This window comes from Reinekea sp., from assembly GCF_046710285.1.
In the GTDB taxonomy this organism is placed as follows: domain Bacteria; phylum Pseudomonadota; class Gammaproteobacteria; order Pseudomonadales; family Natronospirillaceae; genus Reinekea.
This window is the reverse complement of the sequence record NZ_JBKEGY010000012.1, coordinates 1-115,343: the sequence shown is the minus strand read 5'-3', so window position 1 is coordinate 115,343 and position 115,343 is coordinate 1. Positions and strand designations below refer to the sequence as shown.

General features: G+C 42.7%; 92 protein-coding genes and 1 pseudogene (1 of these 93 running past the window's edge). 49 read left to right on the top strand and 44 right to left on the bottom strand.

Annotation, left to right across the window (positions count from 1 at the left end; translation table 11 throughout):
* The 6 genes from ACI882_RS10330 to ACI882_RS10305 form a co-directional block, all read right to left on the bottom strand.
* Positions 1-1,000: the 5' portion of a carbohydrate-binding module family 20 domain-containing protein gene (locus tag ACI882_RS10330; protein ID WP_411744714.1), read on the bottom strand. It extends 698 nt beyond the left edge of the window; only the first 1,000 of its 1,698 coding nucleotides appear in the window; it begins with the start codon at positions 998-1,000; the stop codon falls past the left edge of the window.
* A 304-nt stretch (positions 1,001-1,304) separates the two neighbouring features.
* On the bottom strand, positions 1,305-1,916 hold the full coding sequence (locus ACI882_RS10325) for a flavin reductase family protein (RefSeq protein ID WP_411744715.1): 612 nt from the start codon (positions 1,914-1,916) through the stop codon (positions 1,305-1,307).
* A 12-nt stretch (positions 1,917-1,928) separates the two neighbouring features.
* Complete coding sequence (locus ACI882_RS10320) at positions 1,929-2,726, bottom strand: SDR family NAD(P)-dependent oxidoreductase (RefSeq protein WP_411744716.1); 798 nt, start codon at positions 2,724-2,726, stop codon at positions 1,929-1,931.
* A gap of 195 nt (positions 2,727-2,921) precedes the next feature.
* Entirely contained in the window at positions 2,922-4,832 is a 1,911-nt protein-coding gene (locus tag ACI882_RS10315; RefSeq protein ID WP_411744717.1) for a methyl-accepting chemotaxis protein, read from the bottom strand.
* A 154-nt stretch (positions 4,833-4,986) separates the two neighbouring features.
* Complete coding sequence (gene zntR / locus ACI882_RS10310) at positions 4,987-5,388, bottom strand: Zn(2+)-responsive transcriptional regulator (RefSeq protein WP_411744718.1); 402 nt, start codon at positions 5,386-5,388, stop codon at positions 4,987-4,989.
* A gap of 83 nt (positions 5,389-5,471) precedes the next feature.
* Positions 5,472-6,491 carry a pirin family protein gene (locus ACI882_RS10305; protein ID WP_411744719.1) on the bottom strand — a complete coding sequence of 340 codons (1,020 nt, stop codon included), beginning with the start codon at positions 6,489-6,491 and terminating at the stop codon, positions 5,472-5,474.
* 218 nt (positions 6,492-6,709) lie between these two features.
* Here ACI882_RS10305 and ACI882_RS10300 point away from each other — a divergent pair, with 218 nt between their 5' ends.
* Positions 6,710-7,231 (top strand): peroxiredoxin, encoded by a 522-nt coding sequence (locus ACI882_RS10300; protein ID WP_411744720.1) that lies wholly within the window; start codon positions 6,710-6,712, stop codon positions 7,229-7,231.
* 121 nt (positions 7,232-7,352) lie between these two features.
* Here ACI882_RS10300 and xylA read toward each other — a convergent pair whose 3' ends face one another.
* Together xylA and xylB are read right to left on the bottom strand one after the other, a co-directional pair.
* A complete protein-coding gene (xylA, locus tag ACI882_RS10295) occupies positions 7,353-8,684 on the bottom strand; it encodes a xylose isomerase (protein WP_411744721.1) in 1,332 nt (443 codons plus the stop codon).
* 14 nt (positions 8,685-8,698) lie between these two features.
* Positions 8,699-10,195 (bottom strand): xylulokinase, encoded by a 1,497-nt coding sequence (gene xylB, locus ACI882_RS10290; RefSeq protein ID WP_411744722.1) that lies wholly within the window; start codon positions 10,193-10,195, stop codon positions 8,699-8,701.
* 246 nt (positions 10,196-10,441) lie between these two features.
* Here xylB and tkt point away from each other — a divergent pair, with 246 nt between their 5' ends.
* The 4 genes from tkt to ACI882_RS10270 all read left to right on the top strand — a co-directional run bounded on the left by tkt (position 10,442) and on the right by ACI882_RS10270 (position 15,374).
* The gene (tkt, locus tag ACI882_RS10285) at positions 10,442-12,460 is read left to right on the top strand and encodes a transketolase (RefSeq protein WP_411744723.1); all 2,019 of its coding nucleotides are present in this window, start codon (positions 10,442-10,444) and stop codon (positions 12,458-12,460) included.
* Positions 12,461-12,480: 20 nt separating this feature from the next.
* A complete protein-coding gene (gene tal, locus ACI882_RS10280; protein ID WP_411746884.1) occupies positions 12,481-13,431 on the top strand; it encodes a transaldolase in 951 nt (316 codons plus the stop codon).
* Positions 13,432-13,601: 170 nt separating this feature from the next.
* Positions 13,602-14,867 (top strand): ABC transporter substrate-binding protein, encoded by a 1,266-nt coding sequence (locus ACI882_RS10275; protein ID WP_411746885.1) that lies wholly within the window; start codon positions 13,602-13,604, stop codon positions 14,865-14,867.
* 12 nt (positions 14,868-14,879) lie between these two features.
* Positions 14,880-15,374 carry a DUF1566 domain-containing protein gene (locus ACI882_RS10270; protein WP_411746886.1) on the top strand — a complete coding sequence of 165 codons (495 nt, stop codon included), beginning with the start codon at positions 14,880-14,882 and terminating at the stop codon, positions 15,372-15,374.
* Between the two features lie 23 nt (positions 15,375-15,397).
* Here the strand turns inward: ACI882_RS10270 and ACI882_RS10265 are convergent, their stop codons facing one another.
* A complete protein-coding gene (locus ACI882_RS10265; RefSeq protein WP_411746887.1) occupies positions 15,398-16,543 on the bottom strand; it encodes a helix-turn-helix domain-containing protein in 1,146 nt (381 codons plus the stop codon).
* Between the two features lie 157 nt (positions 16,544-16,700).
* On the opposite strand from ACI882_RS10265, the gene ACI882_RS10260 reads away from it, so the two are divergent.
* The 14 genes from ACI882_RS10260 (at position 16,701) to ACI882_RS10195 (ending at position 35,094) form a co-directional block, all read left to right on the top strand.
* Complete coding sequence (locus ACI882_RS10260) at positions 16,701-18,776, top strand: endo-1,4-beta-xylanase (RefSeq protein ID WP_411746888.1); 2,076 nt, start codon at positions 16,701-16,703, stop codon at positions 18,774-18,776.
* A 111-nt stretch (positions 18,777-18,887) separates the two neighbouring features.
* Complete coding sequence (locus ACI882_RS10255; RefSeq protein WP_411746889.1) at positions 18,888-20,894, top strand: methyl-accepting chemotaxis protein; 2,007 nt, start codon at positions 18,888-18,890, stop codon at positions 20,892-20,894.
* Between the two features lie 421 nt (positions 20,895-21,315).
* A complete protein-coding gene (locus ACI882_RS10250) occupies positions 21,316-22,572 on the top strand; it encodes an extracellular solute-binding protein (protein WP_411748472.1) in 1,257 nt (418 codons plus the stop codon).
* A gap of 71 nt (positions 22,573-22,643) precedes the next feature.
* Complete coding sequence (locus ACI882_RS10245; RefSeq protein WP_411748471.1) at positions 22,644-23,597, top strand: carbohydrate ABC transporter permease; 954 nt, start codon at positions 22,644-22,646, stop codon at positions 23,595-23,597.
* Between the two features lie 8 nt (positions 23,598-23,605).
* Positions 23,606-24,460 (top strand): carbohydrate ABC transporter permease, encoded by an 855-nt coding sequence (locus ACI882_RS10240; RefSeq protein ID WP_411748470.1) that lies wholly within the window; start codon positions 23,606-23,608, stop codon positions 24,458-24,460.
* 4 nt (positions 24,461-24,464) lie between these two features.
* On the top strand, positions 24,465-26,069 hold the full coding sequence (locus tag ACI882_RS10235; RefSeq protein ID WP_411748469.1) for a glycoside hydrolase family 43 protein: 1,605 nt from the start codon (positions 24,465-24,467) through the stop codon (positions 26,067-26,069).
* Positions 26,070-26,301: 232 nt separating this feature from the next.
* Positions 26,302-28,998, top strand: coding sequence for a glycosyl hydrolase family 8 (locus tag ACI882_RS10230; RefSeq protein ID WP_411746016.1), 2,697 nt, complete (start codon positions 26,302-26,304; stop codon positions 28,996-28,998).
* Between the two features lie 209 nt (positions 28,999-29,207).
* Complete coding sequence (locus tag ACI882_RS10225) at positions 29,208-30,164, top strand: Gfo/Idh/MocA family protein (RefSeq protein WP_411746017.1); 957 nt, start codon at positions 29,208-29,210, stop codon at positions 30,162-30,164.
* 189 nt (positions 30,165-30,353) lie between these two features.
* Positions 30,354-31,544, top strand: coding sequence for an ROK family protein (locus tag ACI882_RS10220; RefSeq protein WP_411747023.1), 1,191 nt, complete (start codon positions 30,354-30,356; stop codon positions 31,542-31,544).
* A 71-nt stretch (positions 31,545-31,615) separates the two neighbouring features.
* A complete protein-coding gene (locus ACI882_RS10215) occupies positions 31,616-32,143 on the top strand; it encodes a bifunctional adenosylcobinamide kinase/adenosylcobinamide-phosphate guanylyltransferase (RefSeq protein WP_411745395.1) in 528 nt (175 codons plus the stop codon).
* Between the two features lie 10 nt (positions 32,144-32,153).
* Positions 32,154-33,185 carry a nicotinate-nucleotide--dimethylbenzimidazole phosphoribosyltransferase gene (gene cobT / locus ACI882_RS10210; protein WP_411745396.1) on the top strand — a complete coding sequence of 344 codons (1,032 nt, stop codon included), beginning with the start codon at positions 32,154-32,156 and terminating at the stop codon, positions 33,183-33,185.
* Entirely contained in the window at positions 33,182-33,922 is a 741-nt protein-coding gene (gene cobS / locus ACI882_RS10205; protein WP_411745397.1) for an adenosylcobinamide-GDP ribazoletransferase, read from the top strand. Before cobT ends, cobS begins: the two co-directional genes overlap by 4 nt.
* Complete coding sequence (locus ACI882_RS10200; RefSeq protein ID WP_411745398.1) at positions 33,913-34,464, top strand: histidine phosphatase family protein; 552 nt, start codon at positions 33,913-33,915, stop codon at positions 34,462-34,464. Before cobS ends, ACI882_RS10200 begins: the two co-directional genes overlap by 10 nt.
* Positions 34,465-34,476: 12 nt before the next feature.
* Complete coding sequence (locus ACI882_RS10195; RefSeq protein ID WP_411745399.1) at positions 34,477-35,094, top strand: GDSL-type esterase/lipase family protein; 618 nt, start codon at positions 34,477-34,479, stop codon at positions 35,092-35,094.
* Between the two features lie 4 nt (positions 35,095-35,098).
* On the opposite strand, the gene ACI882_RS10190 is transcribed toward ACI882_RS10195, so the two are convergent.
* On the bottom strand, positions 35,099-35,572 hold the full coding sequence (locus tag ACI882_RS10190; protein WP_411745400.1) for a DUF6691 family protein: 474 nt from the start codon (positions 35,570-35,572) through the stop codon (positions 35,099-35,101).
* A complete protein-coding gene (locus tag ACI882_RS10185; protein ID WP_411745401.1) occupies positions 35,569-36,030 on the bottom strand; it encodes a YeeE/YedE family protein in 462 nt (153 codons plus the stop codon). Before ACI882_RS10185 ends, ACI882_RS10190 begins: the two co-directional genes overlap by 4 nt.
* Before the next feature lie 362 nt (positions 36,031-36,392).
* Here ACI882_RS10185 and rarD point away from each other — a divergent pair, with 362 nt between their 5' ends.
* On the top strand, positions 36,393-37,265 hold the full coding sequence (gene rarD, locus ACI882_RS10180; protein WP_411745402.1) for an EamA family transporter RarD: 873 nt from the start codon (positions 36,393-36,395) through the stop codon (positions 37,263-37,265).
* On the opposite strand, the gene ACI882_RS10175 is transcribed toward rarD, so the two are convergent.
* A complete protein-coding gene (locus tag ACI882_RS10175) occupies positions 37,262-38,821 on the bottom strand; it encodes a SulP family inorganic anion transporter (protein WP_411748474.1) in 1,560 nt (519 codons plus the stop codon). The two genes, rarD and ACI882_RS10175, sit on opposite strands and share 4 nt — an antisense overlap.
* Positions 38,822-38,869: 48 nt before the next feature.
* Complete coding sequence (locus ACI882_RS10170) at positions 38,870-39,193, bottom strand: beta-lactamase hydrolase domain-containing protein (protein WP_411746996.1); 324 nt, start codon at positions 39,191-39,193, stop codon at positions 38,870-38,872.
* A 179-nt stretch (positions 39,194-39,372) separates the two neighbouring features.
* Between ACI882_RS10170 and ACI882_RS10165 the strand changes: the two genes are divergently transcribed.
* The gene (locus tag ACI882_RS10165) at positions 39,373-40,242 is read left to right on the top strand and encodes an MBL fold metallo-hydrolase (protein ID WP_411746997.1); all 870 of its coding nucleotides are present in this window, start codon (positions 39,373-39,375) and stop codon (positions 40,240-40,242) included.
* A 168-nt stretch (positions 40,243-40,410) separates the two neighbouring features.
* On the opposite strand, the gene ACI882_RS10160 is transcribed toward ACI882_RS10165, so the two are convergent.
* The 4 genes from ACI882_RS10160 to ACI882_RS10145 all read right to left on the bottom strand — a co-directional run bounded on the left by ACI882_RS10160 (position 40,411) and on the right by ACI882_RS10145 (position 43,569).
* Positions 40,411-41,292, bottom strand: a complete 882-nt coding sequence (locus tag ACI882_RS10160) for a hypothetical protein (protein WP_411743901.1) — start codon at positions 41,290-41,292, stop codon at positions 40,411-40,413.
* Positions 41,293-41,403: 111 nt separating this feature from the next.
* Positions 41,404-41,595, bottom strand: a complete 192-nt coding sequence (locus ACI882_RS10155) for a DUF1289 domain-containing protein (protein ID WP_411743900.1) — start codon at positions 41,593-41,595, stop codon at positions 41,404-41,406.
* A 16-nt stretch (positions 41,596-41,611) separates the two neighbouring features.
* Positions 41,612-42,673 carry a patatin-like phospholipase family protein gene (locus tag ACI882_RS10150; RefSeq protein ID WP_411743899.1) on the bottom strand — a complete coding sequence of 354 codons (1,062 nt, stop codon included), beginning with the start codon at positions 42,671-42,673 and terminating at the stop codon, positions 41,612-41,614.
* A 146-nt stretch (positions 42,674-42,819) separates the two neighbouring features.
* On the bottom strand, positions 42,820-43,569 hold the full coding sequence (locus tag ACI882_RS10145; protein WP_411743898.1) for an inositol monophosphatase family protein: 750 nt from the start codon (positions 43,567-43,569) through the stop codon (positions 42,820-42,822).
* A 222-nt stretch (positions 43,570-43,791) separates the two neighbouring features.
* Between ACI882_RS10145 and ACI882_RS10140 the strand changes: the two genes are divergently transcribed.
* From ACI882_RS10140 to yegQ, 5 genes are all read left to right on the top strand, one after another.
* Positions 43,792-44,532: an RNA methyltransferase gene (locus ACI882_RS10140; protein WP_411743897.1), complete on the top strand. Its 741-nt coding sequence runs from the start codon at positions 43,792-43,794 to the stop codon at positions 44,530-44,532.
* A 1-nt stretch (position 44,533) separates the two neighbouring features.
* Entirely contained in the window at positions 44,534-45,307 is a 774-nt protein-coding gene (gene cysE, locus ACI882_RS10135) for a serine O-acetyltransferase (RefSeq protein WP_411743896.1), read from the top strand.
* A gap of 147 nt (positions 45,308-45,454) precedes the next feature.
* Positions 45,455-46,459: an alpha/beta hydrolase gene (locus tag ACI882_RS10130; RefSeq protein WP_411743895.1), complete on the top strand. Its 1,005-nt coding sequence runs from the start codon at positions 45,455-45,457 to the stop codon at positions 46,457-46,459.
* An 89-nt stretch (positions 46,460-46,548) separates the two neighbouring features.
* The gene (locus tag ACI882_RS10125; protein WP_411743894.1) at positions 46,549-47,541 is read left to right on the top strand and encodes a rhodanese-related sulfurtransferase; all 993 of its coding nucleotides are present in this window, start codon (positions 46,549-46,551) and stop codon (positions 47,539-47,541) included.
* A 2-nt stretch (positions 47,542-47,543) separates the two neighbouring features.
* Positions 47,544-48,905, top strand: a complete 1,362-nt coding sequence (gene yegQ, locus ACI882_RS10120; RefSeq protein ID WP_411743893.1) for a tRNA 5-hydroxyuridine modification protein YegQ — start codon at positions 47,544-47,546, stop codon at positions 48,903-48,905.
* A gap of 46 nt (positions 48,906-48,951) precedes the next feature.
* Here yegQ and ACI882_RS10115 read toward each other — a convergent pair whose 3' ends face one another.
* Genes ACI882_RS10115 through ACI882_RS10100 form a run of 4 tightly spaced genes read right to left on the bottom strand, consistent with a single transcriptional unit; the run spans position 48,952 to position 52,662 of the window.
* Positions 48,952-49,377 carry a hypothetical protein gene (locus ACI882_RS10115; RefSeq protein WP_411743892.1) on the bottom strand — a complete coding sequence of 142 codons (426 nt, stop codon included), beginning with the start codon at positions 49,375-49,377 and terminating at the stop codon, positions 48,952-48,954.
* Between the two features lie 8 nt (positions 49,378-49,385).
* A complete protein-coding gene (locus tag ACI882_RS10110; protein WP_411743891.1) occupies positions 49,386-50,432 on the bottom strand; it encodes an aldose epimerase family protein in 1,047 nt (348 codons plus the stop codon).
* Between the two features lie 30 nt (positions 50,433-50,462).
* The gene (galK, locus tag ACI882_RS10105; RefSeq protein WP_411743890.1) at positions 50,463-51,611 is read right to left on the bottom strand and encodes a galactokinase; all 1,149 of its coding nucleotides are present in this window, start codon (positions 51,609-51,611) and stop codon (positions 50,463-50,465) included.
* 1 nt (position 51,612) lies between these two features.
* Positions 51,613-52,662: a UDP-glucose--hexose-1-phosphate uridylyltransferase gene (locus ACI882_RS10100; protein ID WP_411743889.1), complete on the bottom strand. Its 1,050-nt coding sequence runs from the start codon at positions 52,660-52,662 to the stop codon at positions 51,613-51,615.
* Between the two features lie 132 nt (positions 52,663-52,794).
* On the opposite strand from ACI882_RS10100, the gene ACI882_RS10095 reads away from it, so the two are divergent.
* The 5 genes from ACI882_RS10095 to ACI882_RS10075 all read left to right on the top strand — a co-directional run bounded on the left by ACI882_RS10095 (position 52,795) and on the right by ACI882_RS10075 (position 59,454).
* The gene (locus ACI882_RS10095) at positions 52,795-53,796 is read left to right on the top strand and encodes a LacI family DNA-binding transcriptional regulator (protein WP_411743888.1); all 1,002 of its coding nucleotides are present in this window, start codon (positions 52,795-52,797) and stop codon (positions 53,794-53,796) included.
* A 126-nt stretch (positions 53,797-53,922) separates the two neighbouring features.
* Positions 53,923-54,699, top strand: a complete 777-nt coding sequence (gene murI, locus ACI882_RS10090; protein ID WP_411743887.1) for a glutamate racemase — start codon at positions 53,923-53,925, stop codon at positions 54,697-54,699.
* Positions 54,700-54,807: 108 nt separating this feature from the next.
* Positions 54,808-56,634 carry an ABC transporter transmembrane domain-containing protein gene (locus ACI882_RS10085; RefSeq protein ID WP_411746655.1) on the top strand — a complete coding sequence of 609 codons (1,827 nt, stop codon included), beginning with the start codon at positions 54,808-54,810 and terminating at the stop codon, positions 56,632-56,634.
* 104 nt (positions 56,635-56,738) lie between these two features.
* Positions 56,739-57,467, top strand: coding sequence for a 4-hydroxy-tetrahydrodipicolinate reductase (dapB, locus tag ACI882_RS10080; RefSeq protein WP_411743885.1), 729 nt, complete (start codon positions 56,739-56,741; stop codon positions 57,465-57,467).
* A 262-nt stretch (positions 57,468-57,729) separates the two neighbouring features.
* Complete coding sequence (locus ACI882_RS10075; RefSeq protein WP_411743884.1) at positions 57,730-59,454, top strand: SulP family inorganic anion transporter; 1,725 nt, start codon at positions 57,730-57,732, stop codon at positions 59,452-59,454.
* Positions 59,455-59,478: 24 nt separating this feature from the next.
* On the opposite strand, the gene ACI882_RS10070 is transcribed toward ACI882_RS10075, so the two are convergent.
* The 8 genes from ACI882_RS10070 to ACI882_RS10035 all read right to left on the bottom strand — a co-directional run bounded on the left by ACI882_RS10070 (position 59,479) and on the right by ACI882_RS10035 (position 68,506).
* Positions 59,479-59,976 carry a glycine cleavage system protein R gene (locus tag ACI882_RS10070; protein WP_411743883.1) on the bottom strand — a complete coding sequence of 166 codons (498 nt, stop codon included), beginning with the start codon at positions 59,974-59,976 and terminating at the stop codon, positions 59,479-59,481.
* Between the two features lies 1 nt (position 59,977).
* The gene (gene gcvP, locus ACI882_RS10065; protein ID WP_411746656.1) at positions 59,978-62,860 is read right to left on the bottom strand and encodes an aminomethyl-transferring glycine dehydrogenase; all 2,883 of its coding nucleotides are present in this window, start codon (positions 62,858-62,860) and stop codon (positions 59,978-59,980) included.
* 115 nt (positions 62,861-62,975) lie between these two features.
* Positions 62,976-63,368: a glycine cleavage system protein GcvH gene (gene gcvH / locus ACI882_RS10060; RefSeq protein WP_411745276.1), complete on the bottom strand. Its 393-nt coding sequence runs from the start codon at positions 63,366-63,368 to the stop codon at positions 62,976-62,978.
* A 30-nt stretch (positions 63,369-63,398) separates the two neighbouring features.
* Positions 63,399-64,490 (bottom strand): glycine cleavage system aminomethyltransferase GcvT, encoded by a 1,092-nt coding sequence (gcvT, locus tag ACI882_RS10055; protein WP_411745275.1) that lies wholly within the window; start codon positions 64,488-64,490, stop codon positions 63,399-63,401.
* Positions 64,491-64,612: 122 nt separating this feature from the next.
* Entirely contained in the window at positions 64,613-64,828 is a 216-nt protein-coding gene (locus ACI882_RS10050; protein WP_411745274.1) for a hypothetical protein, read from the bottom strand.
* A gap of 93 nt (positions 64,829-64,921) precedes the next feature.
* On the bottom strand, positions 64,922-66,571 hold the full coding sequence (locus tag ACI882_RS10045; protein WP_411745273.1) for an ATP-binding protein: 1,650 nt from the start codon (positions 66,569-66,571) through the stop codon (positions 64,922-64,924).
* Positions 66,572-66,575: 4 nt separating this feature from the next.
* Positions 66,576-67,472: a ketopantoate reductase family protein gene (locus ACI882_RS10040; protein WP_411745272.1), complete on the bottom strand. Its 897-nt coding sequence runs from the start codon at positions 67,470-67,472 to the stop codon at positions 66,576-66,578.
* A 59-nt stretch (positions 67,473-67,531) separates the two neighbouring features.
* A complete protein-coding gene (locus ACI882_RS10035) occupies positions 67,532-68,506 on the bottom strand; it encodes a response regulator (RefSeq protein ID WP_411745271.1) in 975 nt (324 codons plus the stop codon).
* 312 nt (positions 68,507-68,818) lie between these two features.
* On the opposite strand from ACI882_RS10035, the gene groES reads away from it, so the two are divergent.
* From groES to ACI882_RS10015, 4 genes and pseudogenes are all read left to right on the top strand, one after another.
* Entirely contained in the window at positions 68,819-69,106 is a 288-nt protein-coding gene (gene groES, locus ACI882_RS10030) for a co-chaperone GroES (RefSeq protein ID WP_411745270.1), read from the top strand.
* Positions 69,107-69,147: 41 nt separating this feature from the next.
* The gene (gene groL / locus ACI882_RS10025) at positions 69,148-70,788 is read left to right on the top strand and encodes a chaperonin GroEL (RefSeq protein WP_411745269.1); all 1,641 of its coding nucleotides are present in this window, start codon (positions 69,148-69,150) and stop codon (positions 70,786-70,788) included.
* Positions 70,789-70,963: 175 nt separating this feature from the next.
* A pseudogene (locus tag ACI882_RS10020) lies at positions 70,964-71,728 on the top strand (PAS domain-containing protein); the annotation flags it as partial.
* Between the two features lie 18 nt (positions 71,729-71,746).
* Complete coding sequence (locus ACI882_RS10015; protein ID WP_411748473.1) at positions 71,747-72,268, top strand: methyl-accepting chemotaxis protein; 522 nt, start codon at positions 71,747-71,749, stop codon at positions 72,266-72,268.
* Between the two features lie 33 nt (positions 72,269-72,301).
* On the opposite strand, the gene ACI882_RS10010 is transcribed toward ACI882_RS10015, so the two are convergent.
* The 5 genes from ACI882_RS10010 to ACI882_RS09990 form a co-directional block, all read right to left on the bottom strand.
* Positions 72,302-73,474: a CaiB/BaiF CoA transferase family protein gene (locus tag ACI882_RS10010; protein ID WP_411745361.1), complete on the bottom strand. Its 1,173-nt coding sequence runs from the start codon at positions 73,472-73,474 to the stop codon at positions 72,302-72,304.
* A 47-nt stretch (positions 73,475-73,521) separates the two neighbouring features.
* The gene (locus ACI882_RS10005) at positions 73,522-74,667 is read right to left on the bottom strand and encodes an acyl-CoA dehydrogenase family protein (protein ID WP_411745362.1); all 1,146 of its coding nucleotides are present in this window, start codon (positions 74,665-74,667) and stop codon (positions 73,522-73,524) included.
* 202 nt (positions 74,668-74,869) lie between these two features.
* Positions 74,870-77,002, bottom strand: a complete 2,133-nt coding sequence (locus ACI882_RS10000) for a 3-hydroxyacyl-CoA dehydrogenase NAD-binding domain-containing protein (protein ID WP_411745363.1) — start codon at positions 77,000-77,002, stop codon at positions 74,870-74,872.
* Between the two features lie 23 nt (positions 77,003-77,025).
* Positions 77,026-78,234: an acetyl-CoA C-acetyltransferase gene (locus ACI882_RS09995; RefSeq protein ID WP_411745364.1), complete on the bottom strand. Its 1,209-nt coding sequence runs from the start codon at positions 78,232-78,234 to the stop codon at positions 77,026-77,028.
* Between the two features lie 136 nt (positions 78,235-78,370).
* On the bottom strand, positions 78,371-79,411 hold the full coding sequence (locus ACI882_RS09990; protein ID WP_411745365.1) for an AraC family transcriptional regulator: 1,041 nt from the start codon (positions 79,409-79,411) through the stop codon (positions 78,371-78,373).
* 255 nt (positions 79,412-79,666) lie between these two features.
* Here ACI882_RS09990 and gspN point away from each other — a divergent pair, with 255 nt between their 5' ends.
* The 5 genes from gspN (at position 79,667) to adk (ending at position 86,970) form a co-directional block, all read left to right on the top strand.
* Positions 79,667-80,404 carry a type II secretion system protein N gene (gene gspN / locus ACI882_RS09985; protein WP_411746780.1) on the top strand — a complete coding sequence of 246 codons (738 nt, stop codon included), beginning with the start codon at positions 79,667-79,669 and terminating at the stop codon, positions 80,402-80,404.
* The gene (locus ACI882_RS09980; RefSeq protein WP_411746781.1) at positions 80,404-81,321 is read left to right on the top strand and encodes a type II secretion system protein N; all 918 of its coding nucleotides are present in this window, start codon (positions 80,404-80,406) and stop codon (positions 81,319-81,321) included. Before gspN ends, ACI882_RS09980 begins: the two co-directional genes overlap by 1 nt.
* 15 nt (positions 81,322-81,336) lie before the next feature.
* Positions 81,337-83,271: a type II secretion system secretin GspD gene (gspD, locus tag ACI882_RS09975; RefSeq protein ID WP_411746782.1), complete on the top strand. Its 1,935-nt coding sequence runs from the start codon at positions 81,337-81,339 to the stop codon at positions 83,269-83,271.
* Positions 83,272-83,534: 263 nt separating this feature from the next.
* Positions 83,535-86,150 (top strand): phosphoenolpyruvate carboxylase, encoded by a 2,616-nt coding sequence (gene ppc / locus ACI882_RS09970; protein WP_411744347.1) that lies wholly within the window; start codon positions 83,535-83,537, stop codon positions 86,148-86,150.
* A gap of 169 nt (positions 86,151-86,319) precedes the next feature.
* A complete protein-coding gene (gene adk, locus ACI882_RS09965; protein ID WP_411744349.1) occupies positions 86,320-86,970 on the top strand; it encodes an adenylate kinase in 651 nt (216 codons plus the stop codon).
* Between the two features lie 104 nt (positions 86,971-87,074).
* Here adk and ACI882_RS09960 read toward each other — a convergent pair whose 3' ends face one another.
* A complete protein-coding gene (locus tag ACI882_RS09960) occupies positions 87,075-88,901 on the bottom strand; it encodes a methyl-accepting chemotaxis protein (protein WP_411744346.1) in 1,827 nt (608 codons plus the stop codon).
* A 166-nt stretch (positions 88,902-89,067) separates the two neighbouring features.
* Between ACI882_RS09960 and ACI882_RS09955 the strand changes: the two genes are divergently transcribed.
* The 4 genes from ACI882_RS09955 (at position 89,068) to ACI882_RS09940 (ending at position 91,385) form a co-directional block, all read left to right on the top strand.
* Positions 89,068-89,385, top strand: coding sequence for a DUF3301 domain-containing protein (locus ACI882_RS09955; RefSeq protein WP_411744345.1), 318 nt, complete (start codon positions 89,068-89,070; stop codon positions 89,383-89,385).
* Positions 89,386-89,592: 207 nt separating this feature from the next.
* Positions 89,593-89,868, top strand: coding sequence for a hypothetical protein (locus tag ACI882_RS09950; protein WP_411744344.1), 276 nt, complete (start codon positions 89,593-89,595; stop codon positions 89,866-89,868).
* Between the two features lie 2 nt (positions 89,869-89,870).
* A complete protein-coding gene (locus ACI882_RS09945; protein WP_411744348.1) occupies positions 89,871-90,647 on the top strand; it encodes a phosphatase in 777 nt (258 codons plus the stop codon).
* Between the two features lie 36 nt (positions 90,648-90,683).
* Positions 90,684-91,385, top strand: a complete 702-nt coding sequence (locus ACI882_RS09940) for a Crp/Fnr family transcriptional regulator (protein WP_411744343.1) — start codon at positions 90,684-90,686, stop codon at positions 91,383-91,385.
* A 298-nt stretch (positions 91,386-91,683) separates the two neighbouring features.
* On the opposite strand, the gene ACI882_RS09935 is transcribed toward ACI882_RS09940, so the two are convergent.
* Together ACI882_RS09935 and ACI882_RS09930 are read right to left on the bottom strand one after the other, a co-directional pair.
* Positions 91,684-92,550: a hypothetical protein gene (locus ACI882_RS09935; protein WP_411744342.1), complete on the bottom strand. Its 867-nt coding sequence runs from the start codon at positions 92,548-92,550 to the stop codon at positions 91,684-91,686.
* Between the two features lie 163 nt (positions 92,551-92,713).
* Entirely contained in the window at positions 92,714-93,490 is a 777-nt protein-coding gene (locus tag ACI882_RS09930; RefSeq protein WP_411744341.1) for a dienelactone hydrolase family protein, read from the bottom strand.
* A 130-nt stretch (positions 93,491-93,620) separates the two neighbouring features.
* Here ACI882_RS09930 and ACI882_RS09925 point away from each other — a divergent pair, with 130 nt between their 5' ends.
* Complete coding sequence (locus ACI882_RS09925; protein ID WP_411744340.1) at positions 93,621-94,766, top strand: exonuclease SbcCD subunit D; 1,146 nt, start codon at positions 93,621-93,623, stop codon at positions 94,764-94,766.
* Entirely contained in the window at positions 94,763-97,855 is a 3,093-nt protein-coding gene (locus ACI882_RS09920; protein ID WP_411744339.1) for an AAA family ATPase, read from the top strand. The genes ACI882_RS09925 and ACI882_RS09920 overlap by 4 nt, the downstream gene beginning before the upstream one ends.
* An 80-nt stretch (positions 97,856-97,935) precedes the next feature.
* On the opposite strand, the gene ACI882_RS09915 is transcribed toward ACI882_RS09920, so the two are convergent.
* The 6 genes from ACI882_RS09915 to ACI882_RS09890 all read right to left on the bottom strand — a co-directional run bounded on the left by ACI882_RS09915 (position 97,936) and on the right by ACI882_RS09890 (position 106,090).
* Positions 97,936-98,694, bottom strand: a complete 759-nt coding sequence (locus ACI882_RS09915; protein WP_411744338.1) for a sulfite exporter TauE/SafE family protein — start codon at positions 98,692-98,694, stop codon at positions 97,936-97,938.
* An 8-nt stretch (positions 98,695-98,702) separates the two neighbouring features.
* Positions 98,703-99,137: a thioredoxin TrxC gene (trxC, locus tag ACI882_RS09910; RefSeq protein WP_411744337.1), complete on the bottom strand. Its 435-nt coding sequence runs from the start codon at positions 99,135-99,137 to the stop codon at positions 98,703-98,705.
* Between the two features lie 78 nt (positions 99,138-99,215).
* A complete protein-coding gene (locus ACI882_RS09905; protein ID WP_411746821.1) occupies positions 99,216-100,847 on the bottom strand; it encodes a M28 family peptidase in 1,632 nt (543 codons plus the stop codon).
* Positions 100,848-101,129: 282 nt separating this feature from the next.
* On the bottom strand, positions 101,130-102,167 hold the full coding sequence (locus ACI882_RS09900; protein WP_411746820.1) for a DUF2235 domain-containing protein: 1,038 nt from the start codon (positions 102,165-102,167) through the stop codon (positions 101,130-101,132).
* A 153-nt stretch (positions 102,168-102,320) separates the two neighbouring features.
* The gene (locus tag ACI882_RS09895) at positions 102,321-105,308 is read right to left on the bottom strand and encodes a GGDEF domain-containing protein (protein ID WP_411746819.1); all 2,988 of its coding nucleotides are present in this window, start codon (positions 105,306-105,308) and stop codon (positions 102,321-102,323) included.
* Between the two features lie 86 nt (positions 105,309-105,394).
* A complete protein-coding gene (locus ACI882_RS09890) occupies positions 105,395-106,090 on the bottom strand; it encodes a substrate-binding periplasmic protein (RefSeq protein ID WP_411745322.1) in 696 nt (231 codons plus the stop codon).
* Between the two features lie 255 nt (positions 106,091-106,345).
* On the opposite strand from ACI882_RS09890, the gene ACI882_RS09885 reads away from it, so the two are divergent.
* Complete coding sequence (locus ACI882_RS09885) at positions 106,346-108,283, top strand: acetoacetate--CoA ligase (protein ID WP_411745323.1); 1,938 nt, start codon at positions 106,346-106,348, stop codon at positions 108,281-108,283.
* Positions 108,284-108,429: 146 nt separating this feature from the next.
* Positions 108,430-111,159, top strand: a complete 2,730-nt coding sequence (gene acnA / locus ACI882_RS09880) for an aconitate hydratase AcnA (protein ID WP_411745324.1) — start codon at positions 108,430-108,432, stop codon at positions 111,157-111,159.
* Between the two features lie 100 nt (positions 111,160-111,259).
* Here acnA and ACI882_RS09875 read toward each other — a convergent pair whose 3' ends face one another.
* Positions 111,260-112,771, bottom strand: coding sequence for a DUF4034 domain-containing protein (locus ACI882_RS09875; RefSeq protein WP_411748468.1), 1,512 nt, complete (start codon positions 112,769-112,771; stop codon positions 111,260-111,262).
* A gap of 1,047 nt (positions 112,772-113,818) precedes the next feature.
* Here ACI882_RS09875 and ACI882_RS09870 point away from each other — a divergent pair.
* Positions 113,819-114,892 carry a hypothetical protein gene (locus ACI882_RS09870; RefSeq protein WP_411748467.1) on the top strand — a complete coding sequence of 358 codons (1,074 nt, stop codon included), beginning with the start codon at positions 113,819-113,821 and terminating at the stop codon, positions 114,890-114,892.
* Positions 114,893-115,343: the final 451 nt, after the last annotated feature.

The window sequence follows — 115,343 nt, the reverse complement described above, 5'->3', positions numbered from 1 at the left end:
AAGAACTTGCGCCGTGGCCCGGAGGACCTTGATCATGATCATTCCAATCGTAGCCAGACATGACTTTTGGGTAACCGTAAGGCCATGCAAGGGCGAATACATGTGCAAGGTTGTTTGCGTTATTACCGTCTTTATGGGTGACGGTATTTACTGTATCTTGTCGTTGGTTATCGTGATTGGCAACAAAGGTAACCGCGTCATCGCTGTTTAACCAGTTGCTCCATGTTCCTATGTTCATCACATCTTTTAGTGATCCACGGCCTTTAAAATAATGGCCGATGGTTTTAGTAAAGTTAAACTCGGTTACATCTCCAATGTAAGTATATTCACTAGGTGTTACCGGCTCCCCGCCAGCACCAATGACTTCTTGGTATATATAAGGGTTGCCGTTTAGTTTACTTTTGATTGCTGCAATGTCTCCGGCGGGCATATGTTTGGCGGCATCTATTCGAAAGCCCGCAACACCCATGCTTGTCATGTCATTCATGTAATCGGCGATTTTGCCACGCACGTAGTCTTTTTCGGTGGCTAAGTCATTTAGACTGACCAGGTCGCAGTTTTGTACTTGCCAGCGGTTATTATAATTAATTCCACTTGTACAGTTATGAAAGTCTTGTGCTGAGTAGGGCACCTCAGGAAAATTTCTATCCCATGCAGCCATATGGTTAACAACGGCATCTACGTAAATATCTACACCGACTGCTTTACAGCGATTAACCATGCTAGAAAATTCCTGTCTATTACCCGATCGACCTTCAATGGTATAACTTACAGGTTGATAGCGCGTCCACCACTGGCTTCCATTGATTGATTTTTGTGGTGGAGAAACTTGAACGGCACTAAATCCTTTAGGACCTAATACATTTTCACATTCACTTGCAATATCGTTCCATTGCCATTCAAAGAGATGAACAAAAGCGGTCCTAGGCTCAGCTTGCACGGGAATACTGAGTGCAGCACATGTTAGGACGCTGGCAAATGCCAGGGTTGTTTTTTTCATGATATAAGGCCTCATTAGTTTTTATCATTGTTTTATAACGCATCAATAGAATGACTGACTTTCGGATGTTCGTCTTCATCCGCTGGAGGCGTAATTTTTAGTCAACATCCAATGCTTTTGCGTTCACTGCGTATGCGAGGCTTTTGAGTTTTATTCACAACCAAATTGCTAACTTCACCTAAATCTTGAGATTCTAAAACTACGCCCAAGGGGGGGGGGGGCGGAAACCTTATCTAGGGCTCTGCAAGTCTCCGTTTTTCATTTAGAACACCATATATATCAAAAGAGGCTTGATATATATGGGTTAGGTTTTTTTAGCATAAGGTAAGCGAGTTAGTTTTTGAGTTGAGTGGTAGCTGTCGAGTCCGCTAATGGCGACGGTATTAATGGCTTCCAAATCAATGAAGCCATCTTCTTGAAGCGCCTTATCTTCTATATGTAAATCTAATATTTCGCCAATGACTAATTCTGTCCCGTTTATAGCCAGATGTTGGTGCTCTCTTAACCTAACGGAATACTTTAACCGGCTTTCGGCAACGAAGGGTGCTGAAAAACCAGCTAAGTATTCCGCTGTTAACCCTGTCGCATTGAACTCTGATTCGTGCTTTTCATATCGAGCGGAGGTTTGATGGGCTTGGGGTACAATTTCGGTATTCACCTGGTTTATCGTGTAGCAACCTGCCTCCAATATGTTTTCAAAAGTATGTCGGGCGACGCTGTGTGGCCGTATGATCATGCCAATAAGCGGAGGGTGCGCACCTAAATGAAATACCGAACTAACAATGGCTAAGTTTGTATTCCCTTCAGTGTCTTGAGTACCTATGAGGTTAGCGCTTTTAAAACCTGACAGTGAGTTGATTAAATGGGCTCGGAAGCGTTGGTCTAAATTAGTTACGGCGTCTTGTGTGAGGTGCATATTAAGTCTTCCTTACCAGTCAATAGGCTGGCCTTGCCAATCAATGTATGCAGGCGTTCCTACTTGTGTTAGTTTTTCAGGTTGTAAAAGCAGATTAAAAAGCTGCTTGGCGACAAACTCAGGCGTAAACAGCTTATCTTTAGGGACGTTTTTTTGGAACGGCTTTGAAAGGTTCGTGTCGGTTGTGCCTGGATGAAAAAGCACCAAACGAGAAAGCTTAGCTCTTCTACCCAGTTCAATCGCTGTGGTTTTAAAAAGCATGTTAAGTGCCGCTTTGGAGGCACGATAACTATACCACCCACCTAAATTATTGTCTTTGATACTACCGACTCTAGCACTTAAGGCCGTTATCACGCAGGCGGTGGTGTTGGTTAGTAAGGGCAGTACAGCTTGAACGCAAAGTATTGGAGCAAGTGTGTTGGCAGTAAACAGTTCATTAAAGGAAGCTTCGTCAAGCGCTTCAAGTTTTTTCTCGGGCATCATCTGTTCATTGTGCAGTAAGCCATTAAATATTATCACCTGTGTGGGTATCAAATTTTGCACGTGTAAGTATTCGGTCACCTTATTTAAGCTTGCTTTCGAATAGTCACTAGATAGAAATTCAATATTGGGTAAATCGACGTTCGTTCGACTGACACAAATAATACGAGGGTTCTTTGTATTCGCGCTAATATGTGCAATATAGGCTTTTGCAATTGCACTGTTAGCGCCAAATATCAAGTAACATGATGGCACTAGTTGGCTCCAAGGACGCATTAATAGAGACATTTGGATTATAAAGTCCATTCTATCAATACGATTCTTCGTCAATATTGGATCATTTTGATGGTGCAAAAAATACTCGATTATATTAGCACGCGGTGGCTAATAGAGATTGAATAGATCAGGCATAAAAAATGAGTATGGTCTGAACTAGGCAACGTTTTTTTTCCACTCAAAAATATAGGCGCCATTTTGCTTCGTTGTTGAATGACACCCTTGCGATTTTAATGAATATGTCAGTCATTAGAACTTAAAGCGACTAACTAGCTCTTCGAGAGTTATAGACATGGTTTTTAGTGAGTTACTTGATGCTTCTATACTGTTAGAAGCTTCGGCACTAGAATCAGTGCTGTCGCTAATATTAATAATATGTGAGTTTATTTCATTCACTACTGCAGCCTGTTCTTCAGTGGCTGTTGCTATCTGAGTATTTAGATCAGATATATTGCGAACATTTCTCACTATTTCCTCTAAGGCTTTGTTCGTTTTCGAAGACGCTTGGACACTCATTTGAGCGTGTTCTCGTCCTTGGTGCACTGATGAAACAGCATCTTTTGCACCATTTTGAAGTTCGGTTATCATGACATGAATTTCATCAGTTGATTCGCCTGTCCGTTTTGCCAAGTTACGAACTTCATCGGCAACAACAGCAAACCCGCGACCTTGTTCTCCTGCGCGAGCAGCTTCAATAGCTGCGTTTAGTGCTAGTAAGTTGGTTTGATCCGAGATGCCTCGTATGACGTCCAGTACGCTGCTAATGGCGTCACTCTTATTGGCAAGAGAGTCTATGTTAGTTGAAACAATTTCCATATTGGTTGCCATGCTTTCAATGGTCTTACTCGATTCGGAAACGGTGGCTTGTGCATTGTGTGCCACATCATTTGCTTCTGTAGAGGCTTCGGCAGCAACACTTGCATTCTTAGCAATGTCTGCAATAGTGCTACCCATTTCATTCATTGCTATTGAAACTTGATGGCTTTCATCTTTTTGCTGTACTGCTATTACTTTAAGTTTTTCAGCATCAGTGTAGGTTAATTCGGATGCTTTTCGTACATCAGTTGAGGTTGTAGATACGTCTGCGACGACAGCTCTGATTTTCTGTGTAAATGCATTGAACCCTCTTGCTAACCTCGCGACTTCTTCCGCTTCATTTTCATCTATTCGGCGGCTTAGATCACCTTCACCTTCACCCAACTCTTCAAAAGCTTCGGCCATTTTGTTTAAGGGTTTTATGAGGTTTCTTGAAAGTAAAAAACTAATATACATGAATACAATAGTACTAATTAATAAAGTTAGTAGCATATAGTTTCTAGCATTATTCAAACCAATATACAGCTCAGCACTAGGAACTTCTGCGATAACATACCACCCAAGGCTTTTGATATAACTTGAAGCGACGATGAGTTTATCATTGGATACAAATGAAAAGTCCTGTTGACGGAGTAGCTGAGCTCCATCAATGTCGGCGTAGCTGTTCTTTAGAGTTTTATTATCTGATGAATCTTGATTAGGGTGAACTTTTATAGCACCACTAGCATCAACTAAATAGACAAATCCAGTTTTTTCAATTTTAAACTCATTTAGATAAGCCGCCATTTTGTTGAAAGATTTAGAGACCCCCGCAGCACCACGGCCATTAACCTGCTGATAATTAACGAATAGATCTACATCTCCATTAGGGTTGCTATAAATGCTAGCGGACTCAGCTAGACCAGATTCTTTGAGTGCGAAAAACCAACCATCAAGTTCGTCGTCATTCAATTGCCGTAAGAATCCATCTTGATTCCAGTAGTTGTTCGTTTGGCGATCAGCAAAGGATGCATTGCTCAGATCATGTGCTGCTTTCAAATCTTTTAAGTATTTTACTACCTTGGTTTCATCCTGCTTGTTTGCTCCGGCTACAGTCCAATCTATTACAAAGGGGTTCGTTGCTATTGATTGAGTTAAGACAAACATCTCTCTTATTTCACTATCAACAGCGTTTCTAATGCGTTGTATTAAATTAGGAAGTTCTGAAGTCTCTAAGCGTGATGCTAGCAATTCTCGGGTTTTTGCCTGACCTACTAAGGCAACAATGGTCGTTGATAGAAGGACCGCAACAAACATTGATATAATTAGGCGGTTTTTTATGGAGAGTGTAGATTCTATATTCATGAGATAGCCTCAATTTTAAGGTATTTGTCGGTATAGGATTCAGTCTATTTCTTTTGGAGCATAGTAGAATCAGGCCTAAGATGTTGTTTATATCGACAAAGTATTAATAATCTGAAGCTTTTTCGTTATTAAGTGTTTTCCTGCTGGGTTATAGCTACTCCGGTTGTTCTAAGGCGTTGATAATCGTACAGTACTCGGCACTTTCATCACCGCCGCAACAGGCATCACTAAGCCGATGAAGCGCAACCAGTGCTTGCTTAAGCTCTTCTATTTTTTCTGTCACTTCGACGATTTTATTTTCGGCAACCTGTTTTGCCTCGGCGCAAACATGCGCAGAAAGATCAGACCGTATAGATAAAAATGTACCCACTTCATCAAGGCTAAAGCCGATATCACGAGCGCGTTTAATAAATTTGGCCGATTGTAAGTTGCCTTTACTGTAAACGCGGTAGTTTGATTGGCTACGGCCAGAGGCTTTAAGTAAGCCCGATTTTTCGTAAAACCTAAGTGTATGGGTACTTAAACCGCTACTTGCCGCTAATTCGCCAATTTTCATTACAAGTCCTCTAATGTTGCTGATTAGCCAAGTATAAACCTTAGAGCTGAGTCTAAGGTCAATCCTTAGTTTACGAATAACCGCTAAACAAGTGGCTTTTCTTCAACTTGGCCATCAACATGTTTGGCAAAGCGGCCTTTGGCATCGGAATGAACGGTATCGTGAGTTGGCCATGGCCAGCCACCAAACTGGTCTTTACGGTAGTCTGCAAACGCTTGCTGGATCTCGGCTTCGCTGTTCATCACAAACGGACCATATTGAGCAACGGGTTCATTGATGGGCTTACCCTGTAAGACTAAAAACTCGCAATCACTGGTAACGGCGGCAATGCTGACATCTTGGTCGGCGTGTAAAAGGTGACCATGGCCAGATTGAATGGTTTCATTGTTTAAAGTAGCCTCAGACCCTTCGTAAAAGTAGAGCACTCGGTTAGAGGTTTGGGCGGTTTTTGGCAGTATAAAGGTTCCATTTTTCGGTATTTTGATTTGCCAAACCGCGACATCGTTTGCTTCATCTGCCGCCCAAGAGTCGGGCGGTGCAGGGGCGGGTATGTGCTGTTCGTATTTACCTGCAATAATTTTTAGGTAGGCGCTAATACCTTTGTCATCTTTAATGTGGGTGACAGGCGTTTGATCTTGCCAAAGCATGGCAAAATGAGGTTCTACAAACTTACTTTTAGCGGGTAAGTTAATCCAAATTTGAAACAGATTAAGTGGGTTTTCTTTATCTGCATGTATTAACGGGAACATTTCAGAGTGTTGCACACCTTTACCTGCAGTCATCCATTGGGTATCACCGGTGCCATAACGGCCTGCCGCACCAAGTGAGTCAGCGTGGTCAACAATGCCTTGGTTCACAACGGTAATCGTCTCAAAGCCACGGTGAGGGTGCGCAGGAAAGCCTGGTACCGTATCGCCATGATACATATTCCAGCCATCAATCATGGCAAAGTCTTGACCTATATTTCGATTAGCAAGAGATGCTTGTGGGCCAAACTGAGCGTTCCCTTTGGGGAAGGCATCATTGTGATAAACACAAAACAAAAATGGATCTAGAGTTTGCCATGGCATGCCGAGCTTAAATGATTCTTTTATTACTGACATAGCGCTATCCGCCTAGTGAGAGTTATAACAGTATAATTGGTTCACTGGCAGGAAATACAAGTGTTTCATTATTAACCAGCTTTAAAATGCTGACTGTAAAGAGTTTGTCTGTTCCTAGTAAATAGGGGTTAATAGTTGCAATGCAGGGGTTGTGATTCTACTCTAAGGGTCGCATATATTAAGTGGTTAGCTTAATTTTAATTCATGAAGGAGCCGATATGATTAAGACAGTCCCAAATGTAACCTTTAAAACCCGCGTGCGTGATGAAAGCATTGGCGGTGACAACCCATTTAAATGGCAAGATGTAACTACGGATGACGTTTTTAAAGGTAAAAATGTTGTTTTGTTCTCTTTGCCAGGCGCTTTTACACCTACTTGTTCTAGTACCCATTTACCGGGCTTTGAAGAAAAATTTGAAGAGCTACAGGCTTTAGGTGTTGATGATGTTTATTGCTTAAGTGTTAACGATGCTTTTACCATGTATCAGTGGGGCAAAAACTTAGGTGCATCAAAAGTTAAGTTGCTACCTGATGGTAACGGTGATTTTACTCGCGAAATGGGTATGTTGGTTAAGAAAGCAAACCTAGGTTTCGGTGATCGTTCTTGGCGTTATTCCATGCATGTTGTTGATGGCGAAATTAAGCAAGTATTCGCTGAAGAAGGCAAAATGGACAACTGCCCAGATGATCCGTTTGAGCGTAGTGATGTAAACACTATGTTGGATTACTTAAAAAAGTAAGTTGTTGTTCTTAGTTAGATATACATTAATTAAGGTAAGTAGTCAGTTTAGTAAGGCCAAGCTTCTTTGTCGAAGCTTGGCTTTTTTACAGCGAGAATAAACGCTGTCACGTTAAAGAAGATTAACCATGAACATAGCGGTTGATTAAGTTTTCTAAAAACTCTTGTCTTCCTGACTCTGGTTTAGGGTCGATGTTATTGTCAACCGCATGCTTGCTGATGTCAGCAAGTGATAGATTTCCGGCTAAAATTTTCTTACCGAAATCGGTATTCCAATTACGGTAACGATGATCAACAATTCCTTGAAGCTCACCTGACTCATAAAGTTCTGCTGCTTTCATAAAGGCTAACGCAATGGTATCCATTCCACCAATGTGAGCGTGGAATAAATCAGATGGGTCTGTTGATTCACGACGAATCTTAGTATCGAAGTTAAATCCACCTGTTGTGAAGCCGCCCGCCCGAATGATTTCATAAACCGCCGGTACTAAATCGGAAACATTGTTTGGATACTGGTCTGTATCCCAACCATTTTGTGGGTCACCACGATTAGCATCAACGCTGCCCAATATTCCTAATGAAGTGGCCGTCGCAACTTCATGTTCAAAACTATGACCAGCAAGTGTCGCATGGTTTACTTCAATGTTTACCTTGATTTCTTTTTCAAGGCCGTACTTTTGTAAGAAGCCAAATACAGTCGCTGTATCATAATCGTATTGATGCTTTGTTGGCTCTTGCGGTTTAGGCTCGATTAAAATTGAACCTTTGAAACCAATTTTATGTTTGTGTTCTACAACCAGTTGTAAGAACCGACCCATCTGTGCACTTTCGCGTACTAAATCAGTATTGAGTAAGTTCTGGTAGCCTTCGCGCCCACCCCATAAAACATAGTTTGCCCCCCCTAAACGATGAGTTGCTTCCATAGCGTTTTGTACTTGAGAGGCGGCATACGCAAATATTTCTGGATCTGGACTTGTAGAAGCGCCGACCATATAACGAGGGTTAGAGAATGCATTCGCCGTGCCCCAGAGTAGCTTAACGCCAGTTTGACCCATTTTCTCTTCAGCGTAGTCAACCATTGCAGCAAAGTTTTCACGTGATTCTTTAATGCTGCTGCCTTCCGGAGCTATGTCGTAGTCGTGCCAGCACCAAAAAGGGTTACCTAAACGTGTCATGAATGCAAAGGCTGCGTCCATTTTTTCGCGAGCAAGTGTTAGCTGATCGGTACCGGTACGGTGCCATGGGCGGTCAAACGTACCTTGGCCTAAGCCAAAGATATCTTTACCGTCCCAACAAAAGTTATGCCAATGACAAACTGCGAAGCGAAGATGCTCTTCTAGCCGTTTGCCCATCACTATTTTATCTTTATCATAATGGCGAAACGCTAAAGGATTTTTAGAATCAGTTCCTTCAAATTTAATGGGTTGGATATCGTTAAAATAATTATCACTCATGGTGTTCTCCTAAATTACTGGATACGTTGAATAGAGCGAGTTTGTTGATACAGAGCTCGATATTCATTTAGTTTTTGTTGATATTTTTGGTGCTTGACCAAGTCTGGTCTGTGTTCTGCTACGATTGAAGGGGCGGGACAAATCTCTGCGACTAACGTATTAAATGCATCGCTATTATCGGTAATACCGTGTTCAGATTGCTTACTTTGTAAAAGTGCGAGCCTGGCTGCGCCTAATGCAGGGCCAACTTCACCGCCCTCACGAAAGGTCAATGGTCGATTCAATACATCGGCGAGCATTTGTCGCCAACGCGCAGAACGAGCACCACCACCAATGAGGGTAATGTCATTAATAGGCGTACCTGCGGCATCAAGTGCATCTTGACCATCAGCAAAAGAGAATGACACTCCTTGTAGTACGGCCAGTGTCATTTCCGCTCGTGATGTTCCTTGGGTTAAGCCAAAAAAAGAACCGACGGCGTTAGGGTTATTATGCGGTGTACGTTCGCCTGATAAATAAGGCAAAAACAAGATTGGGGTTTCTTCTAAACCGCTAGCATCTAACTCTGCTAACAAATCACCCACCTCTGTTTTTACTAAATCTGCGAACCAAGACAATGACTGCGCAGCGCTGAGCATGACAGACATTTGGTGCCAGCGATTAGGTAAACAGTGACAAAAAGCATGAACTGTATTTTCTGGGCTGGCGTGATGTTTGTCGCTGACGACGAAATAAACACCCGAAGTGCCCAGTGAAATAAAAGCCTGGCCGGGGTCTGTTACCCCAACTCCAATAGCGCCAGCGGCATTGTCGCCGGCTCCGGCAACCACAGGAACAACGGGTAAACCTAGCTCTGCCGCTACGCTGGCCGTTAAATTGCCAATGACTTGATGACCTTCGAAAAGTGTTGGCATGTTGTCACGTGTCAGGCCAGTCGCTGTTAGTAATTCATCTGACCAATCTCGAGTCTCAGGGTTTAACCATAAGGTACCTGCGGCATCAGACATCTCACTGCTGAAAGTGCCGGAAAGACGGAAGTTCAAGTAATCTTTCGGTAATAATACTTTCGCCGTTTTTGCAAAAATATCCGGTTCATTTTCAGCAACCCAAAGTAATTTAGGGGCTGTAAAACCAGGCATAGCCAAATTACCTGAAAGTGCTTCTAAATTAGGCTCGCGCTGTTTTAATGTGACACATTGCGCAGCACTACGGCCATCATTCCAAAGAATAGCGGGCCTGAGCACATTGTTTTGACCGTCGAGTAACGTAGCTCCGTGCATTTGTCCGGCAACACCAATTGATTTTATTTTTGATAAATCATGACCTTGTTCTGCCAAGCTCAAAATGGATTGCTTACACGCTAGCCACCAATCTTCGGCTTCTTGTTCAGACCAAAGTGGGTGAGGTGTTTGAACGGTTAAGGCTGTATTTGCCTGCGCAATAACGAGTCCTTGATCGTCCAAAATAATGGCTTTTAAACCAGAAGTACCGAGATCTAGCCCCAAGTACATGGCGAGGCTCCTTTTTGTCGTTTTTAAGTGGTTTTATTTATTTAGTTTGCGACTCGAATTAATATTGTGGCAATATAGATCTTATGTCAAATAGAAAATCATCATTAAACATAGAATTTGGCCAGTTTTAATAGAAAGGTTGCGCAGTACCGTCAAAAAAGTGGGTAGCCATCATTCAATTTTAAAAATAAATACAGAATAAGCGGATAAGTTGTTAATTCATTTTTTAGTTAGGAGTAGTACATTGTGACAAAAACCAATATAACCCCAACTCTGGATGAGCATTGCGCGAATGCTTTACGAGTTTTATCAATGGACGGCGTACAAGCTGCGAACAGTGGGCATCCCGGTATGCCAATGGGCATGGCTCCAACGGCTTATTGGCTTTGGACAAAGCATTTAAAGCTCAATCCCAACAACCCTAATTGGGCAGACAGGGATCGTTTCGTCTTATCTGCAGGTCATGGCAGCATGTTGTTGTACTCACTTTTGTATTTGACTGGTTACGGCCTAGAAATCAATGATTTAAAGCACTTTCGTCAATGGGGTAGTTTAACACCAGGTCATCCAGAATATGGCCATACTCAAGGCGTTGAACTGACCACAGGGCCTTTAGGGCAAGGCATTTCAACTGCTGTTGGCTTGGCAATGGCAGAAGCGCATTTAGCTAAAAAGTTTAATACTGATGACCACAACATAGTTGATCACACCACTTGGGTTATTGTCGGTGATGGTTGTTTACAAGAAGGTATTTCTTCCGAAGCCAGTTCATTGGCTGGACATCTCGGGTTAGGCAAACTGATTTGTATTTACGATGACAATCAAATCACTATTGATGGCGATACCTCATTGTCATTTACTGAAGATGTCACCCTGCGCTATGAGGCCTATGGTTGGCAGGTCATCAATGTAGAAGGCGATGGCAACGATTTTGCCGCAATTGACCATGCCTTTCTCGCAGCTAAAGCAGAAACAACCAAGCCAACACTGATTCGAATGAAAACAAAAATTGGCTTTGGTAGCCCAAATAAAGCAGGTTCGCATGCCGTTCATGGCTCTCCTTTGGGTGATTCTGAGATTGAATTGACGAAAAAGGCACTGGGCTATCCGTCAATGGAACCGTTCTTTGTGGCTGACGATGTTCTAGCACTTTATCGAGAAGTTTCTGCCGTGGGTTCAAAGCACGAGAGCAAATGGCAAGAGTTATTCGCTCGTTATAAAAGTCAGTATCCTGAATTAGCTCAAAAATTTGAACAGCAACAACGCGGAACGCTACCGATTTCAATTGATGATTATTTGCCAACTTTTGAGAAGGGTAAAGCAATAGCCACCCGATCAGCCTCGGGCGAGGTTTTAAATGCAATTATGCCTAAGCTTGATAATATTTTAGGCGGTTCGGCCGATTTAACTCCTTCTAACAATACGTGGTTTGATGGCGCGGTTGATTTTCAGAAAGACAATTACGCCGGTCGCTATGTTCGCTATGGTGTTCGTGAACATGCTATGGGCGCAATACTCAACGGCTTGAATGTTCATGGTGGGTTACGAGCGTACGGTGGTACTTTTATGGTCTTTGCCGACTACCTTCGTCCTGCGTTGCGTGTTGCAGCTTTGTCAAAGTACCCCTCTATTTTTGTCTTAACACATGACTCTATCGGTGTTGGTGAAGATGGGCCTACTCATCAACCTGTAGAAACATTAGCATCGTTACGTGCCATCATTGGATTGAACGTCTTTCGTCCGGCTGACGCAAATGAAACAGCGCAAGTTTGGAAATTTGTACTAGAAAACCCAACCGCACCCGCGGCTATTCTGTTATCGCGCCAAGGGCTTATCAATCGAGATGAACAAGGCGCGCACAAAAATACAGATAAAGGAGCCTATGTGGTTGTACCGCAGGAGAACCCAGATGTCTTGTTAATTGCATCTGGCTCTGAAGTCACCTTGGCGATCGAGGCTGCAAGTGAACTTGCCACTGAGGGTGTAAAAGCCCAAGTCATCAGTATGCCTTGTATGGAGCTGTTTACTGTACAATCAGAACACTATAAACAAAGTGTTATCCCATCGTCATGTAAAGCTAGAGTGGTGGTTGAAGCCGGAATAGAGCAGGGCTGGGGGCGCATTATCGGTGATGCTGGCGAATTTATCGGCATGAGCACCTATGGCGCATCAGCTCCTGGCAACATTTGTTTTGAGAAATTTGGCTTGACCCAGTCTGCTGTCGCCAACGCAGCTCGTCAATCCCTTGCAAAAATACGCGGATAGTTTAACTACGGAGATACAAAGTGACTTCTCAATTAGAACAATTAAAGAAATATACAACCGTTGTCGCCGATACAGGCGACATAGCGTCAATCCAAAACTTTAAACCTGAAGATGCAACAACGAATCCGAGTTTATTGTTTAAAGCGGCCGAAATGCCTGCTTATCAACATTTAGTTGATGACGCGATTGCCTGGGGTAAAGCACGTTCTGCCGACAACTGGGTTGAAGAGGCCATGGATAAACTTGCAGTTAACTTTGGCATTGAATTGCTTAAATTAGTACCTGGCAGAGTTTCAACCGAAGTGGATGCGTGTTTGTCATTTGATACCGATGCTACCCTAGCGAAAGCACGTAAGCTTATCGCTATGTATAAAGACGCGGGTATATCAACAGATCGCGTATTAATTAAAATAGCCTCGACTTGGGAAGGTATTCAAGCGGCAAAAGTACTTGAGAAAGAAGGTATTCAATGTAACTTGACCTTGTTATTCAGTTTTGCTCAGGCAATCGCTTGTGCGCAGGCTGAAGCTTACTTGATATCACCTTTTGTTGGTCGAATTCTAGATTGGTTTAAAGCTAAAACGGGTGAAAACTATACGGCCGATACGGATCCAGGTGTTTTATCGGTAAAAACCATTTTCGACTATTACAAAAAACACGGTTATAAAACTGTTGTAATGGGCGCAAGCTTTCGAAACACTGGTGAAATTATCGCGCTAGCCGGTTGTGATCGATTAACCATCAGTCCAAATTTATTGGCAGAGCTTAGTGAATCCAATGCAGAATTAAAACAAGCATTAGATTCAACAGATTCATCTGCGTGTGATTTAGATAAAATCGAATTAGATGAAAAATCTTTCCGCTGGATGATGAATGAAGATGCGATGGCGACAGAGAAACTGGCTGAAGGGTTAAGAGGCTTTCATGCTGACTTCGTTAAACTTCAAGACGTACTAAAATCTAAAGGTTAATGCTTTAACTAAATTTATAAATATTTATTAAAAAAGGGATGATTTTTCATCCCTTTTTTTTACTGAATTTACAATAAATCATAATGCATATTAGCGAAATTGCAACAGATCTAAGGTTGGTTTTATTAGACAATCACCCTGAATTAAAATAAAAATAATGTAGGTTGATTATGATTAACGTTAGTCGATTAAAAATATTTCTTCTTTGTTTGTTTGCCATCTCTGTATCAGTCGGTAGCTTTGCTGAGCGTGAAGTTGTTCGATTTATGCATGTCAGTACGGAAGCGAGCTATATGTCAATGTTAATTGAATTGGAGATTAAATTCGAAGCAAGTCATAGAGATATTGATATTCAAGTTGAATCCGTATTAGATAAAAATTTAAAAGCCTTCCAGCATCAAATGTTACAGTCTGACTACCATCCTAATATACTCTATAGCTGGGGTGGCGGTGATTTGGCTAGTTTTGCACGGGAAGGTTTATTAGCAGATGTCACCAATAAAATTCCAGCTATTTCTGATCGAATTTCTAAAGGGGGAATGTCTGCGTTTCAAGTTGATGGCCAACAATTCGGATATCCGTCTTCATTAACTCAAGTGGGATTTTGGTATAACAAAACGCTTTTTTTAGAAGCAGGCATTAACGCAGAGGAAATGTCTGAATGGGAAGGTTTTTTACAAGGGATCTCAGCACTAAAACAAGCTGGCATTGTGCCGATAGCGCTTGGCGGAGGCGATAAATGGCCAATTCACTTTTATTGGAGTTATCTAGCCATGCGAACCGGTGGTCAGGAAACTTTTAATCAAGTATTAGATGGCCAATTGTCTTGGAATAACAAATATTATATCCGCGCGAGTGAGTTACTTCTTGAGCTAGCGGATCTTCAACCTTTTCAAGAAAATTTTGAAAACTATACTTATACAGATGCATCAGCCTATTTCGGTAACCATAATGCGGCCATGCATTTAATGGGTGACTGGGATATCGGGACTCAGCGCTCACTCTCTGAAAGTTTTGCAGGCGTCAGTGACCGTGATTTGGGATTTATGCCATTTCCTTCTATACGGGGCGGACTAGGGAGCGTAACGGATACGTTAGGCGGTGTTAATGGTTGGGTATTCTCTACAGATGGCGCAACACCTGGAGCATTGGCATGGATAGATTTCTTGTTGACGGAAGAAGTCCAAAGGAGGGAAGCTAAGTTAGACATTACAATTCCTGTCGTAATAGGTAGTGATGACGGAGTTAAAAATGACTTTAAAGCTCAGATAGCAAAAAACATAGCACGTTCGCAATGGCATCAAATATTCCTAGATCAAGCGTTAGGAACAAACGTGGGCGGTATTATAAATGACATAAGTTTTGGTTTAGCAACTCAACGTATCAACGCTCGTGAAGCGATAGCGCTTATTCAACGTACTTGGGATAAACAATAGAAGGCGATTTATATGAAAATAATAAAAATGATAGTGCTTGTTTTCCTAGTATCGAGCGAAAGCATTGCTCAGGTGTGTGATACAAATACTGTTGATAGCCACTTTAATACCTTTGTAGATAAAAAAAATGGCACTATCGTAGATGAAAACCTAAAACTACAGTGGATGAAATGTAATTATGGTGAGCGGTATGAGCAAGGGAGTTGCAGTGGAGCTTCGGAAAAACTACCCATGCACATTGCTCAAAGCAAAGCAAAAAATTATAAACTAGCCGATGAAAATAACTGGCGATTGCCAACATTGGTTGAACTGTCGTCACTTACTAAAAAAGGTTGTATGTTACCTTCGACCGATATCGAACTCTTTCCTACCTTCAACTCAGAAATGTATTGGACAAGTGATCGTTTTCAGTTTTTTTCGTGGACCGTATCGTTTGATCATGGATTCCCTGTTGCAGCTCAAATGGGATATCCGAAAAATGTACGATACGTTAGGTCGATAGATTAGAGTTATAGGTTGACCATGTTCAGTTACTGGTTCGAATGACTCTTAATCTCTCGATACTTGACTGGAGTCATGCCTACTTCTCTACGGAAAATATAATACAAATATTGTGCGCTAGAAAGTCCACATTGAATTGCTATTGCATCTATCGACAGACTTGTCGATCTTAGTAGTTCTTTGGCATTTTCTAGTCGTACATCATGTAGCACTTGGTGAATGGTTTTATTAAGTTGTTCTTTGAATCGGCTTTCTAGTGTATTTCTAGATGTTCTACACTCTAAAATAACTTGCTCAGCCTTTATTGAGCGATGAAAATGACAGTAAATAAACTTGAGTGCTTTAGAAACTAAAGGATCATCACTGACATCTAAGTAAGCTGATAATCTGTTAATAACATCACCAGGAGCAACAAGTCGAGTTGTTGTCTGGCTTTCACTATTTAGCTCGAATAATGCCAAAAATGCTTCACGACCGAGTACAAATGGATCAAATGGCACACTACTGATCGGTACCAATGAAAGTTGATTTTCTGTTTCATCGTTATCAATACCAATAACAGCTATGTGCCCGGGTACATCAATGTTTAAATTGTTTGCCAAGGTAATAAGCTGCCTAGCTTGAGTGTCGCTGGCGCACAAATAACCTGTATGGGCGACAACACCTTTTAATAGGTGCTCTCGGATATTGAAGGTCGTAAAGTCGCCAATCCAATTGGAATTTGAACTTTTAACACTTTCTTCGAAAAGGTTTTTCCTGTGCTCTGCCCAATAGCCAATTTCGTTTGCCATTCCAGAAAAGTAACCGAAATTCTTAATACCACAGGCGACTAAGTGCTCCTTTGCTTTATTTACGATGGCTTTTGTATCGGGCGCAACAAATACAGTCGCAAGTTTTGTTGTTTCAGGTTGGTAGAGTGAATGGCTCATTAATCCAACGACAGGAATATTCAATGAAGCACATAAATCTGCATTTTGAGGCCAATCAAAATCGGCAATAATCGCATCCCATTTATAATCGTGAGCGACAAGCAGTGCTTCATCATAGGTCATAAAGGTTACTTGCAGTTTACTATTTGAATGTTTTAGACCGTCTAATATACCATCGATAATTTTGCGGTCGTAAGGGTGCTTTATGTTAAATAGTACGAGTATTTCTTGCACGTTTATAACCATTGATAAAATTCCAAGTGAATTTCGCCATAGATTGGGTAAATATACTACAGGGATAGTAGAAAAGCGCAAAGTTCATAATGAAGTTGACGGTATTCGTAATAATTACTAAGGCAATTGCGCTTTATATTGGCATTGGTCCTTTAATTTAAGAGCTACCATGAAAACAACAATAATTTTGACTACCTTATTCTTATGCAGTACAACACTATTTGCCTCGGATAACCAATGGCTTGAAGTAATTAATAACTCCTCAATAAATTTTGGTGTTGCTGTAGAATCCCGTTATTTAGATAACCCACTTTACGCTAGCCAACTGATTAAAAATTTCAATACGATAACACCCGAAAACTCGGCTAAATGGGAATCTATACACCCTAAGCGAAATCAGTATGACTTTACTGGTATGGATGAAATTGTTAACTTTGCACAAGAACATGACCTGCAGATCCGTGGACATACCTTGGTATGGCATATGCAAAATCCAGGGTGGCTAACAAACGGTATGTGGCTTGAATCAGAAGCACGTGAGGTTATGAATGAACATATAAATACAGTGGTTACCCGATATGCAGGGAAAATAGATCGCTGGGATGTGGTCAATGAAGCACTAGATGATAGAGGTGAATTGCGGAAATCCTCTTGGTACTTTCTATTGGGTGATCACTACATTGATGAAGCTTTTAAGGCCGCGAACGCAGCAGATCCGGGCGCTATTTTGTACTATAACGATTACGGTATTTCAGATTGTGGTGAGAAGGCTGATGGTAGCTATCATCTTATGAAAGATCTTTTAAGCCGAGATGTACCGATTCATGGTATTGGCTTGCAAGGTCACTTTGATGTTAGTTCACCCGTAGACTTACACTGTTTAAATGACAATATTAATCGGTTTGGCGAATTAGGTTTAGAGGTTCAACTGACCGAGCTTGATATCCGTTTGAAAGTAGATGAGATAGATGCTGATTTACTGCAGGATCAGCAGAATCAATACGCACAAATACTCGGTCTACTAGCCTCTAACCCCTACTTAAACGGTGTAACTGTTTGGGGTTTAAGTGACGCTCATAGTTGGGTTCCTCATTGGTTTAATGGTCAGGGTTCTGCTCTTCTATTTGATGATCAACTCAATGAAAAGAGCATGTTAAAAGATTTGAAAAAAGGTTTTATTGATATTATTAATGATGGCGTATTTTTTCAATTACCCGCAAAACGGGCTAAGAATCTTCGCTCGTTTCCGGTTTTTATTGCAAGTGAAAAAACAGAACAAGTGGAAATTGACCAGTTGTCTGCTCCGGAATTTTGGCAAAATGTGCCTGTTTATCCGCTCGGTTTTAACCAGCTTAATCCTAAAAAACCATGGAACCCTAGTAAAAAAGACATTGATGGCTCATGGCAGGTGGCCTATATAAATAACTCACTAATTGGTCGCTTACATCGGGTTGATGACATTACCAGTGATATAAATAAAACGGCGATATGGGAAAATGATTGTGTTGAAGTGTTTATTAAATGGGAAAATAAATACTATCAATTTCGGGCACTAGTCGGCCAGACGTTTGCGGATATTTCCTTTCCAGGCATTGCCAATGCACTATGGTCTGATTCCGGCGATTATGTGTATTTTAAGATTGATTTCCCTAATGTGACCGACATAAAAGGTGAAACTATCGCTTGGAATATTGCACTTTCAGATGTCGATAAAAAAGGCGCTAGTCGAGAAGTACAGCTGTATCCTGTGCCTGGAACGAATCGTTCTTGGGTTGGAAAAGATTTGGCCGAGCTTCACTTTACAGGTCACAATTTGCCACCCAGTAATGAGTCGCGTGGAGTTGTAGCGCCATTAAATGCCCAGAAAATGACCTTGCCTAATGTGAGCGCTGGCATTCAAGATCGTATTGAACAATACCCTTTGACGTTCCCTATTGGTGACTCCAATTTGAGCTTAATGCGTGATGTAATTGTGCAGTTAACTTGGGATGACTCAGGGCTGATGGCCGTTATTGGATTACCTGAAGAAGTCGTAGCCATTAGTACAGAAATTGATATTAAGGACCAAACCGCTAGGCAAGACGTAATTGATGCCAAAACTTCCAGAATTCATACCAAAGCACCTCTAGAGGCGAACCAGTTTCTAAGAATAAGGGTGAAAGCTACCTATGAAACAGCTAGCGGTGAGTCATATACATATAGTCTTGCACCGAATAACGGCTATATCGATGTAAGAACTCAATAAATGTTAAATAAGTTAAAATTCATAATAGTAATGGGAGATTTTGCAATATATCTGAACTGGACAATGAAGTAGCTTGTCCAGTTCAGATATATTAATAAGAAGAAGGTGCAAATGAAACTCAGTATAATTCAACGCGTATCTGTAGGCTTTATCTTACTCTTGTGTTTGATATTTGGATTGTCACTAATATCGATCAATGCACAAAATCAATTAGGTGTACAAGTTCAAGTAGTCGCAGGCCATTACTCCTCATTATTGCAATTATCAAATCAGGCCAGTATTGCGCTACAAAATTCTATACGACACAGCAGCGACTTTACTAAATCAACCAATTTAGATCGCCTAGATATTTTGGCACAACAATCATTAGATCAAGCTCATAGTTTTCAGGATGCGCTGGATGAATTAAGCCATTTAGTTAAAGATAATAATGATCAATTAACTCGACTATCGCTTACAAAAAATGCAGCAGATCAAACCTTTAATCAAATAACTGAATTGCAAGCACAGCACAGAAACTGGGTTAACTATGTAGCGAAAGTCGCAGATCAATCTACTCGTGTTAAAGGTCTTTATGGTGATTTATCAAACTCGTTAAATGGACTTAAACGTTCTGAAGCACAAAGCAATGAAGATTTGAGAGGTGATTTGGACTTTCTTAGTGATCAAGCCTCTAGTGCAGATGTTTTACTAAAACAGCTAACAGGAACACTTAATCTGGATGAGGTTTGGCTCCATAAAACAAACCTAGATAGACACCTAAATTATTTGAATAAAAAAACTATACAAATGAGTAAGGCTTACCCAAAAATAACTGAAGCACTTACACCTCTACTAGGGCAGTTTATAGCGGAAATTTCTGAAGTAGACGGTATGGTGCCTAATTATTTGAAACGACTTGAATTGGAAGCTGAAATAGAGCTGTTGGTTGAAAATCAATCCGAGTCAATAGAAAGAGCCATAAATTTAATGTCTGACTTTGCGACAGATATATATAAGGCAGCTTTAGATTCTCAGAAACAATCAGAAGAAGATATAGAATCAGCACAAAAAACTATTGTAATTTTTGTAACTGTAGCGTCAATACTGGTCATTCTAATTTCAATCAACATCGTAAAAGGTATTCGCCGTTCTTTAAAAGCTATCCTTTTCGGTTTAACTGAAATAGCAGATGGTAAATTAACGGTTAAACTAAAAACAGGTCAAGGAGATGAATTAGAGCAGGTTGCAGTTGGTATTAATCGACTGACCAAACAAATGAATGATGTTTTAAGTGATATTGCGCTCAATGCAAATGAAGTATCTGTCGTTAGTAATCAAACTGAGGAGTCCAGTACGAAAACCAGTATGCTTTCAAAAGACCAAGCGCTTCGAATAGATACTATGACCAGTGCAGTTCGTGAAATGGAACAGGCGATCGCTGAAGTAACACAAAATGCAGAAGCAACTCAACAAAAGGTAGTTGAAGTCGATAAATTTACGCAAATTTGTCAAAAAAATGTATCCCAAACCCAAAATCGTATACAAACACTTAATAACGAACTTGGCGAAACAGGTAGTGCGATATCTATTTTGCAACAGGAGTCAAAACAAATTGAAGCTATTTTAACGGTCATTCAGAGTATTGCAGAACAAACCAATTTATTGGCACTCAATGCAGCTATTGAAGCAGCTCGCGCTGGGGAGCAGGGGCGAGGCTTTGCAGTTGTGGCGGATGAAGTTCGGCAATTAGCAACACGAACGCAGCAAAGCACCAACGAAATTAAATCTATGATTGAACGATTATTTATTCAAACTAATAATGTCGAAGAAACTGTCGCGCGAAGTCAATTGACAGCTAAAGATTGTGTTATTTTATCGATTGAAGCAAGTGATGGGCTTAAAAGTATTGTCAAAGACGTCGCCCTTGTAAGTGAGATGAGCTATTCGATTGCAACTTCTACGGAGGAACAATCTGCAACCTCTAAACACTTGTCTACAAATATGGAAGATATTCGATCTCAAAGTGAGAGGGTGTCGGATGAATCTCAAGCGCTGTTAGATCAGACCAGAAGTTTGAATGCAATTTCACATACATTGACAGGCTTGCTTGAGCGGTTTCAATTAATTAAAACTTAAGAATAGCATTACTGTTATTTATTTTTTAGCCGCAAGCCATTGCTTGGAGTACGAATGCTTTTAAAAATTATTTTTCAGTTAAACCCTAACTAGAGAAGGGTTATGAAAAATAATTAGGGAACTGAAACGGAATAGGAATTGATTGTTGTTTTCCTTTCCTTTTAGGTTTTATGGCTATGTCGAATTTTATCGGCACGGATGAAACTTGATTTTTTGATGTTTTTTAAGCATCCATAAAGCAACTAATTCATTGTTGAATTTTACGGATTATTAGTGTCGTGGTAGTTAGATTTCATAATGTAATTGGTTGTTATTGCAATATATCAGCGCAGGAAAGCGAGTACACTTTATATAGTTCATCAACATTGAAAATCTCAATAACTGAGTGAATTGATGTCAATAACAATAACAGGAGAATTAAATGAAACTTCTAAAGAACCTAGCATTAACAACAATAATATCATCTATGACCTTTATTGGCGCGGCTAGCGCTGAAACAGTCACCATGTTACATAACCAGAATACACCAATACAACAAGAGTTGTGGGACACATTTGCCGCTGAATTCGAAGCAGCAAACCCAGATATTGACATTGTAATGGAATTTATGGAAAACGAACAATACAAGGCAAAGTTGCCGACGTTATTGCAGTCCAAAAATCGGCCAAATATTTTCTATAGTTGGGGTGGTGGTAACTTTGTTGACCGTGCAGCTGCGGGATTGTTGGATGACATAACCGCTAAGTCAGCAGGATTCAAAGAGATTATAAGTGAAGGTGGTATCTCTGCATTTAGTCATGATGGAAAAGTGTACGGCGTACCTTACACATTGGCGCAAGGCGGATTTTGGTATAATAAAGTATTGTTTGCTAAAGCTGGTGTAGATGCCGAAAAAATAAAAGAATGGGATGATCTTTTGGATGCAGTTAAAAAGCTAAAAGCTGCAGGTATTACACCTATGGCTTTAGGTGGTGCTGATAAGTGGCCTGTACATTTTTATTGGACATATTTAGCTATGCGTACTGGCGGTCAAGATCTATTTAACGATGCCGTTGATGGAAAAGCAGATTGGAATAACCCTGCTTATGTTCAAGCTGGTGAATTGTTTGCTCAGTTGGTTGCATTGGAGCCATTCCAACCTGGTTATGCGGCGGCAACATACGGCGAAGCATCGACAAAAATGGGTAACTACGAAGCAGCAATGCATTTGATGGGTGATTGGGAACGTAATGTACAACGCGACAACGCTGAAGATAAAGTCGGTATCACTGACGATAAGCTTGGCTTGCTCTCATTCCCTGCAGTTAAAGGTGGTAAAGGACGTGGTAGTGACACCCTAGGTGGTGTAAATGGTTTTGCCTTTGCTAAAGACGGCGGAACTGACGCGGCAGTTAAGTGGATGGAATACTTTGTTGGTGAAAATCAACAGAAGCGTTTAGCCGCGGCTGGGATCGTTATCCCTGTTACCAAAGGCGCAAGTAGTGCGGTTCAAGATAAGTTTCTTAAGCAAATAGCTGAGAACATTGCGGCGGCCAAATGGCACCAAGTATGGTGGGACCAAGCATTAGGTGCAGATATTGGTGGCACAATCAATGACTTCTCTGCCTCAATGGCAAGTGGTGATGTAACATCAAAAGAAGCGGTTGAAATGCTACAGGAAGCTTGGGAGCTTCGTTAATTTTACCTGTAAGAGGGAGGTGGTTAACTTCCCTCTAATTTCTTTTTACTTTACTTAGTTTGGCAATCATTATGAGCGAGAATATGATGTCTGGAACTCGTGCGCAATCATTAAGTCGTTGGGAGCAGTTGCAAAATTGGATTTATCAACGCAATGTTGGTGGTCGTTTAACGACACTGGCGTTCTTTTTACCACCAGCTTTAGTACTTTTTTCAATATTTGTATTTTTACCAATTACTGAAGCCTTTTATTACAGCTTCTATAAATGGCAAGGTATGACGGATATTGCAGAGTCCGGCCAGTTTGTTGGCTTGAGAAACTATATTCAGGTTTTGAATCACTCAGTATTTCATACGGCAGTTTACAATACGTTCAAGTTGATATTGTTGTCGTTAGTTATTCAGTTACCTATTGCATTAGGTATTGCAATGCTGGTTGCCGAAAAAGGTTTCGGGAATAGCATGTTTCGACTCGTTTATTTTATGCCATTCATTTTAGCTGATATTGTTGCCGGCTTGTTATGGCGTTATATTTACGACGGTGACTACGGTCTTGTTGGTCAAATTTCACAGCTCCTTGGGTGGGAAAACTTTTATCCTTTAGCTGACAAAGACACGGCATATAATTCAATTCTACTAGTTGTACTTTGGAAGTACACCGGTTACCACATGATGATTTATATTGCAGGTTTACAGGGTATTCCAAAAGATCTATTGGAAGCTGCTCGGCTAGATGGCGCCAATTGGTGGCAAACTCTTATTCGTGTAAAACTACCGCTTATCAAACACGCTGTAAAATTATCTGTCTTCTTCTCAATAATCGGCGGGTTACAATTCTTTGAAATGGTGGTGCCATTGACCAATATGGGACCAAGTAATTCAACTCAAACGCTAGTCAGCTATTTGTATCAATATGGGATTATCCGAATGAAAGTTGGTTTCGGTAGTAGTGTCGCGGTCATTATTTTTGCAGTCAGTGTTTTGTTTGCCTTTATGTATCAAAAATACGTCATGTCTAAGGATTAAGGTGAGTTATGTTTTCTCGTAAAAAATCGACAGAAGTAGGTGCGAGACCAGTTGTTAATGCAATGCGTTTGGCATTCTTGTTTGCGACCTGTACTTTGGTGCTAATACCTTTCTACGCTGCCTTTACGGGTGGCTTTAAAGCACCGGGCGAATTGCGTGCAAATCCATTTGCATTACCGCAATCTTGGGATCTTCAATACTATATTGAAATATTTCAAAACCCCACGCTATGGCAAATGCTGGGTAACTCACTGTGGTATACCACGCTTACTATCATATTTACCATGCTGATTTCTGCAATGGTAGCGTTCACCTTTTCGCACATTCATTTTTTTGGCAAAAAGTTTGCTTATTCTTATCTGATTAGTGGGATGATGTTTCCAGTCGCCACTGCACTACTCAGTCTATTTATTAAAGTGCGTGACTTCAACTTGCTCGATACCACGGCAGGGTTGGTTTTACCGCAAGTGGCATTTGGTATTGCAATGTCAGTACTGTTTTTCCGTAGTTTTTTCGAACAATTGCCTAAAGAAATATTTGAAGCTGCGATGGTCGATGGCTGTGGTTACAGTCGGTTTTTCTTTAAAATTGTGTTGCCATTGTCGACTCCGATTTTAGCAACGGTTGGCGTGTTTATTTTAGTAGGTACATGGAATGGCTACACTATGCCGCTCATCCTGTTGAATTCGCCCGAGAACAACCCTTGGACTTTAGGTCTTATGCAATTTCGAACAGAATATGATGTTAAGTGGAATCTGGTACTGGGTTACATAACAGTCACCATTGTTCCTGCAATCGCATTCTTCTTACTCGCACAAAAATATATTGTTGCCGGACTAGGCCAAGGCGCCGTCAAAGGATAATTAAATGACTCTTACTGTTACCAACCCAATTTTACCTGGTTTTAATGCAGATCCTTCTATTTGCCGAGTCGGCGACGATTACTACATCGCAACGTCGACATTTGAGTGGTACCCAGGTGTGCAAATATCGCATTCCAAAGACCTAAAGAATTGGCGTGTTATTTCGCGACCACTAAATCGCCCTGCGCAATTGAACATGCTAGGTAACCCAGACAGTTGTGGTATTTGGGCACCGTGTTTAACCTATAGTGATGGTTTGTTTTGGTTAATTTATACTGATGTGAAACGCCTGAACGGAAATTTTAAAGACTCCCATAACTATTTAGTTACCAGTGACACCATAGATGGAGATTGGTCCGATCCAGTGTTTTTAAATAGTAGTGGCTTTGATCCATCGTTGTTTCACGACGACAATGGACAAAAATGGTTGGTGAATATGGTGTGGGATTATCGCCACACCAATAACCGCTTTGGCGGTATACTGTTGCAAGAATATGACCACGATAAAAAACAATTGGTTGGACCTATCGATAATATTTTCAAGGGCAGTTCCCACGGGTTGGTCGAAGGACCGCACGTTTATAAACATAACGGTTACTACTATCTGTTTACTGCAGAGGGCGGTACTAGCTACGAACATGTTGAAACAGTAGCACGTTCGCGGTATTTGAAAGGGCCGTATGAGCTGATGCCATCTGTTTATCTCGTTACGTCAAAGGAACATCCCAACAATTATCTACAGCGCAGTGGTCATGGTTCTTATTGTGATACGCCTGATGGTGATTTTGTATTTGTACATTTGTGCTCACGACCTATGCGTAATAGCGGTCGCTCTCCATTAGGCCGAGAAACCTCTTTACAGATGATGACTTGGAAAAACGATTGGCCGGTGCTTACGCATGGCAGTGCAGCACCGTTGACAACAGTTGAAGTTCCCATTACGCAAGAAATGCCTTTCGAAATGCAGCAAGCACGCATTGAGTTTAACGAACCTGTGTTAGATATTCGTTTTCAATGGCTACGGAATCCATACCCTGAAGAGTTCATTGATCTGAATTCACGGCCCGGATATTTAAGATTAAAAGGTTTCGAATCATTAGGGTCTACCTTCCGAAGTTCGTTGGTTGCTTTACGGCAAACCGATTTTAAATATCAAGCGTCTACGAAAATGGAGTTTAATCCAAAAGACTACCAACAAATGGCGGGTTTAGTCTGTTATTACAATACACACAAATACCATTATTTGTATGTGAGTTACGACGAAGTTAAAAATCGACGTCGCCTTGGCATTATGAGTTGTGTTGCCGGAGCGACGTGGAACTCTGAGTTTCCCCTGTACGATGAATTAAATGAGCTTGAAATTCCTCAGAGTGGCGCCCTATACTTACGCGCTAACATAGACTACTCCGTACTCTATTTTAGCTGGTCTATAGATGGTGAAGATTGGAAAAAAATTGATGTTCGTTTAGATGCCAGTATTCTGAGTGATGAAGCTGGTACTGGAGAGGGTTCTAATTTTACGGGTGCGTTTTCTGGAATTTGTTGCCAAGATTTGGCAGGTCAAAAGCGTTCTGCCGATTTTGAGTATTTTGAATATTTAAATTTATAGTGTTTTTTCTGTTTTGGCGCGAATTTATTCGCGCCTTTTTTTTAACTATCGTATTGGAACAATCCACATTCAGATCATTTCAATGTAATGGTAAACTCAAAGCCTGTTCTCAGGTTAGTTAATATTTCATAATCGATTTCCAATATATTGTAGTGTTTAATAAAGTCAATGCCGCTTAATATATCTTCTAGACAATAGTCGTTTTCGAAAAATAAAAACAAAATGAAAATATATGAAACAGGTTAAGTCACCTTTATTTTTGGTGAGTGTATTAGCATTGACTTTAACAGCTTGTGGTCCTGAAAAAAAACCTGACCCAAGTCCTTTACCAGAACCTGAGCCAGAAATTGAGTTTCCAATTACCTTTCCAACTCCTCGTGATGAGTCAGTTGTTGAAGCCATAATTGACTCTTTCGCCGATGACTCTTTATATTTTACGGGTGATTACAAAAACTGGTTTGTTGAATTAGGTATTGCTAGTGAAGTTGACGTTCAAGAAAAAATTCAACAAGTCTATCAAAATTATTTTTATTCCGAACCGAGCGTAACGGGTGTTGCGCCTGATGATGCCGCGGTGCAAGGTGATTTCGCCCTAATGTATCCGGTGGGCGATGATATGGCGTTCATCAACGCTTTCGATAGCAGTGACATCCGCTCAGAAGGTCAGTCTTACGGCATGATGATAACCTTGATGATGGACGATCAAGAAGCGTTCAATAAAATTTGGAAATTCACCAAAACCAAAATGCAACATACCTCTGGAGATCAAGAGGGATTTTTTGCATGGCATTTAAGCAATGAAGCGCCTTATGATATTTTGGATGCTAACCCAGCACCCGATGGTGAAGAGTGGTTCGTCCAAGCCTTGTTTATGGCACATAACCGATGGGGTAGTGATGACGGAATTTTTGACTACCAAAGCGAAGCGAACGAATTGTTAGAGCGAATGGTTCATAAGCAAGAAAACACAACCAGCTACCCACTGATGAACGCAGAAAATCAGATGATTACGTTCGTTAATACCAAAGAGTTAGAACAGTATACTGACCCTTCATATCACACGATGGCCTTTTATGAATTGTGGGCCGTTTGGGCCGATCACAATAATCAGTATTGGCACGACGCAGCTCAAGTATCGCGCGACTTTCTACCAACGAATGCCCACCCAACAACGGGTTTGTTTTCCGACTATGCCGCTTTTGATGGTACGCCGGAAGTCACTACTTTTAATGCTGACAGTCATAGAGCTGCGTTTGACTCACATCGAGTTATTGCAAACTTGATGATGGACTACATGTGGGTAAGTAAAGATGCAACCATGCATGAATTGGCAAATAGAAACCTAGATCATTTCGCGGCGATTGATGCTGTTGATGGGCAAGAATATAAGTCGGTTAACGAACTTGATGGCACTCCTTTAGTTGAATATAAAGCACAGGGGCAAGTAGCCATGAATGCAGCAGGTGCGATAATTTTTGATGGTGATTATCGACAAACTTATATGCAACAACTGTGGGATCTAGGCCAGCCAGCAGGGCAGTGGCGTTACTACGGTGGCTTATTATATATGATGGGCTTATTGCATGTGTCTGGTGAATTTAAAATTTATGGCGATGGCGTCATCGACACTGACGGTGATGGTCGAGGAGACTTAATTGACGTTTTCCCGTTCGACGTTAATGAATGGGCTGACTATGATGGTGATATGCAAGGCGATAACGCTGACACTGACGATGATAACGACAATGTGTTAGATGTTGACGACGCATTTCCTAAAAATGCTAACGAAGATACAGACACCGACGGTGATGGTATTGGAAATAACGCAGATACCGACGACGACAACGATGGCATTGAAGATGATTTAGATTCGGATCCGTTAGTCAGTAACGCAACTGCCTTTGGTTATGATTTTACCAATGGAATAGCTGATGCTTCCGGCAGCTGGACTGCCTACAACGACAATACCTACGCTAATTATGATGTACAACCAACTCATGACAATACAAACGGAGTATTAACCATTACTCCAAATTGGGTCGCAACAACCGACCAGTTTACAGTCAAATATCAGCAGTTTACTGCCTTGAATATTACCAACGGAGCAGACCTTCAAGTACAAGTTAAAGTAGACCCAGCGTATATCGCTGACGGCAACTTAGTCGTACAGTTATTCTTAGAAGATGCTAACTACAAACCCGCTTATCTTGGTTGGACACAAGTTAATGGCTTCACCAGTGGTGAGTTTATTACGCTGGAAGCACTCGATATTAACCCTGCCACTTCCTTTGGCTATATAGATGGGGCTTTTGACTTCACGCAAGTGCGTGGGATTGGCGTGCAGTTTATTGCGAATGGCAAAGCAACCTCAGTGGTTGGTGCCATTGAAATGGATAATGCATCGCTGACGCCGGCCGCATTGACTGATGTTGATTTACATTTTACGGATGATATTACCGGTTGGGCAACGTCAACCGATGCGGGTTCTGTTACTGCAAGTTTGAGTCATAATGCAGTTGCCGGCTCCTTGGTGGTTTCACCCATTTGGGGCAATGCCAATGCAGATCAATTGCGCATCAAATACAACGGGTTCACAGCGAAAAATATCTATAACGGTGTTGATGTTTCATTGTCATTAAAAGTGGCTCAAAGCTACAAAGATGACGACAAAGTTTGGTTTCAAGTAACGTTAATAGACGCATCGGGTAAGTCGGTTTATTTTAATACCATGAATATCGCCTCATTTGCTTCTGATGTTTTTACTCCGATAACCATTACCAATGTATCGCCAGCATTTAGCTTTGGTTATGTCGAAAGTGGATTCAACTACGGGCAAGTCATAGGACTAGGTTTGCAAATGGTCGCAAACGGCAAAGCAATAGATATTAATGGCGATGTCGAAATTGATTACATGCGCTTGTCCTTCTAAGCCACCAAAAGGCTCCGCGTTGGGCGGAGCTTTAGATGTTCACGACCCATTCATTTCATTAATTCAATCCTTTATTGGTAATCACAATTTGTTGGTAATTAGTTTGACAGATGAATTAAATTTGGTTCATTATAACCCTTTCTGTAAATAAGCCAGATGCGATGTATTTGGTATTTAGGTATTAAAAGCCGCCATTACGAGGAAGGTAGATGAACACAACCAAGTGGGGAATATTAGGGCCTGGGCGAATCGCAATGAACTTTGCCAATGCGATGAACGTTGTCGAAAATAGTCAAATAAAGGGTGTTTTTTCCTCAAACCTGGAACGAGGCCAACGCTTTGCCGATGATTTCAATATCCCACAAGTTTACGCCTCGAAGCAGGCATTGTTATCAGACTCTGAAATAGACGTTATTTACATCGCTTATCCGCATAATTTTCATTACGACGCAGTGAAAGAATGCCTGCTCGCGGGAAAAGCAGTGTTGTGTGAAAAACCTTTAACGGTTACCGCTGAGCAAGCGCAAGAACTATTTGATTTAGCTCAAACTCAACATGTTTTCCTAATGGAGGCTATGTGGAGTCGATTCCTACCGGTATGGCAGCAAGTAAAGCAATGGATTGCTTCTGGGCAGTTAGGGGATATTCAATTTATTAACTCTACCTTTGGATTTAAGGTGCCCCGAGAGGAGTCAGACCGTTTGCTCAACCCAGAGTTGGCTGGTGGCGTGCTGCTAGATATGGGCGTTTATAATATTTCCTTATCGCAATACGTTATGGCGTGTGATCCAGATTCGATTAGATTTGATGTGTTAAGAGGGCAAACCGGAGTGGACGAACGAACGTCTGTTTGGCTTCGATATGGTGATGTGTTGAGTCAATTTTCATGTAGCTTTACGGCCAATTATGACAATGAATTTATTATTCATGGTACCAAAGCAAATATTCGCGTTCCTGCTATGTTTTGGGGGGCGACTAAAGTGATTTTAACCCCTAACGAGGGCGAGGCAATTAGTTTTAACCAACCCTTTGATTGTAATGGGTTTGAATACCAAATTCGTGAAGTAAACTTGAGGATTGCCCAGGGGGAAATCCAATCTAGCGTAATGCCCTGGAGAGACACCTTAAGTGCGGCGCGTGTTATGGATAAAGTTTTGGGTATTTAATTTCATATCTCAAATTAAATTGGGTTGAAAATCTCGCCATTTCCCTGCCAGACTCATGAATTTGATGAAAAAAAGGCAATTTGGTAAAAAAATGCCTAATTTTATGTAATTAAACAATATTATTAGTAGTATTTAATTTTTAGAAATATTTTAATAGGCGGTTGGGTTGTCATTTATAAAGGTACGGGTGTGAAAAAGTCGGATACAGAACAGATTCGCCAAGAGAATAAAAAGCAAATTATAGAAACCTTGCGCTCTAGGGGTGCGATGGCGCGAGTTGATCTACGTAAGTTGGTCAACTTAAGTCCAGCAACTGTGACGGCTATTACGGCTGACTTGATCAACGACGGGATTATTCAGGAAGTCTCCGGTGATGGAAGTCCGGCTGTAGGTCGTGGTCGACCAAGAGTTTTAATCGATTTAGTTAAAGACTCCGTATTGGTTTTGGGTGTTAAGCTATCTATGAACGAAATTCGTATCATGTTAGGAGACATCAAAGGCAATATTATTAATGAATCAATCATAGAAGTACAAACACTCAAATTTGATGAAAGTGCGCTTTTATTAAGCTTAGAGACTACTATTGGCGGCTTTATATCGGCACTGCCTTCTTCTCAGTCAAGTAAAATCAAAGCTATTGGTGTGGCTGTACAAGGCTTTGTAGATACAAACAAGGGTGACATTGTTTGGAGCCCTGCTTTATCTTTTCGTCATGTTTCGATTACTCAACAATTGGAACAGCATTTCCAATTGCCAGTTACCTTGGCTAACGATGCTAACTGTATTGCTATCGCCATTTCGAATCAACCTGCTTACCAAGCGCTGCAAAATTATGTTGTTATAATGTTGGGTTACGGTGTTGGGATGGGGATGATTCTAAACGGACGTTTATATTCTGGGCATCATGGCGCGGCATCAGAATTTGGTCATACCAAATACGAAACCGATGGAGCCCAATGTCAATGTGGCAAGCGTGGCTGTATTGAGGCTTATGTAAGTGATTATGCGTTGTATAATGATGCCAGTGCTATGAGTTTATTGCCTCGGGTCGATCAGTTGCACCCAAGTGAATCCGAGATGCTGCTGCTGAACCAAATGGCAGAAAACAAAGACCTAAATATATTGTCTCTTTTTGAGCGAGCAGGTCGAGTTCTGGGTTATGGAATCGCTAATATCCTAGCGTTGATCAGCCCAGAAAAAGTGATCATCAGTGGACCCGGAATAAGAGCCTTTCCATATATGAGGTCAGGTTTAATGAGTGGACTTGAAAATGCCTTAGTGCCTGAGTTAATCGCGCAGACTCAAATAGAGCCTTTTGAATGGCAAGAAGACCTCACCGGTAAAGGTGTATTGGTTTTGGCATTAAAATCGATCGATTAATCATCAATAAATGTAACATTACCGTTTTCATAAGATAACTGTAATGTTCATTTTTTATTAAAGTGGGCAACGTGAGCCAAACAAAACTAGTGTTAGTAACGGGTGGTGTAAAGTCAGGCAAAAGCAGTTTGGCGTGCCGCTGCGCAGATTCCTTTTCTGAAAATCCAATCTTGATTGCAACAGCGCGTAGATTCGATCATGAATTCAATAGTCGAATACAGCGCCATATCGAAGACCGCCCAGCCCATTGGCAAACCATTGAAGCACCTATAAACTTAGCTGTTCATCTAGACACTCAAGCCGATCAAACAATTGTTATTGATTGTATTGGCGTATGGTTGACTAATTTACTTGTAGAGGTGCCAGAGCAGCGTAATGCTAAAATAGATGAATTTTTTGAAGCGCTCTCACGTCGAACATCCCCGACCATAATTGTCAGCAATGAAAGCGGCTTCGGCGTTATTGGCGCTGATGCTCTAACACGTCAATTTGTAGATGAGCTTGGCTTGTTAAATCAGACCATTGCGAAGCAAGCGACTCACTTTGCTACAAATTTTTCAGGCTTTCCGGTGTGGCTGAAAGGCAACGCATTCGTATAAAGGGTAAGAAATGACCGCAACACAAATTAAATTTTCTTCAGAGCTCACAACAAAGTTACAGTTTGCCATCGATGATAAAACCAAGCCCATTGGCGCTTTAGGTCAAGTAGAGCATTTGGCTTTGCAAATAGGGCTCATTCAAAACACAGAACATCCGAATGTTGATAAAGCCGCCGCATTTGTATTTGGTGGCGATCACGGCGTTTGTGCAGAAGGCGTGAACCCGTTCCCTCAAGTGGTCACCGAGCAAATGCTGGCTAATTTTGCTGCCGGTGGCGCCGCAATGAGCGTCTTTTGTCAAGCTAACGGCATTGCAATGAATGTTATTAACATGGGAATAGTTAATGGCGATGTACGTTGGCCAAACGTACAACATGCCGCGATTGCTTGTGGTACTGAGAATTTTAAAGTCAAACCAGCGATGAGCAAACAACAGTGTCAACAGGCGATGCAAGTGGGTGAGCAGCTCGCGCAAAAAGCCGTAAACGAAGGGTATAACTTGTTAATGATCGGCGAGATGGGTATAGGCAATACGACAAGTGCTTCTGCCTTGTTATCTTCTTTATTAGATATAGAGCCAAGCAAGACAGTGGGTCCGGGCACAGGAGCAAATGAAGCCCAGCAGGCATTAAAAGTTGATGTCATTAAAGTCGCTCTGGCGCGGGCAGGTAAACTTGAGCTTTCAGTAGATGCATTGGCTGAGTTTGGTGGCTTTGAAATTGCCGCAATGGTTGGCTTTTTAATTGCCGCTGCAAAATTGCGTACGCCTGTGATTGTCGATGGCTTTATTTCGACCATTGCCGCTCTGGTAGCTGAAAAGGACAACCCAGGCTTGAGCCAATGTTGGGTATTTGCACATCGCTCAGCAGAGCCAGCTCATACCGAAATGTTAACCGCACTTTCGGCCAAACCATTGCTAGATTTACAATTACGATTAGGCGAGGGCACAGGCGCAGCACTGGCCTATCCAATTCTTAAGTGCGCAGTGGCTATGCTGAATAATATGGCAACCTTTAGTTCGGCCGGAATCAGTGAGTCATGATTCGTGATTTCTTGTTAGCCGTTGGTTTCTTTACGCGTATTCCTGTGCCTGATCACCCTAATTATAGTGAACAGGCCATGAACAATACTTCGTACTACTTTCCGTTAATCGGGTTGTTGGTGGGGGCGCTCAACTTACTGGTATTTTGGTTAAGTGCACAATTGTTTTCAGTGTCTATCGCAGTGGTGTTGTCGTTGGGCTTTAGTTTTTTATTGACCGGTGGATTTCACGAAGATGGCTGGGCCGATACCTTTGATGGCTTAGGCGGTGCCTTTGAGCGTTCGAGAAAGCTAGAAATTATGACCGATTCTCGCCTGGGGACCTACGGCTCTTTAGCGTTGTTTTTTATTCTTGGGGTTAAAGCTTTAGCGTTAATAGAACTGTTATCCGTGAATGTCCTCCTGGTGGTTTTGGTTGCACACGGTTTGAGTCGTTGGATTGCAATGTTGACGATGGTATTTTGTGATTATGTTCGTGTAGAACCGAACAAAGCCAAACCGGTCGCACAAAAAATTTCTGTTTTTAAATGGTTTCTGTCAGGGTTAGTGCTAGTTCCTGCTTTTTTGTTTGTTCATTTCGCTATTTTCGGCACGTTAATAGTTGCGTCACTAGCGGTCTGTTTTATTTGGATTTTAATTTTAAAGAAGCAATTGGGTGGCTATACCGGAGATACACTGGGGGCGATTCAGCAGTCAGTTGAAGTGGCGATTTACTTGAGTTGGTTAGCGTGTATTTAATTCGCCATGATCAGGTTGCATTGGCCGGTGTGTGCTACGGTCAGTCTGACGTAGATTCGACAATTCCCTATGCGCATTCCGCGCAGAAGATAAAATCCTTTTTTAAACAGAACGTTAAGCGAGTATATTCCAGCCCGTTAAAACGTTGCTCACTGCTCGCTGAACAATTGTTTACAGAAATACCAATAAACTATGAGCCTTTGCTTAAAGAAGTAAATTTTGGCCAGTGGGAGCAACAGAGCTGGAGCGGAATTCCTCGGCAGCAGATAGATGACTGGGCGCAAAATCCAACCAACTTTCAATTCCCAGAAGGTGAACATTTAGCTCAGTTTTATCAGCGTGTAGAAAGTTTTTGGGGCGGTTTCGGCGATAATCATGAAGATGTTTGTGTGGTGACACATGCAGGAGTAATAAGGCTGCTATTGTCTTTGGGGCTATCGTGCCCTTGGCATGATTGCTTATCACTTCCTGTGCCATTTCTAAGTGTCATTGAATTAAATCATCAAAGCTTTATACCGCACTACCCAACGATTGAAGAATAGGTTAACTCGAACATGAAGCATTTTGTTTTTATTGGTGACTCGGTAACAGATAGCAACAGAAAACGCTCGAAAAAATACGCCGGCACGGAAGCTGCGCTTGGTCATGGATGGGTGAAAATATTAGCAGAAACTGCACTCTCTGATCACAGTGTTTGGAATAGAGGGTTTTCTGGATATCGAACAGCCGATATATTAATTGATTCCGACATTTGGCCAGAAGAGGTCTTCACCGCCGATGTAACCACTTTAATGGTTGGTATAAACGATATTTGGCATACCTTTAAACAACACTCTCCTTACCATGAGCAAGAAATAGTTCAGCGATTTGAAGAGCTGATCATTAGGCTGAAAACTCGAACGGTGCAGCTTATTGTCATGGAACCCGTGGCGCTAGTATGTGGTGAAGTAGATGAGCACTGGTTCTCAAAAATGACATCATTATTTTTACAATTCAAGCAGGTATGCAACCAAGAAAAAGTGCAATGGTTAAGCTTACAGAAGTCTCTTGAAAAGGTGGTTAAAAATAAGCCCGAAGAATATTTACACGATGGGGTGCACCCAAGTGACATAGGTCACCAATGGCTAGCAGAGCAGTGGCTGGCACAGGTGCCAACCACGTTATTTCAATAACAGCTTAACCTACGCAGGCTTCGTCAATGTTATGTTTAATGTGCTGAGCTTTTTCTATTCTCAATGTGATGTATTTTGTGAGGAAAGTACCCACGACATAACTAGCGACAACAATCAGAATATCACCAGTGGCAAAGCTTAAAGAAGCCAACATCGGACCAGGGCAATAACCCGCTAAACCCCAACCAATGCCGAAAATCACACCGCCCCCTATGATTTTTGCGTCAATATCTGACTTTGCCGGTACTCGAAACATCTCAGCAAGGATCGGTTTAGAACGCTTTAAGATCAAAGGAGTCGCAATAAGATTGACTAAAAGCCCTGCACCCATAACAAATGCAAGGGATGGATCCCATGCACCAAAGATATTTAAGAAATTGATCACTTTAGCTGGGTCAATCATCTGTGCGACAGACAGGCCAAACCCAAAAAGTATGCCAGAGATCAAGGCGACTAATAGACGTTGAGTGTTTTTCATGAGCCAGCTCCAAAGAAAGTTGTCATGATGAAAACAGTGACAATGCCTGCAATCATAAAGCTGACCGTTGCCGCAAGTGAACGAGGGCTCTTACGTGCTAAACCACAAATACCATGACCACTGGTACAACCCGTACCTATAGTGGTACCAATACCCACCAGTAAACCGGCGATAATTAACATCGATGTGTTTACAACAGATTGAATATGATCAATGCCAACAAATAGGATGCTGTCTGTACCATTGCTAATAAGCTGGTAAAGACCACCGCCTAATACGATGCCTGCAATAAATATTACGCGCCAAAGTGTATCGCCCTTTTCTGGAATGATGACACCGCCAGCTATGCCAGATATGCCCGCAACTCGGCCTTTGGTCAGTAATAAAAGTGCTGCAGATAGCCCCAGAATCGCGCCACCAAGTGCCGCAGAATAGGGGGTAAAGTTTACAATTTCCATTGATACCTCTAAAGATAGTAAAAAGATTAGTAATATTAGTTCTTACTAATACTACGTGGATTTGAGTAAGATTCAATAGAAAAAACACTTAATATTAGAGTTTCATGAAATAAGTTCCAATTAAATGATTATATCGGTTGTTTTTTAGTCAATGAAGCGCTATGGCGTTTAAAGCCTCAGGCGTGTAAAAAGTTTTAATGGGTCCATTTACAAATTAGTGGAAACAAGATTCATTATCAAAATGATAATAAAGTTGGATGCCCTAAGTTTCCAATTGCTTTACACTGCTGATTCAGAAAAAGTTGTTGGCTCTTTCTGAGGGTAGGTCGTAGGGCTAAAATAAAAAAAATAAGAGGTTTTAGGTGAAAGGGCTAATTCAAGCAGTATCAGCGTATTTAATATGGGGTTGTTTCCCGCTTTTCTTCTATCTCTTAAAGCACGTACCTGCGTTGGAGGTTTTATCGTTTCGCATTGTATTTGCTTGTCTCTTCAGTTTTATCTTAATTGCGTATTTCGGCGAACTTCGATCATTTTTAGAGCATTTTAAAAGCAAAAGCACTGTTATTTTAACGATGCTGTCTTCTTTGTTAATTACGATCAATTGGTTTGTCTTTATTTGGGCTGTGGGCGCGGGAATGGTCATCGAATCTAGCTTAGGCTACTTTATGACGCCTTTAGTGAGTTTGTTATTGGGTGCCGTGTTCCTAAAAGAGCAATTGAGTCGATACCAGATGATAGCGGGGTTATTGGCGGTATTGGCGGTTGTTGTTGAGCTAGTGTTACTCGGTAAAATTCCTTGGGTTTCAGTCGCACTGGCATTGAGCTTTGGCATGTACGGTTTAGTGCGCAAGCAGCAAAAAATAGAAAGCTTGCATGGCCTTACTATTGAAACCTTGTGGGCATTACCTGTTGCCGTCTGTGTGCTTATTTACACGCAAAAAACGACAGGCTCAGTGACCAGCTTTTCTGCGTCAACCTATGGTTTATTGGCATTTTCAGGCATTGTTACGGCAGTACCATTGCTGTTGTTTGCATCCTCTGTGCGTAAGTTAAACTTGGTGGTCGCTGGCTTCTTGATGTATTTAAACCCCACAATGCAGTTTTTTACGGCTATCTTTATATTTGGCGAGACAGCACCATTACAGCGCTTCATCACTTTCGGAATAGTCTGGTTAGCCATGTTGTTCTTCATTTACGGGATGGTAAAAACCTATCGAGGTAGATCAAGAGCCTAAAGCTTGCCGCTGCTAAGCTGTAAAACGATTCTGTCATCGCTCCAAGGCAGGCTTACTCCCATCGATTCGCTCAGTTTGCGTAAGCTTACTGAGCCACCCGTCATACTCAATTCTACTCCTAAACTTATGCAATGCTGGTGAATTTCGCGCAATGCTTGAACTGCAGCAACGCGCCCTTGATGTGCGTGTGATAAATCTAAAACGCAAAGTTGTGTATGGGTTGTTAAGCGAGCATTGACACGATTAGGCAGCTGCCGCGCTGCGGCAAAGTAAAGGCTGCCAGAGATTTGAATCAATAGCTGGTTAGGTAGTTTATTGTGAATAGGGGTCGCATTTCTGTTTGCGTCTAATTCATAAGCAAACAGCAGTGGTTTGCTAGTTTGAAAAAGGAACATCGCGATACCCAGTAAGGTGCCTAAGAGAATCGCAAGATGAAAGTCTAATACTAGGGTACTGATAAAGGTGATCAAAAACAGCGACCGCGTTTGATTATTAACAGACAGCATTTGTTTTATTGCATTAGGCTTAATCATTGAAATGGCAATGGCGATTAATAACCCCGCGATAACCGGTTGCGGTATAGCTCTGATAGCTTCAGCACCAAAAAGAATAATAGGGATCATGGCCAGCGCAGCAATAAAAGGAGCCCAGCGAGTTTGAGCGCCACCAACCTCCAGTAAGACCGACCTGGTTAATGACGTACTCGCAGGGAACGCACCAGTAAAGCTTCCGACTATATTCGCAAAGCCTTGGCTTTTAAGTTCTCCGGCTAAATGGTGTTGTGACCGGCTATTTCGCAAAGTAACAATAAGCTCCAAAGAACCAATGAACGCCACGGCAAAGCCAGGGATAATTAATTGGGAGATCATAGACCAAGAGGGCAGCTTCGTATTTATGAGGGGCCAGCCATCAGCGATATAGGTTGAAGCGCCTAAGGTTACCCAACTTTGAGAAAATGGAAAAATATTAAACATGACGATCAAAATACTAATAATTAATGTGAGCAGAGGGATAGGCCAGCGCGGTAAATAGCGTTTGCCCAATATAACGGAGGCTATGGCTGTGAGTGCGAGTAAAAAACTCGCCAAGCTAAAGTCTGCCCAGTTATAGTGAGTGAGCCGATAGAGTTCATCAAGAACATTATTTACGCCTTGCAGTGGTTGGCCAAGCGTTTCATCTAATTGCATGATTGCGATAATAACTGCAGCGCCAGTGGCAAAACCCACCATAACGGCCTCGGGTACGAAATCAAAAATACGTTCAGAGTTACTCAAGACAATGAGTAGCCGAGTTAAGCCTGCTAAAAAGGCTAATGTCGCCATTGCCGTCAATAGTGCATCGGGATCATGTGCCCAAGGTGTGAGCGAGGTAAGAATTATGAGGCCAGTGGTATTCGTAGGGCCAACCGTGACATTAGAGCTTTTACCATAAATAGCGGCAATTATGCCAGGAATAGCCGCAGTGACTAGGCCATACATGGGAGGCAGGCCCGATAACATAGCATAAGCTAAGCATTGCGGGATGCCAACTAAGGCAACTAAAAGCCCAGCATTAATATCTTGGGCTTTTGGCGGAGCGAAGGAACCTATTGCTAAAGGCTCTTGTTATTGCGCTGCATTAAATAGAATTGAGCTACGGTTTCCTGTGCGGCAGTAGCCAAGAACCTTTTTATTGTCAGCGATTAGTGCTTTTACCTGCTCAACATACTCAGGAGTAAAGTTTGGGCCTTGCATCGGCATGAAGTGAAAGACAATATCTTCTGCTTCACACGCTGCTTTAATGGCTTCGTGGTTTACCTGGCCTGCTTCTTCATCGTCTGGTCGGTTGCAGATAATAACGTCATAACCGTCAGCTTTAGCGGCCTGTACATCGCTTACGGCGATTTGAGCAGAGACAAAATAAGTTTCAGCAATTTGTGTTGGCGTCATTTGATAATACTCCGTAGAAGTTGGCGGATAGCCAGATTTAATATTTTGAATTTTCGCATATTGTCATCCATATTGCATTGTACTATTTCAACAGTTGCATATTGATTAATCACACTATACTATAGGGTCATCTAAATTAGTAAATTCTAATATAAAGCTTTCGGCTAGGAGACAGACATATGTCATCGAATACGCAAATTAAAACATTTTTTGATCAACAAACATTCACATATACGCATGTTATTTATGACAGCAAAGCTAAAGAAGCTGCGATTATAGATTCAGTTCTTGATTACGATCCTAAATCTGGCCGTACAAACACAGTTGCTGCTGACCAAGTGGTAGATTTTATCCAAAAATCAGATTTAGCCGTTAAATGGATACTTGAAACACATGTTCACGCAGACCATCTTTCTGCTGCACCCTATTTAAAAGATAAGTTAGGTGGGCAAATAGGCATTGGTAGCAAAATTAACGTGGTGCAAGGTGTTTTTAAAGATGTATTTAACGCCGAATCAGGCTTTAAGAGTGATGGATCACAGTTCGATAAAGTTTTCGATGATGAAGAAACTTTTAAAATTGGTGAACTAAACGTAAAAGTACTTCATACCCCTGGTCACACGCCAGCCTGTGTATCTTATATTGTAGAAAATGAACATGCGTTTATAGGCGATACCCTATTCATGCCAGATGCTGGAACGGCGCGTTGTGATTTCCCAGGTGGGGATGCAACTGTTTTGTTTCAATCTGTAAAACGACTGTTAAGTCTAGAAGAATCGACTAAGCTTTATATGTGTCATGACTATGGTCCTAACGGGCGTGACTATAAATATATCACTACAGTTAAAGAGCAAAGAGAGCAGAATATCCACGTTAAAGATTCAATTGCGCTAGATGATTTTGTGCAGATGCGAACTGAGCGAGATGCTACCTTAGATATGCCGGTGTTAATTTTACCGTCAGTTCAAGTCAATATGAGAGCGGGTCAATTACCGCCAGCAGAAGGCAACGGAAAGCAGTACTTAAAAATTCCGTTAAACGTATTATAAGTTTGGGGCTTAGCCCTAAAAAAGAGATGCTACGGCATCTTAAAAACCCCTGGTCGTAAGCAACCAGCAAAAACCCGACTTTATGTCGGGTTTATTTTTATAAAAAGGGGCGTTCTCAATTATTGTTGTTTTTGTTTTATGAGTCAGCCCTGTAAAGTAAATCTATTATTAATTTCCTAATTCTGACCAACTCCAATAATTCGCATAGCCTTGACTATTTTGGCGCCAAACTCCGTTAGCTTCGAAAGTCAGCTTCACCCAGTCTAAGCCTTGAATAAATTTCATTTCACCTAGGTGAGGGTGTTTTGCACCTAAATACCAGTGAACTTTTCGGGTCGTAACCAGCGAAGACTGCTCCGAAGTGCTGCCATCATTTAGGCGAGTTGCCGAAGACAAATCAATGGTGAAATCTTTAAAGTTTAGGGCAACCGTACTGGCTTTAATGTTTTGGTGCCGAATAGCTTTGTTTTTCCAGCTCAAATTGAAATCGCCTTTAAATTCACTGTCGAGACTGGTGAGCTTGTTATCTATATCGTCGTACCAACCCACAGAGTCATAGCTAAGGTTACTGTTGATGGTTGCCATATCACGATCACGCCAGACTTGGCATTGGTGGGCTTGAGCAGCTGTTTGAATATCTACATAAGTGAAACCATCGCTATAACTGGTGGTGTCAGCTTCTGCTTCTACTTGCGTATAACCACCTTCGGCACAATCAACGTTATCGAATAGGTAGGCATAGGTGGTTTCAGTCACATGCGCACGAGTTAATGCTATAGATCGCGGTGATGTATAAGAATCAGGGTCGATCACTTGATAGGGCGCTTCTGCGGCTAATGCTAGTGGCAAAAGAGCTGCATCAACTATTAATTGAGTGCTTAGATCCGTAATGTCTGAATGATGAACTGGCGGGTAGTAGCGATCAGGCTCATATTCACCATACACATCAACATAGCAGCCCATTAGAGAAAGCGACGCTCCAGCAATCACTAGGGCTTTCATAGCCGATTTAGCGAATTTCGTGTGTGTCGAATCAATTTGTGCTTTCATTAGGTTAACTCCTTAGTCATGAAGCTATTATCAACTTCGTGCCTGAACAGAGTCTGAATACAGAGAATCAAATGGTGTGATTATTTTAAAAATTGGAGCTGTTGACTAATGTTAGTGGCCGTTGCTGGAGTTACTATCTTGTTTACGTTGCTCCGCGTTGGCTAAAATATGCTTTTTTTCACCGTCATCAGCACCGTGCCATTGCTTTATTTCATCAAGTGATCGAAAGCAACCCACGCAAATATCGCGGTTATCTAAACAGCAGTTACGGATGCAAGGTGAGTTGATTTCAGTTTCGCTCATTGAGTATTGACTCCGTTCATATAAGTACCTCGATCGGCTGAACATGGTCAGCGAATGTCGGTGAGTTAACCAAATTATGAAACGTATCCGCTAAAAGTTTATTCCTTTCGATCACGTCTTTCCACAATTCAATGCGCTCATCGGGCTGGTGGTTTTTAAAGTCATTTCGGTCTGGAATCTTTTGATTGGGTAACTGAGCAATAAATTCAGCACTTGGGCAAATAACAACAGTGTGGGAGTAATTGTCGGCGTTAACGTGTCGCCAAGGCAGCGATTTATCAAACCAACCTGGCTTCAACATGGGTGCAAAATGTGGGTACAGTACTAAACCCTGTTGAGGTTTAATCGGTAAATCAAAGTGATAATCGACCATGCCACCATCGCGGTACATCCCAATTGGCGCATGTGCGGGGTTTTCTACGCCTTCGATGACCACCGGAATGGATCCTGTTGCATGTAAGGCTTGGCGAATGTTGTCTTGTTTTAAAGGCGCAAAGTGAGTTTTAAACTGGTCCCATTGTTGTATGGGTAATTGCGCGCTATGAGATTGGAAAATAACCCGTTCGAACCACAATGTGAGTGCTTTGCGTGAAACCATATTCGCTAGGGCGACACCCCCAAAGGCTGCCATTTGAATGTGCTTTTGCTCAATTTTGGTCATTCCGCGAGCTATGGCGGTAACAATGTTGAGCTTTCGGTTACTGCTGTTATGCGTTAGGTCGTTATCAATAAACGAATTTAACAATTCGTGAATATTTTCAGTAATTTCACGCGCATCGGCGTTGGCTGAATAGCGCTGGTGTAAATAGCCTTGTTCAAGTAATCCAATTGCGTTTACTGGGTTAGGGTTAGCGTATGCACTCATGCGCCAAGCGCCAATAGAACTGCCAATGAGTTCCAATTGATGTGGAATGTTAGGCAACCATTCTTGTGCGATATAGCGGTCTAGATGCGTTAACACAAACCATTTAGGCCCACCGGATGCGCCCAAAATGGCTGAAATATCACTTGGTTTTAGACCATTATTTTGAATATGTTGGCGCGCATGAGCACCAGCAAAAATTTGTAGCGGTTGCATAAAGTTATTAAACCTAAAGTGTTTTAAGGTTTATAACAATAAACAAAGGCGTAAAACAATAGTAGGGGTGAATAAGGTATGAAAAAAGAGTTGGAAAGTTGTAAAGGGTACATCTAAGTAATAGATATACCCTAACGAGCCATAAATTAGTTGCTAGCTACAATTTGTTTGAATAAGCGAGGTGCCGCGGCCATTAATTCGCCGCTGTCCATTTTAACAGGACCGCCTTTGGCGTTACCGGTTAAAGCACCGGACTCTTGAGCGATTAACATAGCCGTTGCCATATCAGCAGACGTTAAGTTTTGGGCAACAGCAACGTGAGTGCGGCCGGCCGCTAGGTTTACAAAGTTTAATAAACCGCAACCTGTCATCCGCATTTCAGCCGTACGCTGGCTCCATTGAGTTATTAACTCAATGTCTGTTGAATGTATGGCAACCGTTGATGCGTTGATAGAGGTCGTATTGGCACGAACACGACGCTCGTTTAACTGAACGCCTCGGCCACGCTGAGCCGTCATAAAGTCTCCTGTCATGGGGTCAACAATGGCAGTGACATCAATTTTGTCTTTGGTGTAGAGGGAAACGTTGACTAAGAAACCAGGGTAGCCTGAAAGTAAGTTATTGATGCCAGCGGCAACATCGATAACCCATTTTGATTGGCCATCCCATTCACGGCTTTCTTCCATGCCGATCTGAGGCGAATCAATGTGGTGTTTGGTGTGAGCATTTCGGATGGCTTTACGAGCGCGCCATGCAGCATCATCAAATGCTTTTTTTAATACGTCCTCACGGCTGTCACCTTCATCCATTAAATTATCCATGTTTTCGATGGTATAATTGATTTTGTCTGCTGCACTTTGGGCTGCGCGAAGCGCAATACTAACGATAGGTTGCATGTTATTCTCTCATAAACGTTAAAGACCACGCAGGAATTAACCGACGTGCGTCAAAATTGGAAATCGGGTCCGCAAGGACTTGTTAAACAGCAATTCGGTCGCGGCGACTCTAGGCCGTACACCGAATGAACCAGCATTCTGATTCAAAAGGGCGCGCATAATACACCATGTTTGCTTTATCATTAAGTGAAATTGTGTAATTTTTAACAGGTAGGGTATTTTTTGGAGTTTGATCAAGTAAAAATAGTCATGGTGAACACATCCCATTCGGGCAATATTGGCTCGGCTGCACGTGCCATGAAAACAATGGGGTTCAATAATTTGGTGCTTGTTGCACCTAAAACCTTCCCTTCTGACGAAGCGAATACCATGTCTGCAGGTGCTTCAGATGTACTGGACAGTGCGGTTGTAGTCGCTAGCTTAGAAGAAGCCGTTGCCGATTGCGCGCTTGTCGTCGGAGCATCTGCTCGCTCTAGAAGCTTACCTTGGCCGCTGGTGAACCCGCGTGAAATGGCTCATCAGGTACTGAGTGTACCTTCAGACGCAAAAGTGGCAATTGTGGTTGGTCGAGAACGCAGCGGCTTAACCAATGAGGAATTGGCTTGTTGCCATTGTCATGTACATATCCCATCGAATCCAGATTATAGCTCTCTAAATGTGGCCAGTGCAGTTCAAGTGCTTACTTACGAATTGGCAATGTCTCAAGTTAACCTAGAGCAAGCGGACAAACCTAATTTTGGTGTGGAGTGGGATCAAAAGCCGGCAACCAGTGGGCAATTAGAAAGCTTATTCGATCACTGGCAAAAAACCTTGGTTGATATTGATTTCCTTGACCCCAATAACCCTAGAACCTTGATGAGTAAGTTACGCCGCTTAATTTTAAGAGCGCATCCTGATGAAGTTGAAGCCAATATTCTGCGCGGCATGTTAAGCCAAGTAGATAAGACCATAAGGAAGTCTTAATATGTTTGCCAGATTAAAAGACGATATTCAAAGTGTATTTGATCGTGACCCCGCTGCACGCAGTTGGTTCGAAGTCATACTGAATTACCCTGGTTTGCACGCTATTTTGTTTCACCGCCTATCGCATCGGCTATGGGGCTGGAATTTAAAAGTCCTTGCACGCTGGGTCTCACAACTTGCACGTTGGTTTACCGGCATTGAGATTCACCCTGGCGCAAAAGTAGGTCGACGCTTTTTTATCGACCATGGTATGGGCGTGGTCATTGGTGAAACGGCCGAAATTGGCGATGATGTCACCGTATATCAAGGCGTGACTTTAGGGGGAACAAGCTGGAGTAAGGGTAAACGACACCCGACTTTGGAAAATGGCGTAATTGTCGGCGCGGGAGCTAAGGTTTTAGGCCCCTTTAACGTCGGTAAAAACGCCCGAATTGGTTCTAATGCTGTCGTGACAAAAGAAGTTCCTGAAGGCGCAACCGTGGTTGGTATTCCAGGACGAATTGTTCGTCAACATGGAGAGAAAGTTACGCTTTTTAATGATCAGCAAAAGGAAATGGCTCAGAAAATCGGCTTTGATGCCTACGGTGGAGCGGAAATGCCCGATATTACCGCTCACGCTATTAAGGCGTTGTTAGATCACGTGCAAGCCCAAGACGCGCGCATTAACAATATGTGCGGTGCATTGCAAAAAATGGATAAAAGCTTTAAACCCAATGAAGCGCCAGAAATAAACTGTGACGACTTTGCCTCAATTGAAGAGGCCGATCAGAGCTAATACATATTAAAGCGGTAAAAGAGATTATCAGGTACCGCTTTTCTTTATTTTGGTATCGTATGTTGCTACTTAAAATTTGTTTCGTGCAATTCAGGCTCAATTTTGAAATACTTTGACATCGTTAGATAATCGTTGTGGAGTCTGTTTTTGTTTTTATATTTTCTTTGTTTAATTTTAGGTTTGGTATTTATTTTAGGACCAAGACCTAAAGTTGATATCAATCTGCCCATCAGGGCTGGCCGCTTTGCGGCAACTAAGTACGCTGGTTTATCTCAAAGCGAAGCCTTTCAGCGCATGCAGGAAGAATTAGTTGTTCAAGAGAGTCAGTTCCCAACACTGCCGATAGGCGCTGAAAAAACCATCGTGTTTGCCGATGAAGCACAGCCTGAAAAAACCAAATATTGTGTTCTATATATTCATGGCTTTTCTGCAACTCGCCAAGAAGTGAGTCCTGTACCGGAAAATGTCGCGAAACACTTACATGCAAACTACCATGCAACGCGTTTAACAGGGCATGGTTTAACGGGAGAGGCATTGGCCAGTGCAACGCCTTATGATTGGATGTTCGATACCTTAGAGGCTTGGCAGATCGCTGAGCAACTGGGCGAGCAAGTCGTTATTATCAGTACATCAACTGGTGGAACATTGACGAGTTGGTTGGCGCAACAAGAAGTGACAGTAGGTAAGCTAGCTGCATTGTTCATGATATCGCCAAACTTTGGTCCCAAACATTGGGCAATGCCGCTATTTCAAATGCCATGGTCACGCTATTGGATTCCATTGATTAGCAAAGGGACTCACGGCTGGGAACCCGCCAATGAAGCAAGTGCGATTTATTGGACCTACAACTATCCGACAACCATCATTCACGATATGGACGCTTTTGTGAACGCTGTTTGTGATAGTTCAGTCGAACACATAGAGACGCCCACATTATTTATTTATTCCGACGACGATATTATTGTGAATTCCAGAAAAACAGATGCCGTTGCTCGGCGTTGGGGTGCTGCTATTAAACATCGCATCGCATTTCCGGCACGGCCAAACGACAACAACCATGTTATTACAGGTGATATTGTGAATCCTGGCTCAACTAAATTAGTCCAAAATGAAATAGTGTCCTTTCTAGAACGACACGTGGTTAATAAATAATCGGTTGCTAGATTGCCACGTTTTGTTAAAATCCGCGCCCCGAAATCATTTGAGCTCTGCATTTACGATGCAGCTCGCCAAGGATTAATATGCCCCAGATAGTTGTGTCGGCGCTTTATCACTTTGTAAAAGTAGAGCAGCCAGAGCGCCTTCGTGCGCCGTTATTAGATTTTCTAGAAAGCCACCAAATTCGCGGAACTTTGATTCTTGCCAAAGAAGGTATTAATGGCACCGTCTCTGGTACACGTGAAGCTATTGATGCTTTATATCAGTGGTTTGCAAATACACCTGAATTTATTGACGTTAAGACCAAAGAATCGTTCCACGATGAACAGCCGTTTTATCGCACTAAAGTTAAACTCAAAAAAGAAATTGTGACAATGGGTGTGGAAGATATAGATCCCAAGAAAGTAGTGGGTACCTATGTAAAACCAACCCAATGGAATGAACTTATTTCGGACCCAGAGGTTGTGCTAGTTGACACCCGTAATGATTATGAGTTCGATATTGGAACCTTCGAAGGTGCGCTGAACCCCAACACTAGCTCATTTCGTGAGTTTCCAGACTACGTTAAAGAAAACTTAGATCCCACTAAGCATAAAAAAGTGGCTATGTTTTGTACCGGTGGTATTCGCTGTGAAAAATCAACCGCGTATTTAAAAGAGCAGGGCTTCGATGAAGTTTATCACCTTGAAGGTGGAATTTTAAAGTACTTAGAAGAAGTTAAAGAAGTTGAATCGAAATGGCAGGGCGATTGTTTTGTTTTTGATAACCGAGTTGCGGTGGGTCACGAATTAAAAGTCGGTGAATATGAGTTATGCCATGCTTGCCGAAAGCCGTTGTCTATAGAAGAACGTCAGCACGAAAGCTATGTGCATGGTGTCAGTTGTCATCATTGTATTGGTAAAGTTTCTGACAAGCAGGTCGCTCGATTTAAAGAGCGTGAAAAGCAAATGCGTTTAGCCCAAGAACGTGGCGAATTACATTTAGGTACAGATGCAAAGCAGACCATCATCAAGCGACGTAAAAGTAAATTAGCGCAAAGACAAGCACAACGAAAGCAAGAAGCGGGTAGGGTTTAACCATGACTTTTAAACCAGAGTTGTTATCTCCCGCGGGTACATTGCGTAATATGCGATACGCCTATGCTTATGGTGCCGATGCAGTGTATGCAGGCCAGCCGCGTTATTCATTACGTGTGCGCAATAATGATTTTACCTTAGATAACTTAGCGACCGGCATTAGCGAAGCGCATAGCCAAGGCAAAAAGTTTTATGTTGCTAGTAATATTGCGGCGCACAACAGTAAAATTAAAACCTACATGCGCGATATTGAGCCTGTTATCGCCATGAAGCCAGATGCTTTGATTATGTCTGACCCCGGCTTAATTATGTTGGTCAAAGATAAGTTTCCAGAGCAAACCATTCATTTATCGGTTCAATCGAATGTAGTTAATTACGCCGCTGCAAAATTTTGGCATCGCAATGGCGTCGAGCGAATTATTTTGTCGCGTGAGTTATCTCTTGATGAAATCGAAGAGATTCGCTTAACCGTTCCAGAGTTAGAGATTGAAACATTCGTACACGGTGCTTTGTGTATTGCCTACTCAGGCAGATGTTTGCTTAGTGGCTATATTAGTAAGCGCGATCCGAATCAGGGTGCTTGTACAAATACTTGCCGATGGAAATATCAAGCGCATGAAGCTAAAGAAGATGAGTCAGGTGACTTCGTGCCGACTGATCCAAAAATTTGGACACCGCCGGGTGATAAAATTGCAACTGATGCACCCACCCTAGGGTTAGGTGGACCAACCGATGCGGCTTTCTTACTAGAAGAAGAAACTCGACCTGGGACATTTATGCCTGCTTACGAAGATGAGCATGGTACCTACATAATGAACTCGAAAGATTTGCGAGCCATTCAACATGTAGAGCGACTCACCAAAATGGGTGTTCACAGTTTGAAAATAGAAGGCCGTACGAAAAGCCACTATTACGTAGCACGAACGGCGCAAGCCTATCGTAAAGCCATTGACGATGCGGTTGCTGGGTCGAGCTTCGACAAGAGCTTAATGAACGAACTCGATAACCTAGCAAACCGAGGCTATACCGAAGGTTTTTATCGACGTCATGTTCACGATGAATATCAAAATTACGAACAAGGAACCTCAGTCGGAGTGCAGCAACAGTTTGTTGCAGAAGTGACCGGGAGAGACGGTGACCAATTAGTCATGATGTCGAAGAATAAGTTTGCAGTTGGAGATTCTTTAGAGTTGATGACCCCTGCTGGCAATCGGACCCTTGTACTCGATAATATCGTTAACTGTAAAAATGGTAATGATATGGCTGAGGTGCCTGGCGGCGGCTTTGAAGTCAAAGTTACCGTGCCCGAAGCAGCCGCAGTTCATGCTGAGCGTTATGGGCTTGTGATGAAAAACTTAGCCTAAACAATAAAGCCTGCATTTGCGGGCTTTATTTTGCAATGACGTAAGCTTACAAACGCATGCCAACAGCCACGTAGTCAGTACCAGGGTGTGTGCCACCTTCGATAAAGATACTGCCACTGTTAATGTCAATGTTAAAGCCAATCTCAGCCCCTAAGCCAAAACCAGCGTCAATACCGATTGCAGGGCCAAGGCTGCCATACACACTTAATCCTTGACCTACATTCACTAGGATACCGCCCGCTAATTCTGCACCTGCGTTTACACCATCATCAACGCCTAAACCTACTTCTAACTCGCCATAGGTGGTTAGGCCATTAGACGCTAAAAATTTAATATTAAGTGGAATGCCAACAGCAAATGTAGCACCTAAACCACCATAAGAAGCAATTGCGACCTCAGTACCACCTTTACCACCGGCAAAAGCAGTCGTAGCTGATACGAAAATGGCTGCTGCAATTAATAGCTTTTTCATTTGTGAACTCACTGTTTAAGAAATTGGTATTCAATTATAGCGGTATAAGGATGTGACTTGTCAAATATACACGTTGGAAAATGGTCATGATTGGGTGAGTCTGGCCAAAAACCAGGCTCAAAACAAAAGGCACCATGAGCATCATAGCTTTCTATATGATTAATGGGGGTGTTGGCTAAAAAATTGCCGGTATAAAATTGCACCCCTGGCAAAGTAGTCGCACAGGTGAGCGTTATACCATTGCAGCGAGCCTCCGCCACGGTCTTTAGTGTTCCATCTTGAGCTAAGCAATAACAATGATCATAACCACTGGCCCTTAGGATATGGGGATCGTCTGCTTGGCCAAGTATTTGAGCTATGTTTGTCCAATCTTGTAGGTTAAGAGCGGTGCCTTCAACCGAGGAGATTTCACCGGTTGGTACAGCTGAGTCATCGGAAGTTAAAACTGTAGAGGCGTGTATTTTGAAATCATGATCGTTTATATGGCCTGTTTTAGTACCTTGTAAATTAAAGTAGGCATGGTTCGTTAAGTTGACCACAGTCGGTTTGTCGGTAGTTGCAAGATAGTCAAATGAGACTTTATTGTCATTACTTAAACAGATGACAATTTTTACATCAAGGTTCCCAGGGAAACCTTCTTCTCCATCTATAGATCGATAGCTTAATGTTAGGGTAGGTTGCTCATTAACCAACTCAATGTGGCTGTGCCAAACTTTACTAGAAAACCCAGAAAACCCGCCGTGAATATGGTGCGGAGACATATTTTCGGATACTTGAATAATCTCATCGTTTAATTTGAACTGACTGTTTTTTATTCTATTAGCAAAGCGACCTACCGTGGCGCCTAAAAATGCTCCCTGACTTAAGTAGGCTTCGAGTGTGTCACAACCCAACACTAAGTTCGGGGAATCATCTGAGAATTGAAAACCGACCCAAGCCGCACCAAGATTGATAAACTTTGCTTCGCAGCCATTGGAATTGCGAAGTATAAATTGCTTTACGGTCTCTCCAGAAGTGGTAGAGCCGAGAACTTTTTCAGAAATGGTTGCAACCATGAATCTGCCCTGAGATAAAATAAAATGTGATTATGCCACAAAGGCACCATCAACGGCTGTGCAAATATAAATGTCTTCTTTAATGCCAAATCTTGCTTGGTAATGTTGCTTAATATAGTCGGTAACATCAGTCACTTTAGCCAGTGGAACGAGAGCGACTACGCAGCCTCCAAAGCCACCGCCAGTCATTCTAACACCGCCTTCATTGCCGATTATATTATTGATCATTTCTACAATTGCGTCGATAGGCGCCACTGTAATTTCGAAGTCATCTCGCATGGATATATGAGATTGAGCCATTAATTTACCGAGTCTATGCCAGTCTTGATCAGCCAAGGCTTCGGTTGCATCTAAGGTTCTTTGGTTTTCACTAACAACATGGAAAGCGCGGCGGTAGACAACGTCGGACATACTGCCTTTGGCGTGCTCTAAGCTTGTTAAGGTTGCATCTCTTAGGTGACTGACATTAAGTGCGTTAGCGGCTTCTTGGCATTGCGCGCGCCGTTGGTTATATTCGCTATCGACTAAGCCACGTTTTACGTTTGAATTAATAATCACAATGGTCATGCTTTCGGCCAATGCTATAGGTTTGCTTTCTAATGAGCGACAATCAATAAGTAAGGCATGATTTTTGAGTCCACGAGCACAAATTAACTGATCCATGATGCCAGTATTGGCACCTATGTAATTGTTTTCGGTTTTTTGACCCAAAAGAGCCGCTTGTGTGGGGTCGATTTCAAAACCTGCTAAGGCTGTTAGTGCTCTGATTAACACAATTTCTAAAGCAGCCGATGAACTTAACCCCGCACCATAAGGTACATCACCAACGATGGTTAAATCTGCACCGGTAAGTTTAACGCCTTCTTGCTGCAGTATTTGGCAAACGCCACGCAGATAATTAGACCACATGTACTTTGATGACTTTTCAATTACATCGCTTAGCTCGAACTGGGTTACTTCATGATTGAAATTAACCGCACAGGCTCGAACTGTATTGTCATTGCGCTTTGCAATGGAGACCACTGTACCGAAGTTGATGGCCGCCGGTAATACAAAGCCATCATTATAATCTGTATGTTCACCGATCAAATTAACTCGACCAGGTGCATGAAACTGTTGCTCAGGCTGATACTTAAAGACCTCTATAAACGCATCCGTCGCTTGTTGGCTAATTGACATTTTATGAATCCTTGTAATGAGTAGAGCTAAGCGCTTGCAAACGTTCAGCAGCTTGCTCGGGGGTCAGATCACGCTGCGGTTCCGCCAACATTTCATAACCCACCATAAATTTCTTCACTGTTGCACTGCGCAATAACGGTGGAAAAAAATGCGCATGCAGCTGCCAATAAGGTTCATTAACTAAAGTGGAGGGTGCGCCGTGCCAACCCATTGAGTATGGGAAGGAAGTATTGAATAAGTTGTCATATTTTGTGGTCAGTACTTTAATCGCATCGGCTAACGTTGTTTTTTCCGAAGAGGTTAGCTGGTGGAAATGTGATATTTGTCGTTTAAGAGGTAATAACATCGTTTCGAATGGCCAAGATGCCCAAAATGGGACGACGGCAATCCAGTCTTCATTTTTGTAAACAGTACGAATACCCGCGGCGCTTTCTTTTTGCGCATAGTCGAGCAGCAAGTTTTTAGAATGCAGTTTGTAAAAGTCAGCTTGTTGCTCGGTTTCTTTTTCAGGTAAGGTCGGAACACTGGAGTTTGCCCAAATTTGACCATGGGGGTGTGGTTGAGAGCAGCCCATCACCGCGCCTTTGTTTTCGAATATCTGTACCCACTGATAAGTTGAAGATAATTCAGTATATTGCTCAACCCAAGTTTCTATGATTTTAGTAATTTCGGTGGTGTCGAGTTCCGGTAAAGACTTACTATGGTCTGGACTAAAGCAAATAACACGTGCTTCGCCTTTCTCGGCGCTTAATTCAAACAGTGGGTCTGTTGATGCTTCGCTTAAAGGTGTATCGCTTTGTAAGGCGGCAAAATCATTTTGGAAGACAAAAGTTGAGCTGTAATTTGGGTTGATATCACCAGATATACGGCTGTTACCAGCACAGAGATAGCAGTTTTCATCGTAACTCGGGAGGGTGACTTCCTTAACGGCTTCACTTTGTCCCTGCCAGGGGCGTTTTGAACGATGAGGAGAAACTAATACCCATTCATTGGTGAGTGGGTTACGGCGTTTGTGTGCGTGGTCCGCTGGGTTGAATTTGGTTTGGCTCATTTCGTTATGCCTTCTTATTTTTTTCGCAATTCTACTGGATTTGAAAACGTTTTCAAGGGTTAAGTTGTTGTTATAGGGTCGATAATAGTTCAAAATCTGAAACCTGTTTCAAAACTGATAAATGGAGAATAAATGGCGAATATTAAGGATGTAGCTCGAGCGGCAGGTGTTTCGGTGTCCACCGTTTCAAGAGTTATCAATGATTCAGCCTCTGTTGTACCAGAAAAGAAACAAGCCGTTCTGAAAGCCATGGCTGAGATGAAGTACCAGCCAAATACCTTGGCAAGGGCATTGGTCAATAACCGAACAGATTGCATTGGTCTATTAGTGGGTGAAATTGAGTCCCCATTTTTTGGTCAATTAATGGCCGGAGTACACCGAATTGTCATGGATGCGGGTAAGCACGTAATTGTTACCGCGGGCTATCATAAGCCTGATCTAGAGCGCAGCTCGATACGCTTTTTACAGGAGCGGCGCTGTGATGGACTAATAATTCACTCCAAAGCACTCCCGGATGAAGAGATCATAGAGCTGTTAGAGCAAGATACCCCCGTCATGGTGATTAATCGACTGATTCCTGGTTGGGAAGACCATTGTGTATATTTAGACAATGAATATGGAGCCTACCTAGCTACGCGCCACCTTATTAATAAAGGCCATAAAAAAATTGCCTATATTGGCACGAACATAGAAATCGAAGATGGTAATCATCGCGTAAAAGGCTACAGCAAAGCTTTTACAGAGGCGGGTCTAAATATAGATAACCGAGCCATTGTTAAAGCTTTTCCAGATGAAGAAGGTGGCCATGCCGCCATGGCTGAAGTGTTGCAGCGGGACCTTGGTGTAACGGCTGTATTTGCCTATAACGATGCCATGGCAGCCGGTGCCATGTTGATGATGCAAGACGCAGCAATTGCGTTACCAGAACAAATTTCAATCGTCGGGTTTGATGATGTGATTCTGGCGCGTATCTTAAAACCGCATTTAACGACCATTCGCTACCCAATTAATGAAATGGGTGCGTTGGCGGCACAATTAGTTCTTCATCGGTTAAACGAAAAGTATCAAAAGGTAGATCAGCCGCTGCGGTTTACACCGCGATTAGTTGAGCGCCAGTCTGTCCGCTCTATGTAGATGCTATGAATAGTAGTGAGCCACGGGTTTGCCTAGGCTTAGTATTTCGTGGGTTTTATTTGTTATTTTCACCTTACTAAGACATGTTACAATTCGCCCTCAATTTTTTAGTTTGAAAAGGTCTTTATGATTGGAGTGTTTGATTCAGGAGTTGGCGGGTTAACCGTGCTTTCAAGCGTTGCTCAGTTGATGCCAAATACTTCTTTAATATACGTGGCCGATCGCGCTCATGCGCCTTACGGCGACTTGACCGAAGCTAAACTTCTTCAGCGCAGCCGGCTTATTACACAATGGCTCATCGCACAAGGTTGCAGCTTAATTGTCATTGCCTGTAATACTGCTACCGCTTTGGCAATAGATACACTAAGAGAAGAATTTGACTTGCCAATTGTTGGCGTTGAACCCGGTGTAAAACCGGCTGCTATTTCAAGTCAAAGCCACTGCATTGGTATTATGGCCACTGAAAATACCGTCGCTTCGTCGCGTTATAAAAGGCTATTAGAGCGTTTTATGCCGAGCGTTAAAATAATTAGCCAAGGTTGTATGGGGTTGGCCGATGCAATTGAGCAAGACTCCAATAAAATTGCTGCATTGCTTGAGCGTTATAGTCAGCCGCTCATTAGCGCAGGTGCCGATCAACTGGTATTAGGTTGTACTCATTACCCGCTTGTAAAAGACCAACTGAGCGCGCTCGTTGGCAGAAAAATTCAAATTGTTGATACCAGTGATGCGGTTGCACTTGAAGTAAAGCGCCGTTATTTGAACGTACCAAACACAGAAGAACAAAACGCGTCCATTGCGTTGTTTTCAACCGGCAGTGATTTGTCGATAAATCGGACGGTGAGGGCGTATGCTTCTTTATCTTGGTTAATCGAAACACCTGTGCAGTTTTGTGATATTTAGAAAATGTGAGCCGCCATTAGTCACAAAATCTCAATAGGTACTTGGTATTAACGTTATTACCCTAATAGTTACCTTTTACAGCTGAAAGCGTCAAAGGAATCAATCAAGATGACCCAGTCTCAAGGCGATGTTGCAAAAACGCAGCAATCCACCGAATCAGAACAAAAGACCAACTCGAACCCAGAGAAGAAAAAAGTCACATTAAGCTTTTTAGCCGCTTTATGGCCGTATTTATCTCGTTATAAAAAAGTGATGGCAGGGGCCGCCACCGCACTGATCATTACTGCCATGATCAGTTTGTTACTCGGCCAAGGTGTGCGCTTAGTCATCGATGAAGGTATTGGTGCTGAGTCTATGACATCACTTAATGCCATGTTGGGTGTCGTTATGGCTATGGTTATTGTGATGGCTGTGGGCACTTTTATTCGTTTCTATTTGGTTACTTGGTTGGGTGAAAGAATATCCGCCGATATCCGCAATGACGTTTTTAAACATTTAGTTCGGTTGCACCCCAGCTTTTTTGAAGAAAACCAATCGGGTGAAATCATGTCGCGATTGACCACCGACACCACTCTATTGCAATCTATTATTGGCTCTAGTTTGTCGTTTGCCTTGCGTAATGCGCTGACGGTTTCCGGTGGCCTAATTATGCTGTTTGTAACCAACATGAAGCTGACTTCTGTTGTATTATTAGGGGTACCAGCGGTGTTGGTGCCAGCCTTGTGGATGGGGCGAAGAGTCCGTAATTTAAGCCGAGAAAGCCAAGACACGGTTGCCGATGTCGGCACTTACGCCGGTGAGATTATTCGCCAAGTAAAAACAGTGCAGTCTTACTCACGTGAAAACTTCGAAATAGATGCCTTCGGTAAAGAAGTTGATAAAGCTTTTAACGTTGCAAAAAAACGCATCCTTACACGTTCTGCATTATTGGCTATTGTTATCTTTTTGTCATTCTCTGCCATCGCTTCAATGGTATGGGTAGGGGGTTATGATGTCATGAACGGCAACATGACAGCGGGTGAACTCGCGGCGTTTGTATTTTACGCCTTAATGGTTGCCTTTGGTGTTGCTGGCGTTTCTGAAGTTTACGGTGAAATACAGCGTGCTGCAGGCGCTACGGAACGGTTAATGGAGTTGCTGTCTGAGCAAACGCTTATATCAGACCCAGAAAACCCATTTGAAGTAAACACGAGCAGCAAGCCTCATTTAGCACTTAATCAAGTTACCTTTGCATACCCAAGTCGTTTGGACCGTCCCGCGCTTGATAAGGTGACTCTAGATGTTCAACGTGGTGAAACGATCGCTCTAGTGGGCCCTAGTGGTGCGGGTAAATCTACCTTGTTCGAACTGTTGTTACGTTTTTATGATCCGCAACAAGGCAACATCAATTTATTAAACACCAATATTAAAGACATTAGATTAAACGATCTACGTACCAATATGGCGCTGGTACCACAGCAGCCGGTATTGTTCAGTCGTGATGTTTGGTACAACATTCGCTATGGCAAACCCGACGCAACCGATGAAGAAGTCATAGCAGCAGCGAAAGCGGCATTTGCATACGATTTTATTATGGATTTACCCGATGGTTTTTCCAGTCATCTAGGCGAAAACGGTGTACGCCTCAGTGGTGGGCAAAAGCAGCGCTTGGTTATTGCTCGAGCCATCTTGAATGATCCAGAAATTTTACTGTTAGACGAAGCCACCAGTGCCTTAGATGCTGAAAGTGAATTCCAAGTACAAAAAGCACTCGATGTATTGATGGAAAATCGTACCACATTGATTATCGCGCATAGGCTGGCAACCGTATTGGGTGCCGATAGAACCGTAGTCTTAGATAAAGGTGCCGTGGTTGCGCAAGGCACCCATGAATCGCTGATAGCATCTTCTGTGCTTTACAAACGGTTAGCAGACTTACAGTTTGGTGAAACATAAAACAGTCTTTCGTATATGTCACTTTACTCAAATCGCTTGCTTGAATAAGCTAGCGATATTAAATTTTACTGTGCTCAAATGAGCTACCTAGACAGGGGATGAGTGTGATAAAGGTTTTAGTGAACGGCGCAAATGGTCGCATGGGTTCAGAGGTTGTTACGGCCATTGGCAATGATCAACAGTTAGAGCTTGTTGGCGCTATTGATAGAGATTCAGACTTAGCCAGTGCTATTAAAGACACGGGTGCTCAAGTGGTTGTTGATTTCACCATTGCTTCTGCCGGCTTTGAGAATACTAAAATCATTATTGCCGCTGGGGCTTGCCCGGTTATTGGAACCAGTGGTTTTCAAGAAGCCCAAGTTAATGAACTCAAAGCCTTAGCACAGGCTAAAAAACTGGGTGGTTTAATTGCTCCAAACTTTTCAGTAGGCGCCGTATTAATGATGAAGTTTTCGGCTGAAGCGGCTAAGTATATGCCTGATGTTGAAGTGATCGAAGCTCACAGTACACAAAAAGAAGACAGCCCATCCGGCACCGCACTACGTACTGCTGAAATGATTGCTCAAGCTCGAACCAGTAACCCTGAACCTACGAGTGATAAAGAAATAGTGCCGGGCGCTCGTGGCGCAAGTTTGCATGAGGTTCCTTTGCATTCTATCCGGTTGCCAGGCGTGGTAGCGCAGCAAACTGTGATGTTTGGTGGTTTATCTGAAACTTTAAAAATAGAGCATAATTCTCAACACAGAAGCTCATTTATGCCTGGTGTATGCTTGGCTTGTAAAAGGGTAGTTGATGAGCAAGAGCTGCATTATGGGCTCGAATATCTGCTGTAGGGAGTGGGCGTTAATGCTTGCCCAGTAAGAGTAAAACCAAAGGCCGCAAAACTTGCGGCCTTTTTTGTGTATTCAAAAAGGTTAAATCACAACTGAAAGCCAAGTAAAAATACTTATTTATACTTTAGTAATGTCTAATATATGGTATGATTCTGCCAAATTTTCGCAAAGTAGGGTGCAACAGGCTATGTTTTATTAATAGGCTGCTAAATCGCTAATTGTGAAAGTGACATAATTTTAGTTTGAATAGAGAGGAAAGTGAGTGAGGGCGTTAGATAAAATCCAAGGCAGTGACCTGATGCAAGGCGCAATAAAGCTTGTCACTACCGGTCGCTACGGTAAAAAATTACTCATTAGCGACGTCAATGCAGCTGTCATTGTGACCTTGATGTTGATTCCACAAAGCTTAGCTTATGCTTTAGTTGCTGGCTTACCGCCTGAAGCTGGGTTATATGCCTCCATTTTGCCGCTCATCGCCTATGCTATGTTTGGCACCAGTGCAGCACTTGCTGTAGGGCCTGTGGCTATTATCAGTTTGTTAACTGCCAATACGCTTATGCCATTGGCCACCGCGGGCAGTGAAGAGTACATGCAAATGGCCTTATTATTGGCTGCGATGGTTGGGGCAATGTACTTTATTATGGGTGTGTTTAGGCTTGGTTTTATTACCCAGCTTTTAAGCTACCCAGTCATGAAAGGTTTTATCACTTCTTCCTCACTGTTAATTATTATTGGTCAAATTAAACCCTTGACTGGAATTAGTATGTCGCGTGGAAATCTTGTTGAGCGTCTACATACGCTTGATATCTCTACTTTTCATAGTGTCTCCAGTTTAATGGGCATAACGGCAATGATCATTTTATTTTGGTCGCGCTCTAAGTCGGGGATCGCATTCACCAATAAAGTGTTTGGACAGTTTGGTACCTTATCTCGTCGGCTGTTACCGATGGTGTTAATTTTAGTTGCAGCGTTGCTATCGGGTTTATTAGATTTGAGCGCCATGGGTTTGGAAACGGTTGGTGCATTACCTAAAGGCTTGCCAAGTTTGCAAATGCCTATCTTTGATCTTGCCTTGATGAGTCAGCTATTATTGCCTGCGTTTATTATTACTTTAATTGGCATGACAGAGTCGATAGCGGTCGCACAAACATTGGGCGCTGTTAAACGACAGCGAATTAGTCCAAATCGTGAGTTGCTTGGCTTGGGTGCAGCGAACATCGCCGCGGGTTTTAGCGGTGGCTTCCCCGTAACAGGTGGTATGGCGCGTTCGGTTGTAAATGCAGATGCCGGTGCTGAAACGCCAATAGCCGGAGCATTAACAGCGATATTTTTGAGTCTAGGTATTCTATTTTTAACACCTTGGTTGGCCTATATTCCAATTCCAGTTTTAGCCGCCACTATTATCGTAGCCGTGAGTCAGTTGTTAGAATTTCCTTCAATGGCGAAGTTGGTTCGAATGAATCGTATTGATGGTGGTATTAGTTGGTTAACCGCTTTATTGGTACTCGTTTGGGAAGTTGAGGCGGGTTTACTGGTGGGTGTGGTTGCTTCCGTAATTGCACTACTAATTAGCCATCGTAAGCCTTATATTGCTGAACTTGGCTTGATACCAAATACAGAGCGGTTTAAAAATGTGAACCATGCTGAAACTCAAACTTTAGCAAACACTTTGTTTTTGCGAATTGATGAAAGCCTAACCTACTTGAATGCGGGCGTTATTGAACAAGCCTTCTTACAGCGTGTTGCTGAAAATGAACAGCTTGAAAACCTTGTGATTGTTGCTTCTGGTATTCATAACTTAGATGCCAGCGGCGCGAATATGTTGAAACGTTTTAGCCAAGAGATGGATTCGGCAAGTATCAATTTGTATTTAACCGACGTGAAAGTGCCTTTAGCGAAAAAGTTAGCAGCTTATGGGGTATTTAATGAACGTCCTGAGTTGCTTAATCAGCCAACGATTGAGCTTTATAAAAAACTGCAATCGTAATGGCTGACTAATGTTTGCGGTTGGTTACTTAGTGTCGACCATGAGATCGGGTGATAAGTTTTCAAGGGATTGAATAACTTCATCGATCGATTGGTCTTCGGTCAATTCAAACTCAACGAGTGCTTTAAAAATAACTCCGCCGCTCATCGAGGCCGGTTCTATTTCAGTCTGCAAATCAGTGACGTTGGCATGTTGGCTAGCCAACGCATTAGTGACCTCACGGACAATACCCGAACGATCGTTTCCAACCACTTCAATGGTGTGAAGGGTAGTTTTACCATCGCTCGATTCACCCAATTCAATGGCGACCGATAAGCCTTCATCACGCAAGCCTGTTAAGCCTTTTTGAATGGCTTTGAAGTTGGCCTCTGGAACTTCTATACGAACTATCCCGGCAAACTTACCCGCCATGGTTGCCATTCGGCTTTCTAGCCAGTTGCCTTGGTGCGCTTCAATTTCACGCGCAAGGCGTTCAGCAATTCCAGGTCGATCATTGGCCATTACGGTAATTATAAATTCCATCTTAATTCTCCGAATAGGATTCAGTGGGAGGACATGCGCAGAATAAGTTACGGTCACCCCAAACATCGTCAATACGGTTTACATATGGCCAGAACTTATTCTCCGCTACCCAGGCTAAGGGAAACGCCGCTTCCTGAATTGTGTATGGACGATCCCAGCCTGCGATTAAATCACTCTGGCTGTGTGGTGCACGTACTAATGGGTTGTTATCAGCAGGCCAGCGGCCTTCTTTAATTTGCTGAATTTCCGCATGAATTGAAATCATCGCCTCAGCAAAACGATCAAGCTCTGGTTTAGACTCTGACTCTGTAGGTTCAATCATAAAGGTGCCCGGTACAGGGAAACTCATGGTTGGGGCATGGAAGCCGTAATCCATTAACCGCTTTGCAATATCGACTTCGGTAATACCGGTGTCGGCTTTGAGTGGGCGTAGGTCAATAATGCACTCGTGTGCAACGCGGCCATTTGGCGCGGTATAGAGTATTGGATAATGGGTTTTTAAACGTTCTACTAGGTAGTTTGCGTTTAAAATTGCCAACTGAGTTGAATTTTTCAGGCCATTTGCACCCAATAGACGAATGTACATCCAAGAGATGGTTAAAATGGAGGCACTGCCATAAGGTGCAGCTGAAACAGCACCCATCAGTGGATTGCCGTTTTTAACAGGATTAACGACATGGTTTGGCAAGTAGGCCTCAAGATGTTCACGAACCCCAATAGGACCCATACCCGGGCCACCACCACCATGTGGAATGGCAAAGGTTTTGTGTAGGTTCATGTGTGAGACATCGGCTCCGATGTCGGCAGGGCGAGTTAGGCCAACTTGCGCATTGAGGTTCGCACCGTCCATGTAAACTTGGCCGCCATTGTCATGCACCAACTGGCAAATCTCTTTAATGCCTGCTTCATAAACACCATGAGTAGAAGGGTAGGTAATCATCAAGCAACACAGGTTATCGCCAGCTTGCTCCACTTTTTTAGCTAAGTCTGCTTGGTCGACGTTACCTTGCGGGTCGGTTTTCGTCACGATGACTTGTAAGCCCATCATTTGCGCAGATGCGGGGTTAGTACCGTGTGCAGATTGCGGAATAATACAGATATCGCGGTGGCCTTCACCTTGCGACTCTTGATACTTACGTATAGCCAGCAAACCAGCATATTCACCTTGAGCACCTGAGTTAGGTTGCATGCTAACGGCATCAAAACCGGTGATGGCTTTGAGCATGTTTTGCAATTCTTCAACTAAAGTACGGTAACCACGGGTTTGGTTGTAGGGTGCGAAAGGGTGTATTTTGCCAAACTCAGGCCAGGTGACGGGTATCATTTGTGCCGTCGCGTTAAGCTTCATCGTACAAGAGCCAAGCGCAATCATGCTTTGATTTAACGCTAAATCACGATTTTCTAGCTTTTTCAAATAGCGCAACATGTCTGTTTCACTATGATGACTGTTAAACACCGGGTGTGTTAAAAAGTCAGTTTGTCTTTCTAATGCTTCAGGTAAGAAAGAAGTGTCTTGTTGTTCTAAATCTAGGTCTATTTTTGTTGCATTTAGATCATGCTCACCTAAGAAAATATCGAATAACTCTTCAATATCTTCGCGTGAAGTTGTTTCATCAATAGAGATGCCAAGGTAACCGTTCTTGTCTTCCCGTAGATTTATTTTTGCCGCCGCAGCCCGTTCTACAATAATTTCGTGGTTGTGTAACGGGTCGATCGTTAAGGTATCAAAGAAGTGTGAATTCAATACACGAATACCTTTGGCCACCAAACCTTCAGATAAGATACCGGTTAAACGATGCACTCGCTTAGCAATGCGAGTTAAGCCTTCAGGACCATGATAAACCGCATAGAAGCCCGCCATGTTGGCCAAAAGAACCTGTGCAGTACAGATGTTCGATGTCGCTTTTTCACGGCGAATATGTTGTTCACGCGTTTGCAGTGCCATGCGATACGCGGGCTTATTATTGGCATCTTTAGAGACACCAATAATTCGACCAGGGATGGTGCGTTTATGTGTTTCTAAGGTAGCGAAGAAAGCAGCGTGTGGACCGCCATATCCCATCGGTACGCCAAAGCGTTGACTGTTACCAATGACGATATCGGCACCCATTTCACCAGGTGTCTTTAGCAAACACAAGGCTAATAAATCGGTGGCGACAATGCTCATGGCATTTTTTTCTTTTAATGCCTGAATAATAGGCTCTGGATCTATAATGGAGCCATTTACGCCAGGGTATTGTATCAGTGCAGCAAATACGTCTTCTTCCGCGGCTTTGGCAATTGGGCCAACAATAATGTCATAGCCATAATACTCAGCTCGTGTACGTAAAACGTCGAGCGTTTGGGGTAATACGTTTTCATCGACATAAAAAGCATTTGATTTGTTTTGGCGAACGGTTCGCTTGGCCATAGCCATGCCTTCTGCGGCGGCGGTCGCTTCATCTAGCAACGAGGCATTGGCGAGTTCCATGCCGGTCAGGTCGATCACCATTTGCTGGTAATTAATTAACGCTTCCAGTCGGCCTTGAGCAATTTCTGGTTGATAAGGTGTATAGGCCGTATACCAACCGGGGTTTTCTAATACATTGCGTAAAATAACATTTGGAACCAGTGTGTCGTAGTAACCCATGCCAATGTAGTTTTTAAAGACTTTGTTTTGCCCGGCAATAGCCTTTAGGTAATTCAACGCTTCGTGTTCAGGTGTCGCATCTTCGAGCTGTAGAGCTTGATTAAACTGAATATCGCGCGGGACGATTTCATCGGTTAAGGCATCTATAGACCCAGCGTTGACAAGTTTAAGCATGTCCTGTTGTTGTTGGTTATCAGGACCAACGTGGCGGCGAATGAAGGCATTGCGATATTCTAGATCAGTCAAAGAAGTCATGGGTTATCTCAATTGGTCTAATTTGGCGAGGAACCGTTATTCCTGCGTGGTTCTGTACTTGTCGAGCTAGTTTGAGTGGCGACACAGAGAGGTGTGTCACCACAAACAGCTTAAACTAGTCGTTATCGGCACACTGATCAGCGTAAGAATCAGCATCCATTAATTCTGATAACTCTTCTGGATCAGTGATTTTGATCTTGAAAAACCAGCCATTTTCATAGGCATCTTCGTTGACTTGCTCAGGCGCATCTTCAAGGCTGCTGTTAACCGCGACTATAGTGCCGGTAACAGGGGTATAAATATCTGATGCGGCCTTAACCGATTCAACCACGGCAATCGGGTCGCCAGCAACGACTTCCGCACCTTCTTCGGGTAATTCAATAAAAACGACATCGCCTAGTTTTTCTTGGGCGAAATCAGAGATGCCCAAAGTAAACACGTCATCTCCGTCTTCACGTAACCACTCATGGGATGCTGCATATTTTAAATCTGCTGGGATGTTGCTCATGTATTATTCCTTCTTTGAGAATTTCTAATATTAATCAAACTGTTTTTCGCCATTACGGACAAACGGAAGTGCCACAATACGCACAGCGACCATTTTACCGCGCATTTCAACAAAACAGGAACCCTTTAAATCTTTAGGGATACGTGCAATGGCAATAGACTGAGATAAAGTAGGTGAAAAAGTACCACTGGTGATCTCACCAACGGCTGGGCCATCTTCGGTTGCATGAATGGCTTGGTGTGAACGCATAACGCCACGACCTTCAAGCACAATACCGGTTAACTTACCGTATTGACCTTCGGCTTTAACTTTTTCAAGAGCCGCTCGGCCATTAAATGTCCGATCTGCAGGCTCCCAAGCGAGAGTCCAGCCCATCGCTGATTCTAAAGGATGCTTGCTGTCATCCATATCGTTGCCATATAAGTTCATGCCGGCTTCTAGCCGCAACGTATCGCGAGCACCCAGACCGGTAGGAACAATACCTGCCGCAAGCAGGTCCTGCCAAAACTTATTGACCTCGACATGGGGGAGCATAATTTCTAAGCCATCTTCACCAGTGTAACCAGTGCGAGCAAAAAACCACTCTTGATGAGGCAAGCCTTGGAAAGGGGTTAAGCTTTGTACAATCGTCGCTGCATCGCTAGGCAAAACGCTCAGCGTTTTTTCAATAGCTTTAGGCCCCTGTACCGCAACCATGGACAAATCATCGCGCTCGGTAAGAGTTGCGTCAAATGATTGAATTTCTTGGTTCATCCAAGCAAGGTCTTTGTCTCGAGTAGAGCAGTTTACAACCGTGCGGAAACCTTTTTTCATACGATAAACAATAAGGTCGTCAATGACGCCGCCATCATTATTTAGCATACCGGTATAGAGGGCCTTGCCTTCCGATTTAAGCTTAGCGACATCGTTGGCCAGTAGTTTCTGTAAATAAGCCTCAGCTTGATTGCCCTCCACATCAACGATAGTCATGTGTGATACGTCAAAAATGCCGGCGTCTTCACGTACAGCTTGATGTTCTTTTATTTGAGAGCCGTAGTTGATGGGCATATCCCAACCACCAAAATCGACCATTTTAGCACCTGCATCGAGGTGTGCTTGATATAAAGAAGTACGCATTGCCATTCGTTAGCCTTTTTAAGGATAATTTTTTCTTCGAAGGCTACCGTAAATGAACAACTTTGTCATTCGTCTTGAAGGTTCCTGCCCAATTGGACAGGTGTTTAGAAGTCATTACACCCGTGAGCTTAAGCAGCCCTATTACGGCTTTCTGCAGCGGGGTCGATGAAGATGCGTTCAGCTTTCATCATGCGAATAAGCAGTAACGAGGAATGTATCGCAGAATCTTGTGCTGTTTGGGTTAACTCACGCAAAGTTTGATTCTGATGATTGAGCTCACTAAAGGCAAATTCGATAAGCTCTTCAGTAGAGAGTAGGTTTTTCCCAAGAATAATAGTGGCCATGTTTTTCTCGCGTGAATATGGTGAATACAATGGTGTTATCGGCCACTCTCGTAAAGGGTTTAATAGTATTCCTGTGAACTGGCTCTCAATTAGTCAAAGTATCTGTTCTTCGCTTAAAATAGGCAGTCTTATTTCAAATAGGCTACCTTGTCCGAATTCTGACTCAACCCGTAATTGACCGGAATGATGCGTGCCAATAATGAAATAGCAAACAGATAAGCCAAGCCCAGTGCCAATACCAACTTCTTTGGTGGTGAAAAATGGCTCAAATACTTTTTTACGAGTATTGGGCGTCATGCCAATGCCGTTGTCACTGATCGAAATTAGGCAATAGTTATCTTCGATGCTTTGGTGGATATTTATAATACCTTCATCGATATCGTTTAAGGTTTGTTTACGCTCCGAGATAGCATGAGACGCATTTTTAATAAGGTTCAAAATTACTTGTTCAAGCTCAGTAAATACACCGGAAACCTTTACTTGCGGCGCTTGAAAATCTTGATCAATGTTCATTTCAAAATTGCCTTTGATGCTGTAAAGCTTGTCATCAGTCACCGCAATATTGATCGCATTTTCAAGCACATCAATAATCATGCAAGGCTGCAAAGTGACTTCATTAGAACGACTAAATTGCAACATATTCGTAACTAGTTTCGATGCCCGAATACCAGATTCAGAAATGTTTTTTAAAAAGGTAGTAACTTTACGCTTGGTTAAATAGTCATACATTTGATTCAGGTCGACCTGGCTAAGCTCTGCTTGTTTTTTATTCGCAGCAAGCTTTGGGTCAATGCGTCGCGCAATGTTTTGAGCACTTTGAACAATTGCTGATAGAGGGTTGTTAATTTCATGTGCCATGCCTGAGGCCATCCCCCCTAAAGACATGACTTTGTCACTGTGGATCATGGTTTCTTCCATGCGGAACTTCTCGGTCACGTCATCTATACGAATAACGGCATCGTTGCTGTTGACCTGCTGTAGCGGGTACACGACGATGTCGAGCAAGTACGTCTTGTGGTCTTTGATAAACTCAACATTACGCAAGGTTTTGGTTCGTTTTGTAATAATAGATTCTTGTAACCAGTCTAGATGGCTGTTCATATAAGGAAATGCCTTGACGAGATGCTCACCTTTGGCATCACTGCTTGAAGTTGATGTTAAGTGGGTTGCTTCGGCGTTCCACTGAGTCACAATTAAAGATTGATCAATGGCGATAATAGCTGACGGCATCGAGTTAATGATACTGTTCAAAAACTGTTGGAATTCAGTTAGCTTAGTTTCGATTCGCTTTCTAACTTGCACCTCTAATTCTAGCTTTCTGTTACTTGAGCGCATTTCAGCTGCGTAGGCATTTGCGTTTTGATGGGCGAGGGCAGCGCGGTCTCGTTCAGAAATAATAATTTCTTTACGTGATTGAATTCCATCGATAAGCCCATTAAGTGCATTGACTAAATCACCCAGTTCATCATTTTGTGATCGTTTGGCTCGTATCGGGGAGCTTGTGGTAAGGGTTAACTCTTTGGTCACTTCAATAAGGTGACGAATTGGCTTTAGAACTAGCCAACGAAAATAATAATGTAGGCCGAAAATAACCGCGAGAACCATTAGCCATTGAATGGCAACTTGGGCCGAAGGTGATAACCAACTGCCAGTATGTATCAGAGCGGTGATGGTAGAGACCAATATTATCACAATGAAATAACTGATCATGAGCTTGTGACTTAATGACTTAATCGGGCGCATAGATTTAATCCAAAAAAGAGTTCTGAAGTGACAAAATGGTTAGATACCAGTGTTGTAAATGAGGGGTATCTATTTGATGTTGTTCGGCAAGGGTTAACAAAAAACCTAAGATAAATTCGATCTCAGTCTTGCGCTTGAAATAAATATCTTGTTGCATTGATGAATAATTGTCCGACGTAAGGCTTATAACATCATAAATCGTTTCTGTTAGTGGGCTGGGCAAGGCAATGTTTTCCGCCCAAGCAATTAATTCAATTTCGTGACAGAGGAAGCTTATGGCTTCTTTGTATTCTGAGCCAATAAGGGCACCATTTTTGACTTGGTAATAGGCCGTCAATGGATTAACCACCGCATTCATCGCTAGCTTTTTCCATAAGGAGCTTAATATTCGATCATCTGCCTGGAACCCCATGTTACCCGGCCATTTGGCAATAGTACTTACCCAATTATGTTGAATAGGGTTGGTTGCAAGGGGGTAACCTAGAGGCGTTACTCCAAAGGCTTTTTGATGAAATATCCTATCTGCTTGTTTAAACACGGCGTTGGTAGTCATTGCAAAAATAACTCTGCCTGGGAAATGCTCTGCCAGAAGTTGCTGTGGCCCCATGCCATTGTGCAACAATACGACGCTCGCTTGTGAGTGTTGAGTTAATAATTTCGTTGCTAATGCTAAGCTGTACTCGGCTTTTGAACACAGCCATATTAGATCAATGGGTTGATGGTTGTTTTCTAATGGACACCACCGAAGGTCAATGAGTGTATCAGTGTAGGCTTGGTTTGGTAAAACTAAGTTCGGTTTATGGCGGTATACCCAGACTTGAGAATATTGTTGAATATGAGCGCAAACTAAGCTGCCAATGGCGCCAGGACCGACAATAAGACTCTGTACTATTTGATTCATGGCAGATGCACTAACTAGGAAGTTAATGCATCGTAACCAATTTTTTCAAAAGACTGTAGTTAGGCGTAGGATATTTGATCGTCCTCCCAGAAAAATACCGAATAACCAGCAGTTAAACCATTAAGCCGAGTTAGTGCTTCCGATAAAAAGCTGGTGGCGTCTGCAGGGGTTGCCGTTACAGAGTCAACGATGTCGTATTGTAAGGTGCCTGACAGATGGCAAAAGTTACCCGCGGTCGGATAGGCTTTTACAAAAACGCTGTCCTGAACTCGTCGAATTAAGGTCTGGGTAATGAAGGTAGGTTCATGGCCGTATAAAACAATTGCAAAAGTGTCTTCACTAATGCGAGCAATATCATCAAGTGGTCTTGCTGTATCTTGAAGGCGCTTACCCACTAGTTTCAGCAAGCCATTCAGCTCAGAGCGATCTTTAGTTTTACGCAGCTGTTCAAAGCCATCAATACGGCACAGCAACAAACCAATATGGCCAGAGCGGCCCTTATGTTGTTTTAAATAGCGCGATAGCTGATGTTCTAAGTATTTTAAATTGCCCACACCTGTTGTTGGGTCGGTGCGATTTAAAATAGATAGCTTTTTATACTGGTCTTTTATTTTTTGCTCACGTTTAAGCAGTGTGTTTTGAACTTGTGAAATACGCTGTGCTGCGTAAACACGAGGTAGAAGTTGGCTTTTTAGCGTCGTTTTGCCGATAAAATCATCAACGCCACTGGCAAAAGCTTCTTTGAGGTCGTTAGTTTCTTCTTTAGCAGTGAGTAGCATTATGTAGGTGAATTCGTTTTTCCGGCGGTTAAGCTCACGAACCAGTTGAGTTAGCGCTAGACCATCCATACCCGGCATCAACCAATCAGCCAATAGTATATCGGCGTTTCGAGATTTCAGCATTGAAATGGCATCTATTGCGTTATCGGCGATGCGAATATCGGTAAAACCGACAGAATCGAGATATTTCTTAACAACTGCGCTGCTAAATTTGGTGTCATCGACAATCATGATCGATGCATGAAGTGCTTGCATATCCTTTGCCCGCTATAAGAGTTAAATCGTAAATTGAGTATAAATTGATCCACTGAATGGAACAATCGCTTCAAGAATTTAAACTGGTAAATATGACTATTTGAGATATAGCTTACATTAATTGATCAAAAAACAAACAGTCAAGCTGTTGTTTGCAGTTTTTAGGATGGATTTTAAAAAAAATAAGAGAATTACTGTTGAAAAGTCTATGGACACCCCCATTTATCGTGTGCATAAGAGGTAACCACAGGTTTTCTGGGTATTACCATTAACAACAACACTCCCAACATTAATATTTAGGAGATCTATAAGATGAATATTCGTCCTTTGCATGATCGCGTCGTTGTACGTCGCAAGGAAGAAGAGCAACAAACCGCGGGCGGTATCCTTTTACCAGGTTCTGCTAAAGAAAAACCTTCTCAAGGTGAAGTTTTAGCTGTCGGTAATGGTCGAGTTTTAGACAATGGCGAAGTTCGCGCGTTAGACGTTAAAGTCGGTGATACAGTGGTTTTCGGCCAATATTCTGGCAACGCTGTAAAGGTTGATGGCGAAGAGCTATTAATCATGAGCGAAAGCGACATTTTTGGTGTGATCGTCTAAGTCACTCATTCATCAATCTGATTTTTTAAAGGTAAGTAATCATGGCTGCAAAAGAAGTTTTATTTGGCCTTTCGGCTCGAGACAAAATGCAAAAAGGCGTTAACCTATTGGCTGACGCAGTTAAAGTAACATTAGGCCCTAAAGGTCGTAATGTTGTATTAGATAAGTCCTACGGTGCACCGGTTGTCACTAAAGACGGCGTATCTGTTGCTAAAGAGATTGAACTAGAAGACAAGTTCGAAAACATGGGCGCTCAGATGGTTAAAGAAGTTGCCTCTAGAGCGAACGATGAAGCCGGTGACGGAACCACAACAGCAACGGTATTAGCACAAGCATTCGTTAACGAAGGCTTAAAGTCTGTTGCTGCTGGCATGAACCCAATGGATCTTAAGCGCGGTATCGATAAAGCCTCTGCGGCTGTTGTTGAGCAATTAGCTCTGCTTGCAATTCCATGCACCGATGCGAAGTCTATCGCACAGGTCGGTACAATTTCTGCAAACTCAGACGCTACAATTGGTCAGCTTATTGCTGATGCAATGGAGCGTGTAGGTAAAGAAGGCGTTATCACTGTTGAAGAAGGCACTGGTTTTGCTGACGAGTTAGAAGTTGTTGAAGGTATGCAGTTTGACCGTGGTTACTTGTCACCTTATTTCGTGACTAACCAAGACAACATGACCGCTGAGCAAGAAAACCCGTACATCTTATTAGTCGACAAGAAGATCACCAACATCCGTGACCTTATTCCTATTTTGGAAGCTGTTGCTAAATCGGGTCGTCCATTGTTCATCATTGCTGAAGACATCGAAGGCGAAGCATTAGCAACTTTGGTTGTTAACAATATGCGCGGAACCGTTAAAGTAGCCGGTGCTAAAGCGCCTGGTTTTGGCGATCGTCGTAAAGCAATGTTACAAGACCTTGCTATTTTAACGGGCGGTACGGTTATTTCTGAAGAAATTGGCCTAAGCCTAGAAACAGCAACATTAGAACACCTTGGTTCAGCTAAGCGTGTTACTTCTACTAAAGAAGTTACCGTTGTTGTTGATGGTGCTGGTGAAGAAGCAGATATTAGCGGACGCGTTGAGCAGATCCGTGCTGAGATTGAGCAATCTACTTCAGACTACGACAAAGAAAAGCTTCAAGAACGTGTGGCTAAACTAGCTGGCGGCGTTGCCGTAATCAAGGTTGGTGCTGGTTCTGAAGTTGAAATGAAAGAAAAGAAAGCACGCGTAGACGACGCACTTCACGCAACGCGCGCAGCGGTTGAAGAAGGCGTAGTTGCTGGTGGTGGTGTTGCTTTGGTTCGCGCTTTAAGCAACATTGGTAGCCTAGTTGGCGACAACGAAGACCAAAACGTTGGTATCGCACTTGCACTACGTGCAATGGAAGCGCCGCTTCGTCAAATCGTTCGTAACGCAGGTGAAGAAAGTTCTGTTGTATTAAACGAAGTGAAGAAAGGTTCTGGTAACTTCGGTTACAACGCAGCTACTGGCGAGTACTTAGACATGATCGAAGCGGGCATCATTGACCCAGCGAAAGTGACTCGTACTGCACTTCAAGCCGCATCTTCTGTTGCTGGCTTAATGATCACCACAGAAGCGATGATTGCTGACCAACCATCTGAAGGTGGCGCACCAGCAATGCCTGATATGGGCGGCATGGGTGGTATGGGCGGCATGATGTAAAGCTCGCTCTAACCGTCTAACTTAGACGCAAGAAAGCTCGTAAGCCTAGTGTTTACGGGCTTTTTTTATGTCTTCGATTTAGTGACGTTCATTTGGTGTATTCAGCTGGACAATATTTTAAAAAATCAACTATAGTGAGGTTTTGGGGTATCTATTGAGGTTAGGGCAGCTGATTATGATATTTAGTAAGCGAAAGTATTTAGCAAAGATAAGCCAGTTAGAAAAAGAGCTAACAATGTACCAAGAAATGGAAGGCGATCTAAGAAAGGAGTTGATTTGTTTTTCCTTAGATTTAGATGGGAAAATCACGGACGTAAATACACGGTTTGTTGAAGTCAGTGGTTACCATGAAACAGAGATTCAGGTTAAGAATATTCGAGATTTAATACACCCTAAATCTGTTAAGAGTGATCATAACCAAGCCATGCTTAACGCATTGAGTAACATGGTTCATTGGCATGGGCGCATGCACCTTAAATCTAAAGGTGATGCTGAAATTTGGTTGCGTGCAGTGGTTCAGCCGAGAAGTTGTGGCTTAATGTTTTCTGTATTCGCTACAGAGGTCACTCATATCATTTCACAATCTAGATCGAATCAAGATATGTTAACCGCACTAACTCGATCCTCAGCGGTGATTGAGTTTAATCTTGACGGAGTGATATTGACTGCAAATGAAAACTTTCTTAATTGTATGCACTACACAAAAGATCAAATACTGGGTAAGCACCACCGTATCTTTTGTGAGCCAAGTTATGTTGAAACGCAAGCATACCAAGATTTCTGGGCTCGCCTTAGAACAGGTAAGTTTGTCTCTGATCGGTTTAAACGTATTGATAGTCATGGTGACATTGTTTGGCTTGAGGCTACTTACAACCCAATTCACGATGACAATGGTGAGCTTTATAAGGTCGTCAAGTTCGCGACTGTAATCACTGAGCAAATTAACAACGAACTCGCTATGTCTGAAACCTCAAATATTGCTTATGAGGTGTCGCAAGAAACGGTTAAAAACACCCTAAAAGCAATCAGTGTTATCGATACGACAATTGAAGCAATGGGGTATTTATCAACTCGAATGGATGGTGCTAGTCAGGGTATATTTGAGCTAGATACTCAATCACAAAAAGTTGCTGAGCTGGTAGAAAGTATCGGTGGTATTGCAGATCAAACTAATTTGCTGGCACTGAACGCTGCTATAGAAGCCGCAAGAGCGGGTGAGCAAGGGCGAGGGTTTGCCGTCGTTGCAGATGAGGTAAGACAGTTGGCCTCTAGGACGAGTACTGCGACGGAAGAGATTATTAGTGTTGTATCAGAAAACAAACAGCTAACTAAAGCAGCGGTATCATTGATTGAGGAGAGTAAAAAGGAAGCGGATAAGGCGTTACAGCTTTCTAATGATGCGGGTCATGTGATGAAAGACATACAAGAAGGTGCAAAACAGGTTGTTGATGCTATCGCAGAGTTTAATAAGAATTTATAGTCAACATTTAGCCCCATAAATGATAAACGGCTCCTATTTAACGCATTTACTCTCATACAAAGCGTTAATGGTGCCTTTATCATAGCCAAATTGTATAAGAACTTCGGTGGTGTGGTCGCCAAGGTTAGCACCTGCTTGATGTTTTTCTCTACGAAAGGGCAGCGCAGAGTTGATTTGCTTTAGCGGATTGCCGTTTTTATCGGTAACACTGGTGATCATGCCTCGTTCTATAAAATGCTCATGATTTGCCGCTTCATTGACGGTTAAAACGGGTTCAACGCAAACATCTAGTTCAGTAAATACGGCATGCCAATGCGCTAAAGATTGCATTATTATTTTTTCGGCAATGGCTTGTTTAAGCACTTGCTGAGCTTGAGGGCGAGGATCGGCGATGGAATTCATAAACTCCATTAATCCTAACTGCTTAAGTAAGCCGGCGGCAAAGATAGGCTCTAGACTGCCTATGGATAGGTGCCTACCATCGGAAGTTTCGTAATAGTCGTAGAACGATCCACCGTTCAGCATTTCTGTTCCGTAAGAAGGGTCTTGCTCACTGATTAAGGCACCTGCGCCAAACATCGTATTGAGGGCGAGTGAGGCATCGCTCATACTGATATCTAAGTGTTGACCTTGCCCAGTTGCGCTGCGTTGGATCACGGCGGCCAAAATTGCCATCACCGCATGGTGCGAGCCGCCAGCAATGTCACCGATCTGAGTACCCGAAAGCACTGGACCGGTTTCTTTTTGCCCCGAATAACTCGCCAAACCAGAAACGGCCAGATAGTTAATATCATGCCCTGCGCGATCTTTATAGGGACCAGTCTGGCCGTAACCGGTAATGGAGCAGTAGATGAGTTTGCTCTGTGCTTTTTGTAACTGCGAGTAATCTAACCCGAGGCGAGTCATGACGCCGGGGCGAAATTGCTCAATCACAATGTCATATTCGCGTACTAGTTTCTCAATAATAGATTTAGCATCTGCATGTTTGAGGTCAATTGCTATCGACTTTTTATTACGGTTAATAGATGCATGTGCGGCAGAAGCTTTGCCCGCTCTAGGTGCAATCGTCTTTAATAAGTCAGGACGCGAAGGCGACTCAACGCGTAATACGTCGGCGCCCATGTCTGCTAATAATTGCGTAGCATAAGGGCCAGGTAGTAACGTCGAAAAATCTAATATTTTTAAACCAGTCAGAGGCAAACTCATAACAACTCCAATGGGGAGAATAAACAGTTCAACACATTCGGACCCAGTTAAACCATTGAACGGCCAATAATTAACTTCATAATCTCATTGGTGCCGGCGTATATTTTTTGTACCCGGGCATCAGCAAATGCACGCGCGACAGGGTATTCCCACATATAGCCATAACCACCATGCAGTTGTAGGCATTGGTCGATAACATCACATTGAATCTCGGTCGTCACTAACTTCAATTTTGCCGCGGTGATTTCATCGAGTTGCTTATCAATGTGTAACTCTAAGCATTTGTCGACAAAGGCGCGCGCCATAGTGACTGTTGCGGACATTTCAGCGAGTTTAAATTGGGTATTTTGAAAAGAAGAAATACTCTTACCAAACGCCTTGCGCTCTTTCACATAGTTAACGGTCTGTTCAAGAATCGATTCGGCACTGCTGAGCGCAGAAAGGCTGACCGACAAGCGTTCTTGAGGAAGTTCTTTCATAAGGTAGATAAAGCCCATGCCTTCTGTACCGAGCAAGTTGCTTTTGGGTACTTTGACATCTTGGAAGAATAGTTCAGACGTATCTTGGGCTTTCATACCAATCTTCTCTAGATTTTGACCTTTCACAAAGCCTTCGCTGTCTGATTCAACCAATAACAAGCTGATGCCTTTAGCGCCTGCTTCAGGGTTGGTTCTTGCGACTACGATAACGAGATCGGCCATTTGGCCGTTGGTGATGAATGTCTTTGATCCATTGAGAATATAATGTTCACCCGATTCATCGAGAATGGCGTTGGTCTTAATGCCTTGCAAGTCAGACCCTGTACCTGGCTCCGTCATGGCAATGGCGGTAATAATGTCGCCGTTCACACAGCCAGGTAAATAGTTTTGCTTTTGCGCTTCAGTGCCGTAATTATAAATGTAGGGCACGGCAATATCTGAGTGCAAAGCAAAGCCAATACCCGATAAACCAAGACGTGCAACTTCCTCATCGACAATCGCATTGCAACGAAAATCAACACCAACACCACCGTATTCCTCAGGGATAGTTGGGCTTAGGTAGCCATTTTCTCCGGCTTTTTTCCAAAGCTCGCGTGAGACTTGTCCGTCTTTTTCCCATTGGGCGTGAAAAGGTTCGGCTTCTTGCGTTAGAAATTTTCGAAAACTATCACGAAACATTTCATGCTCAGATTCAAATACAGTACGTTTTATCATGTGTTTGGTCTCTTATATTTTTTATCACTGCAGTCCCATAAATACCATAGTGATTACGCTGGGTTCAGCGGTCCATTGCTTGAAATTTCGGTCGCCGTAAACCCTTCCATGGGGGCTTGATTGAAACATCCATGTTTCAAACACCCGAATTCCAAGCAATGGACCGCCTCTCTACTATGGGACAGCAGTGATTTTTTTAGGTTTAATCTTTAAAGGTTTTACCGTTTTTGGCCATGCTGTGTAAAATTTCGGGCACGGCGTATCGATCGCCATGCAAACTAGCTAATTCAGTCGCACGAGCAACGAAGGTTGGCAAGCCTGTTTGGTTGATAAATTGTAACAAGCCACCGGTCCAAACGGGTGCACCGATACCCATTATCGAACCAATGTTGGCATCTCTAACGCTCGTTAATACGTTTTCATCTAGACAACGTACGGTTTCAATGGCCATGATATAAAACAGTCGATCTTTAAGGTGTTGTAGTTCAAATTCAGCCTTACCTGCAAATATTTCCTGCAAGCCTGGCCATAAATATTTTTTCTTGTTTTTGGGGTATTCGTAAAAACCTGCGCCCGCTGCTTTGCCTGAACGATTTGACTCTAGCATTCGGTCAACAACTGATTCAGACGGATGCGCTACGTAGGTCAGCCCCTCGGCTTGTATATCTTTAATGGTTTGATTACGAATTTTTTCCATCAAGGTGATGCTTACTTCATCGGTTACCGCCAATGGACCTACCGGATACCCTGCTAAAAATGCAGCGTTTTCAATTGCCGCAGCCGGAATGCCTTCTCCCAGCATGGTGATGCCTTCTTGTGCGAAAGTAGCAAAGACGCGTGAGGTAAAGAACCCTCGGCTGTCATTAACCACAATGGGCGTTTTGCCAATTTGCAACACAAAGTCGTAGGCTTTTGCGAGCGTTTCGTCAGACGTTTCTTTACCGGTAATGATTTCCACCAACGGCATTTTGTCTACGGGTGAAAAGAAATGCAGACCAATAAAGTTAGCTGGGCGTTCAGAGGCTTCTGCTAAACTTGTAATAGGTAACGTTGAAGTGTTGGTTGCAAAGATATTGGAAGGTGCTAGCTGGCGTTCTGCTTCTTTGGTGACGCTGGCTTTTAAGTTACGATCTTCGAAGACGGCTTCAATGATTAAATCGCATCCAGCTAGGTCTTCAACACTGCTCGTCGCTAAAATGCGATCAAGTGTAGCATCACGCTGCTCTGACGTTAGTCGCTTCTTACTGACCTTTCTGTCGAGTAAGTTTTGTGAGTATGCTTTACCTTTTTCAGCTTGCTCAACTGAAACATCTTTAAGTACGACTTCAATGCCTTTACAGGCACTCGCGTAAGCAATACCTGCGCCCATCATGCCAGCACCAAGAATACCTAACTTAGTCACTTGTTCTTTTTCAAAACTGGGAGGGCGAGCAGCACCGGCTTTAATTTCATTCAATTGAAACCAAAGCGTACCGATCATGTTTTTCGAAATTTGGCCGCAAGCCAATTCAATAAAATAGCGGGACTCAATACGTAGGGCCGAGTCCATATCAACTTGCAAACCTTCGACCATTACGCACAAAATTGATTCTGGGGCAGGCAGGGTGCCTTTTGTTTTTTGCCGCATCATCGCAGGGGCGATGGGTAACATTTGAGCCATGGCAGGGTGGTTTGGTTTACCACCCGGAATTTTGTAGCCTTTCACATCATAAGGCTGTTGAGCACTCGGGTTTTCTTTGATCCAGTTAACCGCTGCATCAAGGAGTTGCTCCGGAGTGTCGACAATCTCATTGATCAAACCTAATGCTTTACCTTGCACTGGCTTGAATTGGCGACCTTCTGTTAAGAATGGCAATGCTGCTTGCAAGCCTAGTAGTCGAGTCATTCGCACTGTACCGCCACCGCCAGGTAGCAAGCCCAAGGTTACTTCGGGCAGCCCCAGCGTAACACCTTGGTTTAAAGATACTCGGTAATGGCTCGCCAATGCCAGCTCCCAACCGCCACCTAAAGCAGCACCGTTTATACAGGCAACAACCGGCTTGCCAGAAGTTTCAAGTGTGCGCATGGCACTTTTAATGCGGGTGAGCATGTCATTCAAAATGTGCGCATTTTCGTGCGTTGTTTTATAGAGGTCCTCTAAATTGCCTCCGGCAAAAAAGGTCGACTTATTGGAACGCATAACGATGCCGATCCAATCATCATGTTGTAATTTCTTGACAGCGGCGACGAAGGCATCAGTGAACTCCTGATCCATTAAGTTTGCACTGGCGTTAGGCTTATCAAAAATAAAATGAACAATATTGTTTTGATCTTTTTCGTAGTTAACTGAAGTCATTTATTATTCTCCTAAACCCAATCTTATAGTCGCTCGATAATTGTTGCGATACCCATACCACCACCTACACACAAAGTTGCTAGGCCTGTCTTTAAGTCACGCGCTTCTAACTCATCAAGCAGGGTGCCTAGAATCATTGCACCGGTAGCGCCAAGTGGATGTCCCATCGCAATAGCACCGCCGTTTACGTTGACTTTATCGTGCGCTACGTTCATTTCAGCCATAAATCGCAACACAACAGACGCGAATGCTTCATTGACTTCAAACAGGTCGATATCTGAAGCGGACATACCCGCCACTTTTAAAGCTTTTCGTGCCGCCGGTGCTGGCCCGGTCAACATGATTGTGGGGTCCGAGCCGACCACGGCGGTGGCAATGATGCGCGCGCGCGGCCGCATACCGAATGCTTTGCCAGCCTGTTCACTGCCGATTAACACTGCGCTGGCGCCGTCTACAATGCCAGAGGAGTTGCCAGGCGTATGAACATGTTGAATCGCTTCTATTTGCGGGTATCGCTCACGGGCAACGCCGTCAAAACCCATCTCGCCCATCATCTGAAACGAAGGTTTTAACTGCGCGAGTGTTTCGACCGTGCTGTCTCCACGAATAATTTCATCCTGGTCAAGAATGGTAAAACCGTTCCGATCAACAACAGGCACAACCGACTTAGCAAAAGCACCGTTTTGCCATGCTGCTGCAGCACGGTGGTGTGAAGTCGCTGCAAACTGGTCAACATCGGTACGTGAAAACCCACCTAACGTCGCGATTAAATCGGCACCAATGCCTTGTGGCATAAAACCGACTTTTAAATTAGTCTCCGGGTCCATTGCCCATGCGCCGCCGTCACTGCCCATAGGCACGCGCGACATAGATTCAACGCCGCCAGCAACAATTAAGTTTTCCCAGCCTGAGCGGACTTTCATCGCCGCAATATTGACGGCCTCAAGACCGGACGCGCAAAACCGATTGAGTACCACACCGGCCACATCATCATTCCAGCCAGCGGCTAAGGCGGCGGTCTTGGCGATAACCGCACCTTGATCGCCAACCGCCGTCACGCAACCCATGACAATGTCATCGACGTCTTGAGTATCAAACTGATTTCTTTCTTGAAGGGCATTTAAAAGATCGGTCAGTAAGGTAATAGGTTTTACTTCGTGCAGAGCACCGGTTGCCTTTCCTTTACCTCGAGGAGTGCGAATTGCGTCAAAAATGAGAGCATCATTTATCATTTTATTGGTCCCATAACGGATGATTCAGAGCGAACTTAGAGCATAGGCAGCCATTAGCCATGTCTCAATGATCAATTCTTGCATCTTAGTTGACTTTTTATTGCATGGCGGTGGTTATGGGGGATACAAATATTACTTAATCGTTGTGAATTAACTGCTCTCGGTAAGCTCCAGGCGTTAACCCGGTCCATTTTTTGAACGCACGTGCAAACGCTGCTGATTCGGAAAAACCAAGTTGTAAGGCAATATCTTGAATTGAATTGTCGGGCACATTGAGCAAACTCTGTGCTCTATCGCGTCGCAGACTGTCTTTTATTTCCTGAAAACTGCTGCCTTCAATTTTTAACCTTCGACGTAGCGTATGCGTACTCAGACTTAGCTCCTCAGCAATGACTTCAAAGCTCATGTTTTCTAATTCTGTTTGTAGACCTTGGCGGTTTAATAGCAAACCCTTTACTTGGCCGGTCAGACTGTTGTCTTGGCAGAACTGTGTCAATAAGGACTCAGGAGCATGTCCTAAAAAGGGTAATAGGGTTTCGGGGTTTTGTTGGATTGGGAGTTCCAACAAATGACGACTGAAGACAATGCTATTCTCTGCTTGTGAAAAGGCATGTCGACATGGAAACATACTTGGGAATTCGTCGACAAAGTTGGGCTCAGCAAAACGAAAATTAACTCGCTCTAACATGATGGGTTTATCTATCAACCAGCACGACAATCGAATCCAAATTACAAATATTGAAGTCACGATAAACGAATCATCGATTTTATGCGGGTTGTCTAGATGAATGAGTAAGTGCGCTTCATTACCGGACTCTTTTAATTCTAGCCTAAAATCGTCTGATACTATTGCCATGTATCGCGCGCTGCGAAGAAGGGTGCGACGTAAATTACCAGCGGTAATGATGGCATGGCACATCATGGCAAAAGTCCCTAGTTTCATTGGACGGCTAAAGAAGCCGCCCGACTCATCTCCTAAATGGAACCACATAGCTCGAAGTAACGCGCCAAAATCATCTAAACTCACTCGGTTTTGGCACTTTGGGTCGTTATACATGCCCCACAAATACAGCATGCCAGACTCTGTAAATAGACTCTTGATGTTAATATTTTGCCGGATGCAACCTGCTAACGCGGACCGTACAAGTTCAATGGGGACTGAATGTTTGTTTTCCATAGATTTCTTATTATTAGCAGATATTGGTTTCCAAACGAGGCTTTTAATCTTTATAACCCTAGATTACCAAATAAAGACAGTAGGTTCTGATCTTTTTATTCCAGTAGTTTGAACACCATTTGAGATTAGTGCCATTTCCTGCTAAATGACACCACTTATAAGACGTATGTGACTTGTAAAACGATTGTTAAGCGAAATACGGTCAGTTAGACTGCTTTCCAATAACAACTAAACTCAGGCTACTGCTCTTAGTTCATGAAATACCTTAACTTTAAATACATACTTGTGTTCTTGGTCGTTTATCTCCTTGCATTGGCCGCTATGTTCCCGGTGCGTTGGGTTTTACCTACATTGGCCCCAGTAATGTCCAGTGCAGGCTTGTCGGCCGAACAGGTTGAAGGCAGTATTTGGCAAGGCCAAGCAGTTGTTAAACATAAACAAGTTGGTGATATACAGCTAAAGTGGCGTACTAAACCGCTGCATTTATTTCGCTTGGCATTACCTTTCCAAGTTTCTATGCTAGGACAGTATTTTGATTTTGAAGCTTTAGTGAGCCCGTCGGTGTTCGGTATGGCTATTGATGATTTAACCGGTTATGTCGATGAGCAAGCATTAACGCCTTTTTTGCAGCCCTATCGGGTTACCTTACAAGGGAGGTTGCAGTTAGATCAACTCTCCGCCGCCAGTTCTTGGGGCTATAAATTAGGAGATGCGTCAGGCTCTTTAAGCTATTCAGGTGGGCCAATTTCAGTTCCTGTCGGCCGATCAGTTCAGCAATATGAGGTCCCCACCATGCTAGGCGAGCTGTCTAACAACGATAAATTATGGCAATTGTTAATTACCGATACCGGTGCGCAAGAATTTATTGTGTTGTCACTAGATCGAACAGGAATGGGTACATTGTCAGTTAAAAGAACCTTAGCAGAAGTAATGGATATACCCCTGCCTACGGGTGGTCGTTCGTTGCTCGATGTGTCTCAGCAGGTGTTTTAATGGATTGGATTAATCAGACATTGAGTATTTGGCTCAAAGCGCAACGCTACATTATATATTTGATGATTATTCTAAGCGCCATTCTATGCGCGCAATTAACTTGGTTATTGTTAGCGCCCAGCACGCAAGTAAATGTACCCCGTATACTACCTGCCGTTCCTACGTCGAATTCTTCCCAAGGCGTGAATTGGGCTGAAGTTGGTAGTCAAGCAGCGAGTAGAGAGTTTTTTGGCAGTGTTGTAGTAGAAACAGAAGAAGAAGTAGACGAAATAGAAGCGCCAGAAACTAAATTAAACCTAACCTTACACGCGGTGATGGCGCAGGGTGAGGGTCAAGGCTTTGCTATAATTGGCGAAGGAAATGGAGCAGGAAAAGTCTTCACTGTTACTGAGGATATGTTTGGCCAAGCCAGCTTATCTAAAGTATTTGGCGATCGAGTTATTCTTGACCGTAATGGCCAATTAGAGACATTACGTTATGAAAAAATAATCTCAAGTGGTCTAATGCAGCCGGTACAGTCAGTCGAAAGTAATGATGGCTCATCTGATAGTTTCCAAGAAGCACTGCAACAAGCTAACCGTGCCGTCGCCTCAGGTGGAGACTTGCAAAGCCAAGTTCAAGGCATGGTCACTTATGTACAAGAACGCGCCAATGCAGATCCCGAAGCCTTTATTAATGAAATGGGTTTACTGCCCACAGAAGGGGGTTATCAAGTCACCCGGCAAGCGCGACAATTACAAATGGTGGGTTTACGGCCAGGTGATATAGTTACAGCGGTTAATGATTCACCGGTCGGTAATATTCAGTCCGATCAAGTATTACTCAATCAATTTTTACAGACTGGTGGTGAACTGAAAATTCAAATTCGCCGTGGTTCTCGATCTTTTACCATCTATCAGTCGATACCGACTTTTTAATTAAGGAACTAGCGAATGGTCGTCTTCAATCAAATTCGTCTTGTCATTGTATTTTTACTGATGAGTGTTGCAGTAAATGTCTACAGTGCGGGTGATGCAAAATTCACCTTAAATATGCAAGATGCTGAAATCAAAGAAGTGATCGATTTGGTTGCTAAAGTGACAGGCAAGGTTTTTATTATTGACCCTAGAGTGCGCGGTAAAGTGACGGTGATTTCTGAAAAAGAAATGACTGAGAAGCAAATCTATGAAGTTTTCTTAGCCACATTAGAAGTCTACGGTTTTTCAGCTGTTGATACGGGCGATGTCATTAAAATTATCGGCCAAGCCGATATCAAGTCAGCCGGTATTGAAGTGGTTACGAAAGAAGGTGAGACTGGCGAAAAGATCATCACTCGAGTGTTTCCCATTCAAAATGCCTCAGCAATGGAATTAGTACCTATTTTACGCCCAATGGTGGCAAATTATGGGCATTTAGCCGGAGTGCCTTCGGCTAACGTACTTATCGTTGCCGATCGAGCGACCAATATTGAGCGTATGGCCGAAATTGTGAAACTGCTCGATAAGGCCGGAAGTGAAGAGATTGAAGTTGTTAATCTAGAGCATGCTTGGGTTGGCGGAATGATTACGCTATTAGAGCGAATTTCACCGACAGCTGTTGCAGGCGGTGCTCAATCTCGAGCAACCAGTTCACGAGAAGTTCAACTTGTCGGTGATGAACGCAGTAATCGCATTATCGTCAAAGGTGAAAAGGAAGCACGGGCGCAAATCGTTGAATTGATTAAAAAGCTCGATACCCCAGCGCAAGAAAACGCGACTTTTAAAGTAATTTTTTTGAATAATGCCGATGCTAAAAAAATGGCTGAAATACTAAAAGGTGTTTCTGCAGCCGCCTCTACAGGTGCAGCAGCGGGTCAAGGAGCGCCGCCGTCGCAGCCGATCTCCATCCTGGCGGATGAAGAGCAAAATGCTTTGATCGTGCGTGCAGAGCCATCAGAACTGGTTGAACTAGAGCAATTGATTTCACAATTAGATATTCCACGTGAGCAGGTGTTGATCGAAGCCGCTATTGTCGAAATTACCGGTAATAATTTAGATGCATTGGGTGTGCAGTGGGCAACAAACCCTGAATTAGCAGGGGATGGCGTACCGTTTGTTGCGTCTTCCTTTTCTGAAGCTGGCGCGAGTCTAGGGCAGGTGGCTGGGAATGTAGCCTCAAGTGGCGTAGGGGCGTTAGCTAATTTGCCTAATGGAGCCTTTATTGGGCTAGCAGATCCTTTTGGTAGTCCGGCATCTTTTGGTGCAATTATTCAAGCGATAGAATCGCAAAGTAACACCAACCTTTTATCTACGCCAAGTGTCATGACATTAGATAACAGCGAAGCTTTTATTACCGTGGGCAGTTCAGTTCCGTTTAAAACCGGTGGAGAATCCGCAGATAACCCATTTTCTATTAATCGCCAAGATGTTGGTACGACGCTGTCGGTCATCCCGCATATCCAGCAAAACGGGGCGATACGTTTAGAGGTTGACCAGACTGTTGAATCTGTAAACGAAGACAACTCTTTTGGCGCGGTCGATGTGGTCACAAACAAACGGCAAGTCCAAACGGAAGTCTTAGTGAATGATGGTGCGACGATTGTATTGGGTGGCCTAATCTCCGATAGAATTACTGAGTCTGAAAGTCGTGTACCGTTTTTCGGTAAAATTCCAATTTTAGGAGTTTTGTTTAAATCTAAGACTATCAAGAAAGAAAAGACCAATTTGTTGATCATATTGCGTCCTACCATTGTATCTAATAACACAGATGGACTTCGTGAAAGCCGACTAAATGGCATTTGGGAATTACGCATCCAGAATATGGATGGCAAGAAAAACCTAATTGAGCCTTCGGTAGATAACATATTCGATGGCGCCTATTTTGAAGGTGCACCATCTGAGAGCGAATAGGTGTAATCTTTGGTTTACATTTGGAGGTGTTTTTTGAAATCCACAATGTAGGGCAATGAGGTTTACACTTAGGTAATTTCAATTAGAATAGCGCCTGATTTTGACTCTCTTGCATTAAATTGCTTAGCTCCTACCCATGTGGTGTCGGAGCTTTTTTTTGCCTAAAATTTGTGGCGAATGCAAAACAGCAATGCACTTTTTTTAGTTCCTACTGTTGCTCGGCTATGGTAAAACAACGTGCGAACATCAGGAGAACGAATTCAATGACGCTAATCCCAGAAACACTGCGCGATAACGTACGTTTATTAGGTGAATTGCTTGGTGGCACCCTGTTAGAACATCATGGCACCGATATTTACCGAAAAGTGGAAGAAATACGCAAACAAGGTAAAGTTGTCAACCAGAGTGATACTGGCGATGCAACTGAGCTAATTAAAACCTTGTCCTCTTTAGAAGATAAAGACATCTTGCCCATCGCTCGGGCTTTTAATCAGTTCTTAAATCTTGCCAACATTGCAGAGCAGCAATATTTTTCATCTGCCGAGTCTTCTAATAAAGATATTCTTGAAGACTCTATTGTCGAGCTGACCCGTAACATAGGCAAAGACCAAGTCGCTGCGGCACTAAAAGAGCTAGACATTGAACTGGTACTCACCGCACACCCAACCGAAGTCACTCGGCGTACGCTGATTCGCAAGTATGAGCGAGTTTCTAAAGTGCTACGCGAAAGCTCTCGTACCGATTTATTCCAGTATGAAAAAGACCAGCTTACCGACCAGCTAAAGCGCACCATTGATGAAGTTTGGCATACCGATGAAGTGCGTGATGAACGCCCCTCGGCTGTCGACGAAGCGAAGTGGGGCTTTGCTGTTATTGAAAATTCATTGTGGAGCGCCGTTCCAGATTTTTTGCGTGAACTTGATGCCATTGCTCGGCGCACAACGGGCCAAGGCATTGGCATAGACCATTGCCCATTCCATTTTTATTCGTGGATGGGTGGCGATCGAGATGGCAACCCTAACGTGACCCACGAAGTAACACGCGAAGTGTTGATTTTAGGTCGCTGGATGGCAGCAGATTTGTACCTGCGAGATATCTCCGACCTTACGGCACGCTTGAGTATGGAAATTACAACACCAAGCTTTGCGGAGAACTGGGGAGAGCACGCTAAAACTCCTTATCGTCAATGCATGCACCGCATTAAACAAAATTTACAGAACACACGTTTGTGGGCAGAAGAGACCTTGGCCGGTCAGGTCAGTACCACCAAGCCTCCTATTAGCACGAAAGAGGAGCTGCTAGCACCGTTAATGGCCTGTTATGAATCTTTATGTGAAGTGGGCTTGAAGCGAGTTGCCGATGGTGAGCTGCTAGATACAATACGCCGAGTGCACTGTTTTGGCATTAGCTTGGTGCCGTTAGATATTCGTCAAGACAGTGAGCGTCATTTGTTGGCGATTGATGAAGTTACGCAGTACGTGGGTTTAGGGAGTTATGCCCAGTGGGACGAAAACAAAAAGCAAGCCTTCTTATATGAGCAGCTCGAAAGCAAACGACCTCTAATACCGCGTAAATGGCAACCCAGTGCTGATACCTTAGAAGTGCTCGATACCTGTTTTGAAGTTGCCAAGCAGCCTCGGGAAACACTTTCTCACTATATTATCTCTATGGCTCGACACCCATCTGATGTGTTAGCTGTCGCTCTATTGCTAAGAGAATGTGGCGTCGAATGGAATGTACCCATAGTACCGTTGTTTGAAACCTTAGACGATTTAGATCGAGCGCCTAAAGTAATGACTGAACTGTGGGAAAGTAAATGGTATCGCGAGTATATTGATCAGCAACAAACCGTCATGATTGGTTACTCAGATTCAGCTAAAGATGCCGGCAAAATTACCGCAACTTGGGCGCAATACAAAGCACAAGAAACGCTGGTGAAATTGGCGAAAAAGAATGAAGTGACGCTTATGCTGTTCCACGGCAGAGGCGGTACCATTGGTCGTGGCGGCGGTCCAGTAGAAAAGGCCATGGCATCGCAACCGCCAGGGTCGGTACCAGGCCGTATTCGCGTGACAGAGCAGGGCGAGATGATCCGCTACAAATTTGGCCTGCCTAGAGTGGCGATTCGATCGTTGGCTGTCTATGTGGCGGCAACTTTGCGCGCTACGCTAGACCCGCATGATGCGCCCAAACCCGAATGGCGCACACTTATTGAGCAGATGTCCGATCAGAGCTTACATCGTTATCGCCAAATTGTGCGAGAGGATGAACGCTTTGTGCCGTATTTTAGATCGCTTACGCCGGAGCAAGAGTTAGGGAAGCTGGCATTAGGCAGTCGCCCAGCTAAGCGTAAGGCCAGTGGCGGCATTGAAAGTCTTAGAGCTATTCCTTGGGTTTTTGCTTGGATGCAAGTGCGATTAAACTTGCCTGCCTGGCTCGGTGCGCCACAAGCCTTAGATTTTGCCCTGAAAGAGCAACCCGACGTCTTAGCAGATATGGTCGAGAACTGGCCTTTTTTCAGTAGCTACCTCGACTTATTAGAAATGGTAATAGGAAAGGCAGATGGTTCTATTGCGGCTTATTACGAACAGCAGCTAGTTGATCCTGCTTACCACAGTTTAGGCGAAGTATTGCGTACCGATTTAAAGCGTAGCGAAGTATTATTAAATGAAATTAAAGACCAAGATATGATATTGGCCTCTGATCCATTGCTGCGCCAGTCAATAAATGTGCGTAATCCATATACTGACCCTTTGAACTATTTGCAGGCTGAATTGCTCAAAAGGGAGCGAAACTCAGGGCAAATTAGCCAAGATTTAGAACAGGCCTTGAAAGTGACCATGGCAGGAATATCAGCAGGGATGCGGAATACGGGTTAACTACGACTAATATATGCTGTGGTTATAGCCAGTTATTCATCAATTGATGGTTGTAACTGGCTATTTCCAAGAGTAGAGTAGCCAATCGTTTTTTTTAAGCAGGTGTATAACCTATTGTTTAGGTTGTTTTTTGTACACTTAATTCAGTGATTATAGGAGTACGTGATTGATGCGTATTATTTTGCTCGGGGCACCAGGTGCTGGAAAAGGCACTCAAGCTCAGTTCCTTTGTGAGAAATTTGATATCCCTCAGATATCAACAGGTGACATGTTACGTGCAGCTGTAAAAGCGGGAACCCCTTTAGGCGTTCAAGCAAAAGAAATAATGGATCAAGGTGGTCTCGTTTCTGATGACATCATTATTGGACTAATTAAAGAGCGAATCAAAGATGCGGATTGTGCAAATGGTTGCCTTTTCGATGGCTTCCCGCGCACCATTCCACAAGCCGATGCATTAAAAACTCAAGGCATTGAAATAGATGCAGTGATTAACTTTGATGTGGCCGACGCCGAAATTATTGCGCGTTTGAGTGGTCGTCGTGTTCATCCTGCTTCAGGTCGTATTTATCACCTTAAGCACAGTCCACCAGCTAAAGACGGACTTGATGATGAAACAGGTGAAGAGCTTGTTCAGCGAGAAGACGACAAAGAAGAAACTGTTCGTAAGCGTCTAGAAATTTACCATGAGCAAACGAAGCCTTTGGTCGAGTACTACAGTGGCTGGGCTAAACAAGACCCTGCAGCAGCCCCTAAGTATGTCTATATCGAAGGTGTTGGCAGTGTTGATGATATCAAAGCAAAGGTTATCGCAGCGCTGTAATATTTGCTTTGTAATGCTGTTCCCGTTCGAGGATCAGTACAAAACAATGGCATTGATGGTTAACATCAATGCCATTGCTCTTTCTACAGAATCAGAATTATTCGTTAAGATTTAAATTGCTGCGATTGGTCTTCTAAAGCTTGAGTAGATTGGTTCAGCCTAAGCATGGCTTTTGACGTTAAGCTGGCCTTGTCGGCGATATCAACCAATAGCATAGAAATTTTATTTACCGAGGCGTCAATCGCGCTGGTTGCATCAGTTTGCTCTTGTGTTGATTGTGAGATTTGGTCGTTCATCTCTCTAATATTTTGCATTGAACTGTGCAAGCTGGTGATGGAGTTTTGCGCAGAATCTGAGTGAGACTTAGCTGACTCGGCAGAGCCGCTGGCATTGTTTACGGCCTCTACGGCAATATGAACTTCTTTGGTAAACTCCTCAACCATCACTTTTATTTCAGTTGTGCTTTGATCTGTGCGCTGTGCCAAGGTTCTTACTTCATCTGCTACTACCGCAAACCCTCGGCCTTGTTCTCCAGCCCTGGCTGCTTCAATAGCCGCGTTTAACGCTAGTAAGTTGGTTTGTTCAGACACACCTTGAATCACATCGACAACAGAATAAATTTGCTCAGTTTTAACCGCAAGTTGTGATAACCGTGTACTGGCTTCTGTAAGTTGAGAGTGGAGTGCTAATACCTGTTCACTGCTTTGATGTACTTGAGTTTGGCTCTGGTCACATAAGGCGTTGCCGTCAGTTGCTGCCAAGGCTGCACTGGTTGTAATGCTATTTATACCGCTGACTGAGGCGGTCATTTCATTAATGGCAGCAGCGACAGAATCAACTTCAACATTTAGATTTGCTAATGCATCCCGAACTTCTTGGTTATTCTGAGTTTGGGTCTCGGTTTCTAGTGAAATGTCGCTTGCCTGGGTACGAACTTCGTCAACCATACGTCTAAAGCTCGTAATCATAGTGTTTATACTTGCAGAGATAATGCCGATATCATCACGGCGGCTATCGTCGATTACAATGGTAAGGTCTGACTGCTTACTGATCGCTTCAATCTTATCGCGCAGTTGATTTAAGGGGTTAATAATAGACTGGCTTAACCAGGAGCCAACCAAAACCGACACGACAGTAATAATCAATAAAATAAACAGCACCTGGCTTTTCCGAGATTGCACTTCTGCAACCGTTTTTCTGTTGCTTTCGGAAACTTTATTGACTGAATCAGCTATCGCTTGGCCAGATTGCTCAACGGCAGCGACGGAAAACTCTAAAGACTCCAGACTATTATTGACCAAGGTGCGGGCTTCAACGGCTACTTCATCAGAAACGTACAGTACAACTTCAAGCATAGAGGTCATGGAGATAACATTGTTTTGGCTAGCTGAAACTAAGCTCCGGCCGCGTTGGTCATCACCTGAATTAAATTCCTCGATTGCATTAGTAATATTAGCGTTAAAATCTTCTAAATCGAGTAGAAATACATCAATAGCATCGGCAAGTTCTTCATCAAGCCCCTGGATAGCTTGCACTGCGCTAATGAGTTCTTTTTCTGAGCTATCACCATTTTTCACATCATTACTTGCAAGAGAAGAGGTTGAGGCAAGACGCCAAAACAAAAACTGAGGGTAAACCTGGTATACCTGAAAGACGGCACTTTGCAGTTCTAACGCTGAGGTTTGCTGTTCGATGGCCTGTTGTTGGTTCGTTAATTCATGTCGTTGGTCTTTAAAACGTTGGTTTTGTTCAACCAAAGTAGATTGTTGTTGATCGACAATCACTTTTTGCTGGTCCATTAACTGGGAAATATAGCTCATTCCTACCAATAACACGGTAAAGCCAATTATTGTTAAACCAACTTGAAACAGCACCATTAGCTGCGTGCGCCAGCGAACTGACCAGTGTTTCATGTTTAACGATTGCAACATATTTATACTCCAAGATTAAGTCGTGTTCTGGTTGGCTAAAGCAACTACCGCCAGCTATGATATCGGCAGATATAAAATTTTCTGAAACTTTAGGTGGAAAAGGCGTTAATCTACAAAGTAACGTCGCAATTACAGACAATTCAATTATTACTAAAAGGCTAAGGTATTGATCACCATTACCGATATATTGTGGTTAACGCTGTTGATTTCCGTAGCTGCTATTTGGTGGCAGGGTCAGGGCGTTAAATCATTTGCGTTGTCAAAAGTAAAAAAATACTGTGAAAACCAAGACATTCAACTATTAGATGAGTCCTTAATCATCAAGCGATTGTGGCTGTCCCGTGGTGAAACCGGTGCAGTTCAACTTAAACGCACGTTCCAATTTGAATTTACATCAACCGGTGAACACCGTTATTTAGGCTTTGTGGTTATGGTTGGTTGGAAAGTTATTCAGCTAGAAGCTCAGCCACATCACATTTCTTGACACTACTGTCCCATAGTTTAGAAGCGGCCTATTGCTTGGAATGCAGGTTTATGGCGACCGAAATTTCAAGCAGTGGGCCGCTGAATCCCTCGTAAAGTCTGAGTTATTTACGGAATAGCATTGATTTCCTGACTATTAGCCTATGGTGAACTTTTTTTAATCAGTCAAACTGCCTGCAAAGGATTCTATTAAACAACAGGGGTATTTATGAAAAAAATAATATTAACGTGTCTAGTTGGTTTTACATTGCTCACCGCAGGTTGCTCAGAAAGTATGCAGCGTGATCTCAAAACCATGAAAAGCGAGTATGTGGGCGGCCTAGAGCGAACTGCGAGTGTTTATTCTGGCAGCGGTGAGTTAATTGCGCAATATAATGGCCGTTTTGATGTTCAAAGTTCAGAGTATGGTAATAAAGTGCTTTTTGATGTCGATGGAAAGCGTGTGGTCATATACAATGCCACAGTCATTATTGAGGAGCAGTAGTCATCAACAAGATAGCCTGTGATACCCATTCCCATACCGTGGCCAGCACACACGCCTACAGTACATTGCACGATTACATCAAAAGTGCCAAAGACAATGGCTTGTCGCTGTTTTCAATTACCGATCACGCCCCAGAAATGCCTGATTCACCACACATGTGGCATTTCGGCAATATGAAAGTATGGCCCCGCGTGGTCAACAATATTGGCATATTAAGAGGTATAGAAGCGAATATACTTGCGCAACCGTATGAAGGCTCGGGTCAGCGCTATGTAGATCTTCCTAATGGTGTATTGCCATACTTAGACTTCGCCATTGCCAGTTTTCACGAGCCGGTATTTACCCCAGGCAGTATAAAAGACAATACTCTTGCTATGATTCGCGCAATCGAAAGTGGCGTAATTCAAATTGTCGGGCACCCGGGTAATCCAAATTACCCAATTGACCAAGATGAAGTCGTTCGTGCGGCAAAAGACAATAACGTTTTGTTAGAAATTAATAACAGCTCATTGTTGTTGTCTCGCGTTGGTTCGGAGCCTCATTGTATTTCTATTCTAGAAAACGTAATGAAGCACGATTGGAAAATCAGCGTGGGTAGTGATGCACATATTAGTTTTGATGTAGGTATCTTTGATAGTGCCGAAGCAATGTTAGAGCAAGTTGGTTTTAAAGATGACAACATCGAAACTAAAACGCCAGTTAAATTTATTAAGTTTTTGCAAGAGCATGGTAAAACCTTTGATGAGGGGTTTCTCAACTGGGTTGAATCAATCGGCTAATGGTTACTTGATGTTAACGCGAGTCAGAGAAAAATTATGATCAATGTTGTATCGCTCGACACCAACTTAATGAACCATCATTTGTTTTCAGGCTTAACCGATGAGCAACGTAAGCAAATGATGGTTCGTTCTCATAAAGTTACTCTGCCGCAGGGAATGCCCTTATTTCATCAAGGTGATAATGCTGATCGGTTCTATTTTGTGATATCAGGTACGGTCCGATTATATCGTATTGCTCCGAGCGGCCATGAAAAGGTTGTCGATGTGGTGCGTGAAGGTCAGTGCTTTGGTGAGGCTCTAATGTTTGGAGAGCAAACTCTCTTCCCTGTTACTGCCGACGCCTTAACGGATGCCGTTGTGATTGGGTTTGATAATCAATCTTTTGTTGCGTTGCTTCGAGAAAACAGCGAAGCCTGTTTTGCGCTAATGGCGCGCATGAGCCAGCGCTTACATACGCAGCTAAACGAAATTGAAAACCTGTCGTTACAAAATGCGCTGCATCGTTTGGTTAATTATCTTTTGCAAGCGCTAGAAGGTACTGACGGTTCGCTTAACTTAGATATACCCAAACGGTTACTCGCTTCGCAACTTGCGATTCAACCAGAGACCCTATCTCGTTTGTTAAAAAAACTCACCGATGCCAATATACTGGAAGTAAACCACAGCCGAATTAGCTTGATTGATAAAGATAAGTTGTACGCGCTGGCAACGGATAATCAGCCTTTGCGATCTAATTGATTTTATCTATATTGAGTTTAGCTTGGTGGCTTGATTAGGCTTTCGTCAGAAGACTGGGGTTTTATTTTGAAACTGTGGGATGTTGCGGATTAACTGAAGGGTTGATTTTAAGAAGTCGTTCGAGCACATCCATGTGACACTCCACAGCGAGATCCCTCTCGCTGAGGCTTATTAAAATCAACCTTAGTTCAATCCTTAGGTCAATCCTAATTCAGTGGCACATTAAGCTTTGAAGTGTCTAGATGGAGAATAATTAGATACCGAAGTTTTGCTTCAGTATCTAAAGTGGCTATTTTCATTAGTCTGCTTGGGCGTTACATTGCTCAACCGTAAAAGATGTTGATAGAACTACCTGATTTTCTGGATCTCCGCTGTTATCCGGGTCGGTGTAATATAGTTCAACTGAAGTAATGGCACCGTCTACTCGAGTGACACCGAAGACCCATTGACCGAAATTGTCATCACCTTTGACATCAAAGATCAGGCCGACAACCCCTGTGGTCCAGCCGTCTTGAGATCGAGCCCATCTTTTTGTTTTTGAAGAAGATATAGAAGTAGATGAAACTTCTCCAGTTACTATTATTTCACCAGAGTAAAGAGTATCTAAGGTATATTTAGCTCTGATTTCACGTTCAATATCAGTTTCGCCATTGCCTGAAGCTATTGCAAATTTACAAGTAAGTGAGCTCACCATAACGTTATAAATGGCGCAAACATAATTAGTTTCTGTGATTTCTTCAAGGTCAAGTGTGTCATTACCATTACTATCATAGCCTTGCTCAATTCGTTTTCCGCCAAAAACACAATTAGCGCCAGGGTCTTCCGTATTTATTTCAATAAACAGTGTTGAACCTGTACCGTTTGCGCCATTTAGGCCATTAGCCCCATCTGAACCGTTCACACCATTACAAATAGTATAGGTTTTAGTGACTTCATCCGCATTCAAAAGGCCATCACCATTCAAGTCGATGCCGGTATCGATTGAAACGCCACCATTTGCACAGATGCTACCTTCACCTGATCGAACTACTCCGGTGGCCGTAACTACAGAGTAAGCTTCATCGTCTGTATTATCAGAGATTGAAATGTCAGTTTTGTTGCCAGGGGAATCACAGCCAAAGAGGAGGAATGCGCAAAGCGATGCGGATATTGTTAATTTATTCATAGTCTAATTCCTTTTAAAGTAGACAAAATCCATTTCCTTACACAGTGGCTATATTCACACTGTCTAATTCTATAAGTCTAATATAGCGAAAAACGATCAAAAAAAGTACTGTTTTGTTAAGTGCATCACAAAAATCACACTTATTGACTAGAGAGGTTAGAGGTTAAGAGGCATAGAGCTGGCTCTTGAAGTAATGAATCACCTTTTCAAGCGCCAAATTCGTGGGGTGGCCTGCTTTATCTACAAAATTAAGTGCTAAGACGGAGTGTCCAAGCCCGGGTAGCTCGGTAAATTCTACGCGTTGTTTGTTGGGTTCATTTAGAAGTTGGTCGAGGGCTTTGAATCGTTTGGCTGAACACATGGGGTCTTTTGCAAAGCGTAGCGCTTGCACTGGGTGTGATTTATCTATTTTAGCTTTAATCTTGTCGATATCGCTGCGATCCATTTGAAAACTATTGTTGTTGAAGGCGGGTAGGCTTGGCTGTGATGCAACGGCGGCGAGCACACTGTCATCGGCCATCAGGCTAATGGCGAAGTTGCCGGTTAGGCACATGCCAATGACGCCCACACCTTCTACTCGGTTAACTTCTTTTACATGACGACACAGCGCGGCCAGCCAGTCTACAACAGGGCTCATTCTGCCACGTTTAAATAACTGAAACTCCTTGCGCATACAAAATAGGCGTGCGGTATTGCCAAATATGCTGATAGAACCTAGAGGACCAAATAGATGTGGCAATACAACCTTAAAGCCGCGGCTGACTAACTTGTCTGCCAGTCGTAAGGTAGACTTACCAATTCCTGGAAGCTCTTGAATGAGGACGATGACGGCTCCGCTGCCTTTTTCATAAATGTCATGGCTTATGACATCGTTGTACCGAGTGTTGGCGATAAATTCAGTTTTAACATAGGTTTGCATGATTAGGTTGTCGTCTTCCATAACTTCGAACCTTGGTGAGTTAAGGCGCTTAATATGGCACAGCAATGGGTTAGCTGCAAAGTTTTGTAGGCACTGATCTTTGTGAGTGACTTAGGTACAATCGTTTTAATATTATTAGGCAAGCAACGACATGCGCATACTACATACCTCTGATTGGCACATTGGCCGGCAGTTTCATAATCTTAATTTGTTGGAAGATCAAAAAGACTGTATCGATCAGCTCATCGACGTGCTTAAAAATGAAGCAATAGACTTACTTTTGATCGCCGGTGACATCTATGATCGGTCAGTTCCGCCGGCTGAAGCTGTGGTGTTGCTGCACAATACTTTGAGTGTTGTTTGTTTAGAGCTTGGTATAACTATCGCTATGATCAGTGGAAATCATGATGGGCCTGAACGGCTTGGCTTTGGTGCGGACCTACTTAAGGCGTCCGGCTTACATATATTTACCGATATCACCGCTATCGCTAAGCCTCTTAAAATTAGTAAGGGTGAAGAGACGGTCAATGTCTATGGCATACCTTATTGCCAGCCCGAGCATGTCCGAAAAGCATTCGATGTAGACGTGAAAACCTTTGATGAAGCGCATACTTTTTTGGTTGAACAAGTGACCAAGCAAATGAATCCTGACGAAGTTAATATACTCATGAGTCATTGCTTTGTGGGTGGCAGTCAAGTGAGCGAATCCGAGCGGCCGCTGTCTATTGGCGGTGCTGACACCGTGAGCTGGCAGCCGATGCGCAGCTTTGATTATGTTGCATTAGGGCACTTACATGCCCCCCAATTTAGAGGCGAAGAGCATATTCGTTACTCTGGCTCACTCATGAAATACAGCTTTTCAGAAGTGAATCAAAAAAAGGGCGTCACGGTTGTCGAGTTACAAAGAAAAACTAAACCGACTATTGATTTTTTTTCGATTAAACAAAAACATGATCTACGTGTCATAGAAGGCCAGTTTGAAACAATACTTAGCGATGGTTTTAAAGATGAAAACAAAGAAGATTACTTGTTGATTCGGTTAGTCGATAAAGAATCGATCATTGATGCCATAGGTAAACTGAGATCTATTTATCCAAATATTTTACATCTAGAAAAAACTGGCGTGGTTCAAGCGGCGAATACTAAGCAGGTAACGAAGGAACATTTGAAACGATCTGAATTAGAATTATTCGCCGATTTTTATCAGAAAACACTCGACGAAAAACTCAGCGAACCTCAACGACAAATATTAGAAACATTAATTAACGATTTACATGCACAGGATGACGCATCATGAAGCCTGTTTTTTTGTCGATGCAAGCCTTTGGACCTTTTGCAAGCCTACAAGCCATAAACTTTCAGGATCTTGGAGAAAACCCTTTGTTCTTAATAAACGGGCCTACGGGTGCGGGTAAGAGCACAATTTTAGATGCCATTAGCTTTGCTTTATATGGTGAAAGTACGGGTAGAGAACGCGATCCCACCAGTATGCGTTGTGATTTATCTGACTCAGATACCCCAACAGAGGTCACTTTTGACTTTGTTTTATCTAAACATGTTTATCGAATTATACGAACGCCGGCTCAAGAGCTCACTAAAAAGAAAGGCGTAGGTACAACGCCTAAAGGGCCAACCGCAAGCGTTTATCGCCATAAATATGCCGATTTAAATAACTTTGTATTTGATGAAACGCATGACACCGTTGAGCTGTTGCCACTTAAAGGTGTAAAAGAAGTCAATGACTGGGTAAAAGACCTGACCGGACTATCCAGTGAGCAATTCCGGCAAGTGATGGTATTGCCTCAAGGGCAGTTTAGAAAATTGTTACTTGCTGATTCAGATCAACGAGAACAAATATTTAGTCAGTTATTTCAAACCAATATTTATAAACAAATTGAAGAACAACTCAAGCTACAATCAGCTGAGTTACGCAACAACCGTAAGTCGTTAAATGAAAATATAACTGGGTTGCTCGATTCAGTCGAATTGACAGAAACAGATGAGTTAGTGCTACAACTAGCAGAGGTTGAACCCAAATACTTACAAGCGAAAAAAAGCCATGAATCTGCTCAGAAAAAAGCGTTAGATGCGGTTAAGGCATTGCAGGCAGCCAATGATATAGCAAAGAAACACAGCGAGCTTGAAACCTTACAAAAAAGTATTGCGAGTCTAAACAGTAAAGCTACTGAAGTAGAGTTATTGAGAACAAAATTAGCTCGTGCTGACCAAGCCAATAAAATCACGCCTTTTAAGAAAACTTTGAAATCGGCCACCGCATCCTTGGAAATTGAAATTAGGCAACAAGCGGACTTAGAGCATAAGCTTAAAGAGTTAAGTGAAAAGCATAAACTTGAAACAGAAAAATTTAGTTTATTAGAGCCTCAATGGCTTGAATTAGACGCTAAAAAACAAGAGTTAAATGACTGGCAACGTAAAAAACAGTTGCTGTCCGCTTTGATAGTCGAACAAACAAATCAAAAAAAGCTAACAGATTCACTTACCAAAGCGGAAGAGAGTATTCGTCAGCGCATGCAAGAAAAAGAACAAATTAACAAAGGTTTGATCGAACTATCGGAGTTAATCAAAACCAATAATGAAGCTTTAAGTGCTACTCCTAAGATACAAGCAGATTTTGAAAGGTTCGATCGGTTAGGGCGGCTTCGTCGCCATGTTGCAGACACCCAAGCAATGAACGGAGAGCTAAACAAACAAGCTCAACAATTGCGAGGTAATCTACAAGAGCTTGTCATGCAACGAGAATCGTCTCAAACCAACTTACAAAAAACGGAATTAAGCTGGCACCAAGGCCAAGCATTTGAGTTAGCTCAACAGCTTAATAACGGTGAACCCTGTATGGTCTGTGGTAGTACTGAACACCCACAGCCGGCTAACCTTTCAAATGTGACATTTGCAAGTAAAGAGCAGGTGAATCAAGCTCGGGTGGCAGTACAAAACATTCAGGCTAAGTACAACTCAATTGAATCTGAATTGAAATCAGTCGAGTTCAAGATGAGTGAGAATGAGAAAAAAATAAAAGACCTTCAGATTGATATTGGTGAATATCATGAGCAGCCCATCGAATGGTTTCGAGAACAGTGGAAACAGTGCCAAACTAAACTAACTGAGTTAACGGCTTTGCAAAAAACTCAGCAATTACAACTCCAAAAACAGCAGGAAAGCAGTGATCAACTGGTTAGCATTGATGTGTTGATGACAGAGCTAACTGCTAAGCGTGATGCTATTAACGTAGATCTATCGGCTTGCCTAGCCCGTATTCAAGAGCGCGAACAAGAAATTCCAGTTGAGTATCGTAATGCACAAGCGCTAGAATCTAAAATAGCTGAACTCACGGGTCACATTGAAAAAATAACACAAGAGTATCAAAAAAATTCGCTGCAACAGAAAGAGACTCAGCAGAACTTAACCGCGCATAAGTCGCTGCTTGAAAATGTAGTTGAAAGGATAGAACAGCAAACTAAAGCAGTTCAACAAGCAGAATCAATATGGTTAAGCTCATTAGCTGGTGCTGGATTTAAGAATGAAGTCGAGTATAACGATTTCTGTCGGCCAGAAGCTGAGTTGCTTGATCAGAAAAAAATGGTCGATGAACATAAAACAAAAATGGCCGACCTAAAAAGCCGAATAGACTATATTGAAACTGAATTGAAATCTAAAGAAAAGCCGAAATTAGACATACTAGCAGAGCAGGTCACTAAAGCCGAAGCCAATCAGCGAGAGGCGGCAGAACAGTTGTCTGCGCTATCTAATAAATTTGAATTTCTAAAGAAAGTTTCAACTCGCTTAGCAAAAATTCACAAGCAAGTAGAATGCATAGAGCAAGATTACAAAGTAATAGGCACCTTAGCCGATGTCGCAAGTGGTCAAACCGACAGCCGGGTAAGCTTGCAGCGCTATGTGTTAGGTGTCTTGCTAGATGATGTGCTTAATGAAGCTAGTCAACGCTTGCAGCTGATGAGTAAAGGCCGTTATCGGCTTATTCGTAAGTTAGATCGTAGTAAGGGGAATAAAACTTCCGGCTTAGAACTTGAAATAGAAGACGCCTATTCAGGTGGTCGCCGACCTGCAAATACTTTGTCGGGTGGTGAGTCTTTTATGGCGGCTTTATCACTGGCGTTAGGGCTATCTGATGTTGTTCAAAGCTATTCCGGGGGTATTAAGCTAGAAACCCTGTTCATTGATGAAGGGTTTGGCTCTCTAGATATGGAATCTCTAGATTTGGCTATTCAAACGCTGATAGATTTACGCAAGAGTGGGCGAACGATTGGAATTATTTCTCATGTGAGTGAATTGAAAGAGCAAATGTCACAACGGATTGATGTCATACCATCAGATATTGGCAGTATCGTTTGCGTTGTGCATGCTTGAAACAATAAATAGTAGCCTTATGGCTTGAAATTAGTATCAGCGTCATTTGTAAATTGGGCGCTGATACTAAATTTCACAATTTAAACCAAACCTAATCCTATAAAGCCATCATATACTAGCTTTAAACCTGCGATGATTAAGAAAATATAAACAATTTTATAAAACGTAGCCTGTGATACTTTGTCGTGGAAATAATAGCCCAAGCCAATACCTATGGGCGCTAATGGTAATAGCACGAGCGAGGTCGTCATGTTGGCAAAGCTCAACTGCCCTAACCAAAAGTAAGGGACGAGTTTAATATAATTAATTACGGCAAAAAGCACCGTATTTGTGCCTACAAAAAGAGTAGGTGATAGTTTTTGCGGTAATAGATAAACGCTAATAGGGGGCCCGCCAGCATGAATACCGAAACTGGTAAACCCTGAAATCATCGACCAAAAAGTGCCTTTGGTTTTATTCGGCTGGGTGACGGAAGTCACGGCTCTTTTGTGCCAAAAATTGACGGCAAAACCTAATGCTAAAAAACCAATCAATAAGCGTACATGGGCCTCTGATAAATACCGAAAAGTAAAAGACCCAATAATTATGCCAATAATTGCACCAGGGATCATTATTTTTAAGTTGGCTAGGTCCCATTTTCTCCAAAACTTTCTCAATGCGAGTAAGTCCATCACGCATAAAATGGGCAATAATATAGCCGCGGCTTGAGGTGGGCTAATAACCAGTGCCATCAGCGGCACAGACAAAATACCAATAGAGCCACCAAAGCCACCTTTGCCTAAACCAAATAGTAAAACAGCGGGTATGGCACAGGCGTAAAACAGAGGATCAGTTATCATGGTTAACCTTAAATGCCTTGTTGGGAAAGCCACTTTTTAAGCTGATTCAGAGGCATAGCGCCGCTGACTCGGGTGGATTCTTTGCCATTTTTAAATAAAATTAGGGTAGGGATAGACTGGATCTTCCAACGAGCAGCAATTTGTTGGTTTTTCTCAGTATTGAGTTTAGCTAAACGCAACTTTGGTTCCAGTTCAGCTGCAGCTTGCTCAAATATGGGTGCAAAGCTTTTGCATGGGCCGCACCAAGGTGCCCAACAGTCAACCAGTACTGGTATTTCATTATGGTTGATTACTGCCGCTACATTGGCGCTGCTTAGTTCAATGGGTTTGCCATTAAAAATGGGGGTTTTGCATTTACCGCACTTGGGCTTATCTGCTAAGCGGTCGTTAGGCAAACGGTTGGTAGCGTTACATTTTGGGCAGGTAATATTGACAGTAGACATGACTTACTTCTAATTGGCCTTTAATAGGTCCTATCATAGTCAAGATAGACCGCTCTTAACAGGGCGGTCTTGATTTGCTTATTTAATCCAATACTTACCCCAATGAGTAATATCGTATTGTTGTTTGCTTGCAACCGTTCGGAAGGCTTGCAGAGCCGGTGCCGTTTCTGCGGCAGCGGCAATTTCATCATCTATTGATCGAGTAGTATTGGCAAAGACACTCGTCACATAAGCAATGGCATCACCATTAACCTCTAGTGCACGTTGATTGATATTGTTTATATCATCACAGGCAGAGTGGTAACACTCATCAAAGGCGATGTCGGCATAACCACCGTATGTCGCGGCTTGTTCGGCAGACTTAATGCCTTCAGCTCCGGTAAATAGACCACCAAAAGCAACGCCTTGAGTGAAAAACTCCGCATAATCTGAACGGAATGATATCTCACTGCCTTCAAAGGGTTCGGCACGTAAGTTGAAATAACGCTCGAACATTGCTTCCGTTGCTGCAGAGCCTGGAGGCCCAGCTAAGCCAAAGTCCGAACCGTCTCCGTCGTATAAGCCGTTGAAGTAGTTAGGAGAGCCGATCATATCAAAGTTTAAATAGACCTTAATTCTAGCTAGCTCTTCCGCGTTTAAGCGTTGAACGTATTCTGTAGAGCCTACTAAGCCGGCCTCTTCAGCTCCCCACCATGCAAAGCGCACCTTGTTACGGATACGGGCGCGCTTTAGTAAGTCAGCCATTTCTAGAACGGCCACAGCTCCTGATCCGTTATCGTTAATACCCGCGCCTTCAAATACCGAGTCTAAATGAGCACCAACCATAACAACATTATCTGGGTCTCCCCAGCGTGTTTCGGCAATAACGTTATCGACGGTTCGGACTTCGCGAATCACATCAGCCATCATAGAGAGTGTTAGTGATTCTTGTGCTGCCCAAGCTTCCCCATTGTCATAGGTAGCGAAAAATACTGGAATACCGCCAGCATAATCAGAGCCCAAGGTAGCGTTAATTAAGCCCTTGCGATCTTCTGAGTTACCTTGATTAAAGATCACCACGCCTACAGCACCCGCCGTCGCCGCATTTTCAGCTTTAACACTGAAGGCGCAAGCGCCACGTTGAACCAGTGCAATGTTTCCAGCGGTGAAGCCAAGGAAGTCATCTGTTTCACAGCCGCTCGATGAAGCGTTGTCTAGACCTAACGCAAGGTCGACCGCCTCAACGGTGGCCGTCACCGAACCGGGTTCTGTCTGCGATAAATAGGTGAAATCAACATCCCATTGGTAACTTGTCGGTACAGGGGATAAAGCAGATAATTGACCATCGCCGCGTTCATAGAATGCATTGAAATCGAAAGAATCGTAACTAACGCGATATCCCATATCTTCGAGCTCATCTACCACATAGTTTACTGATTCCGTATAACCTTCAAGGCCAGCAGCACGGTTGCCGCCATTGTCGTCAGAAATTTCTTGTAGCGATTCTAAACGCTCCATTATATTTGATGACTGCATACAACGAGGCATATGGAATGGCGATGCAACAAAGGTATAGTGGCATTCGAAGGGATGAATGTTGTTATCGCTCCAGTAGTAATCTAAAAATGAAGAAACTCTTGGAGGTACATCATTCGCGAAGGAGTTTGCACTTAAAGCGAAGACGCAAGTTGCGCTCGCCAGTAATACAGATGTTTTTATTATTTTTTGCATAATTTTCTCTATTTTCATATTGAAAAATTATGCCTGCAACAGCGACCAGTCCAAATTGCTCTCTAAATTAAACTGGTCTACAAGCGTTAGGTCTATTTGTACAAAGAAGATCAAATAGAAGTTATACACTAACGCTATCTACGGCTGTATCTATATTGTCGACCCAATTTAACTTCCAGGCAAAATGTAAAAATGAAGTTACAAAAGAGAGTCAAAACGCCTAAAATTTTATGTTTTTGTGATGGGTCTCTAAAAGTTTCTGCCAATTCTTTTTAGGTGTCTCTAGTACGGCTCAATAGGCGGAAGTTTGCCAAAGCTTGCCTCATACCTGCTGATTGGCTTTGATTTATAACGTGAAGCTTTGATTCTATCAATAACACTTTGATGAACCAGTGTAGGTGTATCACTGGGGTTGGGTATTTCACGTTCTTTTTTACCGAGCATCACAATAAGCCCTTTGAATGAGTTATTGAGCTTTGCTTTAATGTTCAATGATTTTTTGGGCACTTTAATATGGTTTTTAACCGTTAGGCCAAATTTTTCAGCCTCATTGATCATCCACATTAATGGAAAGTCAGATTGAAAGCAGCCTTTGCTAGGCTTAAGGCCGCCGCCAACATCTGAATGCGAGCCACAAAACCAAACTTGTTTTAAATCTACACTGGGTCTAGGAGCCCAAATGGTTGGCGCGAAATCATCTCGTTTTTCATCTAGGGCTAAAGCGTGACGCGCTACCTTAATGTTACTGCCCATTTTATTGTCATAAAAAACATGCTTTTTCTTCAAAAGGCCAAATAATGTAAAGGGGATACCCATCGCACCAACGGTGTCCCATACACCAATGAAATTTATAATTGGTTTTCCACTGACGGAATAGTCTTTTTTAAATTTTTTGGCCTTCGCACTATTGGGTGAGTGTTTGGGATCTTTATATAGATCAAAAGCTTCTTTCACTCTAGACCCAAACTCACTCTTTAGAATATGACAGCAGTTGATTAGTCCGCATAGGCTGCGCACGGTATAGGCGCCCCGACTAAAACCAAAAAGAAATATTTTGTCATTTTTCTCATAGTTTTGAACAATAAAGCGGTAGCAGTCCATAACATTTTTCTCTAAACCGGCGCCAAACGCCCCGCCTGTTGCGTTGTCATGGTACGAGCCTATGCCCCAATCATAAAATACAACCTGCTTTTCATTGTCTTTGTTTAATGGGGCAATTGCTCTTGATAGCTTTAAAACGTTTGTGGGAATGTCTTTTTCAAGGTCTTCTTCAGGCTTGTTCCAGGTACCATCCGAACAAATGATTATTGTTTTTGACATGACACTATCCTTAGTTGGTTTTTATCTGCATGTAACATTACTTGCAAAAATACTCTAAAGGCAAGTATTAAGGATCTTTCTATGCACATTTTAAGCATCGATGATTATAGAGGCTGACAGAGTGTTGAGAGGGGAATGAATACGCCTACTAATTTAATAGGCTATTTTGTCAGTATCGGAGAAGGTTTTAGTTTTTCTAAATTGTTCAAGCGCTTCTACAAAAGATAGGGATTGATGAACCAGTGCATTTTTTCCCGATTTCTTGGCTTGGTACATTAAGTTATCGGCCAATATTGTTAGTTTGCGAATACTAGTGCTGTCATGAATGTAGCCATAAACATTTAGTAAACCAGCTGAACAACTCAATTGTGGAGTTTGTAAATCATCAAAGTCAGACTTACGTTGGTTTTTATTAGTAAAGGCTTCGATTAAGCTTTTAATTATACTGACCGACTCTTCAACTCTGCTGGAAGGTATAAATATAAAAAATTCATCACCACCGATCCGGTAAAGGCTATCTTCGTTTGTAATCGAACCTATAATAAGAGATGAAAACTGCTTCAATATCTGATCACCACGGTCATGCCCAAATTGATCATTTATTAATTTAAAGTTATCTAAGTCTAAGTAAACAAGGGTGAAGTTGGTTAGGCTTCTTAGGTCATATTGGCTGTCAATATTTTCGTAAGCCGCACGGTTTTTTGCACCTGTTAGTGTATCAAAGTAAGCTAACCCCACTGATTTTTGGCGATGAATTATTGATTCGACTAAATCTGACGTTGTTTTAGCGATTTTATGGCACCAATCACTCAATTCTTTACTGAAGAGATCAGATGAAGACCCAAATAAAACCTTAAGATTTCCATTGCCCTCTGAAAAACTAAAAGGATAGTTAACTGGTAAACTAAACTCATTTTGGTTCTGATGTAATTCAATTTCTTTCTTGTAGTATGGTAATTTGTTAAAATTTACTTCGAGTGAAACGAAATTTATATTGAGAGTTCTAGCCATTCGGGTTATTAAAAAATCAAATAACTCGATTGGAATAGAACAGCTTTGAGCGAAGTTATTTAGACCGACCACGAGCTTTAACAATGAGTTTTCTAAGTTTATGAAATCATTTAGAGATGCTTGACGAGATTTGGTTATAAGATCGAATGCTAAAACATTATCATGTAATTGTGAGCAAGGACCATCTTCTAGTGCCTCAGTGATTACTGAAAATTCTGTAAAAGCAAGTTGATTACCATTAATGTTTGTTTCAAAGGGTATTTCATTGCTAACATGCTCTAGTAGCTCTGGGTGCTCAATTGAAACACAAAATACAAATCGATGTATTAATAATTCAATCATGTTGGAATGGTGAATATCGCGAGAAGTTTGAATTAACGTGCAAATCTCTTCATTAATACAATGCCCTTGGTTTAACCTAACCGCTAAGTCCATTAATTTAATAGTAACGCTACCTTCCATTGATTGAGGCTCTTCGCGTTGGCTGATTGAATGAGACTCTATAGCAACGCTTGCATTACCCATTAAAAGGCGGCAGACCGATTGTATTGCGCGTAACTCGAAGTTTGATCGGTGGCGAGTATGGAGAATTCCTCTTAAATGAAAGATGGTGAATATTTCTTCTATCAAGCTAATAGTGTCTTTAAACCGTCCGGCGAAGTAAGTAGTAATGGCTGCATTACAAAGCGTTGTGCATATCTGCTCATGATTTTCATCTTGTATCACTAACGGCAGCGCCTGAAGAACTGTAGTTGCCGCTGCATCAAACTCCCCACAACAAGCCAACAAATAGGCTTTGCCATTTAAAGCATGGTGCATGCGCTCAGTTAGGCCTAAGGGGGTTGCCAATTCAACAGATTGACTCAGGCTTGCAATAGCACCCTCTATATCGCCTAGATGTTGCTGAATAATGCTAAAATGGTGGCAATGAGTTGCCATAGCTAGCGGGTTATTATCTAGCGCGATAATGTCTCGTGCGGTTTGGCAGCGCTGTAAAAAGTAGTCTCCATTTATTTGAATAGCGTTAAGGTCAAACCAAAATGTACTGATAACCGCTGCTCGAAGTTGCTGCCAGCCAATTGCTTGCAGTTCTTCATCGAGTTGTTTTACTTCGGCATGGTTATATTGAAAGTTACCACTTAAATACAAAGACCAAAAATGTAAAAACTTGGCGTATAAAGTTTGATTTGGTAATCCGGAAATTTCAGACCACTCCAAAAGCTGTGACGCTGTTTGGAAGGCATCTGCGTTATTTTTAAACCAAACATGAGATTTAAAAATGGCTATATGAGCAGAAAATATTAGTTCTGGAGAGTATTGCGCCCAGTCTTCGGCTTTTAATAAGTTGATCAGTGCGTGGGCATCGGAGGCTGAATTACTATATGTTTTGGCATTGAGCATCATGTAATTACAGTAGAATGAGTATGCCTCATCTTTGGTGTTGCAGTCTTTGTTATGTAACAAGTACTCTGCCAGGGCATAAAGTTCCGTACCACAATAGGTAATATCAGCCCATTTCATGGTTTGAGTATTTGGAACCGTACTGACGCTAAGTGTATATTGAGAAGCGAGTTCATCGGGTTGAGTAAGGGCAGCAGACATACGGAATCGTAATTTTAAATACCGTTGTTGGTCTTCTGTTGGCCACCAAGCATTCAATGCTTCTGGTGTAAGGCTTAATGTAATGCCAAACTGTGCTGGCCAATCAGAGTCTAAATTATGAAGTAGATTACAGCTGCTCGCCGACAAATATTGAGTGTTTGTAATGTTCAAATGAATGACATGGTTGCTCGCTAGTTTATGCAATAAGCTAGCAACGGCCCTTGTGACGATTAACTGTTCGTAAATGTACTGGGAAGGGAGGGTAGGCTCATAGTCGTCGGACTCATTATTGAAAATCCATGCCAATAAAAGTTTGCCGTAACGCTTGGGCGTGCCCGCAACATGAAGTGCTGCTTCAGCATCATCCTGAGTCAGGTATTCCCTTAAAACAGTTAAAAATGGTTCATAGGGTAGCATTGACGAACTAGGCGTCAATTCAAATGCATGCAAGTACTCAATAGATCTAGCATTAGATTTGTTTATCGAAAAGGATAGAAACCTACCGACATCCCCAAACTTAAGATTCATAAATTACTTATTTATTGTTTATGTGGTCAGGTTAGCTCCTCATTTTGGTAGCGTCAAGGCGGGGTAGTACCCAAATTCAAGATAGATCAGTTTCTGCAAGTATTAATCGCAATATTTAAGCTTTTCATGAACGTTGGGCGCTTTTCGAGCCATGATTTATGAAAATATATGCCTAATGGCATGTTTTTCGCGATTTCGATAGAAAACTGCTCCATTGAAAAGTCACCTTGCTTCAATAGTTCTTCTAAAACTGCAAGGTTAGCCAGCCCCACTTCAACTCTTTCAGCTTCAACCATCCGTACTAGTTGCATTGTTGTATTAGGCTGATGTCGATAAGTATTATAGTTTTGCTGTTCGAGCCAGAGCTGCATATTAGCGCCAAGAAAGCTGCTACGAGTATATTTACTTATATTAGTCATATCCGAAGCTAAAATGTTTGAGTCTTTTGGCCAAAACCAAACCCATTTTTGCTCATCTATGGTATGTGATAAAACAGCATAGTCATCACGATCACTGCTTTTGGATGCCGCAAAGAACCCATCTATAGAGCCGATCCTCACCATTTCTTGCGCTCGTTTCCAAGGCAATACAGACAATTCAAGTTCATACTCTATTTGATTTAGAGCGCATAAAACAACGGAATAGGCGGTGCCGGTAAAATCGCCTTGTTCATTGTAGAAGCTGTATGGCGGTAAATTATGTGTGCTCAAATGTACTTTACCTTCATTTGCAAAGCCCAAAGCCGACAGTAAGAACAGAAGTAGCAATTTGCTAGATTTCAATAAAGAACCTGTTGAAAAGATTTCAAAAACCATATTAGTTTAGTTCTCATATAAATCAATTAGCGTTAGGGCTAGGGCTTAGTTGGGCGATTATGAACTTAGAGTTTAGATTTTGAAGTAGGGCAGGTTAAATTTAGCAGACTGGTACGAATTGCTGACACCCTTACACCACCTTTTTCGATAACAGTGCTTGTCTTTGCGGCTGTGCTCGGTACCCTAATAGCAACAACAATAATTGATAGAAATTAAGCGCCTATGTCGACAATACTATTCCGCCCGTCCCAGTCTCAAATGGAAAAAACTCAGCTGAGTGATTTTGCTAAACGCTTCGATCCAAACGCGTTTGACTACAACTACAGAACTCTTCATCAATATAGCATTAATAACCTCAGTGAGTTTTGGCAGGCGGTTTGGGAGTTTGGAGAAGTACAAGGGACGGCAGGTAACGTTGTATTAAACCAAGCGCAAATGCCCGATACGCGGTGGTTTCCTAATGCCAAACTGAACTTCGCCAATAATCTGCTTCATCATGGTGATGATCATAAAAATGCCATTATTGCGGTCAGTGAATCACGAGAAACGCAAGAAATTAGCTACAAGCAGTTACGCCAAAATGTAATGCAGCTAGCGGCTTACCTTCAACAAGAGTGTGGGGTAAAACCAAAAGATGTAGTGGCGGGTTACATTGGTAACACTCAAGAAGCACTTATTGGCATGCTAGCAACCACATATTTGGGCGCGATATGGACTTCAGCCTCTCCCGATTTTGGCTATGAAGGCGTTTTTGATCGGTTTGGTCAAGTTGAGCCAGTGGTTTTGCTCGCAGGCAATGGTTACGGCTATGGAGGAAAACTATTTGACCGCCGGGAGGTAATCGATCAGCTACGTACATCAGTACCCTCAATTCGTCAGATCATTAATGTTTCTGTGGTGACAAGCATGGCGAGCATTGGCCAATCAACTGCGCTTGAAGATATTTTGCAACAGCATCGTCCAGCACCGGATCTTAATGAGTTCCCGTTTGACCATCCATTGGTAGTGCTCTACTCATCGGGCACGACGGGTAAGCCAAAATGTATTATCCATAGTGCAGGGGGCACCTTACTTCAGCACATAAAAGAGCTGCGCTTACACGGCGATATATCTAAAGACTCGACGTTTTTTTACTACACCACAACGGGCTGGATGATGTGGAACTGGCTTGCTTCTGGCCTAGTAACCGGTGCAACCTTGATTATTTTTGATGGCAATCCAATGCATCCAACGGAATCGGTGCTGTGGGAGCTGGCTTCAAAATACGGCGTGACTCACTTTGGCACCAGTGCCAAATACCTGAGCGCTTGCCAAAAGTTAGGCGTACTTCCCAAAGAAAACAATTTAGACGCATTACGTGTGGTATTTTCAACCGGCTCTCCGCTCTCACCGGAAGATTTCGATTGGGTGTACGACAGTGTTAAATCCGATGTCATGCTGCATTCCATTTCTGGCGGCACTGATATTGTCTCTTGCTTTGTCGGTGGCAACCCTTGGTCGCCTGTTGTTAAAGGAAAAATTCAAGCCGCCAATTTAGGCATGGCCGTCGAGTCTTGGAGCGATGAAGGTGAATCTGTGTTAAACCAACGGGGAGAGTTGGTGTGCCGGTTGCCGGCGCCCTGTATGCCCATAGGGTTTTGGAATGACCCAGATAAGGCACGCTATAAAAGCGCCTATTTTGAACGATTCGATAAGGTTTGGGCACAAGGTGATTTTTGTGAAATTGATGAGCAAGGTCAGGTTGTTATTCTAGGTCGTAGCGACACCACGCTAAACCCTGGCGGGGTTAGAATAGGCACGGCAGAAATATATCGACAGGTTGAAACCATTGAACAGGTCACTGATTCTCTAGTGGTAGGCCACCAAACCGACAACGATGTAGAAGTGATCTTATTCGTAAAGCTCAGTTCAGCTTCTAAGTTAGACGATGCGCTAATAGGCACTATTAAGCAGTGCATTCGTCAAAATACTACGCCACGGCATGTACCTAAACATATCTTCGCAGTGGCAGATATCCCCTATACTCGCTCGGGTAAAAAAGTGGAGTTGGCGGTAACACAAATTTTACGCGGTGATAGCCCGAAAAATACCACTGCCATGGCTAATGCTGATTGCCTGGATGAGTATCAGGAGATAAAGGCTAATTTCTTGACTGAATGACTTTTGAGTAAGAACTTCGCTATAGTGGCAGCTAGCGGATTGAATGTTGTTCAGGCTTCTTAGCCAGATTGCACTATGTCAGCCTGAGTACAGCTAAATGTTAGCCTTTAAAGCTAGCACTCAAAGTTAGTATAAGGAGAGTGACGATGAAGAATGATCCATTAGGAATCGTGGCGACCATGTCAACAGGTGCAAGCCCCGATTCTACCAGCTTACAGTATGTAAGTTTGGCGAAACTTGGCGAAAAAATGGGTGTTGATGTCTCGCGCCTTCCTCATACCGTGAAAATCTTACTAGAGAACATTGCTCGCCGAGTGGGTGGCCGTGATGTTACTGAAGCCGACGTGGCTGCCTTGGCGAACTGGCCAACAGATACCGACGATTCACTCGCTTTTATGCCTGCCCGTGTGCTGATGCAAGACTTCACCGGCGTGCCTGCGGTGGTCGATTTAGCTGCAATGCGCAGCGCTGTTGCGCGTTCTGGTGGTGACCCGCAAAGTGTTAATCCTTTTGTTCCGGTCGATCTGGTGATTGACCACTCTGTGCAGGTCGATCGCTTTGGCGGCGCCGATTCTTATGATACAAACTTAGAGTGGGAATACCGTCGTAACCAAGAACGTTACGCGCTACTTAACTGGGCGCAGCAAGCATTTGATGGTTTCCGTGTGGTTCCACCGGGCATGGGTATTTGTCATCAGGTGAACCTTGAGCATTTGGGTCAAGTAGTCATCGAGCGTGATGGTTGGGTATTTCCCGATACCTTAGTCGGTACCGATTCTCATACGCCCATGATTAATGGTTTGGGTGTACTGGGTTGGGGTGTAGGCGGTATTGAAGCGGAAGCGTCTATGTTGGGTCAACCGATGTTTTTGCCTAAACCGATTGTAATTGGTGTTCGAACTCACGGTACCTTGCCAGCGGGAACGACAGCAACAGACTTAGTATTAACCCTGGTACAAATGCTGCGCGCACACGGAGTGGTGGGTAAGTTCGTTGAATTCTTTGGCTCGGGTCTGAGTTCATTGAGCATTGCCGACCGCGCGACGTTATCGAATATGACGCCAGAGTTTGGCGCAACGGCAACTTTGTTCCCCGTTGATGATAATACCTTGGCCTATTTGAAACTAACGGGACGTGGCGACAGTATTGAACTGGTAGAACGTTATACGCGAGAGCAAGGTTTGTTTCGCACAGATGATGATGTTGAGCCGAACTTCAGCGAAGTGCTTGATCTGGATTTGAGTAAGGTTGTACCAAGTCTTGCCGGCCCTAGTCGCCCACAAGATCGTGTATCGTTGACGGGTGTAGAAGGCTCGTTTAATACAGTTCTTGAAGCCGCTGCTAACGCAAAAGATATTATTCGCTTAAAGACCGAAGGCAGCCCAGATACCGATGAGTCTTTAAAAGCGTCAGCAGAAAATTTACAACAGCCTTCTGCGGCAGAGTCAGTAACTGATGGTTCAGTGGTGATTGCGGCAATAACCAGTTGTACCAACACCTCAAACCCGTCGGTAATGATTGCGGCAGGGTTATTAGCGCGTAAAGCGGTTGAAGCCGGTTTGCAGGTACAGCCATGGGTTAAGACATCTTTGGCACCAGGCTCGCGCGTAGTTACACAGTACCTCGATAAAGCAGGGCTAACGCCTTATCTCGACCAGCTTGGTTTCAACTTAGTAGGTTATGGTTGCACTACTTGTATTGGTAACTCTGGCCCATTGCCGAAAGAAGTCGCTGAAGCAGTGACCAGTCAGAAACTCACGGTAGCGGCGGTGCTATCGGGTAACCGAAACTTTGAAGGCCGCATTCATAGCCAAGTGAAAGCCAGTTATTTGGCTTCGCCACCCTTGTGTGTAGCTTATGCATTAACAGGTACAGTTTTGTGTGATCTTAATACTGATCCGCTAGGAACCGATAAGCAGGGTAAGCCGGTTTATTTGAAAGATATCTGGCCAACGTCGGAAGAGATTGAAGCCTTGTTAGCGGTAGCGGTAAGTTCTGACCAGTACGCCTTGGAATACGGTCGCATTTTTGAAGGCGACGATAAGTGGAAGAGCATGCCTGCGCCAACGGGTACCTTATTCGATTGGAGCGATGATTCAACCTACGTCCGTGAACCGCCGTTCTTTATCGATTTCCCAGATACGCCGGTGGCGTTAGCAAATATTAAAGAAGCGCGAGCATTGGCTGTATTGGGTGATTCCATTACCACCGACCATATTTCACCTGCGGGTAACATAACGCCTGATTCTGCAGCTGGAAAATTTTTGTTAGCGCATAAAATTCCGGCAGGAGATTTTAATAGCTTTGGTTCAAGACGCGGTAACCATGAAGTCATGATGCGCGGCACCTTTGGTAATATACGTTTGCGCAATGGCCTTGTGCCAGGCGTAGAAGGCTCATGGACGGTTCATATGCCAAGTGGCGATCAACTAAGTATTTACGATGCGTCAATGCGCTATGTGCAAGAAGGCACGCCGCTGGTGGTAATAGCCGGTAAAGAATATGGCTCGGGCAGCTCTCGTGACTGGGCCGCGAAGGGTTCTGCACTATTAGGTATTAAGGCGATTATTGCTGAAAGCTATGAGCGCATTCACCGCAGCAACTTGGTATGCATGGGGGTTTTGCCGTTGCAGTTTAAAGACGGCGAATCGGCAAAGACTCACGGTTTAACCGGTGATGAAACCTTTACTATTAATGGGATTCAAGACGGCATAGTACCGAAGCAAAATCTCACCGTAGCAGTGACGCGTAAGGACGGCTCAGCAACAACGTTTGAAACAACCTTAAGAGTTGATGCGCCAGCGGAAGTTGAGTACTTCGTTAACGGCGGAATTCTCGATATGGTGTTAAGACAATTGTTGCAAGCGCAGGAGTAAGTGTAGGTGAGCGCTGCGCTCCCTTTGTTTGCGACCCTAGCGGGACGAACCCCCGCTAGGTTGCCCTACGTTTGATTATTAATCAGACGTAGGGCAGTCATTAAAAATTATTTTCATTATAGCGTTGCACAATTCTTGCTGCGCCTTTATTCCCCATTTCGGCAGCAACCCTGAATAATTCAAGTGCTTTTTCTCCATTACCTGAATGAAAATAAGATCCACCTTGTTCAAAATATGCCCTGTCATCGTCAGGGTTAAAGTAGATATATTCATCCCATTTACGAATGATTTCTTCCCACCGATCTGAACGAACCAGAACGGCGTCATATAGCTGATAATACTTGATTTCGTTAGGTTCAATATTTATTGCTCTTAAAGCGGCTTTCTCTGCTTCATCATGTTCGTACATTTCATATAATGTAAAGCCTAGAGAGTAGTGATTTTCAGCAGAGTTTTCGTCTAAGCTAAGCGCTGCTTTATTGTAAGATAATGCTTTTTCATGCTCATTATCTTCTCTAAGATTGAAGGCTTCGTATCTAAGTACAGATGTAAACCATGTCTTTTGTTTGTTTATGTCAGAATTTTTGGGGCTAAGCTCTAACGCTCTGATCAAGTCAGAATAAGCAGAGTAGTGATTTTCTAGTTTTGCATGTAGTTTGAATCGTGCTAGAAAAAAACTAGAATTAGTTGGGATTCGTGTTATCGCTTTATTGTAATCGGCCATGGCCTCTTCTGATTGTTCCAGCTTCGCATGCAATTTACCTCGATTGTAGTAGATAGCGGCATTTTCACCATAGGTCAGCGCTTTATCATAAAGTAGGAATGCGAATTTGTTCTTCCCTAACAGAGATTGCGAATTTGCCATATCAATTTCAATCGCTCCTGGAAGTATTTCCAGTAGTGGGGTTTGATCAATGTAGGGAAGTGCAGTGTCAGCGAATGCTTGCATTTCACTATAAGAGCCACCCCAGCGAGGAGTGAGTGAATAGATGTAGGTATTTCTTAAATAAAAACTCTCAGGAAATATTTTTAGCGCACTATTAACTATTTCTTTAGTTTTACTCTTGTTTCCCTTAATCCAATATATATTAATCGCTAAATTATAAATTGCGATTGATTCTTTACTTAGTTCAAGTGCTCGATCTATATCCTTAATGCTAAGGTTTAGTGAATCGTGCATTTTTTTAAATGAATCCGATTCTACTTCGGACGCCCATTCATTACCTCTTGCATCCCAGGCCTGCAAAAAGTAGAAATAACTTCGAATTAAATATGGATGATGGCTATTTGGTGTACTTTCTACCCAAGCGTTTAATAATTCTAATTTTTTATTTTGAATTCCATAAATTTCGAATTCGGAATAGTATTTAATGGATTCATCGACACCTTTGTTTTTAGCCTCACTTTCATAAATATCTAACTTGTCATTAAGGTGCTTGAATTCTCTAGCCTGTAATGAATTTCTAACCTCTATGAATTCGGAAGGTGGATATTGGTGAGGAGAGAAATTAGTTTTCGATTCTTCTAAATTAGTAACTGCAAGCGAGAAAGCACTTAAAGTAACTAGCGCAATTGATGAAAGGGTGTATCGTAAATAACTTAGATTAAACATCCTTGGCCTTTTTTTGATTTTTATGGGTCGTAGGTTACCCCTAGTTGGTAGAATTAGTTTATCTACCGAACCAAAAGAGAATGTATTTTTTGTGATCTAGTTCTCAAGTGGTTTTGATTATTGGTCTTATTGTAATTTACTACTTTCATAAATAGTAGGGATCATAAATTATAAGCTAGAAATTTAGATGTAGTTCTAAAAAATCACGGAAATAAAGTTGAGCCCATATACTAATAATTACGTATTGGACTACTGGGAAAGCCTCAAGTTTATCTAACAAATTAAAGTGCTCTAATTCCCAGCTTTTGGTAAATATAACCCATATTTTGGTTTTATATGTTTGTTCGATACTTATCGAATGTCTCGAATTGTACCACTAAGGTTTATGATAGGTAGGGCGACATGCAATAATAAACCCGCATGGTGTTACTTTAAAACGGAACTAAATTTAAGCATTGAAAAAAGTGAAGTTTGCGAACGATTCCCTTACTAATCGAAATTCCACAAAAAAGCCCGCACTAGGCGGGCACTCTCTAAATCGAGTGAGGGATGCGCTCCCTTTGGTCGCGGCCCTGACGGGTCGAACCTTTTTAGGGCATGTGAACAATTCCCTTACTAATCGAAATTCCACAAAAAAGCCCGCACTAGGCGGGCTCTTTTGTGGAATTTGGCGGAGAGTGAGGGATTCGAACCCCCGGTGGGTTGCCCCACGTCTGATTTCAAGTCTGACGATCGAAGGCTCTAGAATGGGGTTTTTAGGTGGTTTTTGCAATTTAGTTATCAAAGGTTGTTGATTTTCTATGGCATTAACTTCAGTTGGTAATTGCAAAAAATGGCTATCGAATTGAATGTTCTCATTGTCATATTGACTAAATAATTGACGTTTTCTAGAATTCATATTTTCAATTAACGCCTTAATTTTGACACTTGAGGCGTAAGTCTTGTCATAAATCACGATTTTCCACGGAAATCCTATTTGTGATGGAGTAGACATTTTAGTTTGTATAGCATGCGTGCAAATTTATTGAATGCAAACCAGAGGGCAGCATGAAACTCCAATTAATTGTGGTTGTTACGACGATTCTTTTTTTAACAGCATGTAACCAAGAGAGCGATGGATCCATTTCTTATGATAGTAATATCGATATCCAGTACGGGTCATGGGCTCCATCTGGAAAATGCAATTCCGATAGTTCCTTGAATGGACATTGGGAGCTGTTAGTGCCTGAGTCTGCTGATTATTCTATTACATTGAGTTCTGAAGATGTGAACTCAACTTGTCTGAGTATAATTGATGATAATGGAAATTATATTGTGAGCGGCGATTGGTTCGGTTTTGATGGCTCTTTAGCTAGCGGATCATACACTTTGATCGCTGGAACATATTTCAGTTTCCAAACTGGAGATTACAAATTAGAATATTCAAGCGACCTTACTATAAATCAATTGTTCCCGAGTAACTTGGTTGAAAGTAATAGTTTTAACGAATATACCGGTAGTGAGAGTTACACAAGAAGAAGTTCTCCTCGTAATATTTTCTATAGTTTTAATCTTACTGAATCGACTGAAGTTGAAATTTTTACTAAAAGCGCTTCGGATACAAAAGTTGCCGTTAGCATTCTAGATGAGTATTCAAATTTAGTAGAAGATAGCACTTCAGGCTATCTGTTTGAATCTTTAGAAACAGGGAATTATCAGGTTATGCTTTCAACCTATTATAGTGGATATTCTGGTGATTTTGAATTTAATATCTGGGGTGTAGATAATATTGAACAAATACCAACAAGCACTGTTACTCGAGTAGGAACTTGGAATAATTCCAGCAATGACAAAGCCCTAGCCGACAACCAGCAAAAGTATGATTTTACTGTCGGAAGTGATGATGCTGTCGTCAGCTTCACTTTAGCTGCAAGAAGCGAAATTGATATTAGATACTATCTGGTTGATGAATTTAATAATAATGTTAGTTCAGGTTCTTCCTATTCAAATAGCATTACCAAAGAGATTGAGCTTCAGGTGGGACAGTATACATTGATAACTTTACCAAGATTAGACGGTACTAGTGGAGTGTACGATTTACACTTTAGTTTTTTTGACAGCGATATAACTTTAGGGTTTTAAACTTCATTGTTCTGATCACAATATTATCGATTTAGGCACCTTAAATAGACGAAAAAAACGAAGCTGAATTTTTTACTTCAGCTTTTTTGAGGTTCTAAGAGGTATTTAATATGCGATTTCTTTTACTAAGTCAGGATTCAGCTATGATTTTGTTACTTTAAAGAAGAACTATCATCATTTGAGATTATGAAGCAGTTCATTGTTGAGAATAAGGTGATTATTGAACGTACACTGAGCAGGACTATCAAGCGATATAATCTTCACTAGATTCGACATAAACCTCAGCTTTTAAGAGCTGGTATTGTCTTGCCCATTTATTAAACCTCAACAATTGAAGTCGGAAGATTTGGGACTTGATACTCTAATCGTCCGTTTTTAATGATCGCCTTGTTGGGTGGCTGCACCTGCTCACCAGCCACCTTTATTTGCTCTCCACTTCTAAGCTGCACAG

Bases quoted from the DNA above. Each gene is read 5' to 3' on its own strand.
- ACI882_RS10160 (WP_411743901.1), bottom strand. From the start codon at position 41,292: ATGAAAGCACAAATTGATTCGACACACACGAAATTCGCTAAATCGGCT.
- ACI882_RS10115 (WP_411743892.1), bottom strand. From the start codon at position 49,377: ATGAAAAAGCTATTAATTGCAGCAGCCATTTTCGTATCAGCTACGACT.
- groL (WP_411745269.1), top strand. From the start codon at position 69,148: ATGGCTGCAAAAGAAGTTTTATTTGGCCTTTCGGCTCGAGACAAAATG.
- ACI882_RS10100 (WP_411743889.1), bottom strand. From the start codon at position 52,662: ATGAGCCAAACCAAATTCAACCCAGCGGACCACGCACACAAACGCCGT.
- ACI882_RS10230 (WP_411746016.1), top strand. From the start codon at position 26,302: ATGAAACAGGTTAAGTCACCTTTATTTTTGGTGAGTGTATTAGCATTG.
- gspD (WP_411746782.1), top strand. From the start codon at position 81,337: ATGGTCGTCTTCAATCAAATTCGTCTTGTCATTGTATTTTTACTGATG.
- ACI882_RS09915 (WP_411744338.1), bottom strand. From the start codon at position 98,694: ATGATAACTGATCCTCTGTTTTACGCCTGTGCCATACCCGCTGTTTTA.
- ACI882_RS09930 (WP_411744341.1), bottom strand. From the start codon at position 93,490: ATGGAAGACGACAACCTAATCATGCAAACCTATGTTAAAACTGAATTT.
- ACI882_RS10275 (WP_411746885.1), top strand. From the start codon at position 13,602: ATGATTAACGTTAGTCGATTAAAAATATTTCTTCTTTGTTTGTTTGCC.
- ACI882_RS09905 (WP_411746821.1), bottom strand. From the start codon at position 100,847: ATGCAAAAAATAATAAAAACATCTGTATTACTGGCGAGCGCAACTTGC.
- groES (WP_411745270.1), top strand. From the start codon at position 68,819: ATGAATATTCGTCCTTTGCATGATCGCGTCGTTGTACGTCGCAAGGAA.
- ACI882_RS10040 (WP_411745272.1), bottom strand. From the start codon at position 67,472: ATGAATCAAATAGTACAGAGTCTTATTGTCGGTCCTGGCGCCATTGGC.
- cobT (WP_411745396.1), top strand. From the start codon at position 32,154: ATGACCGCAACACAAATTAAATTTTCTTCAGAGCTCACAACAAAGTTA.
- ACI882_RS10015 (WP_411748473.1), top strand. From the start codon at position 71,747: ATGTCTGAAACCTCAAATATTGCTTATGAGGTGTCGCAAGAAACGGTT.
- ACI882_RS10005 (WP_411745362.1), bottom strand. From the start codon at position 74,667: ATGATAAAACGTACTGTATTTGAATCTGAGCATGAAATGTTTCGTGAT.
- ACI882_RS09875 (WP_411748468.1), bottom strand. From the start codon at position 112,771: ATGTTTAATCTAAGTTATTTACGATACACCCTTTCATCAATTGCGCTA.
- ACI882_RS10235 (WP_411748469.1), top strand. From the start codon at position 24,465: ATGACTCTTACTGTTACCAACCCAATTTTACCTGGTTTTAATGCAGAT.
- ACI882_RS10165 (WP_411746997.1), top strand. From the start codon at position 39,373: ATGTCATCGAATACGCAAATTAAAACATTTTTTGATCAACAAACATTC.
- ACI882_RS09885 (WP_411745323.1), top strand. From the start codon at position 106,346: ATGTCGACAATACTATTCCGCCCGTCCCAGTCTCAAATGGAAAAAACT.
- ACI882_RS09980 (WP_411746781.1), top strand. From the start codon at position 80,404: ATGGATTGGATTAATCAGACATTGAGTATTTGGCTCAAAGCGCAACGC.
- ACI882_RS10305 (WP_411744719.1), bottom strand. From the start codon at position 6,491: ATGTCAGTAATAAAAGAATCATTTAAGCTCGGCATGCCATGGCAAACT.
- ACI882_RS09935 (WP_411744342.1), bottom strand. From the start codon at position 92,550: ATGAATAAATTAACAATATCCGCATCGCTTTGCGCATTCCTCCTCTTT.
- ACI882_RS10250 (WP_411748472.1), top strand. From the start codon at position 21,316: ATGAAACTTCTAAAGAACCTAGCATTAACAACAATAATATCATCTATG.
- ACI882_RS10155 (WP_411743900.1), bottom strand. From the start codon at position 41,595: ATGAGCGAAACTGAAATCAACTCACCTTGCATCCGTAACTGCTGTTTA.
- ACI882_RS10145 (WP_411743898.1), bottom strand. From the start codon at position 43,569: ATGCAACCTATCGTTAGTATTGCGCTTCGCGCAGCCCAAAGTGCAGCA.
- gcvT (WP_411745275.1), bottom strand. From the start codon at position 64,490: ATGGCAATGCGTACTTCTTTATATCAAGCACACCTCGATGCAGGTGCT.
- ACI882_RS10085 (WP_411746655.1), top strand. From the start codon at position 54,808: ATGACCCAGTCTCAAGGCGATGTTGCAAAAACGCAGCAATCCACCGAA.
- acnA (WP_411745324.1), top strand. From the start codon at position 108,430: ATGAAGAATGATCCATTAGGAATCGTGGCGACCATGTCAACAGGTGCA.
- ACI882_RS10325 (WP_411744715.1), bottom strand. From the start codon at position 1,916: ATGCACCTCACACAAGACGCCGTAACTAATTTAGACCAACGCTTCCGA.
- ACI882_RS10225 (WP_411746017.1), top strand. From the start codon at position 29,208: ATGAACACAACCAAGTGGGGAATATTAGGGCCTGGGCGAATCGCAATG.
- ACI882_RS10010 (WP_411745361.1), bottom strand. From the start codon at position 73,474: ATGAGTTTGCCTCTGACTGGTTTAAAAATATTAGATTTTTCGACGTTA.
- ACI882_RS09990 (WP_411745365.1), bottom strand. From the start codon at position 79,411: ATGGAAAACAAACATTCAGTCCCCATTGAACTTGTACGGTCCGCGTTA.
- ACI882_RS10195 (WP_411745399.1), top strand. From the start codon at position 34,477: ATGAAGCATTTTGTTTTTATTGGTGACTCGGTAACAGATAGCAACAGA.
- ACI882_RS09900 (WP_411746820.1), bottom strand. From the start codon at position 102,167: ATGTCAAAAACAATAATCATTTGTTCGGATGGTACCTGGAACAAGCCT.
- ACI882_RS10045 (WP_411745273.1), bottom strand. From the start codon at position 66,571: ATGCGCCCGATTAAGTCATTAAGTCACAAGCTCATGATCAGTTATTTC.
- gspN (WP_411746780.1), top strand. From the start codon at position 79,667: ATGAAATACCTTAACTTTAAATACATACTTGTGTTCTTGGTCGTTTAT.
- ACI882_RS10050 (WP_411745274.1), bottom strand. From the start codon at position 64,828: ATGGCCACTATTATTCTTGGGAAAAACCTACTCTCTACTGAAGAGCTT.
- ACI882_RS10245 (WP_411748471.1), top strand. From the start codon at position 22,644: ATGAGCGAGAATATGATGTCTGGAACTCGTGCGCAATCATTAAGTCGT.
- ACI882_RS10315 (WP_411744717.1), bottom strand. From the start codon at position 4,832: ATGAATATAGAATCTACACTCTCCATAAAAAACCGCCTAATTATATCA.
- murI (WP_411743887.1), top strand. From the start codon at position 53,923: ATGATTGGAGTGTTTGATTCAGGAGTTGGCGGGTTAACCGTGCTTTCA.
- ACI882_RS10070 (WP_411743883.1), bottom strand. From the start codon at position 59,976: ATGGAATTTATAATTACCGTAATGGCCAATGATCGACCTGGAATTGCT.
- ACI882_RS10035 (WP_411745271.1), bottom strand. From the start codon at position 68,506: ATGCAAGCACTTCATGCATCGATCATGATTGTCGATGACACCAAATTT.
- galK (WP_411743890.1), bottom strand. From the start codon at position 51,611: ATGTCAATTAGCCAACAAGCGACGGATGCGTTTATAGAGGTCTTTAAG.
- ACI882_RS10125 (WP_411743894.1), top strand. From the start codon at position 46,549: ATGCCCCAGATAGTTGTGTCGGCGCTTTATCACTTTGTAAAAGTAGAG.
- ACI882_RS10265 (WP_411746887.1), bottom strand. From the start codon at position 16,543: ATGGTTATAAACGTGCAAGAAATACTCGTACTATTTAACATAAAGCAC.
- cobS (WP_411745397.1), top strand. From the start codon at position 33,182: ATGATTCGTGATTTCTTGTTAGCCGTTGGTTTCTTTACGCGTATTCCT.
- yegQ (WP_411743893.1), top strand. From the start codon at position 47,544: ATGACTTTTAAACCAGAGTTGTTATCTCCCGCGGGTACATTGCGTAAT.
- ACI882_RS09895 (WP_411746819.1), bottom strand. From the start codon at position 105,308: ATGAATCTTAAGTTTGGGGATGTCGGTAGGTTTCTATCCTTTTCGATA.
- ACI882_RS10190 (WP_411745400.1), bottom strand. From the start codon at position 35,572: ATGAAAAACACTCAACGTCTATTAGTCGCCTTGATCTCTGGCATACTT.
- ACI882_RS10185 (WP_411745401.1), bottom strand. From the start codon at position 36,030: ATGGAAATTGTAAACTTTACCCCCTATTCTGCGGCACTTGGTGGCGCG.
- trxC (WP_411744337.1), bottom strand. From the start codon at position 99,137: ATGTCTACTGTCAATATTACCTGCCCAAAATGTAACGCTACCAACCGT.
- ACI882_RS10110 (WP_411743891.1), bottom strand. From the start codon at position 50,432: ATGGTTGCAACCATTTCTGAAAAAGTTCTCGGCTCTACCACTTCTGGA.
- ACI882_RS10270 (WP_411746886.1), top strand. From the start codon at position 14,880: ATGAAAATAATAAAAATGATAGTGCTTGTTTTCCTAGTATCGAGCGAA.
- adk (WP_411744349.1), top strand. From the start codon at position 86,320: ATGCGTATTATTTTGCTCGGGGCACCAGGTGCTGGAAAAGGCACTCAA.
- ACI882_RS09925 (WP_411744340.1), top strand. From the start codon at position 93,621: ATGCGCATACTACATACCTCTGATTGGCACATTGGCCGGCAGTTTCAT.
- ppc (WP_411744347.1), top strand. From the start codon at position 83,535: ATGACGCTAATCCCAGAAACACTGCGCGATAACGTACGTTTATTAGGT.
- xylB (WP_411744722.1), bottom strand. From the start codon at position 10,195: ATGTACTTGGGGCTAGATCTCGGTACTTCTGGTTTAAAAGCCATTATT.
- ACI882_RS09995 (WP_411745364.1), bottom strand. From the start codon at position 78,234: ATGATAAATGATGCTCTCATTTTTGACGCAATTCGCACTCCTCGAGGT.
- ACI882_RS09960 (WP_411744346.1), bottom strand. From the start codon at position 88,901: ATGTTGCAATCGTTAAACATGAAACACTGGTCAGTTCGCTGGCGCACG.
- ACI882_RS10260 (WP_411746888.1), top strand. From the start codon at position 16,701: ATGAAAACAACAATAATTTTGACTACCTTATTCTTATGCAGTACAACA.
- ACI882_RS09940 (WP_411744343.1), top strand. From the start codon at position 90,684: ATGATCAATGTTGTATCGCTCGACACCAACTTAATGAACCATCATTTG.
- ACI882_RS10240 (WP_411748470.1), top strand. From the start codon at position 23,606: ATGTTTTCTCGTAAAAAATCGACAGAAGTAGGTGCGAGACCAGTTGTT.
- zntR (WP_411744718.1), bottom strand. From the start codon at position 5,388: ATGAAAATTGGCGAATTAGCGGCAAGTAGCGGTTTAAGTACCCATACA.
- ACI882_RS10170 (WP_411746996.1), bottom strand. From the start codon at position 39,193: ATGACGCCAACACAAATTGCTGAAACTTATTTTGTCTCTGCTCAAATC.
- ACI882_RS10150 (WP_411743899.1), bottom strand. From the start codon at position 42,673: ATGCAACCGCTACAAATTTTTGCTGGTGCTCATGCGCGCCAACATATT.
- ACI882_RS10255 (WP_411746889.1), top strand. From the start codon at position 18,888: ATGAAACTCAGTATAATTCAACGCGTATCTGTAGGCTTTATCTTACTC.
- ACI882_RS09920 (WP_411744339.1), top strand. From the start codon at position 94,763: ATGAAGCCTGTTTTTTTGTCGATGCAAGCCTTTGGACCTTTTGCAAGC.
- gcvH (WP_411745276.1), bottom strand. From the start codon at position 63,368: ATGAGCAACATCCCAGCAGATTTAAAATATGCAGCATCCCATGAGTGG.
- ACI882_RS10300 (WP_411744720.1), top strand. From the start codon at position 6,710: ATGATTAAGACAGTCCCAAATGTAACCTTTAAAACCCGCGTGCGTGAT.
- ACI882_RS10095 (WP_411743888.1), top strand. From the start codon at position 52,795: ATGGCGAATATTAAGGATGTAGCTCGAGCGGCAGGTGTTTCGGTGTCC.
- ACI882_RS09870 (WP_411748467.1), top strand. From the start codon at position 113,819: ATGAAACTCCAATTAATTGTGGTTGTTACGACGATTCTTTTTTTAACA.
- cysE (WP_411743896.1), top strand. From the start codon at position 44,534: ATGTTTGCCAGATTAAAAGACGATATTCAAAGTGTATTTGATCGTGAC.
- xylA (WP_411744721.1), bottom strand. From the start codon at position 8,684: ATGAGTGATAATTATTTTAACGATATCCAACCCATTAAATTTGAAGGA.
- gcvP (WP_411746656.1), bottom strand. From the start codon at position 62,860: ATGACTTCTTTGACTGATCTAGAATATCGCAATGCCTTCATTCGCCGC.
- ACI882_RS09950 (WP_411744344.1), top strand. From the start codon at position 89,593: ATGAAAAAAATAATATTAACGTGTCTAGTTGGTTTTACATTGCTCACC.
- ACI882_RS10000 (WP_411745363.1), bottom strand. From the start codon at position 77,002: ATGACTTCAGTTAACTACGAAAAAGATCAAAACAATATTGTTCATTTT.